Source organism: Amycolatopsis oliviviridis (assembly GCF_014654365.1).
GTDB classification, from domain to species: domain Bacteria; phylum Actinomycetota; class Actinomycetes; order Mycobacteriales; family Pseudonocardiaceae; genus Amycolatopsis; species Amycolatopsis oliviviridis.
Window position 1 is genome coordinate 112,695 of record NZ_BNAY01000007.1, and the last position, 113,028, is coordinate 225,722.

The following is a 113,028-nucleotide window of genomic DNA, read 5'->3' on the forward strand; positions in this document are numbered from 1 at the left end:
CGACCCCGAGGCCTTCGGTGGCGTTCGTGGCGGGCATCGCCTGGACCGCGTCACCGCCGAAGTCCACGGTGTATCCGGCCGCCTTGGCGGAGTCCGCCGCGGCCATCAGGCCGTCGCGGTCGGCATCGGTGAGTTCGAAGCCCGGGACGCGGTAGCTGACCTGCGCCAGCGCGACGTGCTTGTCGGGCGAGATCGCCTGCATCTGCAGCGGATCGACCACACCGGCGACCTTCGGCGCGTCCTTGAGTCCCTTGACGAGGCCCGCGATCGCCGCCCGCCCGGCCTCGTCGGTGATGTCACCGGGCGCGGAGATCACCACGCGCGCGGTCGCGCCACCGGCGGCGGCCTCCGGGAACCGGTCCGCGAGCTGGTCGATCGCCTTCTGCGATTCGGTGCCGGGGATGGTCACCGAGTTCGAAAGCTGGCCGGACAGGGTCAGCGCCCCCGCGCCGAGGGCCACCAGGACGGCGGCCCACACCGCCGTCACCAGTGCCCGGCGCCGGAACGAGAACCGGCCCAGGCGGTACAGGAAGCTGGCCACAAACTTCTCCCGTTCACTCGATCAGGTTCATTCCAAGCTAGCCGATCGGCTAGGGGCCTACAAGCCGATCGGCAAGTGTGTGACTAGCCGCACGGCTAGTACTCGTTTGGCCAGGCGGGCACGCTTGACGTAATCTCCGACGGCTGAACGAGGAGGGATCATGGACGTCGTCCACGCGGAGGACACCCGCACGCGACTACTGAACACGGCGTTGCGGTTGTTCACCGAACACGGCGTGGAAGGCACCTCGCTGCAGATGATCGCGGACGCCCTCGGCGTCACGAAAGCCGCTGTCTACTACCACTTCAAGACGAAGGCGGAGATCACCGAATCCGTCGCCGAGCCCGTGCTGCTCGAACTCGAAGGCATCGTCGACGACGCCCGCGCCCAGCGCACCCGCGGCGCGCAGATCGACCACCTCCTCGACGGTTTCGTCGACCTCGTGGTGCGGCACCGCTCGCTGGTCGCCCTGTTCTCCAGCGACCCCGGCATCGCCCGCGCGATCGAGAAGTCCGTGCACAGCTCGGACAGTTTCAAGAACCGCCTGCTGGAGATCCTGGTCGGCCCGGATCCGGACCTCACCGCGATCGTGACCGCCCAGGTGCTGCTGGCGGGCATCGCCGTCGCCGGCGGTTCGCCCGAGGTCGCCTCGCTCGACGACGAGACGTTGCGCGAAACGCTCCTCGCCGTCGGCCGCAAGCTCTACAACCGCCCGCGCCGCCGCACCACGTGACCGATGTGTTCAAGACAGGCGCCGCGATCCGCGCGACCCTGTCGGCATGACCATCGACATCGATTCCGCGGCCACGTTCATGGCCACCCAGGCCCGCCTGCTCGACAGGCGGCGTTTCGAGGTCCTCTTCCGCGACGGTGACCCGGCGTCGGCGCTCGCCGCACTGGAGGGATACCGCAATCCGGACGGCGGCTACGGCCACGGGCTCGAACCCGACTGCCGTTCCGCGACCAGCCAGCCCGGAGGCGCGCTGCACGCCTTCGAGGTCTTCGCCGACATCGGCCCGGTGACCAGCCCGCGCGCCGCCGAACTCTGCGACTGGCTCGCCTCGATCTCCTTGCCCGACGGCGGGATCCCGTTCGCGCTGCCGATGCCGGATCCGTTCGGCAGCGCGCCGTTCTGGGCGAGCGCGGATCCATCGGTCTCCTCGTTGCAGATCACCGCGATCGTCGCGCTGGTCGCGCATCGCGTCGCGGCGCACGATCCCGCCGTCGCCGCGCATCCCTGGCTGGCCAGGGCCACGGGCTACTGCCTCGGCGAGATCGAGAAACTCGACGAGGTGCCGCACGCGCTCGTGCTCGCCTTCGCGATGAAGCTGGTGGACGCGCTGGGCGAAACGCGCCTGGCCGGGAAACTCGGCCGGTTCGTCCCGGACGACGGCGTGGTCGCCGTCGGCGGCGGGATCGAGGGCGAGGCCATGCGCCCGCTCGACTTCGCCCCGGACCCGGACGGGCCGGCGCGGAAGCTTTTCCGGTCGGAGGTCATCGAAGCGGATCTGCGCCGGGTGATGGGCGGGCAGCACGAAGACGGCGGCTGGCGGGTCGACTACACCAGCTATTCGCCCGCGGCCGCGCTGGAATGGAACGGGATGTTCACCGTGAACACGCTGTCGCTCCTGCGAAACAACGGCCTGGTTTAGGGAAGACGGCGCAGGAACTCCGGCGGGACCGCGGCGGTGAGCCAGACACCGTTCGCGCTCACCTGGAACTCGTGCCCGGCGGTCGTCATGCCCCGCGTGTCGACGACGAGCACGACCGGGACGCCGCGCCTTCCCCCGACCGTGCGCGCGGTCTCGATGGTCGCGGAGAGGTGCACGGCGTGCCGGTTCATCGGCCGGAGCCCCTCGTGCAGGATCGCGCCGAGGAACCGGGACACGGTGCCGTGGTAGAGCACGCCGGGCGGCGTGGCGGCGGGCAGCGCGAGGTCGACGTCGACGCTGTGGCCTTGGCTGGCACGGATCCGCAGGCAGTCTTCGTCGAAGGCGAAGCGCCGCTTGTCGTTGCCCTCGACGACTTCGTCGAGTTCGGCGCGGGTGAGGCGCAAGCCGTTGCGGCGCAAGGCGGCCAGGAGCGTGTCGATGTCGACCCAGCCGTCGGGGGTCAGCGTGATGCCGATGTCACCGGGGGCGTGCCGCAGGTGCCGGGAGAGCCGTTTCGAGGCTCGGATGAGGTTCTTCTTGTCCATTTCGCGTCCCAGTGACGCATATCCGGCCCCCGCGTGGCAACGGAATTCAGATGCCGCCCTCGGAAGCCGGGCGCAGTTTCCCCGCGCCGGGGCCGAAACGGGACATCTGGTCGTCGGCGTTGTAGAGCCCGCAGCTGCGCAGGGACAGGCAACCGCAGCCGACGCATCCGGTCAGCCTGTCGCGCAGGCGCTGCAACGCGTCGATCCGCGCGTCGAGTTCGTCCTGCCAGCCCCGCGAGAGGCGGGCCCAGTCGGCCTTCGTGGGGGCGTGGTCCCTGGGCAGGGTCTCCAGCGCCGAGCTGATGTCGTCCAGGCTGAGCCCGACCCGCTGTGCGGCCCGGATGAAGGCGATCCGGCGCAGCACCGACCGCGCGTAGCGCCGCTGGTTGCCCGCCGAGCGCTCCGAGCTGATCAACCCTTTGTCCTCGTAGAAACGCAAAGCCGTATGGGGCACGCCGCTGCGGTCGGCGACCTGTCCGATGCTCAGGTGTTCAGCCAATCTCGTCACGTCGCCAGGCTAGCCTTGACTTCGACCTAAGTCGAGGTTGCACGCTCGGTTCATGACGACGGACACCAAGACCGGCTACGAGGATCTGCCGCGGCTGATCTCGCTGATGACCGGGGACGAGAAGCATCAAGCCGCCGCGGAGTCCACTGTGGACGTCCTGTGGGTGCTCTACGACCGCGTGCTCGACATCACTCCGGAGACCTTCCGGGATCCCGGGCGCGACCGCTTCCTGCTGTCGAAGGGGCACGGGCCGATGGCCTACTACGCCGTGCTGACGAAGAAGGGGTTCATCCACGAAGAGGAACTCGCCGATTGGACGTCGGCGGAGTCCCGGCTCGGGCATCACCCCGACCGGGCGCGGCTGGCAGGCGCCGAGATCGCCAGCGGGTCGCTCGGGCACGGGCTCCCGCTGGCCATCGGCACCGTGTTCGGCCTGCGCGCCAAGGGATACCGCGACGCCAAGGTCGTCACCCTCGTCGGCGACGCGGAACTCGACGAAGGTTCCAACCAGGAGGCCATCGCGGTCGCGGGCCGGATCGGCATGCCGCAGCTGACCGCCGTCGTCGTCGACAACTCCTCGGCCACCCACGGCTGGCCGGGCGGGATCGCGCGCCGGTTCGAGGTCGAGGGCTGGGTCACCCGCACCGTCGACGGCCGTGACCACGAGGCGCTCTACGAAGCCTTAACCACACCCCATCCGGACCGGCCGCTCGCCGTGGTCGCGACCGTCGAGCGAAAGGCCTGAAACCGTGGACATGCGTGAAACGTTCCTCAGCGCCGCCGCCGAGGTACTCGATACCGACCCGAACGTCGCCGTCGTGCTCGCCGACATCTCCGCGGCGCAGCTCTCCTTCGCCGCCAGGAAACATCCGGACCGGGTGCTCAACGTCGGCATCCGCGAACAGCTGATGATGAGCACCGCGGGCGGGCTGGCGCTGGCCGGGATGCGCCCGATCGTCCACACCTTCTCGTCGTTCCTCGTGGAGCGGGCGTTCGAGCAGATCAAACTCGACCTCGGGCACCAGGACGTCGGAGCCGTGCTCGTGTCTTCGGGCGCGTCCTACGACATGCCCACGGCGGGACGGACGCATCAGGCGCCCGGGGACGTCGCGCTGATCGACACGCTGCCGGGCTGGACCGTGCACGTGCCGGGGCACCCCGAGGAAGCACGGCGGCTGCTGCTGGAGTCCATCCCCGGCGACGGGCGCGTCTATCTCCGGCTTTCCGCGCAGGAGAACGCGAAACCGCATCTGGGAACCGGCCTGCAGACGCTGCGCGAAGGCGGCCGGGCCGTCGTCGTGGCCGTCGGGCCGATGCTCGACAGGACGCTGGAAGCGACCGCCGATCTCGACGTGACCGTGCTCTACACCTCGACGATCCGGCCGTTCGACGCCGCCGGGCTGCGCGCGGCCGTCGAAGCCGCGGGCAGCGCCGACGTCGTGCTGGTCGAGCCCTATCTCGCCGGGACGTCCGCGCACGTGGTGAGCGGCGCGCTGGCCGAGACGCCGCACCGGCTGCTCTCGCTCGGTGTCCGGCGCGACGCCGAAGTGCGGATCTACGGTGAGATGGCCGATCACGACCTCGCGCACGGCCTCGACGCCGGTTCGATCGCCTTGTCGGTCAAGGAATTTCTCCGCTAGCGTCGCCGGAATGACGAAGATCCGCCCGCTCGCGCTCGGGATCATCCGCCGAGGCGAAGACCTTCTCGTGTTCGAAGGCCGCGACAACGCCAAAGGGGAGACCTACCACCGCCCGCTCGGCGGCGGGATCGAGTTCGGGGAGACCGCCGTCGAGGCGCTCCATCGCGAATTCGATGAGGAACTCGCGGCGGAGCTGACCGCGGTCGAGCAGATCGCCGTGCTGGAGAACGTGTTCACCTTCGAGGGCAGGCCGGGGCACGAGATCGTGTTCCTGTTCACCGCCGATCTGGCCGACAAGTCGTTCTACGAGCGTGACGAGGTCGGCGTGGTGCTCGACGACGGCGCGCGCGTGCACTGGCTGCCGATGGCCGACGTGGCGGACGGCAAGGCGATCCTGTACCCGGACGGACTCGCGGACCTCCTTTCAGCGCAGGACTGACCGCGCGGTCGGGGCCAGTTCTCGTTGTGACCAAGGGCGTTCGAGCTTGCTTTCCAGCTCGGCGCCCGTCTTGGCGAGGAGTTCTCGGTGTTCTTCGGTGACCTTCGCGAACCAGACGAACACCGTCTCGTCCTCCCGCACGGGAAGCCGGGGGAAGGTGTTCTCCGCGGGCTCGGTTTCGAAGTGGCCGAACGTCTCCACGCCGGATTCCCGCAGCGCCGGGGCCACGGTGTCCGCGAAGAATTCGGAGAACTCCTTCACCGGTCCGGCGGGATGGCACACCGTCACCAGCACGCGGGAATCCGCGGCCCCGCCGGGACCGGGGAAGCCCGGCCCGGACGGGCGCAGCAGAAAGACGTCCGAGGCGTCGATCATCGTTTCGTTCGCCGCCGGGCCGTGTTCGCCCCACACGGGCCCGCCGTAGAACGATTCGAGCGCGGCCCGCCTGGCCCCCATGTCCCGGAAACCGCGAAGCCACACGAACTTGTCCGGCTCCGCCGGTTCGCGGAACAGGCCGAACAGACGCATGCCACAGGCTTCCTGGCTCTCCACGAACTCGCGTTCGAAGAGCGCGATCAGCTCGTCCCGGCGGCCGGGGTGCAGGGTGTAGCGGCGTAGCTCGACGACGGACTGGAACTCGGCGGAATCGGTCATGCGCGGGACCCTAGAGGCCCGCACCGACAGTTTCGGGGGCTCGGCTCGGCTTTCCGGTGATTCAGCGGAAGGCGGCGATCCCGGTGACCGACTGGCCCAGCGAGAGCGCGTGCATCTCTTCGGTGCCTTCGTAGGTCAGCACGGTTTCGAGGTTCGACATATGCCGCATCACCGGGTACTCCAGCGAGATCCCGTTGGCGCCGAGCATGGCGCGCGCGGTCCTGGCGACCTCCAGCGCGGAGCGGACGTTGGCGAGTTTGCCGAAGCTGACGTGGTTGTGGTGCAGCGTCCCGGCGTCCTTGAGCCGTCCGATCCGCAGCGCCACCAGCCCGGCGCGGTTGACCTCGACGACGAGGTCGGCGAGCTTGCGCTGGGTCAGCTGGAACCCGGCCAGCGGCTTGCCGAACTGCTCCCGGCTCAGCGTGTACTCCAGCGCGGTCTCATAGCAGGAGCGAGCGGCGCCGACGACGCCGAACAGGATCCCGTAGCGGGCCTCGTTCAGGCAGGACAGCGGCCCGCGCAGCCCCCGGACCTCGGGGAACACTGCGGACTCCGGCAGGCGGACGCCGTCGAGCACGAGTTCCGCGGTCAGCGAGGCGCGCAGCGACAGCTTGTGCTTGACCTCGTTCGCGGTGAAGCCCGGCGTGTTCGTGGGGACGACGAAGCCGCGCACACCCTCGTCGGTCTGCGCCCAGACGACCGCGACGTCGGCCACGGTCCCGTTGGTGATCCACATCTTCGAGCCGCTCAGGACCCAGTCCGAGCCGTCTCGCCTCGCGCGGGTCCGCATGCCGCCCGGGTCGCTGCCTGCGTCCGGTTCGGTCAGGCCGAAGCAGCCGAGCGCCTCACCGGAGGCCATCCTCGGCAGCCACTCCTGCTTCTGCTCTTCGGTGCCCCATTTGTGGATCGCGTACATCGCCAGCGAACCCTGCACGGAGACGAAGCTGCGGAGCCCGGAGTCGACGGCCTCCAGTTCGCGGCAGGCGATGCCGTAGGCGACCGCACTGGTGCCTGCGCAGCCGTAACCCTCCAGGTGCATGCCGAGCAGCCCGAGCTGCCCGAACCCCTTGGCGAGCTCGGCGGCGGGCAGGGCGCCCGTCTCGTACCATTCGGCGATGTTCGGCAGGAGCTGGTCGTGCGCGTAGGAGCGCACGGCGTCGCGGATGGCCCGGTCCTCGGCGGTGAGCTCGGCGTCGAGATCGAGGAAGTCGCGCGGATCCGGGCTGCTGCTCATGCGGTCACTCCTGGTCGGCTCGGTGGGTCACCTTCCCAAGAAGAAAACCACACACCGGACCGGAGTCGGGTGTCAGCGATCGCGCCATCCGGTGGTCTTCGTCACCTGAACCGATGCCGAGGCCGTCACCGAGGGAGCGGAGCGCCGCTTCTGCTCCGGGATCAGCAGCTCCGCGAACGTAGGGAAAGGCACGCTCTCGATGTCTTCCCGCCACGCGTTGAGCAGGCAGGTCAGTTCGTCGGCGTCCTGCATCGTTCCTCCATAAGTGCAGGGCGGTCCTGCGCCGGCCTTTCACTTGGAGGCGTTATTACCCAGTCGAGTGAACATCGAAACAGGGAATCCGCAGAAAATCCGGTCCGCTAACCTGGGGCGCGTGGCTACTCCTCGCGTGGTGATCCTGGACTACGGGTCCGGCAACCTCCGGTCCGCCGAACGCGCCGTCGAGCGCGCCGGGGCGCACGTCGAGGTCACCGCCGACCCGCATGCCGCGCTCGAGGCCGACGGCCTGGTCGTCCCGGGTGTCGGCGCCTTCTCGGCCTGCATGGAGGGCCTGCGGTCGGTGTCGGGGGAGAAGATCATCGGCAAACGCCTCGCCGGCGGCCGTCCCGTGCTGGGCATCTGCGTCGGCATGCAGATCCTGTTCGAACGCGGTGTCGAGCACGGCGTGGAGGCCGAGGGCGCCGGTGAGTGGCCCGGCACGGTCGACAGGCTGGAGGCCGACGTCCTGCCCCACATGGGCTGGAACACCGTCCGCGCCCCCGGGGACTCGCAGCTGTTCGCCGGGCTCGATGCGGACACGCGATTCTACTTCGTGCACTCCTACGCGGCGCGGACCTGGGAACTGGACTCCGGTCTTGCCGGCCAGCAGCCCAAGGTGACCTGGGCGAACCACGGCCAGGACTTCGTCGCCGCCGTCGAGAACGGGCCGCTGTGGGCGACGCAGTTCCATCCGGAGAAGTCCGGGGACGCCGGGGCGCACCTGCTGCGCAACTGGCTCGAGACCCTCGCTTAGAGTGTGCGCGTGACTTTCACGCTCCTTCCCGCCGTTGATGTGGCCGATGGCCAGGCCGTGCGACTCGTCCAGGGCGAGGCCGGCACCGAAACCTCCTATGGCAGCCCGCTGGAGGCGGCGCTCGCCTGGCAGCGTGACGGGGCGGAGTGGATCCATCTGGTGGACCTCGACGCCGCCTTCGGCAAGGGCTCCAACCGCGAACTGCTCGCCGACGTCGTCGCGAAGCTCGACGTCCAGGTGGAGCTGTCCGGCGGCATCCGCGACGACGCCTCGCTGGAGGCCGCGCTGGCCACCGGCGCCCGCCGGGTGAACCTCGGCACCGCCGCGCTGGAGGACCCGGAGTGGACCGCGAAGGTCGTCTCCTCCTACGGCGACCGCGTCGCCATCGGGCTGGACGTGCGGATCACCGAGGCGGGCCACCGGCTGTCCGCGCGCGGCTGGACGCAGGACGGCGGTGACCTCTGGGAGGTCCTCGACCGGCTCGACCGCGACGGCGCGCAGCGCTACGTCGTCACCGACGTGAGCAAGGACGGCACCCTCCAGGGCCCGAACATCGACCTGCTCCGCGAGGTCGCCGCCCGCACCGACGCGCCGGTCATCGCCTCCGGTGGCGTGTCCAGTGTGGACGATCTCCGCGCGCTGGCCGCGCTGGCCCGCGACGGTGTCGAAGGCTCCATCGTCGGCAAGGCGCTCTACGCCGGGGCGTTCACCCTTCCCGAGGCGCTCGCCGCCGTCGCGGAGTTCTGAGCTTTACCTCCCGGGTAATCGACGCCACGCGCTCGTTCGGTCAGGATTCCTTCCAGGACAACAAAACCTGGGAGGACATCATGACCGCGTACGGCATCGCCCACCTTCGCCCCACCGTCGCGCCGACCGAAGAGGTTCTCGAGTACCTGGAGCGGATCCAGGCCACGCTCGACCCCTTCGGCGGCGAGTTCCTCGTGCACGGGGCCGAGGTCGAGGTGCTCGAAGGGGAGTGGCCGGGAGCGCTGGTGATGATCGGGTTCCCGAGCATGGCCGTGGCCCGCGAGTGGTACGCGTCGCCCGCCTACCAGGAGATCCTGCACCTGCGGGCGGACCACATCCCCGGCGACCTGATCCTGGTGGAGGGGTGCGGCCCGGACCACGACTCGGCGGCCATGGCGGCGGAGCTGCGGGCACTGCAGACCTCGTGAGTGGTAAGTCGTGTTCTCTTGAGGGGTAAGGCAAAGGTGTCATGCTCGCTCAGCGGCGTGCCGGCTTCGGATGTTGTGAAAGCCACTTTCGCAACCTTCAACGTTGCGAAAGTGGCTTTCACAACATCGCCGACCCACGGGACCGCACTGGGCCGAGGGAGTCGTGAGTGGCGATTCGTGTTCTAACCCGAATCGCCACTCACGACCACCCTGACCGAACGGTCACCGCCGCTCCTGCCCGCTTGCCAGTACATGATGGCCCCCTTCCTTGCGCCTAGCGCAAGGAAGGGGGCCATCATGTACTTGAGCCGCCGCGAAGGTCGAGTTTCCTCGGCTGAGCCGTGGGAAGGGGGCCTTCACGGACCGGACTCACGCTCCGCCACAGCCAGAACCCAGCAGCTACCTAAGACACGGTCGGCTCTAACCCGAATCGCCACTCACGACCACCTGACCCGGCTCGCTCCACCAGGTCGCGACACCCGAAGCCGGCAGACACACAAGCGGCCGAGCACGACACCTTCGCCTTACCCCTCAATAGCGCGACTCACCACTCACGCTCTCACGGGTCATTCCGCCAGTTTGATCGCGATCCCCACGGTCCGGTCCTTCGGTCCCCGCAGCGTGCTGAAGAACATCGTCACCCGTCCGGTGATCCCGTACTTCCGCGCGATCACCTTGCGCACGCGTTCGGTCTCGTCGAGGTCCAGCAGCCGCGCCTTGCCCGCGACGACGTCGCCATGGGTCTTCTTGCCGCGGAGGTCGCAGGCCTGGACCTCGACCCGGCCGCTGTTGCGGATCCGCTTGACCTTGCCCGCCTTCCGCTCGGACCAGAGCACCAGCTCGCCACCGTCGCCCGCCGCCCAGACCGGCGTCGGCACCGGGGTGCCGTTCTTGCGGAAGGTGGTCAGCACGACGTACTTCTCGGCGGCGAGCCGCTCGAACTCCGATCCCATGTGGAGAGTTTAAGGCGTTCGACGACGGAGCGTCGCCGCGCCGAGGACCAGCGCGGCCAGCGCGCACGCGCCGACGACGAGCAGGTTCCGGATCAGTGTCGCGTCCACGGTGCCCGAAGTGGTGACGCGGGTGAGCGCCTCGACGGCGTACGAAAGCGGCATCACGTCGGAAAGCCGATTGAGCAGCCAGCCCATCTCCCCGCGCGGCACGAACAGCCCGCACAGCAGGATCTGCGGCAGCACGAACAGCGGCATGAACTGCACCGCCTGGAATTCCGTCCGCGCGAACGCGCTCACGAACAGGCCGAGCGCCATCCCGAGCAGGGCGTCGAGGACGGCGATGAGCAGCAGCATCCCGATCGACCCCGCGATGTCGAGGCCCAGCCAGGCCAGGGAGATCCCCGCCGCGACACCGACCTGCACGATCGCGATCGAGCCGAACGCGATCGCGTAGCCGAAGAGCAGGTCCACCCTGCCGATCGGCAGGGTCATCAGGCGTTCCAGGGTCGCCGTGGTGCGCTCGCGCAGCGTGGTGATCGAGGTGATCAGGAACATGATCAGGAACGGGAAGACGCCGAGCAGTGCCGGGGCGACACGGCTGAACACCGCTTCCGAGTTGAAGACGAAACGCAGCAGCACCATCAGCAGTGACGGGACGACGATCATCATCACGACGGTGCGCGGATCGTGCCGGAGCTGCAGGAGGATGCGGTGGGCCGTGGCCAGCGTCAGGGCGGGGTTCACGACGCCACCTCGCTTTCCCGGACCAGTCGCAGGAACGCCTGCTCCAGATCGGTCGTCCCGGTGCGTTCGCGCAGTCCGGCAGGGGTGTCGTCGGCGAGGATCCGGCCTTCGCGCATGAGCAGCAGCCGGTCGCAGCGCGCCGCTTCGTCCATGACGTGGCTGGACACCAGCAGTGTCGCGCCGCCGTCGGCGAGACGGCGGAACAGCGCCCAGAGTTCGTCGCGGAGCACGGGATCCAGGCCGACGGTCGGTTCGTCGAGGACGAGCAGTTCGGGCTTCCCGAGCAGTGCGACGGCGAGGTTCGCACGGCTGTGCTGACCGCCCGACAGGGACCCGACCAGTTTGCCGGCGTGGTCTTCGAGCCCGACCTCGCCGATCACCCTGTCCACATCGGACATCGGCGCGCGCAGCACGGAAGCGAAGTAGCGCAAGGCTTCCGTGATGGTGAGGTCGGCGTAGATCGCCGGGTTCTGGGTGGCGTAGCCGATCAGCCGCCGCAACGGCGGGCTGCCGGCGGGATGCCCGAGCACGGTGACCTCGCCCGCCGCGACGATCTGCACGCCGACGATCGAGCGCATCAGCGTCGTCTTGCCGCAGCCGCTGGGCCCGAGCAGGCCGGTGATCCGGCCGCGCGGTGTCGCGAAACCGATGTCCCGGACGACCTCACGGCCGCCGCGGACGACCCGCAGGCCCGTCACGGAGATCGCCGAATTAGCCATACGTTTAATTCTGCGCCCGTTGAGAACCACGAGTCAAGAGGGTGAAGGACGGGTGAGGTGTCGGTCGGGGTGGTCGTGAGCGGTAAGTGTCGTTAGAACGCGACTTGCCACTCACGACCACCCCGGCCCAGCGCGGCCTGGTGGTTCGGAGGTGTTGCGAAAGCCACCTTCGCAACGTTGAAGGTTGCGAAAGTGGCTTTCGCGACGCTTCCGGGATTCCGCTACCCACAAGGACTGCGAGACCTTGGGCGAAGGGGACTTTCCGTGCATCTGATGAGGGGAAAGTCCCCTTTTGCCTTACCCTTCAGAACCGTCCGTGCCGCTCACGCGGGAAGCCCTACGGCACCAGGACGAGCTTGCCCCGGACGTGGCCCGCTTCGCTCTCGTCCTGGGCGGCGGCCGCTTCGGCGAGCGGGTAGACCCGGGAGATCGGCAGGGTGAGCTTGCCTTCGGCGGCGAGCGCGGCGCCTTCGGCCAGCGAGCCGGGGACCTGCTCCGCCGGGGAACCCGACGTGAAGCGCACGTCGTGGTCGGCCGCGTCCGGCGCGGCGATGGTGATGACCCGCTTCGGGCCGCCGGTCAGCTCGACGAGGGTGGCGAGGGAGTGTCCAGAGGCGTCGAAGGACGCGTCGATGCCGTGCGGCGCGACGGCGCGTACGCGCTCGGCGAGCCCTTCGCCGTACTGCACCGGGATTGCGCCCAGTGAGCGCAGGTAGTCATGGTTCGCTTCGCTCGCGGTGCCGACGACGGTGAGCCCGCGCGCCACGGCCAGCTGGACCGCGATGGTGCCGACACCGCCCGCGGCGCCGTCGACGAGCAGCGTCTCGCCCTTCTCGAGGTCCAGCAGGTTCAGGGCGCGATAGGCGGTGTTGACGACCACGGGCAGTGCCGCGGCCAGCTCCCACGAGAGCGACTCGGGCTTGCGGGCCAGCTTCGCCGGATCCGCGAGGACGTACTCCGCGTATCCGCCGATGCCGGAGCCGAGGACCTCGTCACCGGTGGCGAAGCCGGACACGCCCTCACCGATCGCGTCGATCACGCCGGCGACGTCCCCGCCCGGGACGGCGGGGAACTCCGTCGGGAACACCGCGGCCATCAGCCCGGCCCGGATCTTCCAGTCGATCGGGTTCACGCCCGCGGCCCGGACGGCCACCCTGACCTGGCCGGGGCCCGGCTCGGGAAGCTCGCGTTCGAGGACCTGCAGGACCCCGGAGCCGCCGTACTCGGTGAACGCGATGGAGCGGTAGGTGTCCGTCATGCCGTCGACAACCGCCGCCGGCCCGCCCCTATTCCGGCGCTTTCCCGAACCAGCCGTAGTCGCCGGGGACGAGCTGCAGGGTGTCGGCGATGTCGAGCAGCGCGGCCTGGTCCCGCTTGCCCGACACGGTGAGCCACCGCCCGCCGTCGAGCTGGACGGCGACCGTTTCGTCCTGGGGGCCGAGCCCGCTGTCCCGTTTCGGGAGGTAGTAGCCGTCGGCGCCCCGGACCTTGAGGGGGACCGGTTCCGCCCCGGCGACCTCCGGCCGGTCGCGGCGTAGCGACGCCGTGACGACCGCCGCCGCGGTGGGCTGCCCGACGACGGTGGCTTCGATATCGGTCGCGCCCCCGCCGACCGTCATGAACGTGCTCACCCCCGACAGTTCCAGATCGGCGGGCAGTCTGCCGAACCGCAGTTCGCCCGAAACCCGGGCACGGTCGTCCCTGATCATCTCGTCGGCGACCTGCTGGCCGATCGCGCGCGGGTCCCTCACCCCGTACAGCGTCAGGCTCAGCAGGTAGACGTCGTCAGGCGACCAGGTCAGCATCGTCACGTCGCGGTCCAGCTCGGAGACCATCCCGACCCTGCCCTGCACGATGATCTGGTTCGGCGCGGGCGCGACCTTCCACGGTTCGCCCGGTTTGGCCAGCGGGGTGGTGGTCAGCTGGATCTGCCCCTGGTCGCCCGCGCTCCACTCCCGCGTCTGTGGCGCGGGATAGGGCTTCGCGGCCCGCCGGTTCTCCTTGAAGCCGTCGGGCAGCCAGCCGGGCTTGTACGGCAGCACCGCCCAGTCGACGTTGCGCTGCGCAGCCGGGGGAACCGCGGTGAAGGCCCGCAGGCCCAGCGGCACACCGAGAGCGATGATCGCGACCGCCGCCGCGACCAGCGCCAGCGACATCTTCGACCGGCTTCGCGACCGCTGGGCCAGCACTTCGCGGATCTCGGCCCCGTCGGGCGCCCGCGTCGCCAGCTGTTCGAGGCTCTCCCGGATCAGGTGCTCGGCGTTCTCTTCACTCAGGCGGGTCATTTGCGGGCTCCCGTGGGCTGAACAGACGAGGACGGCTCGGTTTCCCGCAGCGTCGCGAGCGCGCGCGAGATCTGGCTGCGCACGGTCGACGTCGCGCAGCGGAGCACCGCGCCGATCTCCTCGTCGGAGTAGTTCTCGTAGTAGCGGAGCACGATCGCGGCGCGTTGCTTGCGCGGGAGCTTCGCGAGCCGGTCCAGCATCGCGTCGCGTTCGTCGTAGTCGACGGCGTGATCGGAGACCGGCGGGCTCACCAGGTCGAGCACCTCCGGCGACGACGGCACCACGCGGCGGACCGCCAGGCGCCGTCGCCACGAGAAGTACTCGTTGGTCACCATCCGGCGGACGTACGTCGGCGGCGAGTCGATCCTGTGCCAGCGTTGCTGAGCGCGCAGCAGCACCTCCTGCACGATGTCCTGCGCCAGGTACGGATCGTCGGTCAGGACGGTCGCGTAGCGCAGGAGCCCGTCCAGGCGATCCGCGACGAACTCGTCGAAGGTCGCAGGCACGTGTTCCCCCTCAGCCGGTGGTCTCGCTCTATGGACGCACGAGACCACCGTGCTGATGCATCGGGAGCCGAACTTTTCCGGGTGAACGTGATCACCGCACGGCGGTCTCCAGCCGGACGAAGGCGAACCCGGTCGTCGCGAGCTCCTCACCCGAAGGATCGGTGGCCGCCGGACGGCGTTCGCCGTCGTGCACCACCAGCAGGCCGTGCGGGTACAGCGGGCCCAGCGGCCTGGTGGTGATCGCGGCGCCGTCGGAGTGCTCGACCGAGTCGGTCCCGCGTCCCGCCACGATCCGGAAGTCGCGGCGCGGAGTGCCGGCGCGGTCGTAGACGACGAACCGCGAGTCGCCCTGGCTGGACGCGAGCAGCTCGCCGTCGGCCAGCGCCAGTCCCTCCGCGTCCGCGACCAGCCACTTTCCGCCGAAACCGGGATCGGGACCGTCGGCGACGCACTCTTCGGTGGCCTCGTCGAACCGCTGCGGCGCCCCGAACGAACGCACCTTGTCGATCAGCTCGGGACGGCCGAACCCGCCGCCGTTCACCGGGATCCGCCAGATCCCGACGTCCTCCTGCGCGGTGTAGAGCACGCGGTGCTCGACGTCGAGCACCGAACCCTCCAGCTGAGGCCGCTCGTCCGGTTCGCCGCACGGCGACCACGTCCTCCCGTTCGGCAGCCGGAACTCCGACGGCAGGTCGACCGTGCCGATCGGTGCCGTGCCGACGGTGCCGTCCGGTTTGTCGACAAGTCGCAAGAGCGCCACGCGGGTCTCGTGCCGCCGGGTCACCGCGACCCAGCGCGCGCCAGTGCGCGGGTCACGTCCGGCGGTGAGCCCGTACGCCGTCCGCTGTTCGTCCACTTCGGACTCCGACGCGGAGAAAACCGGTGCGGCGGAAGGATCCGTGACGTCCCGCAACACCCGCGATCCGGCCGCGGCACCGGCGGGGTCGATCCGGTAGACGCGCACGCGGTCCCGGCCGCGGTCGCTCACCACCGCCAGATCGCCGACGACGTCGACGTTGTTGAACCGGCCGGGCGCGGCGTCCTCGGCAGGCGCCTTCGGGGCCGGGAGCAGCTGGAGCTGCCGCGCCTTCAGGTCGAACGCGGCCAGCCCGCCTTCCTTGAGGGTGCCGAGCACGACGCTGGCCGAGGGGTTCTTCGGATGGACCCAGATCGCCGGGTCGTCGGCGTCGGCGTTCGCCGGGTCCGCGCCGGAGTCGTCGACGAACGCCCTGGTCTGCGCCACGGGCGAGGGGTTCTGGCTCGCTTCGGCCGGCACGCCGGTGAGCAGGGAGGCCGCCAGCAGGGGGACGGGGAGGAGAGCTGCTTTGCGCATCCTTCGAGAATGGCAGCCAGGCAAGGCCTGTCCCTTGAGGGTGGTGGTGGGGCGGGGTCTGGGCTAGCCGCGCGGGGTGTCCGGCCGGTGAACGCCGTCGGTCAGGTAGTACTGCGCGACCGGGGCCAGCATCGCGACGACCTCGTCCTCCGAAGCGGCCACGAGCGGCGGGAGCCCGATCACGTAGCGCAGCAGCGCGAACCCGACCATCTGCGCGGCGATCCCCGCCACCCGGACCTTCGGCACGCCGCGCGCCTCGGCGACCCGCGCCAGCACCGCCCGTTCCAGGAACTGCCGCATCATGGTCGCGACCTGCTCGTTGGTGGTCGCGGACCGGATCATCGCCAGGAACGGCGCGCGGCCCTCGGGGGCCTGCCACAGGGCGAGGAACGCGCGGACGAGGCGCTCGCCGATCTCGTCTTCGGGGCCGTCGAGGATGCGGGGGACCATTTCGCCGGGGTCGACCGGCAGGTTCATCGACGCGGCGAAGAGCCGCTGCTTGGTGCCGAAGAAATGGTGCAGCAGCGCGGCGTTGACCCCCGCGTCGGCCGCGATGCCGCGGACGGTCGCCCCGTCGTAGCCCTGCTCGGCGAACCTGCGCCGCGCCGCCTCGAGGATCTCCTCCCGCGTCTCGGTCTGCCCCGGCCGCCGCCCCGCCTGTGCCATTCCGCGAGCTTAGAACGCCCTTGACTACGCTTGTCCCCATGTCAGTCGCAGTCAGGGTCATCCCGTGTCTCGACGTCGACGCGGGCCGTGTGGTGAAGGGCGTCAACTTCGCCGACCTGCGCGACGCCGGCGACCCCGTCGAGCTCGCCCGCCTGTACGACGCCGAGGGCGCCGACGAGCTCACGTTCCTCGACGTCACGGCCTCCTCCGGGGACCGCGAGACCACGTTCGACGTCGTCCGCCGGACCGCGGAGCAGGTGTTCATCCCGCTCACCGTCGGTGGCGGCGTGCGCACGAACGACGACGTCAACCGGCTGCTGCGCACCGGCGCGGACAAGGTGAGCATCAACACCGCCGCCATCGCGCGGCCGGAGTTCCTGCGCGAGGCGTCCCGCCGGTTCGGCGCACAGTGCGTCGTGCTGTCGGTGGACGCCCGCCGCGTCCCCGAGGGCACCGAGCCGACACCGTCCGGATTCGAGGTGACCACGCACGGCGGCCGTCGCGGCACCGGGATCGACGCCGTCGAGTGGGCCGCGCGCGGTGAGGAACTCGGCGTCGGCGAGATCCTGCTCAACTCGATGGACGCCGACGGCACCAAGAACGGCTTCGACCTCGAACTCCTGACCCAGGTGCGCGCGGCCGTGCGGGTGCCGGTGATCGCCAGCGGCGGCGCCGGCGCGCTCGACCACTTCCTGCCCGCCGTCGAGGCGGGCGCGGACGCGGTGCTCGCGGCCAGCGTGTTCCACTTCGGACAGTTGAAGATCGGCGAGGTCAAGGACGCGCTGCGCGCCGGGGGAGTCGTGGTCCGATGATCCCGGCCAAGTGGAAGGCCTCCACCGAGGTCAAGGTCGTCTGCGCGCTGCTGCTCGGGCTCGGCCTCGCGTACGTCGGGATGGCCGCGATCCTCATGTTCGCGCCGTACTCCTCCGCGCGGACGTTCCTGCTGCCGGGAACGTCGGTGGTGCTCGGCGGTCTCGTCGTGGCGGGTCTGGTGCTGAAGATGCGTTCGGCGCGGTTCGCCGGTTTCGGCGTCAGCTTCCTGTTCGCGTTGCTGCACGCGCTGTCCATGCTGGCGGCGGAACTCTTCTGGGTGAAGATCGTCTCCGGGATCCTGTTCGCCGGGTACATCTACACGGCGGTCCTGCTCAACTCGATGCCGGTGAAACGGCACCTTCTCGGAGCCACGAATGACGCTTGATCCCGCCTTGTCGGATCGCTTGAAACGCAACGCCGACGGGTTGATCGCCGCCGTCGTCGTCGAACACTCCACATCGGACGTCCTGATGATGGCGTGGATGAACGACGAGGCCCTCGAACGTACTCTCACGACCCGGCGCGGGACCTACTACTCGCGCAGCCGCAAGGAACTGTGGGTCAAGGGCGAGACCTCCGGCCACGTCCAGCACGTGCGCGAGGTGCGCATCGACTGCGACGGCGATACCGTCCTGCTGCGCGTCGACCAGACCGGCCCCGCCTGTCACACCGGCACGCACACCTGCTTCGACACCGACGAACGGCTGCTGCTGGCCGACGAGAGCGAGAACCCGTGAATGTCGTCGCCAACGTCCTGGTCGGCATCGTCGCCCTGATCCACCTGTACATCGTCGTGCTCGAGATGTTCCTGTGGACGACCCCGCGCGCCCGCGCCTCCTTCGGCACCACGGAAGAGTTCGCGAAAGAGAGCGCGCCGCTCGCGGCGAACCAGGGGCTGTACAACGGTTTCCTCGCCGCCGCGTTGATCTGGGGCCTGATCGCGACCGGAAGCACGGCTTGGCAGTTCAAGATCTTCGGCCTGGCGTGTGTGATCGTGGCCGGGCTCTACGGGACGGCGACGGCGAGCAAGAAGATCTTCTTCGTGCAGGTGGTCCCGGGCACGCTGGCGTTGATCGCGGTGCTGATCGCGGGCTGACGCGCCTGCTCACTTGCACGCTCGCCGCGCGCTCGCGGTTGCCCTGGCGCGAGAAGGAACTCGTTGGCCGGGAAAGAGCGCGGTTTCTCGATTAGCCTCAGCGGATGAAACCGGGGCGAGGGAAGAAAAGATCGGCCGAGGGCGGCCGTCCGAGACGACGATCGCACGTCGCCGGGCGGCCGTTGTCCGCCGCGGATGTCGACGCCGTCAGAAGTGTCGCCGCACAGACGGTCCACGGAGAAGTCGCCACTCCGCTGATCGAGAAACTGTCGCGATTCAAAGTGCGCGCACTGGCTCTGTCGGTGCTCTGGATTGCCTTCTTCGTCGCCTGCCAGCTGGGTATCGATCTGCTCCAGCGGGATGCCGTGGAGCTGGCGAGAACCGGGATTCAAGTCGAGGGCACGGTACAGAAAGTCGAGGGGCCCTCCAAACGGAACCGCTTCAAGGTCACGCTTACCTATTACGCGGGCTCGAAGTCGCATACGACCACGGTGTCTTTGGAAGCAGCTCTTGGACCCAAGGTGGGGAACCAGGTCACCTTGGCCTACGCCCCGGGAGACCCGCAGCGACTCGTGATGGTCGAAGGGCGCGTCCTGGGCTTGCCCGAAACCGGCTTGCTCACCCCGTTGTCCTTCTCCGCCTTCCTGGGCTTTCCGGCGTGCCTGGGCGCCGCCTGGCTCTGGCGCGAACGGTATCGGTCGGTCTCGCGAACCGGCTTGCGCGAGGCCACGGCGACGGTGCGGCCCGGCTGGTTGTTCCCCAAGATCGACGTGTACTTCGAAAACGACTACAAGTTCCTCGCCACGCGCCGGTCGCTGAGGATCGCGCCCAAAGTCCGGAAGGCTCCCGTTTTCGTCGGCGGCGAGGGAACGGACATGATCGTGATCTTCCCGCGCGGACGGTTCCACAAGGACACGCTCTACGCGGTTCCCGTCAAGGAGATCGAGCCGGACACGGACTGACCCGTGAGTGGCAGGGTTGCCGGCTTCGGATGTTGTGAACGCCACTTTCGCAACCTTCAACGTTGCGAAAGTGGCTTTCACAACGCCGCCGCCCCACCAGACCAGACCGTCCGCCGAACCCAGTCAGTCGATGTCCCCGGTCAGGTAACGCTGAACCGTCGGCGCGATCGCGGTCACCAGCGGTTCGATCTCGCTCGAAGCCATCGGCTCGAACTTCGCGACGTACCGCACCAGCCCCATCCCGACCAGCTGCGAAGCGCAGAGCGACGTCCGCAGTTCGACGCGGTCCGAGCCCAGTCCGGCGATGATCTTCGTGAAGAAGTTCTGGAAGAAGCTGCGCAGCACCAGCGCGGCCTGTTCGTGCCCGGCGACGCTGCGGACGAGCGCCTGGAACACCTCGCCGCCCGCGCCGTCCCAGCGGGTGAGGAAGGTGCGCACGATCCGGCGGCCGAACTCCTCGTCGGGGCCGTTCGTCAGCTCCGCGAGCAGTTCGTGCGGGTCGAACGGCAGCTTCAGGACGGCCTGCGCGAACAGGCCTTCCTTGCTGCCGAACCAGTGGTTGACCATCGCCGCGTCGACCCCGGCGCGGGTCGCGATCACGCGTACCGTCGCGCCGTCGAAGCCGCTCTCGCCGAACACCGCGCGCGCCGCTTCGATCAGCGCGGTGCGGGTGTCCTGCCCGCCGGGACGCCGTCCCCGGCGCCGGACGGTAGTGTCTTCACCAGCCATGGCGTCATCATGAACGGGCCGGGCGCGAAATTCAACATTCCTTGAATTCATCCCCCCGGTCCCGCCCGTCCGGTGGTTGCAGCACAATGAGCGACATGGTCAGCGCCGCAAACGCCAGCCCGTCGGGGCTCGGCTCGGTCAGCCCTTCGCGCGACGAGTTCCGCGCGCTCGCCGAGGGCCGTCGCGTCATCCCCGTTGTCCGTCGCGTGCTCGCCGACGGTGAGACCCCCATCGGGGTCTACCGCAAGCTCGCCGCCGACCGGCCGGGAACGTTCCTGTTCGAATCGGCGGAGAACGGCGCCTCCTGGAGCCGATGGTCGTTCATCGGCGTCGACAGCCCCGCCGCGTTGACCGTGCGTGACGGCCGGGCCGTCTGGACCGGCACCCCGCCCGTCGGCCTGCCGACGGAGGGCGACCCGCTCACCGTGCTGCGCGAGACCGTCGCCGCGCTCCACACCGAGCAGCTGCCCGGGATGCCGCCGCTCACCGGCGGGATGGTCGGCTACATCGGCTACGACGCCGTCCGCTGGCTCGAACGGCTCCCCGAACTCGCCGAGCGCGATCTCGACATCCCCGAGCTCACCATGCTCCTGGCGACCGACCTGGCCGCCTTCGACCACCACGAGGGCACGGTCACGCTGATCGCCAACGCGGTCAACTGGGACGACTCGCCCGAGCGTGTCGACGCCGCGTACGACGACGCCGTCGCGCGCCTCAACGCGATGACCAAGCAGCTGCACGTCGCGGCCCCGGCCACGGCCGCCGTCTTCGACCGTCCCGCGCCCGAGTTCACGCGCCGCCGCTCCAAGCCGGACTTCCACGCGGCCGTGGAGAAGGCCGTCGAGGCGATCAAGGCGGGCGAAGCGTTCCAGATCGTTCCGTCGCAACGCTTCGAGATCGCGACGCGGGCCGACGCGCTGGACGTCTACCGCGTGCTGCGCACGTCCAACCCGAGCCCGTACATGTACCTGCTGCGCCTGGACGGCTTCGACATCGTCGGCTCCAGCCCGGAGTCGCTGGTCACCGTGCGGGACGGCCGCGCCACCACGCATCCGATCGCGGGCACCCGCTGGCGCGGCGCCGATCCGGAGGAGGACGCGCAGCTGGCCAAGGACCTGCTCGCGGACGAGAAGGAGCGCGCCGAGCACCTCATGCTCGTCGACCTCGGCCGCAACGACCTCGGCAAGGTCTGCAAGCCGGGCACCGTGCGCGTCGTCGACTTCTTCGACGTCGAGCGCTACAGCCACGTCATGCACATCGTGTCCACGGTCACCGGCGAACTCCTCGACGACAAGACGGCCTTCGACGCCGTCACCGCCTGTTTCCCGGCCGGGACGCTCTCGGGCGCGCCGAAGGTCCGCGCGATGCAGCTGATCGAGGAGCTGGAGCCGACCCGCAGGGCGCTCTACGGCGGCGTCGTCGGCTACCTCGACTTCGCCGGTGACGCCGACACCGCGATCGCGATCCGCACCGCGCTGATGAAGGACGGCGTCGCGTACGTCCAGGCGGGCGGGGGAGTCGTCGCCGATTCGGTGGCCGACTACGAGGACAACGAGTCGCTCAACAAGGCCCGCACCGTGCTGTCCGCCGTCGCGGCGGCGCAGACGATGATCGCGGCGGACGAACTCGACCCGGCGGGTGACAGCACCCGTGTCTGAGGCCCCGAAAAGCGAAACCGCCGAAAGCGAAGCCCCGGAAAACGCCGCCCCGGCGGCGAAGAAGGCCAAGCGTCCACTGTGGATCGCCGTGGTGGGCCTGCTGCTGGGCGCGGTCGCGCTGTGGGGTTCCTCGCAGCTCGTGTGGTTCGCGGAATTCCGCGACGGTGGGGTCCGCGGCACCGTGGTGTACACGGAAATCGGTTCAACACGGGCGATCGCGCTGATTCCGCTCGCGTTGCTGGCGCTCGCCGGCACGGCGGGGCTGATCGCCACCGGCGGCTGGCCACGCCGGGTGCTCGGTGCGGTACTCGCCGTGGCCGGCGTCGCCGCGGCGTGGATCGGCGTGGCGGACGGCCCGTTCACCGGGTTCGCCGACGGGCTGCCAGCGGCCCAGATGCTGGGAGCCCGCGGCCTGGCGATCCTCGGGGGAATTCTCGTGGCAGCCGGGGGGTTGGCAGCCATCAAGGGCGCGGGCCGGATGCCACGCCTCGGCGCGAAGTACTCGGCGCCGGGGGCGAAGAAGCGGGCCGCCAAGGATCCGGAGACCGAGCTGTGGGAGGCGCTGTCGGAAGGCGAAGATCCCACCGCGACCCGGTGACGGCGACGGATTTCGCGGGTTTCGGGGATCTTTCCCGGCAAAGATGACACGGTTGGCATTCGGAGTAACGGACATACCCGGAACCAGACCGTATCCGTGCGGGGGTTAGCATCGTTTCGGCGGGAAGGGGAAGGTTTTTGTGAGCGACCTTGCGAAGGAATCCGTGAGTACGACAGCCGGTGAGGGACTCCGGTGAGCGTGCTCGAAGACATCGTCGCCGGCGTCCGTGCCGATCTCGCCGAGCGCGAGGCGGCTCTGCCGTTCGACGAATTGAAGAAGCGTGCGACCCAGGTCGCACCTCCCCGTGACGTGCTCGCGGCCCTGCGCGAGTCCGGCATCGGCGTCATCGCCGAGGTGAAGCGGCGCAGCCCGTCCAAGGGCGAGCTGGCCGAGATCCCGGATCCGGCCGCGCTGGCGAAGGACTACGCCGACGGCGGCGCCCGGGTGATCAGCGTGCTGACCGAGCAGCGGCGGTTCGGCGGTTCGCTCGCCGACCTCGACGCGGTCCGCGCGGCGGTCGACATCCCGGTGCTGCGCAAGGACTTCATCGTCAGCCCGTACCAGGTGCACGAGGCGCGGCTGCACGGCGCGGACATGGTCCTGCTGATCGTGGCGGCGCTGGAGCAGAACGCCCTGATCGCGTTGCTGGACCGGGTCGAATCCCTCGGGATGACAGCGCTGGTCGAGATCCACAACGCCGAAGAGGCCGACAAGGCCCTCGAAGCCGGCGCGAAGGTGATCGGCGTCAACGCCCGCAACCTGCACACCCTCGAGGTCGACCGGGACGTCTTTTCGCGGCTGGCCCCCGGTCTGCCGATGGACGTCTTCAAGATCGCCGAGTCCGGTGTCCGGGGTCCCGGCGACCTGATGTCGTACGCGGGCCACGGCGCCGACGCGGTCCTCGTGGGCGAAGGGCTCGTCGCTTCGGGTGACCCGAAGGGCGCGCTGGTCAAGCTGGTCACCGCCGGTTCGCACCCCGCTTGCCCGAGGCCTTCTCGATGAGCGTGGAGTACACCGAAACACCGCACGGCGAGCACGACCCGGATGGCCGGGGCTACTACGGCCCCTACGGCGGCCGGTTCATGCCCGAGGCCCTGATCGGCGTCGTCGACGAGGTCGCGGCCGAGTACGACAAGGCGCGGACCGACCCGGACTTCGTCAACGAGTTCCGTCGCCTGCTGCGTGACTACGCCGGCCGTCCGTCGCTGCTCACCGAGGCCAAGCGCTTCGGTGAGCACGCCGGCGGCGCCCGGGTCTTCCTCAAGCGCGAGGACCTGAACCACACCGGTTCGCACAAGATCAACAACGTGCTGGGCCAGGCGTTGCTCACCAAGCGGATGGGCAAGAAGCGGGTCATCGCCGAGACCGGGGCCGGGCAGCACGGCGTGGCCACGGCCACCGCCTGCGCGCTGCTCGACCTCGAATGCGTCGTCTACATGGGCGAGGTCGACACCGAGCGGCAGGCGCTGAACGTCGCCCGCATGAAGCTGCTCGGCGCCGAGGTCATCCCGGTGAAGACCGGTTCGCGCACGCTCAAGGACGCGATCAACGAGGCACTGCGCGACTGGGTCACCAACGCCGACACCACGCACTACCTGTTCGGCACGGCGGCGGGCCCGTACCCGTTCCCGATGATGGTGCGGAACTTCCACAAGATCATCGGCGAGGAGGCCCGCGCCCAGATCCTGGAGCAGGCCGGACGCCTGCCGGACGCCGTCGCCGCCTGCGTCGGCGGCGGGTCGAACGCGATCGGCATCTTCCACGGCTTCATCGACGACCCGTCCGTGCGCCTGGTCGGTCTCGAACCGGGTGGCGAGGGCATCGAGGGCAACCGTCACGGCGCCACGCTCACCAAGGGCACTCCGGGCAACCTGCACGGCGCGATGACGTACCTGCTGCAGGACGAGGACGGCCAGACCGTCGAGTCGCACTCGATCTCGGCGGGCCTGGACTACCCGGGCGTCGGCCCCGAGCACTCGTGGCTCAAGGACAGCGGCCGCGCCGAGTACCGGCCGGTGACCGACGCCGAGGCGATGGACGCGTTCAAGCTGCTTTCGCGCACCGAGGGCATCATCCCGGCGATCGAGTCGGCGCACGCGCTGGCGGGCGCGCTGGTGCTCGGCCGTGAGCTGGGCCCCGACGGCCTGATCATCGTGAACCTGTCCGGTCGCGGCGACAAGGACATGGACACGGCCGCGAAGTACTTCGGCCTGGTGGAGAACGCATGAGCGCGCTGGACGAGATCTTCGCGAAGACCCGGGCGGAGGGCCGCGGAGCGCTGATCGGCTACCTCCCGGCGGGCTTCCCGACGGTCGACGGGTCGAAGGACCTGCTGGCCGCGGTGGTCGACGGCGGCGCCGACCTGGTCGAGGTGGGCGTGCCCTACTCGGACCCGGTCATGGACGGTCCCACGATCCAGGCCGCTTCGGTGAGCGCGCTGTCGGGTGGTTTCAAGCTCAAGCACCTGTTCGAGGTCGTCGAGTCGGTGTCCGAGCGGGGCGGCAAGGCCGTCGTGATGACGTACTGGAACCCGGTGCACCGTTACGGCGTGGACCGCTTCGCGCGGGACCTCGCCGCCGCGGGCGGGCTCGGGATGATCACCCCGGACCTGATCCCGGACGAGGCCGACGAGTGGATGGCCGCCTCCGAACAGCATGGTCTGGACCGGATCTTCCTGGTCGCGCCGTCCTCCTCGGAGGAGCGGATCGCGAAGACCGTCGCGGCCGCTTCCGGCTTCGTCTACGCCACCGCCGTGATGGGCGTGACCGGCGCTCGTGACCAGGTCGGCGTGCACGCCGAGGACCTGGTCGAGCGGACCCGCGCGCACACGGAGCTGCCGATCGGCGTCGGGATCGGCGTCCGTTCCGGCGAGCAGGCGGCGCAGGTCGCCGGGTTCGCGGACGGCGTCATCGTCGGCTCGGCTCTGGTGACGGCCGCCGCGAGCGGCGTCGACGCGGTGCGTGAGCTGTCGGCCGAACTGGCCGCGGGGGTGCGGAAGACCGTCGCCCCCGCCTGAGTTTCAGCGCGTGAAGGCCCCCTTCCCTCGGCTCAGCCGAGGGAAGGGGGCCTTCACGCGCTAAAGGGCTCAATGCCGCCACCGCTGAGCCTCGGTGATCTCCTTCGCGCTCGCGCCCGCTAACCGCTCGATCTCCGCCCGCCGCACGTCCACGATCGTCGTCGCCAGCGGAGCGCCGAACGCGGTCGCCAGCTCCTTATCCGCTTCGAACGCCGAGACGGCCTCCGCGAGGCTCGTCGGCAGCCGTTCGATCCCGCGCGCGGCACGTTCCGCGTCGGACAGCGTCCCCGGATCTACGTCCACCGGCTCCGGCAGCGACGCCTCCTCGTCGGCGCCGGCCATCCCGGCGAACAGCAGGGCGGCGGCCAGCAGATACGGATTCGCGGTCAGATCGAAGCATTTGACCTCGAGGTTCGCCGCCGAGTCACGGTTCCCGGCGACCCCTTGCACCAGCCGCAACGGCGTCTCGCGGTTCTCCAGCCCCCACGCGGCGTACACCCCTGCCCAGTGATGCGGCTCCAGCCTCAGATAACTGACGACCGACGGCGCCCCGACCGCGAGCAGCGCGGGCAGCCGCCGCAGGATGCCCGCGCTGAACGCCTCGGCGACCGCGGTCAGCCCGAAAACCCTTTCCCCGCCGGAGAAAAGATTTCGAGGGCCGTCCCAGACGCTCAGATGCACGTGTCCGCCGTTGCCGACGCCGGCGGGCGCGAACTTCGGGGTGAAGGACGCCTTCAGCCCGTGCCGGTGGCTGAGCGCGCGGATCGTCTCCTTCGTGAGGACGGCGACGTCGGCCGCCCGCACCGGATCGGCGGCCGCGACGGACAGTTCGAACTGGCCGTCGGCGTACTCCGGGTGGATCTGTTCCACCCCGACGCCCTGCTGGTCCAAAGTGGACACCAGGGCGCGGAGATAGTCCGCGTGCTCGGAAAGCCGCGCGTAGCCGTAGGCCGGGCCCGCGGTGGCCGACGTCGGATCGTCCGGGTTGTCGGCGCTGGTGACCACCCATTCGAGTTCGAAACTCATCAGCGCCCGGTGACCGCGCGCGGCGAGCCGGTCCACCGCCGTCGCCAGCAGCGCGCGCGGGTCCTGCGGATGCGGCTCGCCGTCCTGGTCGAGTTTCGTCACCGGTGCCCAGGCCCAGCCGGGCTGCCCGGCGAGCACGGTCAGCGCGTCGAGGTCCGGATGCAGCCGCAGATCGCCGACCGGACCGAGGGAGTGCTCGCCCCCGGTGATGACGTCGTCGAAGCCGAAGAAATCGAAGCAATTCGAAGCACCGACACCCCAGGCGGCGGCGGACGGCAGCTTCCGCAGTGGCACGGCCTTGACCCGCGCGATCCCGGCGTTGTCCACGAAGGTCAGCGCCACGAGTTCGACACCCCGGGCCCGGAGATCCCCGGTGAGGGCGGTCGCGCGGGCGGTCAGTGCATCCCGGTTCACCATGGTTCCCCATCCTGGCCTCATCGCGGGCCCCTTGCCATGCCCGGATCCGGCCATAGGGTGAGGCCGCATTCGTCGATCACGAGAAGGGACGCGCTCATGCCGGGACCCGGGATCCTGCCGTTCGTGGCCGAGACGCGGCTGGTGGACCACCACTGCCACGGCGTCGTCACCGGTGACCTCGGCCGGATCGAGTTCGAGCAGCTGCTCACCGAGGCCGACACCGTCTCGTCACTGGGCACGACCCTGTTCGACTCGCTGATCGGCCTCGCGGTCCGGGCCCGCTGCGCCCCGCTGCTGGACCTGCCGCCGCACGTCCCGGCGGAGGTCTACCTGGCCCGCCGCGCCGAACTGGGCGCCACCGAGGTCAACGCGCGCTTCCTGCGTTCCACCGGCACGACGGAGTTCCTGCTCGACGGCGGTTTCCTGCCGGACACGCTGACCACGACCGAACAGTTCGCACAGCTGTCCGGGGCCCGGGCGCGGGACGTCGTCCGGCTCGAACAGGTCGCCGAAGCGGTGATCGTGTCCGCCACCGCGGCCGGATTCGCCTCGGCCTTCGCCGGGGAGCTGGCGAAACGTGCCACGACGGCGGTGGGCTTCAAGTCCATCGCCGCCTACCGGGTCGGTCTCGAACTTTCGGGGGAGCGGCCCACGGACGCCGAAGTCACCGACGCGGCGGGACGCTGGCTCGCCCGGATCGAGGACGGCGAACCGGTCCGGCTCGCGGACGAGGTGCTGCACCGGTTCCTCGTCTGGACCGGGATCGACCTGGCCCTCCCGATCCAGTTCCACGTCGGCTTCGGCGATTCCGACGTGGACCTGCACCGCTGCGATCCGCTGCTGCTCACCGGCCTGTTGCGGGCGACCCGGTCACACGGAGTACCGATCCTGTTGCTGCACAACTATCCCTTCCACCGGAACGCCGCGTATCTGGCGCAGGTCTTCGAGCACGTATTCATCGACGTGGGCCTCGCGACGCACAACGTCGGTCACCGTGCGCCCGCGATCATCGCGGAGACAATGGAGATAGTGCCGTTCGGGAAGCTGCTGTTCTCCACGGACGCGTTCGGGCTGGCCGAGCTGTACCACCTCGGCACCGCGCTGTTCCGGCAAGGACTGTCGGACTTCCTGTACGCGGGGCTCACCGCGAACGTACTGTCCGAAGTGGACGCGCATCGGATAGCGGCGCTCGTGGGCCGCCGCAACGCCGAACGGGTGTACGGGCTGGAGGGGACATGACGGAACTGGACGAACTGCAGGACCGGTGGGAGGCCGCCGTCGAGGCGGAACTGCCGTCCGCGATCGCGCTGCGGCACCGCGTGCACGCCGATCCGCGCGCTTCGGGGGACGAAGAGGACACCGCGCGCGTGCTCGTCGAGGCGCTGGGAGCCGGGGAAGGGGTCCTGGTCGCCAAGACCGGGCGTGCCGTGCTGTTCCCCGGCACCGGGCCGGGACCGGCCGTGGCGCTGCGCACCGAACTGGACGCGCTGCCGGTCACCGAGCGCACCGGGGTCCCGTGGGCCTCGGAGACGCCGCTGATGCACGCGTGCGGGCACGACGTGCACATGGCCGCGCTCGTCGCCACCTGCCGCGCGGCGGCCGCCGTCGGGGTGCCGCGGCCGCTCGTCGCGCTCCTGCAGCCGCGAGAGGAGACGTCGCCGTCCGGCGCCCTGGACATCGTCGACTCCGGCGTGCTCACCGAGTACGGCGTCGAGGCGGTCATCGGCGCGCACGTCCAGCCACGGCTCGCCGCGGGCGTGGTGTCGGCGGTGCCGGGACCGGTCAACGCCTCCACCGACGAGTTCGACGTCGTCGTCCGCGGCCAGGGCGGGCACGCCGGGTACCCGCATCTGCTGCGTGACCCGATCCTCGCGCTCAGCCAGATCGTGGTGAGCCTGCAGCAGCTCGCGAGCCGCCGGGTCGACCCGGTGTTCGGCGCGGTCTGCTCGGTCGGCCGGATCGAGGCGGGGAGGACGGCGAACGTCGTGCCGAACGAGGCCCGCCTGTCGGGCTCGCTGCGGCTGATGCGCGCCGAGGACCGCGACCTCGCGCTGGAAGGGCTCGCCGAGATCGTCCACGGTACCGCGAAGGCGCACGGCTGCCGCGCGGAACTGGAGATCAGCCCCTGCGAACCGGTGCTGCACAACGACGCCGGACTGACCCGGCGCGCGCACCGGCGGCTCGTCCGGGCCGGGGCGGGCGTGGACACCGATTTCCGCTCGTTCGGCGCCGACGATTTCGCGCACTACTGCGGGACGACACGCGGGCTGATGATGTTCGTCGGCCTCGGCGACACCGCGGGCGCGCCGAGTCTGCACGACGAGGTGTTCCTGCCGCCGGACTCCGCCATCCGGCAGGTCGCGTCGGCGCTGATCGCAGGCTATTTGGCCGCCGTCGAGGGCTGACGGCCCCAAGAAGTGGATGAAGCGCTACGGTGGCCTCCGTGAATACCGCCTCGGCAGCGTTCCTCGCGACCATCCCCAGCCCCGACCAGGGCGTCTGGCATATCGGGCCGGTCCCGATCCGGGCGTACGCCCTGTGCATCATCGCCGGCATCATCGTGGCGATCTGGCTGGGTGAGCGGCGCTGGGTGAACCGCGGCGGCACGAAGGGCACCGTCATCGACGTCGCCGTCTTCGCGGTGCCGTTCGGCCTGGTCGGCGGGCGGTTGTACCACGTCATCACCGACAACCAGCTGTACTTCGGCGAGGGTAAGAACCCGCTGAACGCGCTGAAGATCTGGGACGGCGGCCTCGGCATCTGGGGCGCGATCGCGCTCGGCGCGGTCGGCGCGCTGATCGCCTGCCGCCGCCGGGGGATCCCGCTGCCCGCGATGGCGGACGCGCTCGCGCCCGGGATCGTGATCGCGCAGGCGATCGGGCGGCTCGGCAACTACTTCAACCAGGAGCTCTACGGCGCGCACACCGACCTGCCGTGGGGCCTGGAGATCTACCAGCGCTACAACCCGACCAACCCGGACGACTTCCTGAACGGCATCGCGATCGGGCACGTCCCGCTGCCGGACAGCCCGGTGCACCCGACGTTCCTTTACGAACTGATCTGGAACCTCGGTGTCGCGCTGGTGGTCATCTGGGCGGACAAGAAGTTCCGCCTCGGCCACGGCCGCGTGTTCGCCCTCTACGTCGCCGGGTACACCGCGGGCCGGTTCTGGATCGAGATGATGCGGACCGACTCCGCGAACCACATCCTGGGCCTGCGGGTCAACGTATGGACCTCGATCCTGCTGTTCGCCGCGGCGATCGTGTACTTCGTCCTCGCCGCGAAGCGGGGGCCGCGGGAAGCCCCGGAAACGCTGTGGAGCAAGGACGTTCCGCGGGAAGGCGAGTCCGCCGACGGTGCGGAGAAGGACGGGGAGGACTCGTCGAAGGACGAGGCACACGCGGAAGTCGCTGCGGCTCCGGACACCGTCCGGGACTCCGCCGCCGACAAGGCGACCGAGGACCCAAAGCCCGACGCCGAAAAGTAAGCTCCAAGTACATGAAGGCCCCCTTCCTTGCGCCTAGCGCAAGGAAGGGGGCCTTCACGTACTTCCCACCCGCCGTGGTGTGCTTGAACACGGATCACGCGTGTGTCCGACCGAGACTCGCGTGATCAGAGACGGAACTCGCGTGATCAGGAACGGAACACCAAGTGCGGGCTCCAGTCACGTGAGTTCCGGCTTCAATCACGCGTGTTCGGTCCTCAGCCACGCGTGTTCGCCGTTGAAGCACGCTCGACTCGCCCCCGGCGCTCATGTACTTCAGGGGGAGACCAGGCCCCGCCCCGTCACCAAAGGCAGGTCCAGCGCCGTCAGCAGCCCGGGCGGAGCCGCCACCACCGCCGGGATCGCGTTCACCAGCCGCATCGCGGTCGCCTTCAGCCCGGCCGTGTTGTGGTCGCCGTCCTCCCCGACGAGGCGCAGGTCCAGCTCGTAGTTGGGCTCCCCGGTCACCTTGACGCGGTAGCAGCCCTGCCCGCTCGGCTGCGGCCAGTCCGGGCCGAGGTCGCCCCGCAGGCGCGTGATGTGCTCCAGCACGCACACCGCCCGCCCGCCGCGCATCCCACGCACCTCGAACCGCAGCGCCGCCGCCGTGCCCTCCTTGATCGTCCCGGAGGCGATCTCGAACGTCTCGGGCGCCGGAAGCCGTTCGTAGACCTCCTCGACGGCGTCGAGTTCGACGTCCAGCCCGGCCGCGAGCTGGCGCACGACGCTGCCCCAGGCCAGCGAGAGGACACCGGGCTGCAACAGCAGGGGCAGGTCGTCCATCTCCCGGCCGAAGCCCATGATGTCGAACAGCACCTTGCCCTGGTCGTACGTTGAGTAATCGAGGATCTCCATACAGCGAACCTCGTCGATCCGTTCGCACACACCGGTGAGCACCAGCGGCAGCCAGTCGTTGGCGAAGCCGGGGTCGATGCCGTTGACCCACAGTGAAGCGCCGCCTTCGCGTGCGGCCTCGCGGATCGGCTCGATCATCTCCGGTGGGACGACGCCTTCGGGGTACTGGAGGAACACCGGGCTGCTGGACACCACGTTGATCCCGGCGCGCAGGAACCGTTTCAGGTCCTCGACGGCTTCGACGAGCCGGTCGTCGGCCATCGCGGTGTAGAGCACGCAATCCGGCTTCAGCGCGATGAGCGCGTCCGCGTCGGTCGTCGCGGAGACGCCGAGCGAACGTCCCAGCCCCGCCAGCTCCCCGGCGTCCTTCCCCGCCTTGGCCTCACTCGAAACCCAGACCCCGGCGAGTTCGAGATCGGGTCGCGCGGCCATCCCGGCCAGCGCGTGCCGTCCGACGTTCCCGGTACTCCACTGGACCACGCGCACGGCGTTCGCCTCCTACAGATCGGGCAGGCCCAGTTCGAGGTTCGGGGCCTGCAATCCACCATCGACTTCGATGATCTTGCCGGTGACGTACCGGCCCGCGCCGGACGCCAGGAACACGACGGTCGCCGCGATGTCCTCGGCCTCGCCGATCCGGCCAAGGGGAGTGGCGGCCTCCATGCGGCCGCGCAGCTCGTCGTTGCCCACCACCACTTCGAGCGCGGACGTCGCCACCGAACCGACCGAGATCGCGTTCACCCGCACCTTCGGCGCGAGATCGGCCGCCGCGAGCCGGGTGTAGTGCGCCAGGGCGGCCTTCGCCGTTCCGTACGCTGCGAAACCCCGGCCCGCCACCCGGCCCATGACCGACGAGATGTTGACGACCGACCCGCCCGTCTCCAGTAAGGACGGTGCGGCCGCGACGGTCAGCGCGTGCGCGGTGGAGACGTTGAAACGAAAGGCTTCTTCGAGGAAGTCACTGCCGGTTTCCAGCAACGGCCGGGGATAGGTGCCGCCGACGTTGTTGACCACCAGGTCCAGCCGGCCGAACTCCGTCGCCGCGATCCGCGCCAGCTCTCCGGCGGCGGCCGGGTCGCTCAGATCGGCGGGCACCACATGAGCGCGCCTGCCGGTGGCGGCGATCAAGGCCGCCACCTCGGTGAGCTGGCTTTCGGTGCGGGACGAGATCACCACGTCGGCGCCCGCCTCGGCGAGCGCCACGGCCGTCGCCGCGCCGATCCCGCGTCCGGCGCCGGTGACCGCGGCGACCTGGTCGGTGAGCCGGAAACGGTCCAGGATCATGCGCGGAACGGTAACACGTTCTAGTTGTGCGGCCCAGTGCGCGAAGAGTGTCCGGAGTGACTAGAGTCGCCTCACCGCGTCTCTTGACATCCCGGAACAGGGCATATACTTAGCGGAACGAACTACCGCGACCCCATCAGGAACTCAGTCGTTCCGGGCATCCAGATCGTTACCCATCGGCGGGCTTTCCCGCCCTCCGAACTGATGCCGACGTGTTTCACAGGTGTTAAAGTCGCGCTAACGAACGGGCCATCGTCGTCCCGTGCGCATTCCCCCGGCCGGCCCGTCCGGCCGCTGAGCACGACGACGAAGGAGGTCCCTTCATGATCTTCTCCGCCATTCCAGGCAAACAGGGGCTTTACGATCCCGAATCCGAACAGGACTCCTGCGGTGTGGCCATGGTGGCCGACGTCCGCGGGCGGCGCTCGCACGGCATCGTCACCGACGGTCTGTCCGCGCTGACCAACCTCGACCACCGCGGTGCCGCCGGCGCGGAGCCGACCAGCGGTGACGGCGCGGGCATCCTGGTGCAGCTGCCCGACGAGCTGCTCCGGGCGGAAGTGGACTTCACGCTGCCCGAGGCGGACGCCGACGGTCACCAGACCTACGCGACCGGGATCGGTTTCCTGCCCTCGGACCTCGAAGAGCGGGACAAGGCCATCGCCCTGATCGAGCGGATCGCCGGTGAAGAGGGCCTCGACGTCCTCGGCTGGCGTGAGGTCCCGGTCGACGCCGATCGCGCCGACATCGGCCCGACGGCGCGTTCGGTCATGCCGCATTTCGCGATGGTGTTCCTCGCGGGCGCGGAGACCGGCGGGCGATGTCCCAGCGGGCTCGAACTGGACCGTCTGGCCTTCTGTCTCCGCAAGCGTGTCGAGAACGAGAGCGTGACCGCGGGCTGCGGCACCTACTTCCCGTCGCTGTCCTCGCGGACCATCGTCTACAAGGGAATGCTGACCCCCGAGCAGCTCCCGCTCTTCTTCACGGACCTGACCGACACCCGGCTCGCCAGCGCCATCGCGCTCGTGCACTCCCGGTTCTCCACCAACACCTTCCCGTCGTGGCCGCTGGCGCATCCGTTCCGGTTCGTCGCGCACAACGGCGAGATCAACACCATCCGGGGCAACCGCAACCGCATGCGCGCCCGTGAGGCGCTGCTCGAATCGGACCTCATCCCCGGCGACCTCACCCGGCTGTACCCGATCTGCTCGGCCGACGCCTCGGACTCCGCCTCCTTCGACGAGGTACTGGAGCTGCTGCACCTCGGCGGGCGGTCGCTGCCGCACGCGGTGCTGATGATGATTCCCGAAGCGTGGGAGAACCACGCCGGGATGGACGCACAGCGTCGTGCGTTCTACCAGTTCCACGCGAGCCTCATGGAGCCGTGGGACGGCCCGGCCTGTGTCACCTTCACCGACGGCACGCTCGTCGGCGCGGTGCTGGACCGCAACGGCCTGCGCCCCGCCCGCTGGTGGCGCACCGCCGACGACCGTGTCGTGCTGGCCAGTGAGGCCGGTGTCCTCGACGTCGCCCCCTCGGACGTCGTGGCCAAGGGCCGCCTCAAGCCCGGCCGCATGTTCCTGGTGGACACCGAAGCCGGCCGGATCGTCGACGACGAAGAGGTCAAATCGGCGCTGGCCAAGGAACTCCCGTACGAGGGCTGGCTGCACGCCGGTCTCCTCCAGATCGCCGACCTCCCCGACCGCGACCACATCGTGCAGAGCCACGATTCCGTGCTGCGGCGCCAGCTTTCCTTCGGCTACACCGAAGAAGAGCTGAAGATCCTCCTCGCGCCGATGGTGGTCAAGGGCATGGAGCCGATCGGCTCGATGGGCTCGGACACCCCGCCCGCGGTGCTGTCGCAGCGTTCGCGGCTGCTTTACGACTATTTCAAGCAGAACTTCGCGCAGGTCACCAACCCGCCGCTGGACGCGATCCGCGAAGAACTCGTCACCTCGATGAGCCGGATCATGGGTCCCGAGCGGAACCTGCTCGCCCCCGGCCCGGCCTCCTGCCGTCACGTGCAGCTGCCGTATCCGGTGATCGACAACGACGAACTCGCCAAGCTGATCCACATCAACGACGACGGCGACCTCCCCGGCTTCGCGTGCAGTGTCCTTTCCGGACTGTACGAAGTGGACGGCGGGGCCGAAGCGCTGGCGTCCGCGATCGAGCGGGTCCGGCGCGAGGCCTCCGAGGCGATCGCGGCGGGCGCGCGCACGCTCGTGCTGTCCGACCGCGACTCCGACCACCGCATGGCGCCGATCCCGTCGCTGCTGCTGGTGTCCTCGGTGCACCACCATCTGGTGCGCACCAAGGAAAGGCTCCGCGTCGCGCTGGTCGTCGAGACCGGTGACGCCCGCGAGGTCCACCACGTCGCGCTGTTGCTCGGCTACGGCGCCGCGGCGGTGAACCCGTACCTGGCCTTCGAGACCATCGAGGACATGATCTCGACCGGTGCGGTCACCGGTATCGAGCCCGCCAAGGCGGTCCGCAGCTACGTCAAGGCGCTCGTGAAGGGCGTCCTGAAGATCATGTCGAAGATGGGCATCTCGACCGTCGGCGCGTACACCGCGGCGCAGGTCTTCGAATCCTTCGGCCTGGCCCAGGACCTGCTCGACGAGTACTTCACCGGGACGTCGTCGAAGCTCGGCGGCGTCGGCCTGACCGTGCTCGCCGAAGAGGTCGCCACGCGTCACCGCCGCGCGTACCCGGACAACCCGACCGACCGGGTCCACCGCGGACTCGAGACCGGCGGCGAGTACGCGTACCGCCGCGAGGGCGAACTGCACCTGTTCACCCCGGAGACCGTCTTCCTGTTGCAGCACGCGACGAAGACCGGCCGGGAAGAGGTGTACCGGGAGTACTCCGACGAGGTGCACCGCCTGTACCGCCAGGGCGGCGCGCTGCGCGGGCTGTTCTCCTTCCGCGAGGGCACGCGTGAGCCCGTCCCGCTGGACGAGGTCGAGCCGGTCGAGGCGATCTTCAAGCGCTTCAACACCGGCGCGATGTCCTACGGCTCGATTTCGGCCGAGGCGCACGAAACGCTCGCCATCGCGATGAACCGCATCGGCGGCCGGTCCAACACCGGTGAGGGCGGGGAAGACCCCGAGCGGCTCTACGACCCGACGCGGCGCAGCGCGATCAAGCAGGTCGCGAGCGGCCGCTTCGGTGTCACGAGCGAGTACCTGGTCAACGCCGACGACATCCAGATCAAGATGGCGCAGGGCGCGAAGCCGGGCGAAGGCGGTCAGCTGCCGCCGAACAAGGTGTACCCGTGGATCGCGCGCACCCGGCACTCCACGCCGGGTGTCGGGCTCATCTCCCCGCCGCCGCACCACGACATCTACTCGATCGAGGATCTCGCCCAGCTGATCCACGACCTCAAGAACGCCAACGAGAACGCCCGCATCCACGTGAAGCTGGTGTCCTCGCTGGGCGTCGGCACGGTCGCCGCGGGCGTGTCCAAGGCGCACGCCGACGTCGTGCTGATCTCCGGCCACGACGGCGGTACCGGCGCCTCCCCGATGAACTCGCTCAAGCACGCGGGGACGCCGTGGGAGATCGGTCTCGCCGAGACCCAGCAGACGTTGCTGCTCAACGGTTTGCGCGACCGGATCACCGTGCAGGTCGACGGCGCGATGAAGACCGGCAAGGACGTCGTCATCGCCGCGCTGCTCGGCGCGGAGGAGTACGGTTTCGCGACGGCGCCGCTGATCGTCGAGGGCTGCGTCATGATGCGCGTCTGCCATCTCGACACCTGCCCGGTCGGCGTCGCGACCCAGAGCCCGGATCTGCGCAAGCGGTACACCGGCCAGGCCGACCACGTCGTCAACTACTTCCGGTTCGTCGCCGAAGAGGTCCGGGAAACGTTGGCGGCGCTCGGTTTCCGCACTCTCGACGAGGCCATCGGGCACGCCGAGATGCTGAACACCGACGACGCGATCGAGCACTGGAAGGCCTCCGGGCTCGACCTCGCGCCGATCTTCGAGATGCCCGCGGAAACCCCTTATGGCGGGGCGAAGCGGCGCACGCGCACTCAGGACCACGGTCTGGAGCACGCGCTCGACCGGACGCTGATCCAGCTCGCCGAGGCTGCGCTGGAGGACGCGCATCCGGTCCGGCTGGAGCTGCCGGTGCGGAACGTGAACCGGACCGTCGGCACACTGCTCGGTTCCGAGATCACCCGCCGCTACGGCGGCGAGGGACTGCCCGAGGACACGATCCACGTGCTGCTGACCGGTTCCGCCGGCCAGTCGCTCGGCGCGTTCCTGCCGCGCGGCATCACGCTCGACATGGTCGGCGACGCGAACGACTACGTCGGCAAGGGCCTCTCGGGCGGGCGGATCGTCGTGCGCCCGCATCCGGACGCGAAGTTCGCGGCGGAAGGCCAGACCATCGCCGGGAACACCCTCGCCTACGGGGCCACCGGCGGCGAGATGTTCCTGCGCGGCCAGGTCGGCGAACGTTTCTGCGTGCGCAACTCCGGTGCGGTGGTCGTCGCCGAAGGCGTCGGCGACCACGCCTTCGAGTACATGACCGGCGGCCAGGCCGTGGTGCTCGGCCCGACCGGGCGCAACCTCGCGGCGGGCATGTCCGGCGGCGAGGCCTACGTGCTCGACCTCGACCGCGGCAAGGTCAACGAAGAGATGGTGAACCTTCAGGCACCGTCCTCCGAAGACCTCGCCTGGCTCAAGAAGACCGTGCAGAAGCATTACGACCTCACACGTTCGGCCGTGGCCGCGTCGCTGCTCGGCGACTGGCCGCGTCGCTCGGCGGCGTTCACCAAGGTGATGCCCCGCGACTACCAGCGTGTCCTTGACGCGGCGAAGGCGGCGCGCGCCGCGGGCCGCGACGTCGACGAAGCGATCATGGAGGCCGCTCGTGGCTGATCCGACGGGTTTCCTCAAGTACGAACGCGAAGAGCCGAAGAAGAAGTCCAAAGAGGACCGTCTCGCCACCTGGGGCGAGGTGTACGCCGACGTCGAACCCGGTGAGCGCAACGAACAGGTGCGCAAGCAGGCTTCGCGGTGCATGGACTGCGGTATCCCGTTCTGTCATTCCGGTGGTTCGGGCTGCCCGCTGGGCAACCTGATCCCGGAGTGGAACGACCTGGTGCGCCGCGGCGACTGGGCCGCGGCGAGCGACCGGCTCCACGCGACGAACAACTTCCCCGAATTCACCGGGAAGCTGTGCCCCGCGCCGTGCGAGGCGGGCTGCGTCCTGTCGATCTCGCCGCTGTCCGGCGGTCCGGTGTCGATCAAGCGGGTCGAGCAGACGATCGCCGACCAGTCCTGGGAAGCGGGCTACGTGCAGCCGCAGATCTCGGCGGTGTCGTCGGGCCAGCGGGTCGCGGTGGTCGGCTCCGGCCCGGCCGGGCTCGCCGCCGCGCAGCAGCTGACCCGCGCCGGTCACGAGGTGACCGTCTACGAACGGGACGACCGGCTCGGCGGCCTGCTGCGGTACGGCATCCCCGAGTTCAAGATGGAGAAGAAGGTCCTCGACCGGCGGCTCGCGCAGCTCCGCAAGGAGGGCACGAAGTTCGTCACCGGCTGCGAGGTCGGCGTCGACCTGACCGTCGAGGAACTGCGGTCCGGCTACGACGCGGTGGTGCTGGCCGTGGGCGCGCTGCGCGGCCGCGACGACAAGACCACGCCCGGGCGTGAGCTGTCCGGGATCCACCTGGCGATGGAACATCTGGTCCCGGCCAACAAGTACGTCGAGGGCGACGGGCCGTCGCCGATCGACGCGGCGGGCAAGCACGTGGTCATCATCGGCGGCGGTGACACCGGGGCCGACTCCTACGGCACCGCGACCCGTCAGGGCGCGCTTTCGGTGACACAGCTGGACCAGTACCCGACCCCACCGTCCACAAGGGACGACGAGCGGTCGCCGTGGCCGACCTGGCCGTACATCCTGCGCACCTACCCGGCGCACGAGGAGGCGGGCGAGCGCAAGTTCGCCGTCGCGGTCACCCGGTTCGTCGGCGACGACGAGGGCAACGTGCGCGCCGTCGAGCTCCGGCAGGTCCGCGTGGTCAAGGACCCGGAGACCGGCAAGCGCATGGTGACCCCGGTCAACGACGAGGTCGAGGAGCTGCCCGCCGACCTCGTGCTGCTCGCGATCGGGTTCGAGGGTGTCGAGCACATGCCGCTGCTGGACGAGCTCGGGCTGTCGCTGACCCGGCGCGGCACGCTTTCGTGCGGCCCGGACTGGCAGACCTCCTCGCCCGGCGTGTTCGTCTGCGGCGACGCGCACCGCGGCGCTTCGCTGGTGGTGTGGGCGATCGCGGAGGGACGTTCGGTGGCGAGCGCGGTGGACGCCTACCTCACCGGTGCTTCGGACCTGCCCGCTCCCGTGCACCCGACCGCGCTTCCGCTGGCGGTCATCTGATCCCGGGGCGCGCCGACAGCGTGGTCGGCGCGTTCCCTCACCCCGGATTGATCGCCAGCAGGCACGCGACGGGCGGATCGAGGTCGAGGGTCTCGACGCGGATCGTGGTGAATCCGGCCTCGACGAGCAGATCGTGATGTTCCTGGGCCGCCCTCGCGGTGGTGGCGCCGTCGGCGCCGGGACACCGCGGCTGGATGGCCAGCGCGATGCGCCCCGAAGGCCGGAGCAGGCGGCGCAGCTCGCGTAACCGTGCGGCGGGCTCCTCCCAGAACTTCGCGGAATTGACCGCCAGGATCACGTCGAGAGGTCCGCCGAATTCCGGCAACCGGTCCACGGAAGCGTGCACGAGCCGGACCCGGCCGTCGCGGACCGCGCGGGAGTTGCGCCGGGTGGCCTTCCGCACCATCGCCGCGGAATGATCGATGCCGTGGACCTGGCTCGCCAGGCCCGCCAGATCGGCGATGGCGAGACCGGGACCGAAGCCGATTTCGAGAACCCGGTCCGTCGGCTGGATTTCCAGCAGGGAAACCACCCAGCCGTTGCGCCGCCGGTTGGCCGCACTGTTCGCCATGATCCAGCCGACCAGCTGCCCCACCGGTCCGCGAGGATGGCCGAACTGCCGGAAGAGCTTGGGGAATACGTATCCGGTGAAGAATCCGCCTGTTTTCGTCATGAGCCGAGTCAACGGCTTCAAGTACGCTTGAAGTCAAGATGGGCGAAGGCGAGCTGACGATCGGCGAATTGGCGGGCCGTACCGGGGTCGCCACCTCCGGCCTGCGCTACTGGGAGGAAATCGGCCTCCTGCCGCCTCCCGCCAGGGTCTCCGGACAGCGGCGGTATCCACCGTCGGCGGTCGGGCGGGTCGGGGAGATCCTGCTGCTGCAGGACGTGGGCTTCACCTTGCGCGAACTCAAGGACCTGATCGCCGCCCGTGAGCGGGCCGCGGAGGGCTGGCGCGAACTGCATCGGCGGAAGCTGACCGAACTCGACCAGCGGCTCGCCCGGATCGAGGCGGCGAGGACCGCGATCGCGCACGTCCTGGCCTGTCCGCACGAGGACATCCGGACGTGCCCCAGCTTCGCGCGCGTCGTCGAGACGCGTCTGACCGAGGGTGTACTGAAGGAAGCCCCTTCTCCTGCCGAAGGTTGAGGTCCCGGATCAGGCTCAGGTCCGACGCGGTAGGGCCGCCCGTCGCGCCAGGCTTCCCGCATGAGAAAAACGTTGGCGATACTGGCTTTCCTGCCTCTGGCCCTGGCCGTCCCGGCGACAGCCGAAGCGGCTCCGGCGCTGAAGTGGACGTCCCCCTGTCCGGACTACGGCGTGACACCCTCGCCGACCGAGGGCCTCGAATGCGCGAAGCTCAAGGTGCCGCTGGACTACGCCGACCCCGGCGGGCGGACCATCGAACTCACCGTTTCCCGCAAGGCGAGCACGTCACCGAAGCGTCGCGGCGTGCTGCTGATGAATCCCGGCGGCCCGGGGAGCCCCGGCCTGGCCATGCCCGCCCAGCTCGCGCAGCGCCAGGGGAACAGCGGCCTGCTCGACAGCTACGACGTCATCGGGTTCGACCCGCGCGGGACCACCTACAGCACTCCGGTGACCTGCGACCTGACCGAGGAACAACGGTTCATCCTCGTCGGCCCGTACGCCGACGGCCCGCGTGACGTCACCGGGAAGGCGGCGAAATCGCGAGTGGTGGCCCGGAAGTGCGCCGAGTCGAAGACCGCGGCCCTCCTCCCGCACATGACCACCGCGAACACCGCGCGCGACCTGGACCGGATCCGTGAGGCGCTGGGGGAGCGGAAGATCTCGTACTACGGCGTCTCGTACGGGAGCTACCTGGGAGCGGCGTACTCGTCGCTGTTCCCGGCGAGAACGGACCGGATCGTGCTGGACAGCCTCCTCGGCCCCGACGGGCTGGACGTCCGGGCACACCAGCGTTTCGCGGACGGTTTCGACGACCGCTTCGGCGATTTCGCGGCTTGGGCGGCGGCGCGCGACGACGTCTACCACCTCGGGCGGACACCCGCCGAGGTGACGGCGAAGTTCTTCGAACTGGCCGAAGAACGTGGCCAGGGAATCCGGGCCGACACCTGGGGAGCGCTGTACGACGACGCGAACTTCCCCGGTCTCGCCGCGCAATGGGCCGCTCCGTCGGCGAAGGCACAAGCCGGGCCGCTCGACGGCGACAACCACGCCGCGCTCCAGCTCCAGGTCCTGTGCAACGACTCCGACTGGCCGGAAAGCGTTCGCTACTACCAAAAGGCGGTCGAACGCGCCCGCGTCACGCATCCGATGTTCGGTCCCGCCGCCGCCAACATCACTCCCTGCGCGTTCTGGCCTGCCGAGCCCCGCGAACGCCCGGTGCGGATCCACGACCGCGGCCCGTCGAACATCCTGCTGGTGCAGAACCTCCGCGATCCGGCGACACCGCTGTCCGGTGCCCGGGAACTGCGTTCGGCGCTGGGCGGGCGGGCGAGGTTCGTCACGGTCGACGCCGGCGGGCACGGCGTCTTCACCAAGGAGAACGCCTGCGGCAACGATTTCGTCGTGCGCTACCTGCGGGACGGCGTCCTCCCGGTCGCCGATTCCCACTGCCCGGCTCATCTGCCGAAGTAGATGACGATGATCGTCAGCCAGTAGCCGAGGCCGCCGACCAGGATCCCCAGCAGGACCCCGGCGGCGGCTTCGGGATAGGTGCGTTCGCCCCGCGCGACGAGCGACCAGCACACTCCGGCGACGAGGAGCCAGCCGAGGTGCATCAACGGTCCGAAGGTGAACGTCAGCACGACGATCGCGCCGGACACCGTCGTGGTGTGCGGCGCGATCCCGACTCCGAAGACCTTGAACAGCGACCACACCGCGAAGGTCAGGTCATCGCACTGGGCCGAACGGCCCATAGAGGAGAACGGATGCGGCCGAACGGTCCCTTGTACGTCCGGTAGTCGGACAAATACTTTCGAAATGTCGTGCAAGTCATACGGCAATTCACCGGTGGCGAAAGGTGGTACGCCATGAAGAGGACGGCTTTCCGGACGGGGATCCTGGCGGCGCTCACGGGGCTGGCGGTGACGGCGCTGACAGCGGTCGCGAGTCCAGCGCAGGCCGCGCCCGCCCACCATCAGGCCGCGGTCGACGCGCGGGCCGTCGCCGCCTACTGGACACCGGAGCGGATGCGTTCGGCGGTGCCGATCGAACAACTGGTCTCCGCGCCCGCCTTCACGCCGAAGGACGTCGCGAAGGGCGAGAGCGCGATCATCAAGAGCATCCCCAACGGCGGTGGCGCGTGGACGGGCGCGGGCAAGGTCGTGCAGACCGCGGGCCGGGTGTTCTTCACCATGGGCGGGCGGAACGCGTCGTGCTCGGGTGACGCGGTCACCAGTACCAACGGCAGCGTCGTGATCACGGCCGGGCACTGCGTGAAGTACCAAGGCGCGTGGCACACGAACTGGACCTTCGCGCCCGGCTACAACAATGGAAACACCCCCTACGGCACCTGGGCTGCGAAGAGCACGCTGACCACTCCGCAGTGGGAAGCGAGCGAAGACATGAACTACGACGTCGGCGCGGCCGTGGTCAACCCGCTCAACGGGCAGAAGCTGACCGACGTCGTCGGCGCGCAGGGGATCGCGTTCAACCAGGCTCGAAACGCGTCGATGTACACGTTCGGGTACCCGGCGGCGGCGCCGTACGACGGCACGAAGCTGATCTACTGCAGCGGCACCACGTTCACCGACTTCCTGCTCACCAAGGACCACGGGATGAAGTGCGATATGACCGGTGGTTCGAGCGGCGGCCCGTGGTTCCTCGACTTCAGCGAGGCGACCGGTGCCGGCGTCCAGGCCTCGGTGAACAGCTTCGGCTACAACTTCCTGCCGGGTTACATGTTCGGACCGTACTTCGGCGCGGACGCGCAGAACCTCTACAACAAGGCTCAGGCCGCCTGATCAGTCCGCCGCCCGTCCACCTTTTGGGACTTTCGTCCCGGTGGGCGGGCGGCTTTCGGCCGGGCATATCCTGGTGCCCGTGAACTGGACAGTGGACGTTCCCGTCGACACGCTCCCCGAACTGCCCCCTCTACCCCCCGGGCTGCGCGAGAGGCTCGACGACGCGCTTTCCCGGCCGGCCGCGCAGCAGCCCGAGTGGCCGGACGCGGAGCTGACGAAACGCGTCCGCGGTGTGCTGGAAAGCGTGCCGCCGATCACCGTCCCCGCCGAGATCGACCGCCTCTCCGACAGGCTCGCCATGGTCGCCCGCGGCGAGGCGTTCCTGCTGCAGGGCGGCGACTGCGCGGAGACGTTCGAGTCGAACACCGAACCGCACATCCGCGCGAACCTGCGCACCCTGCTGCAGATGGCCGTCGTCCTCACCTACGGCGCGAGCCTGCCGGTGGTGAAGGTCGGCCGCATCGCGGGCCAGTACGCGAAGCCGCGTTCGGCGTCCACCGACGCGCTCGGCCTGCCGGTGTACCGCGGCGACATCATCAACTCGCTCGTCGCCAAGCCCGAACTCCGCGTCCCCGACCCCGGCCGGATGATCCGCGCCTACGCCAACGCGGGCGCCGCGATGAACCTCGTCCGCGCGCTCACCGGCGCCGGCATGGCGGATCTGCACCAGGTGCACGACTGGAACAAGGACTTCGTGAAGTCCTCGCCCGCCAGCGAACGCTACGAGGCGCTGGCGTCGGAGATCGACCGCGGCCTGCGGTTCATGTCGGCCTGTGGCGTCACCGACACCTCGCTCCAGTCCACCGAGATCTTCGCCAGCCACGAGGCGCTGCTGCTGGACTACGAGCGCTCCATGCTGCGGATGGACCGCGCGGACGCGGCGAACCCCAAGCTGTACAACCTGTCCTCGCACTTCCTGTGGGTGGGCGAGCGGACCAGGCAGCTCGACGGCGCGCACATCGCCTTCGCCGAACTGCTGGCCAACCCGATCGGCCTCAAGATCGGCCCGACGACCACGCCCGAGCAGGCCGTCGAGTACGTCCGGCGGCTCGACCCGCGCAACGAGCCCGGCCGCCTGACGCTGATCGCCCGGATGGGCAACGGCAAGGTCCGCGAGGTGCTGCCCGCGATCGTCGAGAAGGTCGAGGCGTCCGGGCACAAGGTCATCTGGCAGTGCGACCCGATGCACGGCAATACCCACGAGGCGTCGACCGGGTACAAGACCCGGCACTTCGACCGGATCGTGGACGAGGTCCAGGGCTTCTTCGAGGTGCACCGCAAACTCGGCACCTACCCGGGCGGCATCCACGTCGAGCTCACCGGCGAGGACGTCACCGAATGCCTCGGTGGCGCGCAGGAGATCTCGGATCTGGATCTTTCGGGCCGGTACGAGACCGCTTGCGACCCGCGCCTGAACACGCAGCAGTCGCTGGAACTGGCCTTCCTGGTCGCGGAGATGCTGCGCGGCTGACGCGGGACCACGACAAGCGCGTGAAGGCCCCCTTCCCTCGGCTCAGCCGAGGGAAGGGGGCCTTCACGCGCTTCAGTGAGCAGTGTCCAGCAGGCGCGCGGCCGACTTGAGCACGCCGTCCCGCAGCGAGCCCACGTCCGAAACCGCAGCCCCGTTCGCCTGAAGTCCGATGTGGACCGAGTCGCGGTAGGTCGCCACCGCGATGCCGATCGCCTGCCGCGGCGCCAGCGGAACGAACGGGTACACGCCTTCGATCTTCGTCCCGTCGAGGCTGAGGCGGTTGGGCGGCACCGGCACCGTGGTCACCACGAGGTCGAACAGCAGCGGCGCGGCGAGCCCGGCGGCCTTCGAACCGAGCCGGTGCAGCATGGGCGGCATCCGGTCGGCGAGCAGCGGGAACGCGCCGGCGCCCCGGGCCGGGCCCGCGGCCTTGTTCCGGCTCATCTCCCGCTGGACGGCCAGCAGCCGGTCCACCGGATCGTCGAGGCCGACCGGCAGCTCGCAGAGGTAGCCGGACAGCTTGTTGCCGCCGAGTTGCTCGGCGGACCGCCCGCGCACGCTGACCGGGATGAGCGCACGTAGCGTCCGGTCGTCGGCGCGCTGGCCGCGGTTGATCATCCATTCGCGCAGCGCGCCGCTGAGGATTGCCAGCACGACGTCGTTGGCGGTCCCGCCGTGGGCCCGGCGGATCCGCCGGATCTCGCCGGTGTCCAGCCGGACGAAGCCGAGCCGTCGTTCGGTCGACGGCGGCGCGCTGATCGGGGACAGCGGCGAACGGGTCGCGCGGACGACGGAAGAGGCGATCCCGGCGGTCTCCCCGGCCTGGGCCAGGGTGGTGCCGAGAACTTCCTTGACCGCGTCCACAGGGGAGCGTGGGGCCGGTGGCTCGGCACCACTGTGCGTGCGCTTCGTCACCCGCGGGAGGCCGTCGAGCAGCCCCACGGCGACGGCGTACGCGCCCGCCCCGTCGGTGAGCGCGTGGTGCAGTTTCAGCAGCAACGCGAACTCGCCGTCCGGCAGGCCGGTGACGAGATGCAAGTCCCACAAGGGTTTTCCGGTGTCGAGCGGCCGTCCCATCCAGCGCGACGCGTAGGCGGAGAGTGGGTCCGGTTCGTACAGGGAGCTCAGGTGGTGATGTGAAATATGTTCACTGGCAACGAAATCCGGGTCCTCGGCCCAGATGGCGGCGCCGGGCGGGAACAGCGCGGTGCGAGGGCGCTGACGCAGCTTCGGGAGCAGCGCGGCACGTTCGGCGAGCAGCGCGGTCAGCTTGCGCGCGTGCACCTGCCCGTGCGGGCGGAAGGTGACCACCGCGCCCATGTGCATGGGCGTCGTTTCGCTTTCCATGCAAAGGAAAGCGACATCGAGTGCGCTCAGCTGGGGGCCTGGCATCAGTGACCTTTCTCGGTACTCCGGCGATGGCTACAACTGCACCAGCCTGACATGACGGGCGGGTGGTCGTCATGTTTCGGGGGCGCTAACTACCGCTGCTTTCACTCGAACGATGGGATCACGTTCGGACATGGACCACGGCTCTGCGGCAGATGGTGGACAGCGTGCCCGGCGGTATCTCGATGGCGGATCATCGGCGGAAACCGGCAGACTGCACGACCATGACCGAAGAACCCCAGCGTCCCGAACCGCCGCTCACCGGCGACGAGCGCACCCAGCTGAACGGCTTTCTCGACTTCCTCCGCGCCACCGTGGTGTGGAAGTGCTCCGGCCTCACCGACGAGCAGGCCCGGCGGCCGCTCGTGCCCAGCGAGCTGACCACCGTCGCCGGTCTGCTCGGGCATCTGACCCTGGTCGAGCAGTACTGGTTCAACGTCGTGCTCAACGGCCAGGAGGACGTCTGGAAGGAAACCCTCGAAGCCGATCCCGACGCCGAGTTCCGGGTCGCCATGCAGACCCCGATCGAGCAGCTGATCGCCGCCTACGAGGCCGAGTGCGAGCGGAGCCGCAAGATCGTCGCGGGGATGGGCCTGGACGACAAGGTCCCCTTCCGCGGGGATCGCGAGGTCAACGTCCGGTTCGTGGTCGCGCACATGGTCGAGGAGACCGGCAGGCACGCCGGCCACCTCGACCTGCTGCGCGAAATGATCGACGGTCTCACCGGGGAGTGAGGCGGCGAGGGGGCAGCGGGAAGAACCCGCTGGTCCGCTCGACGTACGTCGCGTATCCCGGCCGGGAACGCTGCAAACCCTTCTCCAGCAAAGGTTTTCCGGTTCCCTTGGCCAGCGTGTACGTCATCGCGATCGGCGACAGGATCGTCGCCGCCCCCACCCAGCTCGAACACGCCAGCAGATACAGGCCCCACCACACGCACGCGTCCCCGAAGTAGTTGGGATGCCGGGTGTAGCGCCACAGCCCGCTGTCGAGGACCTTGCCCTTGTTGCCCGGGTCGGCCTTGAAACGGCGCAACTGGTCGTCACCGATCGTCTCGAACCCGAAGCCGACGAGCCACACCGCGACGCCCAGCCACGCCGTCACGCCGAAGGAGTCGCCGTACATCGCGAACTGGACCGGCAGCGAGACGAACCAGAGGACGACCGCTTGGACCAGGTACACCCGGACGAACAGCTTGAGCGCCGGATTCTCCCCGGCGCTCTCTGCCATCCGCACGTAGCGCGGGTCTTCGGGCAGCTTGTGGTTGCGCAGGTGGAGGTGGACGCCGAGGCGCACCCCCCAGACCGCGGTCAGCAGCGCGGTGACCACGCGCAGCGCCGGCGACCCGTCCCCGAGCGGGGCCGCGACCACCGCGACGAGCGCGAAGCCCGGCCCCCACAGCGTGTCGACGGTGTCGTATCGCTTGCGCCACCGGGCGATGCCGAAGGTGACGACGAAGGCCACGAGCGTCGCGCCCGCCGTGACCGCGAGGGTCCCCCCGAGTGGCATCAGGACCACTCCCTGGTGGCGGGCAGCGCGCTCAAGCCCGTGTCGGAGGAGCGGACCGCGAGGATCTGGTCGACGCCCATCCGGTTCTCCTCGAACGCCAGCGCGCCGCCGACCAGGTAGAGCCGCCAGACCCGCGCGCCGGACTCACCGATGAGCGCCACGACGTCGTCCCAGTTGCTCTCCAGCGTTTTCTCCCATGCCCGGACCGTACGCACGTAGTGCTCGCGCAGCGCGTGGACGTCGCGGATCTCGAAACCGGCGGTCTCCAGGTGGCCGAGCGTGCGGCTCACCGGCCGCATCGTCATGTCGGGGGCGATGTAGCGCTCGATGAACGCGCCGCCGCCGGGGGCCACCGCGCCGCGGGACATCTGCTGCAGCACCAGCCGTCCGGTGGGCTTGAGCATCCGGTACAGCGTCCGCGTGTACTCGGGGTAGTTCTCCTCTCCGACGTGTTCGCCCATCTCGATCGAGGCGACCGCGTCGAACGGCTCGTCGGTCAGCTCTCGGTAGTCCTGCCTGCGGACCTCGACGCGGTCCTCCAGGTCGTGCTGGGCGAGCCGGCCGCGGATGTGCTGCAGCTGTTCCGCCGACAGCGTGATGCCGACGGCCTGGACGCCGTGGTGCTTCGCCGCGTGAACCAGCAGCGAGCCCCAGCCGCAGCCGACGTCGAGCAGCCGCATCCCCGGCCGGAGACCGAGCTTGCGGCAGATCAGTTCGAGTTTGTCCCACTGGGCCTGTTCGAGGTCGTAGCCGTCCTCGTCGGAGGTCCAATACGCGGACGAATAGGCCATCGATTCGTCCATCAGCAGCTGGTAGAAGGCGTTGCCGAGGTCGTAGTGATGCGCGATCGCCGACTTGTCGCGGAGCAGGGTGTGCAGCTTCCCGGACAGCCTGGCCTCTTCGGCGGGCGGCTTGGGCGGCGGCCCGACGACGCCGAGGCCCACCGCGATCCGCAGCGCCTCGGCCCACTCGCGCGGGCCGAGCTTCGCGCCGCGCACGGCACCCGAGCGGGTCAGCGCCCAGATCCGGCGGAATCCGTCGGCGAGGTCGCCTTCGACGTCGAGGTCGCCCGAAACATAGGCCCTGGCCAGGCCCAATTCTCCGGGGGCGTAGAGGAGACGGCGCAGCGCGCGCCGGTTGCGGAGCACCACGGTCGGGGCATCCGGGGGACCGGCGCGTACGCCGTCCCAGGTACGGAGACCGACCGGCAGGGAGCCGCCGAGGAGCCGCTCGACGAACGGCACTAGGCGAGACGCGGGACTGTTCGGCATAGTCGTCATTCGGCCCCGGACAGGAAAAGGATGGGTCGTGTGATGCCCCGGTTCACCCGGTCCAATCCGGCCCGGACCCTGTTCCGAATCCCCTTCGTGCACACCAAGGGTCTACGCATCGGAGTCATCGGCAGCGGCGTGGCTGGCCTCACGGCCGCCTACCTGCTGCAACGCCGCTATGAAGTGCTGCTGTTCGAAGCCGACGACAGGCTGGGCGGGCACGCCCACACTCACGACGTCCCGAGCGCGCACGGCGGCACCGTCGGCGTCGACTCCGGGTTCATCGTGCACAACGAGCGCACCTACCCGAATCTGCTCCGCCTGTTCGGCGAGCTGGGCGTCACCACCCGCGACACCGAGATGTCGATGAGCATCCGCTGCGACGGCTGCGGCCTCCAGTACGCCGGGGCCAAGGGCCTGAAAGGACTGTTCGCCCAGCCGCGCAACCTCGCCCGCGGGCGCTACCTGCGGATGCTCGCCGACGTCAAACGCTTCCACCGGCACGCGAAGCGCGTCCTCGAATCGCCCGAGGCCGGGGACGTCACCCTCGGCGCGTTCCTCGCGATCGGCGGGTACACGAAGTACTTCGTCGACCACTTCATGCTCCCGGTGGTCTCGACGGTCTGGTCGGCCGACCGGACCGACACGCTCCAGTACCCCGCGCGCTACCTGTTCGAGTTCCTGCGCAACCACGGGATGCTGTCGGTCGGCGGGTCCCCGAGGTGGCGCACCGTCGTCGGCGGCTCCCGCGAGTACGTCGACCTCGCCGCCAAACAGCTGACGGCCGTCCACCTGTCGACGCCGGTCCGCTCGGTCAAGCGCACCGGGCGGGGGATCGAGGTCCGCGACGACGCCGACACCCGGCACCGGCTCGACAAGGTCGTCCTGGCCACGCACGCGGACCAGGCGCTGAAGCTGCTCGCGTCGCCGACCGAGGCCGAACGCGACGTCCTCGGCTCGTTCCGGTACTCCAGCAACGAGGCGTGGCTGCACACCGACACCGGGGTGCTCCCGACGGCGGAATCGGCGCGGGCGGGCTGGAACTACGCCACCCCCGCCTGCGGCGCGAACGCGGGCGCGGTCCAGGTCTCCTACGACATGAACCGCCTGATGCGGCTCGACGAGCCGAAGGGCTACGTGGTCACGCTTAACCCCGGCACCGCGCCGGACGACGGTTCGGTGCTGGCCAGGATGACCTACGAACACCCCGTCTACACGCCGGGATCCGTGGCCGCCCAGCGCCGCCTGCCCGAACTCAACGACGGCACGGTCGCCTTCGCCGGCGCGTACCACGGATGGGGGTTCCACGAGGACGGCTGCGCGTCCGGCGTCCGCGCGGCCGAGAACTTCGGGGTGCGATGGTGACCGCCATGGCCGTCCTCTACGACTCGACGGTGGCGCATGTCCGGCGCAACGACCCGCCGATCTCGTTCGCCCACCGTGTCTATCTGTGGTTCGTCGACCTCGACAGGCCGCCGAAGCTGCCGTGGTGGCTCCGGCCCTTCGCCCGCTTCGACTCGCGAGACCACTTCGCATCCGACGACACCTCCAGCATCCGGTCCAAATTGGACCGCTGGCTCGCGGCCCGGGGCGTCGACCTCCGGGGAGGCCGGGTGCTGATGCTCGCCGGCGCGCGGATGCTCGGGCACAACTTCAACCCGATCACCCTCTACTGGTGCCACCGCCCCGACGGCGGACTCGAATGCGTCGTCGCCGAGGTCCACAACACCTACCGCGGCAGGCACGCGTACCTCCTGCGCCCGGACGCGAACGGGAACGCCTTCGCGGACAAGGAGTTCTACGTCTCGCCGTTCCAGTCGATGGACGGCGAGTACCGGATGGAGGTGCCGAAGCCGGAGTCGCTGCTCTCGGTCAAGATCGCCCTCCGCCAGGGCGGGACGACGCCGCTGACCGCGTCACTGCGCGGGGTGCGGCGGCCCGCCACCACCAAGTGGCTGGTGCACCTGCTGATCACCCGTCCGCTCATGCCGCACCGGGTCTCCGCGCTGATCCGGCGGCATGGGATCAGACTGTGGGTGAAGAAGGCGCCGATGACCCCGCGGACGCCGCAGACGGTCGGAGGCAGACTTGATGGATGAATCGGCACGTCCCCGCCGGATGGCGCCCGTTCCCGCACCCGATGGCGAACCGGCCGGCCCGACGGCCGAGGACCTGCTCGTCCGGGTCGCGAAGGGGGACGAGCGGGCCTTCGACGCCTTGTACGACAGGCTCGCCGGGCCGGTCCTCGGCCTGGTGCGCCGGATCCTCCGTGACTCCGCACAGTCCGAAGAGGTCACCCAAGAGGTCATGGTGGAGCTGTGGCGCACGGCCACGCGCTACTCCCCGGAGCGGGGGAGCGCGCTGAACTGGGCCATGACGCTCGCGCACCGCCGTGCGGTCGACCGCGTCCGCTCGGCACGGGCCAGTTCCGACCGCGAGGTCAAGGCGACCTTCGAGGCCGCCCGCGCCCGGCCCTTCGACGAGGTGGCCGAGGCCGTCGCGGCCCGCTGGGAACGTTCGCAGGTGCGGCGGTGCCTGACCAGTCTCACCGAGCTGCAACGGGAATCCGTGCTGCTCGCCTACTACCAGGGCTACACCTATCGCGAGGTCTCAGAGGTGCTGCAGACCCCGCACGGGACCATCAAGACCCGTCTCCGGGACGGCCTGATCAGGCTCCGGGACTGTTTGGGGGTGACGGCATGACCATGCCCGAAATGCACACGCTCACGGGGGCCTACGCCGTCGACGCGCTGTCCGAAATGGAGCGTGCCCAGTTCCAGCGGCACCTCGGGGAGTGCGCCTCGTGCGCCCAGGAGGTCCTCGAACTCCAGATGACCGCGACCCGGCTCGGTGCCGCGCTGGCCGAAGACCCGCCGCCCGAGCTCAAGCACCGGGTGCTCGCGGAGGCGATGGCGACCAGGCAGCTGCCGCCGAAGACGCGCTCCGAAGCCGGAGAGCGTTTCAAGGATCGCCGCCGCGTCCCGCGCTGGGCGATCGCCGCGGTCGCGGCGGCCGTCGTGGGCCTGGCGGGCACCGCCGTGTTCGGCGGCCTCGCCTACCAGAACCACACGGAGCTGACCGCCGCGCGGGAACGGGCCGCGCAGTACGCGGACCGGTACGCGCCGGTCGCCGACGTCCTTTCGGCCGCCGATCTCCGGACCGGGCACGCCGAGACCTCCGCGGGCGGCGGCGGGACCGTGATGATGTCGCGCACGAAGGACCGGCTCGTCTTCATGGCGGCGCAGCTGCCGAAGAACGATCCGGGCCGGACGTACCAGGCCTGGCTGATGTACCCGGGCACCGCGCCCAAGCCCGCCGGGCTCATTTCCGGTGGTCAGGACGGTGCGCTGCTGGTCGCCGAGGGGCTCGGCGGGGCCGAGAAGTTCGCGCTCAGCGTCGAACAGGCGGGCGGATCACCGACCGGATCGCCGTCGAAGGACGTCGTCATGGTCATGTCGATGCCGACCTGATCTTCGCTTTTACCAGGCCGCCGTTCGCCGCTGCGACCGGGTCTCGCTCTTGCGCCCGCGAACATGTTGTGGCAAAACACCTTTGCGACACACGGCGTGGCTACTGGATTCGAGCCAGCCTGGTGCATACCGTCCTGCTTCAACGTCGGCAGTTGACATAACTCTCAATCTGAACTTCAGCTCGAGGGTTCGGCACACGCTCAGCGACCGGCGGGCAGCACGGGCACACACGATCAGGAAGGCGGCCCCGATGACGCCCCCGCACAACTACCTTGCGGTGATCAAGGTCGTCGGTATCGGCGGCGGCGGAGTGAACGCCGTGAACCGCATGATCGAGGTCGGCCTCAAGGGTGTCGAGTTCATCGCGGTGAACACCGACGCTCAGGCACTGCTCATGTCCGACGCCGACGTCAAGCTCGACATCGGCCGGGAACTGACCCGCGGCCTCGGTGCCGGCGCCGCCCCCGAGGTGGGGCAGAAGGCCGCCGAGGACCACCGCGAAGAGATCGAAGAGGTCATCAAGGGCGCCGACATGGTGTTCGTGACCGCGGGTGAGGGTGGTGGCACCGGCACCGGTGGCGCGCCCGTCGTCGCCCAGATCGCGCGGAAGCTCGGCGCGCTGACCATCGGCGTCGTCACCCGCCCGTTCACCTTCGAGGGCAAGCGCCGCAGCAAGCAGGCCGAAGAGGGCATCCAGCAGCTGCGCAACGAATGCGACACCCTCATCGTCATCCCGAACGACCGGCTGCTGCAGCTGGGCGACATCGGCGTCTCGCTGATGGACGCGTTCCGCTCGGCCGACGAGGTGCTGCTTTCGGGTGTCCAGGGCATCACCGACCTGATCACCACGCCGGGTCTGATCAACCTGGACTTCGCCGACGTCAAGAGCGTCATGTCCGGCGCGGGCTCCGCGCTGATGGGCATCGGCTCGGCGCGCGGCGAGGGCCGGGCGATCCAGGCGGCGGAGAAGGCGATCAACTCGCCGCTGCTGGAAGCGTCGATGGACGGGGCGCACGGCGCGCTGCTGTCGATCGCGGGCGGGTCGGACCTCGGCCTGTTCGAGATCAACGAGGCCGCGTCGCTGGTGCAGGAATCCGCGCACCCCGACGCCAACATCATCTTCGGGACGATCATCGACGACTCGCTCGGCGACGAGGTCCGGGTCACCGTGATCGCGGCCGGTTTCGACGCCGGCACGCCGACCCACAAGAAGCTCGACCCGTCGACGTTCGGTTCCCGTGCGAACTCGACCGCGTCCGCCCAGGCAGGCCAGGTCAACGGCGGCGGGGCGACGCCGGTGCAGAGCCCGCCCTCGGGTGCCACGCCGGTCCCGTCGACCGGTTCCAACGGCTACCCGGTCGCGCCGCCGCGCACGCACTCGCCGATGCCGCCCGCCCGCAACGAGGGCAACGGCTCGCTGTCCGGCGGGCTCCCGCAGCCCGGCGGCGGCTCGCGCGGCTACTCGCCGATCGGGTCGAACTCGACCCACGGCAGCCTGCCCGGTCGCGCCACCCCGGTGCACGACGACCCGTCGGACGACGAGGTGGACGTGCCGCCCTTCATGCGGAGGTAGCTCGCCAGTACGTTCCGTGAAGGCCTCCTTGACTACCTTGAAGGTAGTGAAGGGGGCCTTCACTCAGGTCTAGGAGGAAACGCGTGCGGGTACGGCGGGTTGTCACGACAAGGGCGGGCGGGGCTTCCCGGCCGCCTTACGACACCTTCAACCTCGGTGATCACGTCGGTGACGACGCGGGCGACGTCTACGCCAACCGCAAACGTCTCGCCACCGAACTCGGCCTCACCGAGAACAGGCTGGCATGGATGGAGCAGGTCCACGGCCGCACCGCCACCGTCGTCGACGGCTCGGAGACCTCCGCCGCCGAAGCGACTGACGCGCTCGTGACCGCCCAGGCGGGTCTCGCGCTCGTGGTGCTCGTCGCCGACTGCGTGCCCCTGTTGCTGGCCGACGCCGAAGCCGGTGTCGTCGCCGCCGTCCACGCGGGCCGCGTCGGCGCCAGGGTCGGCGTCGTCCCCGCCGCGGTCGAGGCGATGCGCTCGCTCGGCGCCGAACCGGCCAGGACCGAAGCGCTGCTCGGGCCCGCGATCTGCGGAGACTGCTACGAAGTCCCGGCCGACATGGCCGCCGACGTCGAGAAGCACGTTCCCGGCAGCGCCTGCAAAACCCGGAAAGGCACGCCGGGGCTCGACCTGCGCGCCGGTCTCTGGCGGCAACTGGCCGACCTCGGCGTCGGCAAGATCGGCGTCGATCCGCGCTGTACCAACGAAGACAAGACACTGTTCAGCTTCCGCCGCGACGGCACCACCGGCCGGATCGCGGGGATCACCTGGCTGGACGCGTCGTGAGTGACGCTCGCAAGGGGGAACTTGCGGCCTCTCTTGCCGAAGTGGAAAAGCGGATCATGGCCGCGTGCGAAGCGGCAGGCCGGGCACGCGACGAGGTCAAACTGCTCGCGGTCACCAAGACCTTCCCGGCACTCGACGCCGCGCTGCTCGCCGACCTCGGCGCGCTCGACCTCGCCGAGAACCGCGATCAAGAGGCGGGGGCCAAGGCCGAAGAGGTCGCCGTCCTGCGCCCGGACGCCCGTATCCGCTGGCATATGGTCGGCAGCCTGCAGCGGAACAAGGCCAAATCGGTCGTGCGCTGGGCCGACGAGGTCCAGTCCGTCGATTCCGAGCGCCTGGCCGACGCGCTCGCGAAAGCCACCAGGTCGGCGCTCGATTCCGGGCAACGTGATCACCCGTTGGACGTCCTCATTCAAGTAAGTCTCGACGACGATCCGAAACGCGGGGGCACTCGGGTGAGCGAAATAGGCCGGCTGGCGGAGCGGATAGCCCATGTGGGTGATATACGCCTCCGAGGGCTTATGGCGGTCGCTCCGTTGGGTATAGACCCCGCAGAGGCGTTCGAGAAGCTTGCTCGCGCGTCGGAGCGTCTACGGGACGACCACCCAAATGCCCGTGAGATCTCCGCCGGAATGAGCAATGATCTCGAGCAGGCGATCGCGCACGGCTCGACCTGTGTGCGTGTCGGAACCGCGTTGCTCGGTGGACGCGGTTTAGCCTCGCCTTAGGGAATACCGTCTCGTCGTTACGGGGAGTGGCGGCGAGGGCGGGGGAGCACGGTGCGGGACGCGGCTAAGGCTAGGGAGAGGCATGAGCGCGCTGCAGAAGCTGAAGGCCTACTTCGGGATGGTGCCCGCGGACGAAGACGGCTATGACGTCGAAGAGGACTACCGGCGAGGCTACGCCGAAGACGAGTACGACTACGACGACGAGCCGCCGGCCCGGTCACGGGGAGGACGTTACCGGGACGTTGACGACACTTATGACGAGCCCGCGCCCCGGCCTCGGTCACGCTCCGTGGCCAGTCCGGAGCCTGCGGTTCACGGCGCACTGGCGATGGATCGTCAGCCGGAGCCGGTCGCGCGGCTGCGTCCGGTCACCGAGCCGGTCCGTCCGGCCGTCCGTGACCCGTTGAGCCGGATCACGACCCTGCACCCGACGAGCTACGCCGAGGCGCGCGCGATCGGGGAGCACTACCGGGAGGGCATCCCGGTGATCATGAACCTCACGGAGATGGAGAACGCGGACGCGAAGCGTCTCGTCGACTTCGCCGCGGGGCTCGCTTTCGCGTTGCGCGGGTCGATGGACAAGGTCACCAACAAGGTGTTCCTTCTCTCACCGCCCGATGTGGACGTCACCGCGGAGGACCGTCGGCGGATTGCCGAAGGCGGATTGTTCCTGCGCGGCTGATCACCCGGTGACCGCTGGGCGCAGCCGGATGTGATTTTGTCGACTCATCGGCATCTCGGGCCCGTCAACTGCGTCTTTTGACGCGGGACATGGCAGAGTGGTTACGTGAATGCTGTGTTGCTGGTCGTCTGGTACGTGCTGTTCGCCTTCTGGCTCCTGCTGACGGCACGGATCGTCGTCGAACTCGTGCGTGCTTTCGCTCGCGAGTGGCGTCCTGCCGGAGGGGTTGCGGTAACGCTCGAGACCATCTACACAGTGACCGACCCTCCGGTTCGTCTGTTCAGACGAATCATCCCGACCGTACGAATCGGCGGCGTCGGACTGGACTTATCGATTATGGTGCTGCTGTTGGTTGTGTTCTTTGCGATGCAGCTGGCAACGCCAGGGTGATTTTCGGGGAAACCCCGGTGGACCTGCAGGCCATGGAGTGCGTGAGGTGATCTGATGTCGTTGACCCCCGCTGACGTGCATAACGTCGCGTTCAGCAAGCCGCCCATAGGCAAAAGGGGCTACAACGAGGACGAGGTGGACGCGTTCCTCGACCTGGTGGAGACCGAGCTTGCCCGGTTGATCGAGGACAACAACGAGCTGCGGCAGCAGGTCGAGCAGCTCGACAACGAGCTCGAGACCACCCGTGGTGAGCTCGAGAACGCCAAGGCCGGCGCCGTCGGCCCGCCGCCGCAGGTACGCGACGAGCCGTCGCGCCGCCTGGCGCCGGTGCCGCCGCCGCAGTCGGCGATGGAGCAGACCCAGGCCCACTCGATGGTGCCGGACAACGGGGAGCCCAACGTCCAGGCCGCGAAGGTGCTCGGGCTGGCCCAGGAAATGGCGGACAGGCTCACCGCCGAGGCGAAGACCGAGTCGGACGGCATGCTCGCCGAAGCCCGGACCAAGTCCGAGCAGCTGCTGTCGGACGCGCGGTCGAAGTCGGACTCGATGGTCAACGAGGCGCGCACCCGCGCCGAGACCATGCTGAACGACGCGCGGACCCGTGCCGAGACCTTGGAGCGCCAGGCGCGCGACAAGGCGACGACCATGGAGCGCGAGGCTCAGCGCAAGTACACCGAGACCATGAACAACATGAACGCGGAGAAGGGCTCGCTGGGCAAGAAGATCGAAGAGCTGCGCACGATCGAGCGGGAGTACCGCACGAGGCTGCGCGGGTTCCTCGAGTCCCAGCTGCGTGAGCTCGACGACCGCGGCTCGGCCGCTCCCGCGTCGGCGTCCTCGACGAACTCGGGGCAGCCGGCGTCGTCCTCGGGCGGCGGACAGGGCTACTCGTTCGGCCCCCGGGCCGAAGCGGGCTGATTTTTTCACCGGCCCGAGTTTCTACTCAGTGGAACGGCCTCGGCACTCTCCGGAGGGTCGGGGCCGTTTCGCTTGCCGCTCGTGTTGTAATTCACCGTGCTCTACATCGTCCTGGTACTGGTACTGGCGGCTCTGGGGCTGCTCGTCGCGGCGCTCATCACCGCGAACTCCCTGTGGGCCTGGATCTCCATCGGTCTTTCCGTCGTCGCCGGGTTGCTGCTCGTCTTCGACTGGCTGCGCCGCCGGAAGAAGCGCGCGGCGGAGGCCGACGCCGACTCCGAGCAGACCGACGCCGAAGACGCGGAGGAAGCCGACGATTCGACTCCGGCCGAAGAGAGTGGCGCGGACGACGAGAAAAAATCCGAGGACGCCGAGCAGACCGTCCTGATGCCCGCCGCGGGTGAACTCGACGGCACCGAAGAGGCGGCGGAGCCGCAGCGCACCGGTGATCCCGGCGAGGAGAAGAGCGATCCCGAGGACGTGGCGATCGTCTCCGAACTGGAGACCGAGGTGGTCGTCGTCGACGAGTACCCGCGCTATCACGTGACCTCATGCGCGTGGCTCGAATCGCGGGACACGATCCCGCTCGGCATCGGCGAGGCGCGGCAGCTCGGGTTCACCCCGTGCGCGCTGTGCACGCCCGACGCCGAGGTCGCCGGGCAGCACCGCGACAAGACCAAGGCTGACAGCTAAGCGTTCTTGAGCGCCTGAGCCGCTTCGCCGACCGCGACCACGTCGGCGGCGATCGTGTCGAGCACCAGGCGCTGTTCCTCGTCGGCGTCGCGCGGCGCCGGGATCTCCGCGGCCTCTTCGGTTCCGAGCGTGCGGGCCGCCTCGTCGACGGCTTCCGCCGCGTCGGCCGTTCCGGGCCGCAGCAGAAGCGATGACGCCGTGACGGACAGGCCTCGCAAGGCCTCGGCGGCTCTCTCCAGCGCGTCCCGCTGGCCGGGCGCGGGTTCCTTCGTGCCCGGCTCCGCGCCGAGCAGGCCGTGCTGCGCGATAGCGGCGTCACGGAACTCGCGGCCGAGTGTCCGCGGGTCGACGTCCTCGCCGCGTAGTTTCCTGCCCACCGAGCCGAGTAGCGCCCGGGTGGCACCGACGGCGCTCTCGAACCGTTCCGCCGGGCCGGGTTTAGGGACGCCGGGGATCGCGGCGAAACCGAACAGCAGGGCGATGGCGCCGGCGAGGACCATCAGGAGCAGGTACTCGACGAGCACGTAACGCGGGTCCAGATGCCTGGTGGTCGCGTTCATGCCGACCGACATCAGGACCATGCAGCCGTTGAACACCGCCGGCCGCGTTTGCATGAACGAGAACCCGCCCAGCAGCGCGACGAGCCCGATCGGCAGCAGAAACCCTTGCGGCAGAAGCCAAAGGACGAGGGTGAGCACGACAGCGCCGCCGAGCGAACCGCCGATGCGCTGCCAGGCCTTGCCGAGGCTGTCCCGCCATTCCGGCTGCATGATGGCGAAAGTGCCGAGCAGGAACGACACGGTGAGCGGGTCGCCGGGCCGGAAACTCGCGACCACGAGCGCCAGCGCCAGCCCGAGCCCACAGCGGAGCGCGTGCCGGAACTGCGGTGACTGCCAGGAAAACGCGCCACTCAGCTCGATCCGGCGCAGTTCCTTCCGGAGTCCTTTCGGGACATCCACACGCGACTCGTCACGTTCGGTCGCCGCGGTCCGGATGGTTTCGAGAGAATCCCAGAGCGCGGTGACGAGCCTGGCCGTCGCGCCGGGCAGCCCGGCGGGTTCCTCGCGCCGCACCGGTTCGACGTCATTCGGCGCTGTCGCGCTTCGGACGGCCTCGGCGAGCCTGACGGCCTCTTCCTTGGCCGCGTCGAGCGTTTCGCCGATTTCGGCGTGGCTCAGCCGTTTCCGCCGGACCTCCAGCAACCCGGTGGCCGCGCGGTAGCGGAACATGCCGCCGAGAACCCTGCCGGTCCAGCGCCGTGGCCGGTCCGCGAGCCACAGCTTCGCCGCGCGCTCCTGCGTTTCGGAGGCACTCGACGCGAGCGCGTCGGCCAGCGCGTCCCTGGTCGGCTTGGACGGATCCTTCGCGCCCATCAGCACCCGCAGCAGGAGCACGACCCCCACCGCGAGCGCGGGCGCGCCCAGGATCTGCCCCGCCGACGCCGTCCCCGTCAGCTGGAAGCCGTACCCGAACAACGACGCCATCCCGAGTCCCAGCCCGACCGTGACGAACCGCGCCCCGAGCACGGGCAGCAGCCCGGCGAGGACCACGATCACCACCAGCAGCCCGATCGCCGCCCACTGCGACACCGCCCCCAGCAGCCGCGGCACCCCGACCGCGAGGATCAGCGCGGGCGCGAACCACGCCAGCAACCGCAGGTCCGCCCACAGCGGCCCGCCGACCGCCGCCATGAGACAGAAGAGCGCCGTGAGCGCCGCCAGCACGGCCGCGTTGCCCAGTCCCAGCAGGAATCCGAGCCCGCTGACGCCGCCGAGGACCACCAGCAGGACGACGAGGAGGCCGGGCCCTTTCATCGGGCCCCGTAGATCGACATACCGTCAACCTAGATGCGGCGGCGGGGACGGCAACTCGGGCCTTAGTACGTTGCGGTCCATGTCAGAGTCCAAAGCCCCTGATCACGGCGAAGACGCTGGTCCGCCGCGCCGCACCGCCAAGCGCGTCATCGGCGGCATCGTCCTGATCCTTTTCGCGGGCGCCCTGTTGTTCGGCGGGATCCAGGCGCTCGTCGATCCGGACGCTGTCCTCGCCCGCTCATCGAGGACACCGCGCAGCGCGGACACCGAGGCCGAGGCGAAGATCGGTGGTCTGCTGCTCTGTTCTTTCGGGCTCACGGTGCTGTTCTACGGGGTTTTCCTGTTGAGGAAGAAGAATCCCTCCGAGGGTTCTCCGTTCGGCAAAGCTCCTGAGTGAATCGTAGACGATCACCGTGGGTTGTCGAGTCGGGTGGCGCACTGACCCCTTGAATTTGCCTATAGTCTGAATATCCTATAGAACAGGTGTTCGACTTCGGGTAGCGTCGATTCCGTGGCCAGCGACAGCGCATCCCAGACGACGCCCACCGAGTGGTGGCGTGTCGACACGGCTGCGCTGCATGCCCGCAAGCAGGAACTGGAAGTCCTGAAGCGTCAGCTGGATGCCGAGCAGAACGCGATCCTCGCGGAAATCAACATCCGCGGTGTGCGTGGTTGTTCCGGTCATTCGACGTTGGCGGCGATGATTTGCGAGGACTTCCATGTGACGGAGAAGGAGGCCAAAGACCGTGCTGATCGGGTGCTGGCTTTGTATCCCGGTCCGTCTGTAGGCGGAGATCCTGTTCCGCCTTTGGCGCCTCTGACTGCTGGGGCTTCGGCGGAGGGGGCGATCGGTGGTTCGCAGATCGACGCCATCATCCGCACTCTCGCCCGTATCCCGTCTTTCGTGCCGGAAGAGGAGGTGCGGGGTGGGGAGAAGATCCTGGTCGGTCTGGCTCGTCACGCCGGGCCGCGTGCTATCGCCCGAGCCGGACGGCGGCTCCTGGACAAGCTCGACCCCGACGGAAAAGAGCCCCGCGACGAGGATCCCAAAGATGTCCGTCCGGAACTGCGGTTCGTCAAACACCGCGACGGAACCCTCGGCCTGAAGGGCACCCTGGACCTGGAAACGTATGCCCGGTTGAAGTCCGACCTGGATCCGATGGCCAAACCGCACAAGGCCATCGACGGAGTCCGCGATTCTCGCACTCAAGACGAACGCTACGGGGATGCCTTCATCGACTACGTTCGCTTGAAGACCACGAGCCGCAATTTGCCCGGCCAGGCCGGTGAAGCGACCCACATCTTGGTGACCATGTCCTATGAGGATCTGATCAACGATCTCGGCGAAGCACACCTGGATCTGGTGGGGCCGATCAGCGCGACCGATGCCCGGATCCTGGCCTGCGATGCCCGCGTCCGACCAGGTGTCCTCGGCACCGCGGGCGAACCCCTCGATATCGGCCGCTCGAAACGCACCGTTTCATTGGCCCAGAAGTACGCACTCACGATCCGCGACGGTGGCTGCGCGTTCCCGGGTTGCGATATGCCGGTGCCGCGTTGTACGGCTCACCACATCGTTTTCTGGCGGCACCATGGCGAAACGAAGATCGATAATCTCGTGCTCTTATGCGCGAAGCATCACCGGTTGATCCATCACAGCGAGTGGAAAGTCCGTATCGCCCAGGACGGCCTGCCGGAGTTCACCGCCCCTGCCTACCTCGACCCCAGCGGGGAGCCGAGGCGCAACACGATGCACCTCAGGACATAGGCCGACTCGCGATCTGTATAACGACCTACACGGCTGCGTTTTCAGAAGCCGACGTGGCGGATTTGTCGCGCCGTGTTCCATGGGGTGCGGTCGAGAGCAACGAGATCAGTGAAGGCGAGGACCGATTCGTCGAGTCGCTGGAAGAGCAAGCCGCCCTCGTGGGTCTCCTCCAGTTCACCCGCCACCAGCGCCAGCGGCCATGCCCCGATCCGGAAGTGAACTTCAGCCAGGAAGTGCTGGTCGAGGAAGACAGCCACATGCTCGATCGGGCCGGTGGGCAACTCGGGAAAGGACCTCCAACGATAGATTCCATCCCAGCGGCCGCCGTCGTGCGAGTTGTCCGACGAGCGGCCGCGGAGGCCGAATCCATCGTCGTCCTGGTAGGTGTCGATCTCCACCTCGCTGCCGTCGTCCAGGCAAGCCCGAAGCCAATACAGCTGAAGGCAAGGAATATCGGGATCGGCGAATCGCGGGCCGGATCCAGCCACGTCCTCCCACAGGGCCATCTCCACGCCGGTCCACCTGTCGACCCGCCTGCCGCGCAGCGCGGTGAAGTTCCGGGCCTGTCCGGCCAGCCAGTCGTCTCGCGGCATATCCGCAGTATCGCCGAGACCCCGGATGACCGGGTGACAACCCGGTTGCCCCCGCGCGCTACCCTTGACTCAACTGGCACCGATCCGGCCATCACCGGGGAGCCTCCGGAAGAACAGGGCCCGCGCCCCCAGTAGAACCGGACGGGTACGGCCCGTCACAGCCGTCGAATGAGCGGCCCAGCCGGAACACCACCGGCCGGGCAAGCGGGGTGGTACCGCGGAACGCGCCGGGAACGGCCGTCTCGTCCCCGTGTGGGTGGAAGCCCGTACGAGACGAACCGCGAGGAGCACCGAAGATGTATCCCAAGGCACAGGTGGACGGCGAGACCGGCGTCCCGTCCCAGCCTTCGTTCCCCGAGTCGGAAAAGCGCGTCCTCGCGTACTGGGAGTCCGACCGGACCTTCCAGGCCTCCATCGACGCCCGCGACCCCGGCGTCAACGGCTCGAACGAGTACGTCTTCTACGACGGCCCGCCGTTCGCCAACGGTCTCCCGCACTACGGTCACCTGCTCACCGGGTACGTGAAGGACCTGGTGCCGCGTTACCAGACCATGAAGGGCAAGCGCGTCGAGCGCCGCTTCGGCTGGGACACCCACGGCCTGCCCGCCGAACTCGAGGCCATGCGCCAGCTCGGGATCACCGAGAAGTCCGAGATCGACGCGATGGGCATCGACGTCTTCAACGACGCCTGCCGCGAGTCCGTGCTGCGCTACACCGGCGAATGGCAGGACTACGTCACCCGCCAGGCCCGCTGGGTCGACTTCGACAACGACTACAAGACGCTCGACCTGTCCTACATGGAGTCGGTCATCTGGGCGTTCAAGCAGCTGTGGGACAAGGGCCTCGTCTACGAGGGCTACCGCGTCCTGCCCTACTGCTGGCGCGACGAGACCCCGCTGTCCAACCACGAGCTGCGCATGGACGACGACGTCTACGCCAGCCGCCAGGACCCGGCCGTCACGGTCGGTTTCCGCCTGGAGGGCAACGACAACGAGCTCGACGGCACCTATCTGCTGATCTGGACCACGACCCCGTGGACGCTGCCGTCCAACCTCGCGACCGCGGTGCACCCCGACGTGCGTTACGTCGTGGTGGAATCCGAGGCGCAGGAGGGCAAGCGGTTCCTGCTCGCCGAAGCGCGCGTCGCGTCCTACGCCCGTGAGCTGGGCGAGGAGCCGACGGTCGTCGGGCACTACACCGGGACCGAACTGCTCGGAACCCGTTACGCCCCACCGTTCCCGTACTTCGCCGGGCACGAGAACGCGCACCGCGTGCTGTCCGCGGACTACGTGACCACCGAGGACGGCACCGGTGTCGTCCACATCGCGCCCGCCTACGGTGAAGAGGACAAGGTCGTCACCGACGCGGTGGGCATCGTCCCGGTCACGCCGGTCGACGCGCAGGGCAAGTTCGACGCGACCGTCCCGGACTACGCGGGCCAGCAGGTGTTCGACGCCAACCCGAACATCATCAAGGATCTCAAGAACGGCACCGGTTCCGCCGGCCGTCAGGGCGCGGTGCTGCTGCGCCACGAGACCTACGAGCACCCGTACCCGCACTGCTGGCGCTGCCGGAACCCGCTGATCTACCGCGCCGTCTCGTCGTGGTTCGTCGCGGTGACCGAGTTCAAGGACCGGATGGTCGAGCTGAACCAGCAGATCACCTGGTACCCGGAGAACGTCAAGGACGGCCAGTTCGGCAAGTGGCTGGAGAACGCCCGCGACTGGTCGGTCTCCCGCAACCGGTACTTCGGCACGCCGATCCCGGTGTGGCAGTCCGACGACCCGGCGTACCCGCGCACGGACGTCTACGGCTCGCTCGACGACCTTGAGCGCGACTTCGGTGTCCGGCTGGAGAACCTGCACCGGCCCTTCATCGACGAGCTGACCCGGCCCAACCCGGACGACCCGACCGGGAAGTCCACCATGCGCCGGATCGAGGACGTGTTCGACGTCTGGTTCGACTCGGGCTCGATGCCGTACGCCCAGGTGCACTACCCGTTCGAGAACACCGAGTGGTTCGAGCACCACTACCCGGGCGACTTCATCGTCGAGTACATCGGGCAGACCCGCGGCTGGTTCTACCTGCTGCACGTGCTGGCGACCGCTTTGTTCGACCGGCCGGCGTTCCGCACCTGCATCTCGCACGGGATCGTGCTCGGCTCGGACGGCCAGAAGATGTCCAAGTCGCTGCGCAACTACCCGGACGTCAACGAGGTCTTCGACCGCGACGGCTCCGACGCGATGCGCTGGTACCTGATGGCGAGCCCGATCCTGCGCGGCGGGAACCTGGTCGTCACCGACAAGGGCATCCGCGACGCCGTCCGCCAGGCCGTGCTGCCGCTGTGGAACTCGTACTACTTCCTCGCGCTCTACGCGAACGCCGAGGGCGTGGAAGGCCAGTGGCGCACGGATTCGAAGCACGTCCTCGACCGGTACGTGCTGGCGAAGACGCACGAACTGGTGACCGACGTCGAGCACGCGCTCGACACCTACGACGTCGCCGGTGCCTGCTCGACCGTCCGTGACTTCCTCGAGGTGCTGACGAACTGGTACGTGCGCCGGTCGCGCGACCGGTTCTGGGCGGGCGAGCAGGACGCGATCGACACCCTGCACACCGTGCTGGAGGTGACGTCGCGGGTGGTGGCGCCGCTGCTGCCGCTGACCACCGAGGTCGTGTGGCGCGGGCTGACCGGCGGCCGTTCGGTGCACCTGGCCGACTGGCCGAACGCGCTCGACCTGCCCGCCGACGCGGCGCTGGTGACGGCGATGGACCGGGTGCGCCAGGTGGCGTCTTCGGCGCTTTCGCTGCGGAAGTCGAACAAGCTGCGGGTGCGGCTGCCGCTGGCCAAGCTGGTCGTCGCCGCGCACGAGGCCGACTCGCTGCGCGAGTTCACCGACATCCTGCGCGACGAGGTCAACGTCAAGTCCGTCGAGCTGACCACGGATGTCGCCGCGCACGGCGGTTTCGAGGTCGCGGTGAACGCCCGCGCGGCCGGGCCGCGGCTGGGCAAGGACGTCCAGACGGTGATCAAGGCCGTCAAGGCGGGCGAGTGGACGACGTCGGAGAGCGGCGCCGTCGTGGCCGCCGGCATCGAGCTCGTCGAAGGCGAGTACGACCGGCGTCTGGTCGCCAAGGGTGGCGGCGCGGCCGCGGAACTGCCCGGCGGCGCCGGACTGGTCCTGCTCGACACCGAGGTGACCGACGAGCTGGCGGCCGAGGGCCTGGCCCGCGACCTGGTCCGGGTCGTGCAGCAGGCCCGCCGTGACGCCGGGCTCGACGTCGCCGACCGGATCGCGCTGACGGTGGACGCGCCGGAAGACGTGGTCACGGCCGCGAAGACGCACGAGGAGTTCATCGCTTCGGAGACGCTGGCGACTTCGGTGGCCTACGGCGATGTCGCCGACGGCTCGGCCGGGACGGTCGGGGAGGGCACGAAGGTGACCGTGGCGGTCGCCAAGGCCTGACCTCGCAAGTGACATGAAAGGCCCCTTCATTGCAAATTTTGCGATGAAGGGGCCTTTCATTGCATCCGCGAGGTCCCGATCACCGGGATCACGAAACGGATTCGGAATAGTCGCTTTCTCGCCGCCCTCCCGCCTTGCGCGGGCGAAATCGGCAGGCTGACGCCCGGGGGCGCGCGCGAGGGGCGCGCGCCGTATGGGGGAGAGCGAATCCATGAGTCCTGCCCGGAAAAGAGGGATCCTGATCGGCGCCGCGCTGGCGGTCGTCGCCATCGTGGTGGCGGGGGTGGTGCTGCTGGTCAGGGAGGATCAGGCGCCCGCCGCCGCGGGCGGCCCGGGGGAGCCCACCGGGAGCGCGAGCGAAAGCCCCGCCCAGGTCGCCGCCCGGTTCCTGCGGCAGTTCGACACCGGTGACCTGACCGGTGCGCCGGTCGACGACCCGGCGGCGGCCACCGCCGCCCTGTCCGCGACGCGCGGCGCGCTCGGCGCGGCGCCGGTCAAGACGACCTTGGGCGAGGTCCCGACCACGGCGGGGGACGCGCCCACGACGTCGGCCACCTTCCACGCCGCGTGGAGTTTCCCGGGCGACAGCGTCTGGCGGTACGAAGGCAAGCTGGAGCTGGTCCGCAACTCCGGGAAATGGGTGGTCCGCTGGGCGATGTCGGTGATCCACCCGAAGCTCGAAGCCGGTCAGCAGCTCTCCCTCGCCCGCGCCACGGCCAAGCCGGTCGTGGCCGACAGGGACGGCAAAGCCCTCGTCGGCGGTGACGCGGCCGGTGTCGCGCCGCTCCTGCAGGGAGCGCTGTCCACGGTCGCGTCCGGGCAGAACGGCGGCACCGGGACCCCGGCCACCGTCACCGTTTCCCGCGTCGACGCGGCCGGCAAACCGGTCGAAACGCTGTTCGGGCAGGCCACAGAGACCGACGAACCGCTGGTCTCGACCTTGAGCGTGGCCTCCCAGACCGCCGCGCAGAAAGCCGTCGACGGATTCAAGGGGCCGGCGATCATCGTCGCGATGAAGACTTCGGGCGAACTCCTGGCGGTCGCGCAGAACGGCGCGGCCGGGAACCAGCCGAAGGCGCTCAGCGGCCTGTACTCGCCGGGTTCGGCCTTCAAGATCGCCACGGCGACGGCGGCGTTGCAGCAGGGCGGGGTCTCCGCCGACGCGCCGGTCGCCTGTCCGGGCAGCGAGCAGATCGGGACCCGCACGCTCAAGAACGAGAACGGGTTCGACCTGGGGACCGTCTCGCTGAAGACCGCGTTCGCCGCGTCGTGCAACACGACCTTCGGGCGGCTCGCCGGGCAGCTGCCCGCGGACGGCCTCGCGAAGTCGGCGACGCAGCTCGGCCTCAACGCGGACTTCGAGATCCCCGGGCTGGCCACCGAGACCGGGAAGGTCGAACCGTCGAGCAGCGGTGACGAGAAGGTCGAAGCCGGCATCGGACAGGGAAGGGTGCAGGTCAGCCCGCTGGGCGCGGCGCTCATGGCGGCCACGGTCGCCGCCGGGAAGCCGGTGGTGCCGAAGCTGTGGCAGGGGCTGGAGACCAAGGTCAACGCCGGTTACCAGGCCCCGCCCGCCGGGGTGCTCAACCAGGTCCGGGCGATGATGCGCGAGGTCTGCACGACGGGGACCGCGAAGGCGTTGAAGAGCAGCGGTGCCGTCTTCGGGAAGACAGGGACCGCGCAGTTCGGCTCGGGCGCCGACGCCAACGGCTGGTTCGTCGGCTATCGCGGGGACGTCGCTTTCGCCGTCCTGCTCGAAGGATCCAACGACTCCGGACCCGCGGTCGGACTGGCGGCGAAGTTCCTGGCGGGCTGACGTTTCGGCTCCCGCCGAACCGTGGGTCTTCTACGGTGAACGCATGGAAACGATCGCCTTGGCCGAGGTCGCGGCCGTGCTCGCCGACCCGAGCCGCGCGTCGATGTGCCTCGCGCTGCTCGACGGGCGCGCCTGGACGGTGACCGAACTGGCCGGGGCGGCCGAGGTCGCGACGTCGACGGCGAGTGAACACGTGACGAAGCTGACCGACGCGGGGTTCGTCGTGCGGGTCAAACAGGGGCGGCACAGCTACGTCCGGATCGCCGACCCCCGGGTGGCCGAGCTGATCGAGCATCTGGCGCAGCACGCCGAACACCGCCCGGTGAAGGGATTGCGCTCGTCGGTCCGGGTGAAGCGGCTCGAGTTCGCCCGGACCTGCTACGACCACCTCGCCGGCACGGTCGGCGTCGCGCTGCGGGACGGGATGCTCGCCACCGGGCTGATCGACGAGGCCGACGGCCTGACCCTGACCGCTCGCGGCCGTGAGGTGCTCGGCGGGCTCGGGGTGGAGATCGCCGACGGTCGCCGCCCGATGTTGCGTGACTGTCTCGATTGGACAGTGCGCCGTGATCATTTGGCGGGCCGCGTCCCCGCGGCGTTACTGTCTCACGCAGTGAGCGCCGGCTGGCTGTCCCGTGAGGGCAACCGCGCGGTGAAAGTCCTGCCCGCGGCCGGAAAACCGTTCGCGGACCTCGGTGTCGACCTGATGGCCCTGCGCAGTCCGTAAAGGACAGTCTGTAACACAGGCCAACCGGACGGTTTTCGACCGGTACACGATCGAGTGACGACCGCCGCCTCACTATTCTGGAGCCCTCACGGCGACCGGACGGGAGGCGACATGGAGCAGCTCCCGCTCATCCTCGGCACCGGCGGTGCCGTGCTTCTCGTCGCCGTGATCGCCGTCCGGGTGTCGATCCGGGTCGGCCTGCCCTCGCTGCTGCTGTACCTGGGGATGGGGGTCCTGCTCGGCGAAGCCGGGTTCGGCATCCACTACGACAACCCCGAACTCACCCAGTCGCTCGGCCTCGCCGCACTCGTGATGATCCTGTCCGAAGGTGGCCTCACCACCCGGTGGACGGCCGTGAAACCCTCGCTGGGCATCGGGATCGCACTGTCCACAGTGGCCGTGGCGGTGAGCATCGCGGTCACCGGCGCCGCCCTGCACTGGCTGCTGAACCTGGACTGGCGGATGGCGTTGCTCTGGGGCGCGGTGCTGGCCTCGACCGACGCCGCCGCGGTCTTTTCGGTGCTGAGATCGGCGGGCATCGGGAAACGGCTCGTCGGCGCGCTGGAGATCGAGTCGGGGATCAACGACGCCCCGGCCTACATCGCCGTCGTCGTCCTGGCCGAGGGCACGACCGTGGACTGGTCGCTGCCGTTGCTGGTGGTCTACGAACTCGCGGCGGGCCTGGTGATCGGCCTGGCCTTCGGCTGGATCGGGGCGCAGGCGCTGAGACGGGCCGCGCTCCCGGCGACCGGCCTGTACCCGCTGGCCACGATGGCGGTCTGCGTCGTGGCGTATTCGAGCGGGCAGCTCGCCCACGCGTCCGGTCTGCTGGCCACCTACGTCGCGGCGCTCGTGCTGGGGAACTCCAAGCTGCCGCACCGTTCGGACACGCTGTCCTTCGCCGAAGGGCTCGGCTGGCTCGCGCAGATCGGGCTGTTCGTGCTGCTGGGACTGTTCGCCTCGCCGAGCAGGATCTTCGAAAGCCTGGTCCAGGGCCTGGTCGCGGGCGCGGTCGTGCTGTTGCTGGCCCGGCCGCTGTCGGTGCTGCTGTCGGCGCTGCCGTTCAAGATCCCCTGGCGAGAACAGGTGTTCCTGTCCTGGGCCGGGCTGCGCGGGGCGGTCCCGATCGTGCTCGCGCTGATCCCGCTGTCCTCCGGCGTTCCCGGCGCTCAGGAGCTGGTCGACGCCGTGTTCGTGCTGGTCATCGTGCTGACGCTGCTCCAGGGCGCGACGCTGACCCCGCTCGCCAAGGCGCTCGGGCTGGCCCAGCACGCCGAGGCGCACGAGATCGACGTCGACTCCGCGCCGCTCGACGAGATGGGCGCGGAACTCCTGCAGGTCCGGATCAACGCCGGGTCCAAGATGCACGGCGTCTACCTGGCCGAACTGCGGCTGCCGGTGGGGGCGACGATCAGCCTCCTCGTCCGCGACGGGGCCGGCTTCACGCCCAACAAGAACACCCGGCTCCAGGAACGCGATCAGTTACTGGTCGTGACCACCTCCGGCGCCCGTGACGCGGCCGAACGACGGCTTCGCGCCGTCGACCGCGCCGGTCGCCTCGCCAGGTGGAAGGGCGAATCCGGCCAGTAGGTCACGAACCGGCACCAGCTGTTCGTCGGTTTATCTCTGAAAATTCTTCCCTTTTGTACTCCTTTTGGATTACTTTCCCCGCAATCGACTCCATCGAATGGGTGAGTGTCACGGGGTAAGGAGTACGCAAGGTGACGAAACTTCCTGCACGGTTCGCCGGTCTGGGGGCAGCGGCCACTCTCGTCGGGGTGATTCTCACCGCGCCGATGGCGACGGTGGCGTCCGCGGCCGGCGCGTTCCCGGCGTTCGGTTTGCCCTTCGACGCGGGCCAGTCGGTCTACTCGGCGGGGATCCACTCGGACAACGGCGACTCCGGCGTGAAGAACGCCATCGACTTCAGCCCCGGCGACAAGACCGTCCGCGCCCCGCTCGCGGGCACGGTCCGGATCCAGCACTGCTCCGGCGGCGACTGGGTGACCGTCGACCACGACGGGGGCTGGCGGACCGGGTACTACCACATGGAGCGCATTTCGGTCACCGACGGCCAGAAGGTCGCCCCCGGCGACGCCCTCGGCCGGACCGGCAACGCGCTGCCCTGCGGTGGCAGCAGCACCGGCGCCCACGTGCACTTCACCCTCTGGACCCTGCCCGCGGCCGCCGCCCAAGGCGGCGATTCGCGCGACTTCGGCGTCGGCGCGGGCAACTGGAACGGCATGTCCTACGACGAGGTCTCGACCAAGGTCGCCGAGGCCTACGGCGAAGCCGTCGACGGCAAGACCTTCGGCGGCTGGCAGTTCACCGCGGGCACCGATCAGTACTCCGGTACCGCGACCGAGGTCTCTTCGCGTTCCGTCGTCCCGCTTCCGGGCCGATTCCGCGTCTGACCTCCCGTTGCCCGGCGCGGCGCGGCGCCGGGCAACGGTTCTCCTCGCTTGCGGAACGCGTGATCGGCGTCTCAACATCCGGACAAGGGGTGGCTTGATCGCCGGTACGTCCGCTAACTTCGTTCCTAGGTCACGAGTGTCAGCGTCAAGCCCCGGCTAGCTGACCGGCAACCCTCCTTCCGCGGTGGGGTGCCCCGGGTGAGGACCTGGCTCGTCGCGTGGTGCGACGGGCAAGCGCGGGATCCTCGTCGGGTCCCCTGGCCCGGAGGATGACCATGACGCTCGCTCTCGAACGCACGAACGCCCCCGCCGTTGTCGCGGAAACCGTTGTCTCGCACGAAATCCCGACGGTGGCTTGTGCCGGTCTGCGGGTTCCGCTGGTCACCGGCGGCGAAATCGGGTACGCCAACCTCGATCACGCGGCGAGCGCTCCCTGTCTGGACAAGGTGCGCGACGCGGTCGACGAGTTCCTTCCGTGGTACGCCAGCGTCCACCGCGGCGCCGGATTCGCCTCGCAGATCTCCACCAAGCTCTACGAGCGCACCCGCGGGATCCTGCGGGACTTCGTCGACGCGCGGTCGACCGACACCGTCGTGTTCACCCGCAACACCACCGATTCCTTCAACCTTCTCGCCCGCAGCCTGCCGAAGCACACGTCGGTCGTCGTGTTCGACACCGACCACCACGCCGCCCTGCTGCCGTGGAAGGGTCCGAACGTCCGCCGGATCCAGACGCCGCGCACCCGCCTCGCCGCGGTGTCCGCTGTGGACGAAGCCCTCGCGGACTGCCCGCAGGGCCCGCGGCTGGTCGTCATCACCGGCGCGTCCAACGTGACCGGGGAACTGTTGCCGGTCAAGGAGATCGCCGCCGTCGCCCGGCGCCACGGCGCCCGGATCGCGCTCGACGCGGCGCAGCTCGCGCCGCACCGCAAGATCTCCGTGCGCAAACTGGACGTCGACTACATCGCGCTGTCGGGCCACAAGCTGTACGCACCTTTCGGCGCCGGTGCGCTGATCGGCCGCGCCGACTGGCTGCGCGCCGCCCAGCCGTACCTCGCCGGCGGCGGTGCGACGAAGCTCGTCACCCGCGACACCGAAGACCTCGGCGTGGTCTGGAACGCGGGCGCCGAGCGGCACGAAGCCGGTTCCCCCAACACCGTCGGCGTCTACGCGCTCGGTGTCGCCTGCCAGGAACTGGCCGGGAACTGGGACGCGATCGTCGCCCACGAGGACGAGCTGCTGGCGCGGCTGCGTCGCGGTCTCGCCGGTATCCCCGGATTCGCCGAGCTGCGGCTGTTCGACGCGCCGGTCGATCGGGTCGGCACGCTCAGCTTCGTCGTCGACGGCTTCGAGCCGGGCTGGGTCGCCGCCGTCCTGTCCGCGGAGTACGGCATCGGCGTCCGGGACGGCGCGTTCTGCGCGCACGTGGCGACCAAGCGGCTGATCTCCGCCGCCGGATCGACCGGGCAGCAGGCCATCCGGGTCAGCCTCGGCCTCGGCAGCACCACCGAACACGTGGACCGGCTCGTCCTGGCCCTGCGCCAGATCGTCGCCCGCGGCGCGCGCTGGCAGTACGAAAAGCCCGAGGGCCGCTGGGTGCCGGAGAACGATCCGCGCGAACTGCCCCCGTTCTGCGCCTGACCCACTACCCTCACCCCGCATGGGGAACGAGCGACCGCGTTACTGGTTTCCGCTGGCGTTACTGGGATTCGCCCAACTGGCGGTGGTGGCCCTGTCCGTCGGTACCGGCCCGCCCGGAGGGTGGTTCGCTTACACGCCTTACGGGAGCGGCGGCGTGTTCGGCACGCTCCAAGGTGTGGAGATGAGCCGCGAGAACGCGACCGCGGTCTCGGTCGTCGGCATGAGCAGGATGGACAACTGGCTGTTCGCCGTCCTCGCGGTCTATCTCGGCACGGTGCTCTTCTACGCCTATCGGTCGCGACCCGTGCGATGGTGGAAGGTCGCCGCGATCGCGGTCGGCGGGCTGGTCGCCATCCTGCTGGCGGATCTGGTCGGTTTCTGGGAATTCGAAATCGAGGGCGACGCGCGGAGCGCGATCCTGCTCACGCTGGGCCTGGTCGCGCTCGCCTGGCTGGACCGCAGCGTGCTCGTGCTGGTCGTGACCGCGGCCTACGTGCTTTGCGCGGTCGTGCTCGCTCAAGGACAGCTCGCGCTGGTGCTTTCGTCGCTGGTCGCGCTCGCCGGTGCGTTCGCGGCCCTGCTGAGCAGGCCGAAGACAGCCGCCGAGGAGACCTGAGCACGCTCCGTGGACAATGGGGGAGTGAGTACAGAGCCCGAAACCGCGCCACCGGCGCCGCCGCTGCCCAAGAAGCGCGTCGCCGTCGTGTTCGTCGTCGCCGCGGTGCTGTGGGGGATCGACCTCCTCACCAAGCAGATCGCCGTGTCGACGCTGGAGGGCAAGCAGCCGGTCGAGTTCCTCGGCGGGCTGGTGTACTTCCAGCTGGTGCGCAACCCCGGTGCCGCCTTCTCGATGGCGACCGGGCTGACCTGGGTGCTCGCGCTGGTCGCGGTCGCCGTCGTGGTCGCCATCGTCTGGCTGGCCCGGCGGCTGCGTTCGGTCGGCTGGGCGATCGGCCTCGGCCTGGTGCTGGCGGGCGCGCTCGGCAACCTGACCGACCGGATCTTCCGCGCCCCCGGCCCGCTGCAGGGTCACGTGGTCGACATGATCTCCGCGTTCGCGCCGAACGGGCAGGGCTGGGCGATCTTCAACGTCGCCGATTCCGCGATCTGCGTCGGCGGCGTGCTCATCGTGATCCTTTCCTTGCTGGGCAAGGACTACGACGGATCGTCTACAAAGGACAAGAAGAAGGCGGCGAGCGAATGAGCGCGCGGATGTTACCCGTCCCCGACGGGCTCGACGGCATGCGCGTCGACGCGGGACTGGCGAAACTGCTGGGACTTTCCCGCACGGTCGTGGCGGAACTGGCCGAATCCGGTGAGATCCTGCTCGACGGCAGGCCCGCCGGGAAGTCGGACCGGCTGTCCGCCGGCGGGCTGCTCGAAGTGACGCTGCCCGACCCGGCGTCGGCCATCGAGGTCGTCGCGGAACCCGTCGAGGGCATGAAGATCCTGCACGACGATGACGACATCGTGGTGATTTCGAAGCCGGTCGGCGTCGCCGTGCACCCGAGCCCCGGCTGGACCGGCCCGACCGTCGTCGGCGGGCTCGCCGCGGCCGGCCTGCGGATCGCGACCTCGGGCGCGGCCGAACGCCAGGGCGTCGTGCACCGGCTGGACGCCGGCACCACCGGCGTGATGGTCGTGGCCAAGAGCGAGCACGCGTACACCGTGATGAAGCGGGCGTTCAAGGAACGCACCGTCGACAAGGGCTACCACGCCATCGTCCAGGGGCACCCGGATCCGACACGCGGCACCATCGACGCGCCGATCGACCGGCACCCCCGGCACGACTACAAGTTCGCCGTCGTCCAGGGCGGACGGCCCAGCGTCACGCACTACGAGGTCGTCGAGGCCTTCCGTGCCGCGTCGCTGGCCAAGATCAAGCTGGAGACCGGCCGCACGCACCAGATCCGCGTGCACTTCTCGGCGCTCAAGCACCCGTGCGTCGGTGACCTGACCTACGGCGCCGACCCGGTGCTCGCGCGCAAGCTCGGGCTTTCCCGGCAGTGGCTGCACGCGAAGACGCTCGGGTTCGCGCATCCGTCCGACGGGCGCTGGGTCGAGTTCGAGTCGGAGTACCCGGACGACCTGGCGAACGCGCTACGGATCCTGCAGGACGAGAACTAGCCGCTGCGCGTTTAGTCCTCTGAATGCGGTCCGCGTTCAGAGGACTAAACGCGGGTTCGGGCGACCTCAGTCGTCGATCGACCAGGTCAGCGTGCGTTCGTCCGGTTCCGGTCGCGGTGACCAGCGCACGGCGACCACGCGGGTGGCGTCCGGCAGCACGTAGACGGTGTGCCCGCCGAGCGTCTCGCCCGGCCGGACGCCGATCTTGTGCGGCGGCCGCGAGGTCAGCGAGACCGGCGCCTTCGCGATCGGCTTGCCGTCCGCGGTGAGCAGTTCGAGGTAGTTGTCCGGAAGCGACACGAACGGGATGTTCCCGCGGTTGGTGATCTCGGTGTGCACCACGACCGACCGCTCCCCGGTCTCCAGCGAGTAGCCCGCCGCGCTGAACAGATAGTCGGCCGGGTCCTGGACCTCGAGCAGCTGGACGGTGAGCTGCTCGCCCTCCAGTCCCTGGGTCTCCATGACGTCGCCGGTCTTGCCCTTCTTGCCCTCCGGGGCCTGCCGCGGCGAGGGCTGCTGCTCGTCGCCGCGGGCCCAGGACGAGGTCTGCGGGACACCCCAGGTGCTCATCACCGGGTCGGCGGGCGCCGGCGGGGGCGCGAACTGCTGCTGCGGCGGGGCGGGCGGACGCTGGAGCGGAGGCTGCTGAGGCGGCGCCATCGGCTGGCGCACCGGAGCCGACGGCGGACCGGGGTAGCGGCCCGACGGCGTGCCGTGCACGTTGTAAGCGCCCGACGGCGTCCCCTGGACGTTGTACGGACCGGAGGGCGTGCCTTGGACGTTGTGCGGCCCGGAATGCCCCGGCGGTCGCTGAGGCTGAGGGGGCTGCTGGGGCTGGGGAGGCTGCTGAGGTTGTTGCTGTGCCCACGACGGCGGTGAGCTCGCGATGGCCGCCCGTAACCCGTTCGGGTCGCTCTCCACGCCGACGAGCAGCGGCAACCCGCTGCCGGAGAGGGCGACCAGGCGGTACGCGACCTCACGCGGATCCATGCCGACCTTCGCCGCGAGTTCGTGCACGGCCGCCTTGCCCAGGTCCGCGAGGGCGGCGAGCAGGCGGATGTCCACGGGATCGGTCACGGCCACGTCCGGGAACGCTACCGTCTCGCTCCGGGCACCGTGGGAGTGGCCGCCCACGCGCGGCAAAACCCGGCTTCGGTAGTACGCGGTCTCCATTAGGGTCGGAGGCACCGCCTCCACCGACCCCTGGGGAAGAAACATGAGCGAAGTCTCCGCCCTCGCCGACGAGTTCGTCGAAGTCCTGTTCGACGCCGAGCCGGTCATGCCCGCCTTGCAGGGCTTCCGTCCCGAATCGACCGGGCTCACCGATCTCGGCGAGGCCGCGGGAGACGCCTTTCGCACGAAGCTGGCCGAGCTCGCCGGGAGGGCCGAGGCGCTCGGCACCGAGGGCCTGAGCGCGGAGGAGAAGACCACCCGGGACGTCCTGATCGCGACGGCACGGGCGAGGATCGCGCTGCTGGACTCACGGTTCGTCGAGTTCACGATCAGTGACCTGTTCATCTCGCCCGCCGCCGAGGTGCTCACCGTGCTGCCGATGATGTCGGTCGGCACGGGCGCGCAGGCGGAGGCGCATCTCGGGCGGATCGCCGCGATCCCGCAGTACCTCCGGCAGGCCGCGCAGCGGCATCGTGACGGCGTCGCCCGCGGCCTGGTCCCGGTCGCGTACCTCGTCGACGCCGCCGTCGCGTACCTCGACCGTCACCTCGCCGAGCCGTCGGCCGACCCGCTGCTGCGCCAGCCCGCGCCGGACGAGGACTTCGAGACCCGCCGCGCCGACCTGCTGCGCGACGTCGTCCGGCCCGCGATCGCCGAGTACCGCGAGGTCCTCGCGACCGAGATCGCGCCGCACGGCCGTCCCGAGGACAAGCCCGGCGTCTGCTGGCTGCCCGACGGCGAGCGCATCTACGCGCTGCTCGCCGAGATGCACACCACGACCGTCCGCACCCCGCGCGAGCTGCACCAGACCGGGCTCGACGTGATCGCGAACCTCGCCGCCGAGTACCGCGAGTACGGCTCCCGCGTCTTCGGCACCACCGACCTCGCCGACATCTTCACCAAACTCCGCACCGACCCGGCCCTGCGCTGGTCCAGTGCCGACGAGCTGCTGGACTCCGCCCGCGCGGCCATCACCAGGGCCGAGACCGAGGCACCGAACTGGTTCGGCCGGATCCCGCCGCAGCCGTGGACGGTCGAGCCGGTCCCCGCCGAATCCGCGCCCGGCGCGCCCGCCGCGTACTACATGTGGCCCGCGGTCGACGGCTCCCGGCCGGGGATCTACTTCGCCAACACGCACAAGGCCGAGGAGCGGTTCCGGCACGCGGCGGAGGCGACGGCGTTCCACGAGGCCATCCCGGGCCACCACTTCCAGCTGAGCCTCGCGCAGAGCCTCACCGAGTTGCCGCTGCTGCGCCGCATCGGTGACTTCACCGCGTACGCGGAGGGCTGGGGTCTCTACACGGAGCGTCTCGCCGACGAGATGGGGCTGTACTCCGACGACGTCGCCAAACTCGGCATGCTGACCATGGATTCGATGCGCGCCGGACGCCTGGTCGTGGACACCGGGCTGCACGCGCTGGGCTGGAGCCGCCGTCAGGCCATCGACTTCCTCACCGAGAACACGCCGATGGCGCTGGTCGAGATCGAGTCCGAAGTGGACCGTTACATCGCCTTCCCCGGCCAGGCGCTGTCGTACATGGTGGGACGGCTGGAGATCCAGCGCATCCGCGCCGAAGCCGAGCTGACCCTGGGCAGCCGGTTCGACATCAAGGCCTTCCACGACGTCGTCCTCGGCGGCGGGGCGCTCCCGCTTTCGGTGCTGAACGGCGTGGTCCGCGACTGGGTCGCCGGCCACGGCGACACCCCGAACGGCCTCGCCGAAGAGCTGATGGAGCTCAAGTTCGAAGAGCTCCCGCTGTGGCGTTCGCTGCTCGGGCTCCCCGGTGACGAGGGCTCCATGCCGGATCCGAGCGCGGAGGCCGCGGCCGCGCAGCGCGCGTCGGCGGTCGCCATCGCCGAACGCGCCGAAGCGTTGAGCACCGAAGGGCTTTCCCCGGCCGAGGCGGTCACCCGTGAAGTCGTGATCCAGCAGGCGAAGGCGATGGTCGACGTGATCGACTCCCGCGCCGCCGAGTTCTCGGTGAGCGACGGGCTGGCCTCGCCCGCGTTGTTCTTGCTCAACGAACTCGCGGTGCTGTCGCTGAACGACGAGGAGAAGGTCCGGGGGTACCTGAAGCGGCTGAACGGATTGGGCGCCTACCTGGACGCCCTGATCGTGCGCCAGCGCGCGGCGGCGGCCGACGGGCTGATCCCGCCCGGCTTCCTTGTCGAAGGCGGGATCGCTTACGTGGAGCGCTATCTCGGTGACGAGGCGGGTGACCCGCTGGCGCTCACCGCGTCCGTTTCCGTGGAGGGATACGAGGCGGAACGGGACCGGCTGCTGGCCGAGGTCGTCCGTCCCGCGTACACCCGGTACCGCGATTTCCTCGCCACCGAGCTGCGTCCCGTGGCGAAGTCCGAAAAGGAGCCGGGACTGTGCGCGCTTCCCGGCGGGCAGGAGAAGTACGCCGCGCTGATCCGGGCGCACACCTCCACCGAGCGCACCGCGCGGGATCTGCACGACACCGGGCTCGGCATGATCGCGAAACTGGCCGACCAGTACCGCGAACTGGGCGAGAAGATCTTCGGTACCAAGGATCTCGGCGAGATCTTCGAGCGGCTCCGCACCGACCCGGCCCTGCGCTGGCGAGACGGCGACGAACTGCTCGACGCCGCGCGTGATGCCATCACCCGCGCCGAAGCCGTTGCCCCGCAGTGGTTCTCGACCATTCCCGAGGAGCGGTGCCAGGTCGAGCCGGTCCCGCCCGCGGAGGCCCCCGGTGGCACGCTCGCGTACTACATCGAGGCGTCGCTCGACGGGACGCGGCCGGGCACCTACTACGCGAACACCCACGAGGCCGAGCAGCGTCCCAAGCACACGAGCGAGGCGATCGCCTTCCACGAAGCCGTTCCGGGGCACCACTTCCAGATCTGCATCGCGCACAAGCTCGAAGGCCTGCCGATGCTGCGCGGGCACGCCGACGTCAACGCCTACGTCGAAGGCTGGGGGCTCTACTCGGAGCGCCTCGCCGACGAGATGGGCCTGTACTCCAGCGAACTGACCAGGTTCGGCATGCTCACCCAGGACTCGATGCGGGCCGGGCGGCTGGTCGTCGACACCGGGATGCACGCGCTCGGCTGGAGCCGTCAGCAGGCCGTCGACTATCTCGCCGAGAACACGCCGATGGCCAGGGTGGAGATCGAGGCCGAGATCGACCGCTACGCCGCGGTTCCCGGGCAGGCGCTGTCGTACATGGTGGGACGGCTGGAGATCGAGCGGATCCGCGCCGAGGCCGAGGCCGCCCTCGGCGACCGCTTCGACATCAAGGGCTTCCACGAGGTCGTGCTGAGTAACGGGATCCTGCCGCTGCGGGTGCTGGACGACGTGGTGAAGGCATGGGTGGCCGCTCACTGACGTGAAGAGCGACGTGAGGACGGCGGGTGCCCTCGGGTACCCGCCGTCTTGCCTTCGCGGGGGTCTCACGCGACACTGTTGCTAAGCAACCGCTCAGTAACTTCGCTAGGAGACGACGATGAGGATCGGGACCGCGATCAACTACGCCGGCGGGTTCGCCGAGAGCGTGGCGGACATCGTCGAGCTGGAGAAGGCCGGGCTGGACATCGTCTTCGTCCCCGAGGCCTACTCGTTCGACGCGGTCAGCCAGCTCGGCTACGTCGCGGCGAAGACCGAGCGCGTCCAGATCGCCTCCGGCATCTTCCAGATCTACACGCGGACGCCGACGCTGACCGCGATGACCGCCGCCGGGCTCGACTTCGTCTCCGACGGCCGGTTCACCCTCGGCATCGGCGCGTCCGGTCCGCAGGTCATCGAGGGTTTCCACGGCGTGAAGTACGACGCGCCGCTCGGCCGCACGCGCGAGATCATCGACATCTGCCGTCAGGTGTGGCGGCGGGAGAAGGTCGTGCACTCCGGCACGCATTACACGATCCCGCTGCCGCCGGAGCAGGGCACAGGCCTCGGCAAGCCGCTGAAGCTGATCAACCACCCGGTGCGCACGCGGGTCCCGATCCTGCTGGCCTCGATCGGCCCGAAGAACGTCGCGCTCACCGCCGAACTCGCCGAGGGCTGGGAGCCGATCTTCTTCCACCCCGAGAAGGCCTCCGAGGTCTGGGGCGCGTCGCTGGCCGAGGGCAAGGCGAAGCGCGACCCGGAGCTGGGCGAACTGGACACCTTCGTCGGCACCGCCCTGGCCATCGGCGACGACGTCGACGGGATGCTGGATCACCTGCGCGGCATGCTGGCGCTGTACATCGGCGGGATGGGCGCCCGGGGCAAGAACTTCTACAACAGTCTCGCCCAGCGGTACGGCTACGAGGCCGAAGCCAAGCTCATCCAGGACCTCTACCTGGACGGCAAGAAGGACGAGGCCGCCGCGGCGGTGCCGAAGGAGCTGATCAGGGCGATCTCGCTGATCGGTCCCGAGGGGTACGTCAAGGAGCGGCTGGCCGCCTTCCGCGAGGCGGGCGCGACCACGCTGGTGGTCAACCCGATGCTGCCCGGCCGCGAAGCCCGCGTCGCGCAGGTTTCGAAGTTGCGCGAACTCGTTGGTTAGCCACGCGAAGGAGTCGAACCTCTCACCTGTATCGATACGGTATACTTGACCTGCGCCGGTGTAACCCCTTCGTGGTCAAAAAACGGCCTCCCGGTGGAAAGGGAACGTAAACCACGCCTGAACGGCCGGAAAATCCGCCATTATCAGGAGTGGAAGCGAGACCTCGGGGGAATACGTTCGCGACGAAGGTGAGGTGCCTCGCGTGCGCAAGCAGATCGGCGAGCCGTCCGCCGCGGTCCTGGACGTCGGGTCGTTCAGCGCGCGGCTGGTGGTTCTGGCCAAGGGTGGTTCGCCGCTCGATCCCGTGCTGAGCCACCAGACGCGACTGCGGCTCGACCGGGAACTCGACGATGACGGAAACCTGACCAGGCGCGGCATCGACGCGGTCTCTTCCGCCGTCGAGGCGGGCATGACCATGGCCGCCAAGCACGGCGTCGAGGACGTGTACCCGCTCGCCACCTCCTCGATCCGCGACGCGGCCAACGTGAAGCAGGTCGTCTGCGACGTCGCGAAGGCCACCGGGGTCAAACTGCGGTTCCTCACCGGCCGCCGCGAGGCCGAACTGGCCTACGTCGGCGCGCGCCGGTGGTACGGCGCTTCGGCCGGTGGGCTGCTGGTGCTCGACATCGGCGGCGGGACCGTCGAGCTCGCCGCGGGGAACGCCGAAGAAGCGGAGTTCGCGCATTCGCTGCCGCTCGGGGCCCGCTCGCTGACGCGGGACTGGTTCGCCACCGAATGCCCGTCGCCCAAGGTCGTCCGGGCGATGCGGGAGCACGTGCTCGACGAGGTCCGCGACGCGATGCAGGACGTCCTGCCGCAGATCCGCGACCACCGCGCCGTCGGCTGCTCCAAGGTGCTGCGGCAACTCGCCCGCCTCGCCGGGGACAGGCCGTCCCGCTCCCGGGAACTGCACCTCGACGACCTCCGCGCGTGGATCCCGCGGCTGGCGAAACTGCCGGCGAAACGCCGCGCCGAACTGCCGGGCATCTCGCGGCAGCGTTCGCACCAGGCGCTCGCGGGCGCGATCGTCGCCGAGGCGCTGCTGACGCTCTCCGGCGGCCAGGTCGCCATCTGCCCGTGGTCCACCAGGGACGGACTGCTGCTCGGCATGCTCGACGGGCTCGTCACGCTGGACGGCAAACCGGCGAAAGCCGCCTGACTAATCCACCTGAAACCTGGCGTATCCGGCCGTGAACGGGTACCCCGGACATATGAGGGAAACGAAGAAGAGCTTCGGGCAGGACGACGAAGAAGACCTCGACGACCTCCGCGGGATCCAGCCGAAGACCGACGTGCCGAGCGCACCCAACCGTGATCTCGGGCCGCACGGCACCGACGAGGTCGACGGCGTCCCGGGCAGCGGGGAAGTGCCCATCGAACCGCCGGACTGACCTGGTCAGGAGCTCTTCGGCCGCCTTCGCGCCGGAGCGCGGCCCGCGGGCTGAGCCGGAGCCGGACCCGGATCCAGCGCCGGGATCGGCATCCGCACCGGTTCGGAGTGCACCGTGAAGGTCTCGCCGTGGTGCGCCAGTTCCAGCGGCTCCCCGGTGATCACGTGATACGTCGCGCCCTCGCGGTCGATCTCGACCTGGAACCGGGTGCCGCGGAAGGTCAGCCGGAACGCGATCCGCCGCAGTTGTGGCGGCAGGCGCGGCGCGAAGGTCAGCCGTCCGCCGTGGTCGCGGAGCCCGCCGAAACCGGCGACGGTGCCCTGCCACGCGCCCGCCAGTGAGGCCAGGTGCAGGCCGTTGCGGACGTTGTTGTGGACGTCGTGCAGATCGGTGAGCGCAGCCTCGGCGAGGTAGTCGTAGGCCAGGTCGAGATGCCCGACCTCCGCCGCCACCACGGCCTGAGTTCCCGCCGACAGCGAGGAATCCCGCACCGTCCGGGCCTCGTAGTAGGCGAAGTCGCGCGCTTTTTCCTCCGGGGTGAAGGAATCCCCGCACAGGTGCAGCGCGAGCACCAGGTCCGCCTGCTTGACGACCTGCTTGCGGTAGAGGTCGAAGTACGGGAAATTCAGCAGCAGCGGATAGAAATCAGGGTCTGTGGCCTCGAAATCCCACTCGTCGTGCTCCAGGAACCCTTCGGACTGCGGGTGGACGCCGAGATCCTCGTCGTAGGGCACCAGCATCGCCTCGGCCGCCGCACGCCACTGCGCGACCTCGTCCTCGGTGACCTCGAAAGCGGCCGCCACGTCCGCGTGCGCGCCGCAGATTTCGGCGGCGTAGAACAGATTCCGCCGCGCCATGAGGTTCGTGTAGACGTTGTTGTCCGCCACCGCGGAGTACTCGTCCGGCCCGGTGACACCGTCGATCCGGAACCGGCCCCGCCGGTCGAAATGGCCCAGTGACGACCACATCCGCGCGGTTTCGAGGAGCAGTTCCGCGCCGCAGGTCCGCATGAACTCGTCGTCGCCGGTGGCGTTGAGATAGCGCACGACGGCGTCGGAGATGTCCGCGCTGACATGGAACGCCGCCGTGCCCGCCGGCCAGTACGCCGAGCATTCCGCGCCGTTGATGGACCGCCAGGGGAACGCCGCGCCACGCAAACCGAGCTGCGCCGCCCTTTCCCGCGCTTTGTCCAAAGTGGAGTGACGCCAGCGCAGCGCGTCCCTGGCGGCGTCCGGCATGCTGTAGGTGAGCACGGGCAGGACGAAGGTCTCGGTGTCCCAGAACGCGTGCCCGTCGTAGCCGGGGCCGGTCAATCCCTTGCCCGCCAAGGCCCTCGTCTCGCCGCGGGCCCCGGCCTGCAGGAGATGGAAGAGCGCGAACCGCACCGCCTGCTGCAGTTCCGGATCGCCGTCGATCTCGATGTCGGAGGTCTGCCAGAAGTCGTCGAGGAAGTCCTTCTGCTCGGCGAGCAGGCCCTTCCAGCCGGTCTGCCGCGCCCCGGCGAGCGCGGCCTCGACCTGGGCACGCACGGCGGGCACCGAACGCTGGGCGGACCAGCCGTAGGCGAGGAATTTGGTGATTCGCAGCCGTGCGCCCTTGGGTACGTCCACGGCGATGGTGAGGCGCGCCAGGTCTTCTTCGGCTTCGATATGCGTGCGGACGCCATCGGAGACGTCGATCTTGTGGTCCATCGCGGCGGCCATCCGTAGCCCGGACTTGCGGGTCTGGTGCACCAGCACGGCGTGGTAGGCCTCCGCGTGGTGGTATTCCCCGACCAGCGGTGACTCCAGCGCCGCCGCGACCCGCGGGTCCCGCGTGTCGGACTCGACCGGTTCGTTCGCCAGCAGATCCGACTGCACCACCAGCTGGAGATCGTCGTCGAGCGGTTCGACCTCGTACCTGATCGCGGCGACGGCCCGCTGGGTGAAGGAGACCAGGCGTTCGGTCTTCACCCGGACCCGGCGCCCGGTCGGGGAGGACCACACGGTGTCGCGCGCGAGCGTGCCCTTCCGGAAGTCGAGGACGCGGTCGTGGTCGGTCGCCTGCCCGTACCGCATGTCGAGCGGTTCGTCCTCGACCAGCAGCCGGATGACCTTGCCGTCGGTCACGTTGACGACGGTCTGTCCCTCTTCCGGGTAGCCGTAACCGGTTTCCGCGTAGGGAAGGTCGTGCTGCTCGTAGAAACCGTTGAGATAGGTGCCCGGCAGGCCGCGGGGCTCGGCCTCCTCCAGTGTGCCCCGCAGGCCGATGTGCCCGTTGGACACCGCGAACGCCGATTCGGTGCGCTGCAACGCGTCGACGTCCATGCCGTGCCAGCGCAGCTCCCAGGGCGAGACCTCGTAGCCGCGGAGAAACGATTCGGTCACTTGTGGTCCTCCAGGAGTTCGGCGAGGTCGTCGACCACGACGTCGGCGCCGTGCGAGAGCAGTTCGCCCGCCTGGTGCGCGCGGTTCACCCCGACCACGTAGCCGAATCCGCCGTCCTTCCCGGCCCGCACACCCGCGAGCGCGTCTTCGAACACGGCCGCGTTCTCCGGGGCGACGCCGAACGCTTCGGCTCCGGCGAGGAACGAATCGGGGGCCGGCTTGCCGCGCAGGCCCTTCTCGGAGATCACGATCCCGTCGATCCGCGCTTCGACGAACTTGGTCAGATCGGCGGCGTCGAGCACTTTCGCGCCGTTGGCCGACGAGGTGACGACGCCGATGCGCAGTCCGGCCGCCTTCGCCGCTTCCAGGTACCGCACGGAACCCGGGTACGGCGTGACGCCCTCGTCGTCGATGATCTTCAGCACCAGCTGGTTCTTGCGATTCCCGACCCCGTTGACGGTGGCGGCGTCGACACCGTCGTCCGGCTTCCCCTCGGGCAGCTCGATCCCGCGCGACGCGAGGAAGGTGCGGACGCCGTCGGCCCTCGGGCGCCCGTCGACGTAGGCCGCGTAGTCGGTGTCGGTGAAGGGGGAGAACGAGTCGCCGTCGCGGGCGCGCAGGAAGTCGTCGAAGGTGCGCTTCCACGCTTCGCGGTGCTGGGCCGCGGTTCCGGTCAGCACGCCGTCGAGGTCGAAGAGGCAGGCCGTGATGGTGTCGGGCAGACCGATCATGCCTCCGAACGCTACCCCCGCTCGCCGTTGCCCGCGCGGATCACGAGCGCGACGTGCCGCGCGGCCCGCTCCAGCGGATCGGGTGACCGGCGGATCCGGCTGACCAAGAGGGCGCCTTCGAGGTTGTTCACGATGGCCGTGGCGAGGTCCTCGGCGTTCTCGGCGCCGTGGCCGGTGAGCAGGTCCACCAGCAGCACGTGCCACGCGGCGAAGGCGTCCTGACACGCCTTGGTGATCGCGGGCGAGGCGTGCGCCATCTCCAGCGTGATCGTGGCGAGCGGGCAGCCGCCGCGGTAGCCGTCGGCGGCCAGCGCCTCTCCCGCCTTGCGGTACCACCAGCTCACGGCGTCCTCGACGGTCTCGTTGCGCTCGAAAGCGCGACGGATCGTCTTCGCCACGACGGTGGTGCCGAGTTCGATCGCGGCGACCGCCAGCTGCTCCTTGCCGCCGGGGAAGTGGTGGTACGCCGACCCCCACGGCGTGCCGGCCTGCTCGACCAGCCTTCGCCACGAAGTCGCCTGATAGCCCTCGCGGCGGAAGAGTGTCATCGCCGTCGAGACCATCCGCTCGCGGGTGGTGGTGTCGGACACGTCGGCCAGCATAGCCCTTGACTAGGACGATCGTCTTAGGAAATTCTAGGACGATCGTCTTAGGAGGCAGCCATGACCGTCGACGCCACCGCGGAGACCCGGCAGAAGACCGTGACCTGGCAGGATCCGCTGCCCACCGCCCGCCTCGGCCGCGAGCTGTCCGGGCTCGACTACCTGACCGGGATCGCCGAAGGGCGGATCCCGCCGGCGCCGATCTCGGCCCATTTCGGCATGCGCTGGGTGAGCGTGGCCGAAGGCGACGTAGTGCTGGCCGCGACGCCGGACGAGTCGCTGTACAACCCGATCGGGACCGTGCACGGCGGCGTCGCGGCGACCCTGCTGGACTCGGCGGTCGCGTGCGCGGTGCACTCGACCCTGCCCGCCGGGGTCGGGTACACCTCGGTCGAGCTGAAGGTGAACTACCTGCGCGCCATTTCCGGCTCGGTGGGGGAGATCCGCGCGCACGGCTGGATCGTGAAGGCCGGTTCGCGCGTCGCGTTCGCCGAGGGCGACATCCGCGACGGTCAGGGCAAGGTGCTCGCGACCGCGTCGAGCACCTGCCTGATCATCAAGCCCTAGAACAGCAGCAACGGCGTAGCCGGCGTTTCGGTACCTCAGGTCCGGCTCGACGCGGCCCGCGACTACCCCATCCGGCGGGGCCCCGCGCCGGGTGTGCCCGCTGGAGGTGGCGCGGTGAGCAGCGGCACGTCGGTCCAGCCCTGGATCGCGGGTGACTCCCAGCGCGGGATGCGGTTGGCCAATGCCTGGCTGGCGCCGAGCACGACCGGCCCCGGATGGCCGTGCTGGAGGCCAGCACGGCGGTAGTGAAACGACAACACACCGAATACGTTCCCGTTCCCGGTGTGCAGCGGGTAGGACGCCACAGCGCGGGTGCCCGCGTCCAGGATGAGATCGAGCGTGGGCTGTCCGGTGAAGATCAGGCTGCGGGTGACGTCGTCGACCAGGACGGGCCGTCGGGTGGTCAGCGCGGCGACACACGCGCTGGGTTGGGTGGCCGTCAGGGTGCCGAAGGTGGTCAGGAAGGCGGGGGAGAAACCGTGCTGGGCGCGGATTCGTAGCGTGCCGTCGTGTGGATGGTAGAGCTGGAGGTCGCACGAGTCGGCGGCACCGACGGTCAATGCGGCGAACAGGATCGCCTGCATGACCGCCGGCGCGTCGGCGAGGCTGAGGAACTCGGGGTCGAACAGGACATCGGTCGCGCGGTCGCCACGGCGATAGGCCTCGCAGATCAGGGTACGGCGCGTCACGCGCGTCTCTAGGTCGATGTGGGCTTGCTGTCCCCGGGCGCTGAGCAGTTCCCCTCGCGCGCCCGCCCATCGCGATGCCACAACAGGCCGGTGAATCTCCCCCGCACTCATCGAGGTCGGACCCTGGGGACGTCCGTTGATCTCTTTGCCGTTGATCGCCATAGGACCACCCATCCGGCGTTGATCGACCGCCCTCACCGACGCCACGTTTGCACCCACGTGCCGACAAGCTGACGGCATTGCAGCCTTGCGGGTTCCAACCTCAGGCTATAGCGCATCCAGGTCGCCCGGCAGGACACAACGGGCTAGGTGTCACCAAGTCCGCAGCGATCGGGCTGCTGGCCGCCAGCAGCTCCAACCGCCGCGCACCGCTCGGCGCCCTTCGCGTGCGAGAACAAAGGTCGGGGGTGGACGCGTCACTCCTGATTGGATCACCGCTCTGGCGGCGTTCCTCGGCCCCGCGACCGGTGCTCTCACCGGCCAAGAGAACTTTGCCTTTCCAAGCCCTGGAACATCTCCGCGCCGGGCGGCACCGGCTGCTTGACGTCCCAGTGCTCCACGATGAGCCCGTCCGTGACACGGACGATGTCGACGACGGCCGCGCCGAGTTCCTCACCCGGCCGGACGACGTGCAGGTGCACGACGACGTGCTCGTCGTCGGCGATCACGCGTTTGACTGCGACGTCCGCGCCCGCCATCGGCGAGTTCCGCATCGCTTCGACGAAAGCGTCGCGGCCGGACGGGAAACCTGGGCTGTGGGTGACGAAATCCGGGTGCACGTTCGTGCTCGCGGCGTCGAAGTCCTTGTGCACGAACATGTTCTCGAAGCAGTCGAGGACGATCTTCTTGGCTGTGGTCATAGGGGCATGGTTCCGCGGCGATGCGCGGCCGTCGATTACCGCGGAGGTAATCGCCACATCTAGGCCGCGCCGACCTTCCGTTCGAAGACCAGGCCCTCGGCGGCGCGCAGCCCGACGCTGATCGCGCCGGTCAGGACGCCGTCGTCGCCGAGTTCGCCCTGGACGACCGACGGGACGAGCGGGGTGAACGATCTCAGCGCGCGGTCGATCGGGTCGAGCAGCAGATCGGCCGCGGTGCCGATCCCGCCGCCGAGCACGATCAGTTCCGGGTCGATCACCGCCGCCACCGAAGCCACGGTGTAGGCGAGCCTGTCCGCCTCCGCTTCGACGGCGCGCAGGGCGAGCTCGTCGCCGTCGCGGGCGAGCCGGAAGACCTCGCGGGCCGATTTCGCCGTGCCGAGGCCGAGTTCGCGCGCGCCGCGGACGACGGACTGCGCCGCCGTCGCCTCTTCGAGGTGGCCGCGGACCGGCGGGGGCTCTTCGCCTTCGGCCGCCGCGCGCGACTGGCCGTAGGGCAGGTAGCCGATCTCGCCCGCCGCGCCCGACGCGCCGCGGAAGACCTGGCCGTCGACCATCACGCCCATGCCGACGCCGGTGCCGATGGTGATGCAGGCGAACACGGACGCGCCGCGAGCGGCACCGCGTTCCCCTTCGCCGACGGCGGTGAGGTTCGCGTCGTTCTCGACCATGAGATCCGGGCCGAGGACGCCTTCGAGTTCGTCGAGCAGACCGGCCTTGCCCCAGCCGGGCAGGTTCGGCGCGTGCCGGAAGCAGCGCTTGTCCGGATCCGCGACCCCGGGCGAGCCGAGGACGCGCACGACGATGTCCGCCTGGCTCAGTCCCGCTTCGCGCACCGTCGCCGCCGCGAGAGCGCCCACGGCGCTGACGAGCGCGGTGCCCGAACGCGACGTGTTCCGCTCGTCACGGCGGGCGACCACGGTATGACCGAGGTCCGAGACGGCGACGCGGAGATGCTCGCGTCCGATGTCGACACCCAGCACGTACCCGGCCGTGGGGTCCGCTTCGTACAGGACGGCGGACCGGCCGGTGCCGGTCGAGGTGTGCCCGGTCGCCCTGGCGAGCCCGGCCGCTTCGAGGGCCAGTAACGCTTGGCTCACCGTGGGTTTCGAAAGACCGGTGTCCTTGGCGACCTGCGGCCGCGTGGCGGGGCCGGTGCGGCGCAGGAGGTCCAGCACGGCGCGCTGATTGATCTTCCGCATCCCGGCGGGGGTGCCGACGGGCGGACTTTCTGCGCCAACCACGAGCTTCGCCTCCTGTCGAACCAAGGTGTTCCCACCAAAGTTATCCGGGTCCGGCCCGAAAAGGGCAAGAAGGTTTACATTCGGTGGCTCCCCGGCGACGATAACCGCGCCCAGGCCACGATTCGCGCACGCCGCGCGTGAAATCCGGTGAATCACCCGGTATTCGGGCGCGTGCTCCCAGTGACCGGAAATGGTCTAGACCAAGACGGTGAAGCCTCGGTGCGGCTCAGGTCAGGCGACGTGACGGCTCGCCGGCCGCCGGAATCCCCTGTGCTGACGGGGGCGTTCGGGGGCCTCACCGGTTTCGTGGCCTGATTCCGCGGGGTAGCCGTCCGAGGTGTCGGCCGTCGTCGCGGGGCTGGGGCGGTTGCGCTGGCGGTGCTGGCGGTTCACCACGTACAGCAACAGGAGCCCGGCGACGACCAGCCCGTGGGTGAGCACGCGCCCGGCGGTGACCTGGCCCGCGACGAGGTCGCCCGCGGACAGCGCCAGGAGGAGCGCGACGAAACCGGTCAGCGCCGGCAGCTGCCCGGACGCCGCCTTCGTGCGGACGGCGGCCCAGCCGAGCCCGACACCGACGGCGAGGTTCCACGCGCTGCTCTCGTGGGAAAGGTGCCCGATCAGGGATTCGGAGCCGTGGCCCGCGGCGTGGTCCTCGACGCCCAGCAGCTGGGCGAACGCGAGGCCGAGCTGCGCGATCGCGACGATGGCGAGGGCGATCCTGGCTGGCCAGCCCTCGCTCGGCGGGGCGGGGGTGCGTTCCAGGATGACGGCGGTGAGGTCCGGGACCGGGGGTGCCGGGCGCAGCAGCATCGTTCGGTGCAGCCGCTCGGCACCGGCGAGCCAGGACCGGCAGGCGGCGCAGCCCGCCACGTGCCGGTCGACCATCTCGGACGGGACGGGTTCGGTTTCGCCGTCGAGCCGGGCCGACAGGGCTTCACGGCAAGTCACGCACTTCACGTCTCACTTGTCGGGCGCGGGCCTGCCCTGGTTCCCGGGACGCTGCTACGTTTCTCGTATGGCCGGGCCGCGCAACCACGACGACGAGCGGGTGACCGAGCTCGCTCTCGCCGCCGCCCGCGGCGACCGGCGGGCGCTCGAGGACTGGGTGCGGGCCACCCAGGCCGACGTCTGGCGTTTCGTCGCGCACCTCGCCGACGTCGCCGCGGCCGACGATCTCACCCAGGAGACGTACCTGCGCGCGTTCGGCAGCCTGCGCCGGTTCGCCGGCCGGTCCTCCTCGCGGACCTGGCTCCTGTCGATCGCGCGCCGCGTGGTCGTCGACCGCATCCGGGCTGCTTCGGCCCGCCCGAAACTCGCCGACGTCGACTGGGAGGCCACCGCGGAGCGTCGCGGTGCCCGTCAGGCGGAGGGCGTCGCGGGCTTCGAGGACCTGGTGGAGCTGCGGATGCTGCTCGACGGGCTCGACCCGGAACGGCGCGAGGTCCTCGTCCTCACCCAGGTGCTGGGGCTTTCCTACGCCGAGGCCGCCGAGATCTGCGGCTGCCCGGTCGGCACCGTGCGCTCGCGTATCGCGCGCGCCCGCGAAGACCTGCTCGAAGCGGACCGGGAGCGCGACTCCATCTGACCCATTTCGTCCTCTGCATGCGGTAGTTCGCGCTGGCAACTACCGCATTCAGAGGACGAAATGCGAAGCGCACTGTGGCGCGTCACACATTCGGGGGCCGCTCGCTGTCACCTCGTCACACAGATGAGCTGACACGACTACTCCGCGTTGACTAGGCCGAATGCCGATGCCTAGCGTGTCGCCATCCAACCCCAGGCCGCGCGAGGGTCCCCGCCTTCACCGCGCGCTCTCGAAGGGATCTTTCCCGATGGCCAGTCCCACCACTGGAACCCAGGAGCAGGACCCCGGCGGCCTCGGCCGTCGCCGGTTCCTGACCTTCCTCGTCGCCGCGCCCACCCTCACGATCGCCACGAAGATCGGTATCGACACCGTCGCGCCCGAAGAGGCCGAAGCCGTCATCCCGACCCTGCCCGGACCGGCCGAGATCCTCGACCTCGGCGATGTGCTGATCCTGTCGAACGCCCCCACCGCCGGCCTGCTCGTCCTGGAAGTCCGCGAGGACGGCCGGGTGCGGCTGGAACTGCCGCGGACCGAGGTCGGCCAGGGCATCACCACCGCGAACGCGATGCTGGTCGCCGAGGAACTGGACCTGCCGCTCGACCGCGTCGACGTCGTGCTCTCCGACGCCCGCCCGGAACTGCTGTTCAACCAGCTGACCGGCGGCTCCAACACGATGCGGTCGCTCTACACCCCGGTGCGGACCGCGGCCGCCGCCGCCCGCGCCCGGCTGGTCGCGACCGCCGCGCGGCAGTGGGGCGCCAAGGCCGACCGGCTGTCCACAAGGGACGGTGCGGTGATCGCGCCGGACGGCCGCCGGCTGGACTACGGCGCGCTGTCCAAGCCCGCCGCCCGCGCCGACCTGGGGAAACTCACCGCCACCCCGAAGGCGGAATCCGCGCACAAGCTGGTCGGCACGCCGCAGTCGCGCAAGGACGCCCGCGCGATGGTCACCGGGCAGCTGAAGTACACGCTCGACCTGGACATCCCCGGTGCGAAGCCGGCCATGGTCCGCCGTCCGCCGACGATCAACGGCACGGTGAAGAAGGTCAACAACGAGGCCGCCGTCCGCGCGATGCCGGGCATCCTCGACATCGCCGTCATCAAGACCGGGGTCGCGGTGCTGGCCGAGACCTTCGGCCAGGCCCTCGACGGCAAGAACGCCCTCGACGTCACCTGGAACACCGGCACCGTCGACGGCGAGAACAACGCGACGATCAAGAAGAAGCTCCAGGCCGCGGCGCTGCCGTTCGTCGTGCCGCCGCTGCTGACCCAGTACGTCGACGGCGAGTTCGACTTCGCCTTCGCCAGCCACGCGCCGCTGGAGACCAACTCCGCGGTCGCCGACGTCCGCGAGGACAGCGCGACCATCTGGTCGGGCATGAAGGTCCCGATCCTCGCGAAGCAGAACATCGCGCAGGAACTCGGGCTGCCGGAGAACAAGGTCACCGTGCACGTCCAGCAGGCGGGCGGGTCGTTCGGCCGCCGCCTGTTCTCCGACGGCGCGATCGAAGCCGCGCGGATCTCGAAGGCGATGAAGCGGCCGGTGCGGCTGATGTGGAGCCGCATCGACGACATGCGCCACGGCCGCGCCCGTGCCGCGAGCCACCACAAGATCCGTGCCACCTTCGCGCTCGGCCAGGTGCTCACCTTCGAACACCGCGTTGCCAGCGTGGAGACCGACTGGAGCCACGGGCTCGGCGAGGTCCTGACCGCCTTCGCCGCCGAACTCCCGGTCGGCGGCAACCTGAGCTTCGCGCAGACTGTGTTCTTGCTGACGGTGAAGTCGCCGTACAACTTCGGCGTCACCACGCAGCTGCTCAACGAGGTCCCGGTGGACTTCCACACCGGCGCCTGGCGGTCGGTGTATTCGTCGAGCACGCGCGGCGCGGAAGAGATCATGGTCGACGAGATCGCCGCGAAACTCGGGAAGGACCCGGTCGCGTTCCGGCGCGAGTTCATCAAGAACGACCGGCAGCGCGCCGTGCTGGACAAGGTCGCCGAACTCGGCGAGTGGGGCAAGAAGATGCCCAAGGGCTTCGCGCAGGGTGTCGCGGTGCACGGCGAGTACAAGTCGTACACCGCCTGCCTGGTCGAAATGGACGCCCGCGACCCGAAGAACCCGCGTGTCACCAAGGCGACCATCGCCGTCGACGTCGGCAAGCCGATCAACCCGCGCGGGATCGAGGCGCAGATGCTCGGCGGCCTGACCGACGGCATCTCCACGACGCTGACCGCCGGGCTGCACATCGACAAGGGGCTCCCGCTGGAGGGCAGCTACTCGCAGTTCCACTACGCGCGGCAGAAGAACTCGCCGATGGACGTCAAGGTGCACGTGATGCCGGAGACGGGCGAGATCGGCGGTGCCGGAGAACTCGGCGTGCCGGCGCCGGTCGGCGCGATCGGGAACGCCTACGCGCGGGCCACCGGGATCAAGCCCCGCAGCTTCCCGATCAACTTCCCGGTCGACTTCGAACCCTTCCCCCGCTGACTTTCCTTCCCCGCCAAGGAGTTCCGATGCCCAATTACACCTTCACGGTGAACGGGAAGACCGTCACCGTCGACGCGCCCGCCGATCTGCCCATGCTGTGGGCACTGCGGGACAAACTCGGCGTCCGCGGCCCGAAGTACGGCTGCGGGATCAACGTCTGCAAGGCCTGCACCAGCCACCTCGACGGCGAGGCGTTCAACCCGTGCGTGACGCCGGTGTCCGACTGTTCGGGCAAGGACGTCACCACCATCGAAGGCCTCGCCGACGGCGACGACCTGCACCCGGTTCAGGAGGCCTGGCTGGAGCAGGACGTCGCGCAGTGCGGCTACTGTCAGCCGGGGCAGATCATGGCCGCGGTCGCGCTGCTGAAGAAGACGAAGAACCCGACGGACGCCGAGATCGACGCGATCCAGAACGTCTGCCGCTGCGGCACCTATTTCCGGATCCGCGAAGCCATCAAGAGCGCGGCCGCGAAGATGTGAAATCCCGCCGGTGCGGAGAAAATCCTGGCTTTTCGCCGCACCGGCGGAGTATTTCGGCTTCGACAGGCCACTTCCGGGCAAGTCGTGTTAGATGACGTCCCCAGGGGCTCGACGAGGTGTCCCTGCCCCGGAGGACGTCCATGCACTACCGAACTGTGCTCCGCGAAGGCTCGGCCGTCGTCGTCGCCGAATTGGCCGTCGAGGTCGAAAAGCAGCTGCCCGGGGTCATCGAGTCCACCGTCGAGCAGATCCGCGCCGAAATGCCGGTGTACCACGACGCGCAATTCGTCACCCTCGCCGAGCTGCGGACGTCCGTGCGGAACAACCTCGAATACGTCATGCGGACCCTGCGCGGTACCGAGGAACCCGATCTCGCGCAGGCCAGGGCGACCGGGCGCGCGCGGGCGCTGCAGGGCGCGCCGCTGCCGGAACTCCTGCGGGCGTACCGGATCGGGCTCACCGAGGTGTGGAACCGGTTCGTCGCACTGACCGCTTCGGACGACCATCAGGACCTCCGCGGCCTCGTCGCCGCGACGTCGGCGATCTGGGCGTTGATCGACGATTACGCCGAGGCGCTGACGACGACCTACCGCGACACCACCGCCGAAGTCATGCTGGCGCACCAAAGCAGGCGCTCCGCGTTGATCGAGGCGCTGTTCGCCGGCGGTACGGCCACCGAGGGCACGCTGTGGGACATCGCCCGGGTGCTGGAACTCTCGCTCGACGGGACCTACGTCGTCGTCGCGGCGGAGACCCCGCGCGTCGGGCACGAACCGTTGCCCCAGATCGAAAACCGGCTCAGCGACCGGCATCACGCGTCCGCCTGGCGGCTCACCCCGGACCTCCAGGTCGGCGTCGTGTCCATGCGGGACCCGTCCGCCTCCCAGGTGATCATCGAGCTGCTGCGGGAGGACCAGACCGGCCGGATCGGCGTCAGCCCGGTGTTCACCGGACTCGGGAACACTTCCCGCGCCCTGCACCTCGCGCGGGTCGCGCTCTCCAGCATGATGCCGGGCACCAAGGGAATGGTGCAGTTCAACGAATCCCCGCTCGCCGGACTCGTCGCCAGCGCGCCCGAGGCGTCGGTCCAGCTCGCGCACCACGTGCTGCGGCCGATCCTGGACCTGCCCGGCGACGACCGGAACGTGCTGCTGCTGACGTTGCGGGCGTGGTTCGAATGCCAAGGCTCCACGAAACTGACGTCGGAGCGGATGTTCTGTCACCCCAACACGATCCGGCACCGCCTGAAGCGGATCTCCGAGGAACTCGGCCGTTCGTTGACCGATCCGGCCGACATCGCGGAACTCGGCGCCGCCCTGCGTGCGCTCCATATGTTCCCGGACACCTCGCATCTGCCCTCGCCGAGGGATCCGCTGCGCTAGGTTTCTTCGTATGGAACAGTTCGCCATCGGTGGAGACCTGACCGTGCGCCGCCTCGGGTTCGGCGCCATGCACCTGCCCACCGAAGCCGGATTCGCGCGCGAGAACGCGATCGCCGTCGCCCGGCGCGCGGTCGAACTCGGCATCACGCTGATCGACACCGCGTATCTCTACGGCGGGGGAGCGAACGAGGAACTGCTCGCCGAAGCGCTCCACCCGTACCCGGACGACCTGGTGGTCACCACGAAGGTCGGCGTCGTGCGGACCGGCGACGACTGGAAGTACGACGCGCGGCCGGAGTCCCTGCGCGTACAGGTGGACGAGGGACTGCGGAGGTTGCGCGTCGAGCGGATCGAGCTGCTGCAGCTGCACCGCATCGACCCGGAAACCCCGCTTGCCGACCAGCTCGGCGCACTGCGGGACCTGCGTGACGCGGGCAAGATCGGCCGGATCGGGCTGTCCGAGATCACCGTCGACGAACTCACGCGAGCGCGCGAGATCGTCGACATCGCGAGCGTGCAGAACCGCTACAGCCTCGTCGACCGCGAGCACGAAGCGGTCTTGGAGGCGTGCGAGGCGGCCGGGATCGCTTTCCTGCCTTGGCGTCCGGTGCTCGGCGCCGCTTCGAAGGCCACGGCCGCGATCACCGCTGTCGCGGACGAACTGGGGATCACCACGGCGCAGGTCGGGCTCGCGTGGCTGCTCGCGCGGTCGCCGGTGATCCTGCCGATCCCGGGGACGGCGAAGATCCCGCATCTTGAAGAGAACTTCGCCGCCGCGGAGGTCAAGCTGACCGGCGAGCACCTGCGGCTGCTGGGGACCTGAGCCGGGCCATGGCGATCACGCCCAGCAGCGGGCCGACGGCCAGCACGGGAGCCGCGGCCCGCCAGCCGACGGCGTCGGCGAGCACCGGCAGGCCCTGGATGGTCAGCGCGCTGAGCAGGAACCCGATCGCGGTCTGCGCGGTGAGCGCGGTGCCGATGTAGCGGGGATCCGCGGCTTCGCTCAACGCGGCGGAGAACTGGCCGGAGTCGGCGATCGCGGCGACACCCCAGACGAACAGCAGCGTGCCGAGCACTGCGGGGTGAGCGCCGAAGACGGACGCCGAGACCAGGCAGCACGTCCCGCTGACGGCCAGCGCCGCGAGCGCGACGTCGATCCGCCCGAACCGGTCGGAAAGCGCGCCGCCGAGCAGGCAGCCGATCGCCCCGCCGACCCCGATGACGGTGAACGCGAGCAGGCTCACCGTGCCCGGTGAGGCCGTCGACGCCGCGGCCGCGTAGGCCGGGATCCAGGTCCAGAACGCGTAAAGCTCCCACATGTGGCCGAAATACCCGAACGCGATCAGCCGCTGGCGCCGATCACGCGCCATCGTGATCAGGTAGCGCGGTTCCCACGGCGGCGAGCGCCGGGCGGCCGGGCCGACGCGGACGAAAAGGACGGCGAGCGCCGCCGCGCCGAGGGCGAGCAGGGCCGCGACGACCAGTACCGTCCGCCAGTCCGGGAGATTCCCGGCCAGCAGATGGGGTGACGCCGAGCCGAGGGCGAGCGCGGCCAGCAGCACGCCGAGCGCGAGCCCGCGGCTGTGCGGGAACCAGGAGACGACGATCTTCATCCCGACCGGATAGACCCCGGCCAGCGCCATCCCGGTACCGAACCGCAGCAGCACCGCGAGCCAGAACTGGTTGCCGCACAAGGGGAAGAGCAACGTCAGGACGGCACCCGCCGCGGCGCTCGCGGCCAGCAGCCGTTCGGGCCGGAGCCGGTCCGCGAGAGTGGCGACGGCCGACACCAGCGCGCCGGTCGCGAAGCCGACCTGCACCGACGCCGTGAGCAGTACGGTGCCCTGAGTGGACAGGGCCCATTCGACGCGCAGGGCGGGGACGACGCTCGAAGCGGAGAACCACAGCCCCATGGCGAGGATCTGCGCGGCGGAGGTGAGCGCCAGCTGGCGCGGTGCGGAGCTGGACACGCCCGCAGGTATCGCACCCGCGAGCGGGTCCGCTCAAGACATCCCAGTGGTGATCACTCGAACGTGTTGCCGGGCTTGACTGGTTCCGGTGTTCAGACGGCCGGCCAGGTGAGCGTGGTGGTCGAGGTGGGTGTCGTGCTGGGGTCGGCGCCGGCCAGCAGGATGTGGACGTCGGATTCGGTGGAGCCCGCTGGTTGCCGATAGCAGGCATAGATCACCTTGTGGACGGTCGCGCCGGAGGGTGCGTTCTCGTGCGCCCAGCGCAGTGCGTCGTGGACGTCGCATTCGGTGAGTTCGTATTCGACGGCGTCCCACGCGTCATGCCCGGTGTCATCGGCGGTGACGCGCCAGAATTCGACGAGGTAGCTGGGCGCGTCGGTGCTGACGACATTCCCGGATCCCGTGTATCCGTCGGTCACCTTCATTGCGGGAGGATGTCATACCCCGCAAGGGAGAGTTGCTGTCGGGCTGTCCACGACCGCAGCTTGGGGGATGCCGCGCCAGACCGCGTTCACCGAAGCCCTTCCGAACCAGACCGTGTTTTCAGTGCCGTCGCAGTTGTATCCGATCTGCTTGTTCTCGACGGAGACCTGGCCGGCGTTGGTCGAGGTCGGAGCCTCACCGTGCGTGGTTGTCGTCCCGCCGACCACGGCGTACATCTGGCCGGTCAGGGAGATGGTGTCCATGATTTCGTCGCAGGTCATTTTCGGTTTGAAGCCGACGACTTTCTTTGCTCCTGAGGTGCGTAGGTAGGTGTTTCCCGTTTTGAGTTCGCAGTGCGGCGCGAGGATCGCCTTGCCGGTAAGACTGGTGAAGGTGACAGTGACGGCGTGAGTGGCTTCTGTCGTGGCAGCGACGGCTCTTGGCATGAGAAGGGCCGGGGTGATAGCGAAGACCGCGAGAATCATCGAGCGCGTTCGATTGATCACGTGTCCCGACGCTACCGGGAGGCTGGAGTCGGGCAAAGCTGTTTCGGGGCAATCGCGCGATGGTGTGGCATCGTTGCGCGTAGTGTGACACGGCGCCGGTGATCACTCGAACGTGTTGCCGGGCTTGACGGCCTCGACGAGCACCCGCCGGGAATGCGCGACGAACTTCCCGTCGGTCTCGATCAGCCGATGGAGCTCCGCGAGCTTCTCGCGGTACTTCGCCACCTCGAACCCCGGCACGATCCAGATCACCTTGCGCAGGAAGTGCACGACGGCGGCGAGGTCGAAGAACTCCATCCGCAGTTTCGCCGGTTCGAGCCGTTCCACCCGCAGCCCGACGGCCTCCGCCTCGACGCGCAGCACTTCCGGCGTCCAGTCGCCGTAGTCCTGCGGGCCGAGGAAGAACTCCTTCAGCTCGCGGACGGTTCCGGCGCCGATCTGTTGCGACAGGAAGGTTCCGCCCGGTCGCAGCACGCGGGCGATCTCCCGCCACGGGTTCTCGACCGGATGGCGGCTGCTCACCAGGTCGAAGGACTCGTCGGGGAAGGGCAGAGGCTCGTCGTCCGTCGCCGCCACCACCTGCCCGCCGAGGCGCGCGAGGTTCTTCCGCGCGACCTCGACGTTCGGCGGCCAGCCCTCGGTGGCGGCGAGGACCGGCGGCGGTTCCGGGATGCCCGCGAGCACCTCCCCGCCGCCGGTCTGCAGGTCCAGCCCCGCCGAAGCCGCCGCCATCCGTTCACCGAGGAGCCGCGAGTAGCCCCACGGCGGCCGTTCCTCCGTGGCGCGGCCTTCGAACCACGAGAAGTCCCAGCCTTCGACCGGGACGGCCGCTCCTTCGGCGAGCTGATCTTCGAACGTCATGTCCGCAGTCTCGGTCCCGCCGCCCGGCGGGGCAACGCGATTTCGCGACCCGCACCCTATCCGGCGTCGGTGGACCGCTTCCACAGATTGATGTCGGCCTCGGTGGCGTAGCGGTCGATCTCGGCCAGCTCCTCGTTCGTGAAGTGCAGGTTCTTCAGCGCGCCGACGTTGTCCTCCAGCTGGGCGACGCTGCTCGCGCCAATCAGCACCGACGTCATCCGCGGGTCGCGCAGGCCCCACGCGAGGGCGAGCTGAGCCAGGGTCTGGCCGCGTCGCTGGGCAATCTCGTTCAGTGCCCGGATCTTGTCGAGGGTGTTCTCGGTGATCGTGTCCGGGTTGAGCGATTTCCCTTGCGCCGCACGGGAATTGTCCGGGACGCCGTCGAGGTAGCGGCTGGTCAGCAGGCCTTGGGCCAGCGGTGAGAAGGCGATGCAGCCCGCGCCTTCGGTTTCGAGTGTGTCGAGCAGCTTGTCGCCTTCGAGCCAGCGGTTGAACATCGAGTACGACGGCTGGTGGATCAGCAGCGGCGTGCCCAGTTCCCGCAGCAGTCGCGCGGCCTCGGCGGTCTTCTCCGACGAGTACGACGAGATGCCGACGTACAGCGCGCGGCCGGAGCGGACGGCGGTGTCGAGCGCGCCGACGGTCTCTTCGAGCGGTGTCTCGGGGTCGAACCGGTGCGAGTAGAAGATGTCGACGTAGTCCAGGCCCATCCGGCCGAGCGACTGGTCCAAAGAGGACAGCAGGTACTTGCGCGAACCCCATTCACCGTAGGGGCCGGGCCACATGTCGTAGCCCGCTTTGGTCGAAATGACCAGTTCGTCGCGGTACGGCTTGAAGTCCGAGGCCAGCAGCCTGCCGAAGTTCTCCTCGGCCGAGCCGTAGGGCGGGCCGTAGTTGTTGGCGAGGTCGAAATGGGTGATGCCCAGGTCGAACGCGCGCCGCGCGATGTCCCGCTGGGTGCCCAGTGGCTTGTCGTTCCCGAAGTTGTGCCACAGGCCCAGCGAGATCGCGGGCAGCTTCAGGCCGCTGCGCCCGGTGCGGCGGTAAGGGATGCTCTCGTATCGGCCCTCGGCCGCGACATAGGTGCTCACGGCCCGATGCTAGCTCCCTGACGCCCGGGAGAAGAGGGTGGCGACGGCGCCGAGGTGATCTTTGAACGCCGAAGGGCTCTCGACCTCGAAGGGCGCACCGATGGCGGCGAGGATCAGCACGGGCCAGTCGAAGGTGTCGACGTTCATCCTCAAGCGGCAGGACGTCTCGTCGATCGCTTCGAGCATGCCGCCGACGTACCGGACCGCGGCCTCGACCCGAGCCTTGGGCGCCTCGACCCGGACGACCAGCGTATGCGTGGTCGGCCTGGCCTTGATCTGGGCCTCGACGAACTTGACCGCGTCCCCGCCGGGGAGCTCGCGCGGCCGGTAGCGGGCGCCGGTGGTGCGCGGGTCGCTGAGCCTGTCGACGCGGAACGTGCGCCAGTCCACCCTGTCGAGGTCCCACGCCACCAGGTACCAGCGCCGACCGAGCGAGACGAGCCGATGCGGTTCGACCAGCCGCGCGGACTCCTCACCACCGCGTGCCGCGTAGTCGAACTTCAGCCGCTCGTCGTCCCGGCACGCCTGCGCGATCACCGTTAGGCTGGCGGCGTTGACCCGGGGACCCGTGACGGCCGCCGGCGCCGTGTACGCCTGGAGCGCGTCGACGCGTCTGCGCAGCCGGGGCGGCATCACCTGGACGACCTTCGTCAGCGCCCGGACCGACGTCTCCTCGATGCCCTCGACCGAACCGCCCGCCGCCGTCCGCAGGCCGACCGCGATCGCCACGGCCTCCTCGTCGTCCAGCAGCAGCGGCGGCATGACCGTGCCCGACCTCAGCTGGTAACCGCCCGCGACGCCTCGGCTCGCGTTGACCGGATAACCCAGCTCGCGCAGCCGTTCGACGTCACGCCGCAGCGTCCGCTCGCTCACTTCGAGCTTGTCGCTCAGTTCGATCCCGGTCCAGAAGCGGTGTGTCTGCAGCAGGGAGAGCAATCGCAGCATCCGCGCACTCGTGTTCGCCATGAATCCAGGTTCGCTCCGATTCCGGTCAGAAAGTGGCCGGAATTGACTTTAGCGTTGTTCCCATGACGATGACACTGGACGCCCCGAGCGGCGTGACCACGGAAAACACGCTCGTGGCGAAGCCGTACCGCTGGCGCTGGCCCGCGCTGTTCGTGATCCTGACCGGTTCGGTGATGGAACTGCTCGACATGACGGTCACGAGCATCGCCGGACCGGTCATGCGGGCCTCGCTCGGCGGCGGCACGGCGATGATCCAGTGGCTCGGCGTCGCCTACACCCTCGCGATGGTGTCCGGCCTGCTCACCGGCGGACGGCTCGGCGACATCTTTGGCCGCAAGCGCATGTTCCTGATCGGTGCGATCGGCTTCGTCGCCGGTTCGCTGCTCTGCGCGGTCGCGGTCAGCCCCGAGATGATCATCTCCGCCCGGGTGGTGCAGGGCCTGTTCGGCGCCGCGATGGTCCCGCAGGGCCTCGGCATGATGAAGGAGATGTTCGCAGGCAAGGAACTGCAGTCCGCGTTCGGCATGTTCGGCCCGGTGATGGGCCTCGCCGCGGTCGGCGGGCCGATCCTCGCGGGCTGGCTGGTCGACGCCGACCTGTTCGGCACCGGCTGGCGGATGATCTTCCTGATCAACCTCCCGATCGGCGCGCTGGCCGTGCTCGCCGCGGTGAAGTTCCTTCCCGAGTCCCGCCCCGGCGGATCGCTCACCCTCGACATCCCCGGCGCGCTGCTCGCCACGACCGGTGCGCTGCTGATCGTCTTCCCGCTGGTCCAGGGGCGTGAGTACGGCTGGCCGCTGTGGACGTTCGCGATGATGGCGGCGTCGGTCGTGGTGTTCGGGGTGTTCGCGTGGTTCGAGAAGCGCAAGAGCCGTCGCGGCGGTGACCCGCTGGTCGAGCCCGGCCTGTTCCGCAAGCGCAGCTTCCTCGCCGGGATGGCGACCGGGACGATCTACTTCGCGGCGTTCTCCGGCTTCGGTCTCGTCTTCACGCTGTACCTGCAGCTCGGGCTCGGTTTCTCGCCGCTCAAGGCCGGGCTGACCGGGGTGCCGATGTCGCTGGGGATGATCGTCGGGATGGGCCTGGTGCAGGTGGTCCGCAAGCACGGTCGCAAGGTGCTGCACACCGGCGCGCTGATCATGGCCGCCGGCGTGGTCGCGCTGCTGTCGCTGCTCGGCCCGGAGACCGGTCCGTGGCTGATCGCGCCCGCGTTGCTGGTGGTCGGGATCGGATCCGGGCTGATCATGGGCCCGTACTTCGAGATCGCGTTGTCCGGGGTGGAACCGGCGGAGGCCGGGTCGGCGTCGGGCGCGCTGACCTCGCTGCAGCAGGTCGGCGGCGCGCTGGGGATGGCGTTGCTGGGCACGGTGTTCTTCGACGCCGGGACCGCGGACCCGACCGGCGCCGCCCAGCGGACGTTCTGGGTGGTCGCGGTGATGGTGATGCTCACCTTCGCGGTCGGGTTCTTGCTGCCCAAGCGGATCCGCGACGTAGAGTCGGCCGGGTAGGCGATCGAGCTGGGAGGCCGCGTGGCTGGGACCGGGTACTTCACATCCGTCGAAGACGTGACGGCGAAGCTCGCCGACACCGGCTACCTGGCCTCGGCCGCCGTCGCCACCACGGTGTTCCTCGCGGACGCCCTCGGCAAGCCGTTGCTGATCGAGGGCCCCGCGGGGGTCGGCAAGACCGAGCTGGCGAAGGCGGTCGCGCAGGCGAGCGGCTCCCGGCTCGTGCGGTTGCAGTGCTACGAGGGTGTCGACGAGTCGCGGGCGCTGTACGAGTGGAACCACGCGAAGCAGCTTCTCCGGATCACCGCGGGCAAGGACGAGACGTGGGACGAAGCCCGCAACGACATCTTCGGTGAGGAGTTCCTGCTGGCCCGGCCGCTGCTGACGGCCATCAAGGGCGACGAGCCGACCGTCCTGCTCATCGACGAGACCGACAAGGCCGACGTCGAGATCGAGGGACTCCTGCTGGAGGTGCTCGGCGACTTCCAGATCACCGTCCCGGAACTGGGCACGATCACCGCCGGGCGCAAGCCGTTCGTGGTGCTGACCTCGAACGCGACACGGGAACTCTCCGAGGCGCTGCGACGGCGCTGTCTGTTCCTGCACATCGATTTCCCCGACGCCGCACTGGAACAGCGCATCGTGCGGCTCAAGGTCCCGGGCGTCGACGACGCGCTCGCGGCGTCCGTGGTCAAGGTGATCACCGCGCTGCGGGCGATGGAACTGCGGAAGGCGCCGTCGGTCGCCGAGACCATCGACTGGGCCCGGACCTTGCTGGCGCTCGGCGCGGACAGCCTCGGCGACGACGTCGTCCGCGCGAGCCTCGGCGTCATCCTCAAACATCAGGACGACGTCGTGAAGGCGGACGCGCGGCTGGAACTCGGCAAGGTCCTCGACTCGTGAGCGGCGTGCCGGGCAGGCTCGTCGAATTCGTGGAAGCGTTGCGGGAACACGGGATCCCGGCAGGTCCCAGCGAGACGGTCGACGCCGCCGCGGCACTCGAAGTGCTGGGCCTGGCCTCCCGCGAGCAGATGCGGGAAGGGCTCGCGGCGGCGCTGGTCCGGCGCGGCGGCCAGCGCGCGGTGTTCGACGCGACGTTCGACATCTACTTCCCGCTCGGCGTCGGCGCGCCGTCGCAGGACCCCGTCGACGACCTGGCCGCGTTGCGTGACCGGCTCGCCACCGCGCTCGCCGCGAACGACCAGACGGAACTGACGCAGCTGGCCGGGCTCGCCGTCGACATGCTGGGGGAGTACGGCGGCACGGCGGGCACCGGGGGCTGGTCGGCGCACCAGACGCTGGAACGGCTCCAGCCGCAGACGCTCGTGGTCCGCGTGCTCGAAGCGATCCGCGCGGGCGCTGTGAACGATTTCACCGACAGGCTGGACCGCGACGACGTCCGCCGCCGTGTCGAAGGCTTCCGCGGGTTGGTGCGCACCGAAGCGCGGCGGCGAGTGGCGGAAGTCCGTGGCAGGGAAAGGGTTTCGCGGCACGCCGTCCCGCCCGCCGCCGACCGCGTCGACTTCCTGCTGGCCAGCCGCGCGCAACTCGCCGAACTCCGCCGGGTCGTGCAGCCGTTGTCGCGCAAGCTCGCGACCCGGCTGGCCGCCCGTCGATGGCGGCACGCGCGCGGTCAGATCGACCTGCGCCGGACGTTGCGGCGTTCGCTGTCCAACGGCGGTGTCCCGATGCGGCCGTCCTACCGGCGGCACCGGCCGGGAAGGCCGGAAATCGTGCTGCTGTGCGACATGTCGGGATCGGTGGCCGGGTTCGCGAACTTCACCATGCTGCTGGTGCAGGCCCTGCGGGACCAGTTCAGCAAGGTGCGGGTGTTCGCGTTCATCGACGCGTGCGACGAGATCACCCACCTCGTCGACACCGGCGCGGCCGATCCGGAGGACCTCGGCGCGCGCATCCTCGCCGACGCCGAGCTGACGCGCTGGGACGGGCACAGCGACTACGGGCACGCGCTCGGCGAGTTCGTCGAGCGGTATCCGGATGCCGTGGGCCCCAAGACATCCGTGCTCATCCTCGGCGACGCCAGGACCAACGGTGGCGACCCGAACCTGGCCGCGGTGCGCGGCATCGCCGCCGCGGCGAGGCATACGTACTGGCTCAACCCCGAGCGGACGGCGCTGTGGTCCACCGGCGACTCCGAGGCGCACGCCTACGCGGAGGTCGTCGAGATGCACGAATGCCGGAACGTGCATCAGCTGACGAAGCTGGTCACCCGGCTTCTGCCGGCCTAAGTCTTCAGCGCGGCGCGGGCGCCGGTTCCGGCTTGAGCGCTGCCTTGCCGTACGCGTCGGCGTTGCTGAACACTTCCTGCCCGTACTGGGTGGAGTTGTTGTAGGTCAGCACCGCGGTCCACCAGCCGGCGGGCTTGCCGAGGTCGCCGCCCCGCGCGCACATGTACTTCGCGGTCGTCATCGCGGCGTCGTCGATGTTCTGCGGGTCCGGCGCGGCGCCGTCCCCGTTGGCGCGGACGCCGTACCGCTTCCAGGTGGCGGGCAGGAACTGCATCGGGCCGACCGCGCGGTCCCATTTCGCGTCGCCGTCGAGCGCGCCCTTGTCGGTGTCGACGACCGCCATCACGCCGGGGGAGCCGTCGAGCGGGATGCCGATGATCGGCGGCGTCACGACGCCGTCCTCGCCCGCGCGGGAACCGTCATGCCGGGCGTGCTGGGACTCGGTCCGGCCGATCCCGGCGATGGTCGCCCAGGTGATCTCACAACGCGGCGCGGACTTCGCGGTCTTCTCGGCCGCGTTCACGTACGCCCGCAGCGTGCGCGAAGGGATGTCCGTGTTCTCCGACACCTTCGCGATCCAGGCGTCCTTCGCGGCCTCAGCGGGCAGCGGTCCGGCGTCGCCAGGGATCGCCGAACGCGGCGCGGGGGTGAGCGCGGGCACGGTGAACACCGGTTTGACGGGTACCGGTTCGCGGTCGTTGAGGCTGACCACGACCCAGACGGCGCCCGCCACCAGGGCGCCCACGACCAGGAGCGCGAGCATCACGCAGCCACGAGGGCCGCGTTTCCTGGGCGGAGGCTGCCACTGGTCCATCAGGTCCAGAGCCGAAGGGGACGAAGCGGTCACCGCATCCACGGTACGTGACGGTTGTGGAGAACTTGTGTGGCCCGTTGCCCGGGTGAGCTGAGCCACCCCGCGTTTCGTCCTCTGAATGCGGTAGTTGCGTGTGCAAGTACCGCATTCAGAGGACGAAACGCGTCAGGCGAGCCAGGTGTCGATCTCCGCGTGGATCGAACGCTTCAGCTCGGCGGGTGCGAAGGACGCGTCGACGGACGCCCGGGCGAGACCGGCGAGAGCGAGGTCGTCGTAGGCGAACGCCTCCCGCGTGCGCAGGAACTCCTCGGTCAGCGTCGTCCCGGTGATCGACGGGACGTCGGTGCTGAGGGTGACGACGAGTCCGGCGTCGACCAGCCGGGGGAGCGGGTGCTCCTCGAACGACGGCACGAGGCCGATCGTCACGTTCGACGACGGGCAGACCTCCAGCGCGATCCCGCGTTCCCGCACCTCGGCGACCAGCGCGAGGTCCTCCAGGATCCGGATCCCGTGGCCGATCCGTTCGCTGTGGCCGACTTCGAGGGCTTCGCGGATGCTGGGCGGGCCGGCGTCCTCCCCGGCGTGGTGGATCAGGCGCAACCCCGCCTCCGCGGCCTCGTCGCAGATCCCGGCGAACGGCGCGAGCGGGTACTTCTCCTCACCGGCGAGGCCGATCGCGAAGACCCCGTCCCGGTCGTACCGGCGGGCGAGGTCGAGGGTGAGCCGGGCGCGTTCGACCGACCGGCGGCGCGAATGGTCCAGGATCACCCGCCAGTGGAGCCCGTGTTCGGCAGCGCCCGCCGAGAGTCCTTTGAGGACGGAGGCGAGCGGCATGTCGGGCTCGCCCAGCCTCTCGCCGTGCGACGCCGCGGTGAAGGTGACCTCGGCGTAGCGGACGCCGTCCGCGACCTGGTCTTCGCAGAACTCGCGCGCCACCCGTTCGAAGTCCTCCGGTCGCTGTAGACAGGACCGCAGCAGGCCGTTGTAGTCACCGAACGCGCGGAACCCGTCGAACACGGGTTGCTCCTGGGGGACGGCGATGCCGTTCGCCTCCCCGAGGTCACGGAGCGTGTCCGGGCGGATGGTGCTTTCGAGGTGGATGTGCAGATGGGCCTTGGGCAGCAGCGAAAGATCCCGCATGGGCCCGAACCTAGCGGCCCTGCCCCTCGTCGCGCGCCCCGTTTTCCCGGCGTCCGATATCCGAAATGAGTGATTTGGCGCGCTGCGGGGAACCCGAGAGCCACCACCGGTCGTTGAGCAGGACAACCAGACGACCCCGAGGAAAGGGACCATCGTGGCTCTACTGCGGAAGTTGACCGCCCTGGCCGGCACCGCCGGGGCCGTGCGCGCCTACGTGCGCAAGAACCCCGAGAAGGTGTCCAAGGCCGTGAACAAGGCCGCGACCTTCGTCGACCACAAGACCAAGGGCAAGTACCACAACCAGATCGACGGCGCGGTGCGCAAGGTCGACGGGATGACCGGCCGGTCGCCCCGCCGCCCCTACCAGCCCTGAGTCATAAAACGGCCTAGGCTCCGGCCAGCGTCTCGAGGATCTGCTCGCCGTACTTCGCGAGCTTGTTCTCGCCGACGCCGCTGACCGTACCCAGCTCCTGCAGCGTGGCGGGCCGTTTGGTGGCGATCTGGCGCAGGGTCGCGTCGTGGAAGATCACGTACGCGGGCACTCCCTGCTCCTTCGCCGCCGCGGCCCGCCACGAACGCAGCAGTTCGAACACCGGTGCCGCCTCGGCGGGCATGTCCGCGGCCGCGGCCTTCTTCGCGCTGGACCGGGCCGCGGCCTTGGCCGCCCGCTCCGGCTCACGCCGCAACTGGACCTTCCGCTGCCCGTTCAGCACCTCGGCACTGCCCTCGGTCAGCACGAGCGAGCCGTAGTCACCCTCGACCGCCGCGAGCCCCTGCGCCAGCAGCTGCCGGACCACGCCCCGCCACTCGGGTTCCTTCAGCTCCGTGCCGATCCCGAACACCTTCAGCGAATCGTGCCCGTGCTGGGCCACCTTCGGCGTCGTCTTGCCGAGCAGGATGTCGACGATCTGCCCGGCGCCGAACTTCTGCCGTCGCTCGTTCTGCAGCCGGACGATGGTGGAGAGGATCTTCTGCGCCGGAACCGTGCCGTCCCAGGTCTCCGGCGGGGTCAGGCAGGTGTCGCAGTTACCGCACGGCTCGCTCTTCTGCCCGAAATAGCTCAGCACCTGCACCCGGCGGCATTCGACCGTCTCGCACAGCGCCAGCATCGCGTTGAGGTGGGCGCTCAGCTGCCGCTTGTGCGCCTCGGAGCCCTCCGATGTGTCGATCATCTTGCGCTGCTGGACGACGTCCTGAAGGCCGTACGCCAGCCACGCCGTCGACGGCAGCCCGTCGCGACCCGCACGGCCGGTCTCCTGGTAGTAGCCCTCGACGGACTTCGGCAGGTCCAGATGCGCGACGAACCGCACGTCCGGTTTGTCGATGCCCATGCCGAACGCGATCGTCGCGACGACGGTCAGCCCGTCCTCGCGCAAGAACCGCGACTGGTGCTTCGCCCGCGTCCGCGCGTCCAGCCCGGCGTGATACGGCACCGCCGGGATCCCGTTCTCCACCAGGAAATCCGCGGTCTTCTCCACCGAATTCCGCGACAGGCAGTAGACGATCCCCGCGTCGCCCTTGTGCTCGGTGCGCAGCAGTTCCAGCAGCTGGCGCTGCGGCGAGTTCTTGCCGACGATCCGGTACTGGATGTTCGGCCGGTCGAAGCTCGCGACGAAGTGCCGCGCGTCTTCGAGGTTGAGCCGGGACGCGATCTCGGCGTGCGTCGCCTTGGTGGCGGTGGCGGTGAGCGCGATCCTCGGCACGTCCGGCCAGCGTTCGTGCACCGCGGACAGCATCAGGTAGTCGGGCCGGAAATCGTGCCCCCACTGGGAGACGCAGTGCGCCTCGTCGATCGCGAACAGCGAGACCTTGCCGCGGTCGAGCAGCCGCACGGTGGATTCGACCGAAAGCCGTTCCGGTGCCAGGTACAGCAGGTCCAGTTCGCCGGCGACGAACGCGGCCTCGACCCGGTTCCGCTCGGCGTAGTCCTGCGTCGAGTTGAGGAAGCCCGCGCGCACGCCGAGGTTGCGCAGCGCGTCGACCTGGTCCTGCATCAACGCGATCAGCGGTGAGATCACCACGCCGACCCCGGGCCGCACCAGCGCGGGGATCTGATAGCACAGCGACTTCCCGCCGCCGGTGGGCATGAGGACGAGCGCGTCACCGCCCGCGATGACGTGTTCGACGATCGCCTGCTGGTCTCCGCGGAAGTCGTCGTAGCCGAAGACGCGGTTCAGCGTTTCGAGGGCTTCCGAGGTACCGATGTCGGGGGCTGCCACCCGGACGATTCTAGGGGCGGGGTCCGACAGCCGGCGCGCCCGCGCTCCTCAGCGCGGGATGTCCCAGTCCAGCGCCCGTTTCTCGGTGACGACCGGCCGGTAGCCGTCGATCACCGGCCCGCCGGTTTCGAGCGCCGTCGCGGTCTGCTCCAGCAGCTCGGTCAGGGTCGGCGGCCAGCGGCCGGAACTCACCGATCCCTCGTGGTCCCACTCGCCGAGCCGCCCGGTGCCGGTGCGCTGGTCGAGGAACAGCCCGTTGCCGCCGCCGTCGACGGCGATCGGCACGAACCGCCCGTGCCACCAGGAACCGACGTTGCCGTCCAGCCCGCTCGACGTCAGTACTTCGCACATAACCTTCGCTTCGCGTTCCACGGTTTCCGCGGAAGCGGGCTGGTGGAACGGCGGAAGGTCGAAGCTTTCGCTCGTGTCCGAAACGCCGTCGTGCCGGAGAAGGGACGCGACGAGTTCGGCGGGGAAGGCGACGCCGCTCTGTCGTTGCGCCTCGGTGATCCGGGCGATCGTCGCGGGCGGGCGGAGGGTCGCCGCCGTCGCCGGCGCTTTGGCCTTGAGCCAGCGTTCGACGCGGTCCCAGGCGGCGTTCACCCGGCGAGTGGTGGCTTCGGGGACCGGATCGAGCGTGGCGGGGCCCTGACCGAGGCGGCAGCCGCTGTCGACGGTCAGCGTCGGCCGCGTCGTCGGCAGGGGTGCGGCGGTGGAATAGGACGGCGTCCTCGGAGTCGTCCAAGCGGGCTGTAGCGCAGACAACGACTGCGTGCTTTCGGGTTCTCCGCTCCGCATCGTGACCGCGAAAACGAGCCCCAGCACGATGACGACGCTCGCGACGGCGATCACCACGGCGCGCATCCACTTCTTGCGCATGGCCGGAGCCTAGGGCGTGTTTCAGAAGTCGGTTCGATGGGCTTCGTGATCCAGGTGTCCTCTGGCGGTGCGGCGGGATCGCCCTCGTACCGGGTTGTACTCGGGCGCATCCCGCCGTGCCGTCAGAGGACACCTGGGCGCAAAGACCGCGAACCCGGCTTCTGAAACACGCCCTAGTCCTCGGCGGCCTTGTCTTCGGCGGCTTTCCGCCGTTCGCGGCGGCCGCGCGCGATCTCGGTGGCGAGCGCGTCGAGCGGCCCGGTCCAGAACCGCCGGTACTGCTCCAGCCAGCCGTCGATCTCCTTGAGCGGGCCGGGATCCACCGAGTACAGCCGGCGCGCGCCCTCGGCACGGACCGTGGTGAAGCCGTTCTCGCGCAGGACCCGTAGATGCTGGGAGACCGCGGGTTGCGAGATGCCGAATTCGGCGCGCACCACCGTGGTCACGTCGCCGGAGCTCAGTTCCCCGCCCGTCAGCAGTTCCAGGATCCGGCGGCGCACCGGATCCCCCAGGACGTCGAACGCGTGCATCCGGCAACTATCACGGCCTGGGCTTATATAAGTCAAGGGTGCAAGGCAGGGGTCACCTCGCGGTGGCATCGTGGGCGGGAGACGCCGGAAGGGGAATCGATGAAACTGGCCGAGGTGCTGGCCGACGGGTTCGGCCGCGTCCGGGAGGTCGTGCACGAAGCCGTCGAAGGTCTCGATGCCGGGCAGCTGGTCTGGAGCCCCGCGCCGGGCGCGAACACGATCGCCTGGCTGGTCTGGCATCTGACCCGGGTGCAGGACGATCACATCGCCGACCTGATGGGCACCGAGCAGCTCTGGACCTCGCAGGGCTGGCTGGACCGGTTCGCGCTGCCGTTCCCGGCGGCCGACATCGGCTACGGGCACCGTCCCGAAGACGTCGACGCGGTCCGGGCCGGCTCCGCCGACCTGCTGACCGGGTACTACGACGCGGTGCACGAAGCGACGGCGGCCTGGGTCGGCGGCCTCGCCGAGGACGACCTCGACCGTATCGTCGACGACGCGTGGGACCCGCCTGTCACCCTCGGGGTTCGCCTGGTCAGCGTGCTTTCCGACGACCTCCAGCACGCCGGGCAGGCCGCGTACCTCCGGGGGCTCGTACTCCGCGCTACGTAGCCGAGGTGCCGCTTCTCGACGGACGACGCGAGACGCGTCCGCCGAGACACTGGGCGCATGAGTACTTCCACAGTGCGGCGACCGCCGAGGACGCTCACCCCGCGGTGGCGGAAGCTCGTCCTCGTCGTCCATGTCGTCTCGTCGCTCGGCTGGCTCGGGATCACCCTGGTGAACGCGGTCCTGACCTTCACCTCCGTGTTCACCGGTGATGCCCGGCGCCAGCACGCGGCCATCCTGATGATGGACCAGATCGGTGGCTACCTCCTGGTGCCGGTAAGCCTGACCGCGCTGCTCAGCGGGATCGTGCTCAGCGTCGGCACGAAATGGGGGCTGATCCGGTACAAATGGGTAGCGATCAAACTGGTGCTGACCCTGATCGCCACCGGGCTGACGCTGTTCTCCCTGCTGCCGGGGCTCCGCGAGCTGGCGGCGGCGGCCGAGTCCACTATGGATGGTGTGCTGGTACCGGCTGGCCGCCGGGTGGACGGGTTCTACCCGATCATCGTGTCCTCGACGATGTACCTGACGATGACCGTGCTGTCGGTGTACAAGCCGGGCGGGAAGACGGCTTACGGACGCCGGGTGACCGCCAAGCCGGTTCGTGAACGTCAGCCCGCCTAGAACACGGCCTAGAACTGCTTCAGGGCTTCGTCGATCCGATCCGCTTCGGCGCGCAGATCGTCCAGGACGGTCTGCGCGGCGGTCGTCTCGCCGTTCGCGGTCTCCTCTTCGAGTTCGGCGTCGGCGAGCCGCCGCCGGAGATCGTTCGCCTTCTCGGTGGCTTTTTCGGCCCGGCGTTCGGCGCGGGAGACGTCGATTTCGGCCTGTTTGCAGGCCTTCGCGAGATCGGCCGCCTCGCGCCGGAGCCGGTTGAACTCCGCCAGCCGTTCCTGTTCACGTTCGGCCTCTTCGCGGGCCTTGGCGATCCGCTCCTGCTCGGCCTTCTCGGCGGCCTCTCGTTTCGCTTTGCGGCGATCGTCCAAATGCGACACGGTGGCGGGCTTTTCCCGCTCCGGAGCGGGTTTCACCCGTTTCGGCTGCGGGATGAACCCGCTGGTCAGCCATTGGTCGCCGGTGCTGTCCGCGCCGCTGCTCAGGCGACCGGCCAGCGCCAGCGCCGCCACTTCGGGATCGGCCACGACGGCTTCGAGGGTCGCTTCGACTTCGCGGGTGACCGGGTCACTCATCGAACGCTCGTCCCGCAGGATCCGGTTCACCAGTTCCTGACGCCGCCGGGTGAGCTCGCGCAGTTCCGCGCCCGCCAGCGCCGAATGCGCTTTGCGCAGATCGTCACCCAGCCGGGCCAGTTCCGCCAGCTCCGGCGAGCCTGCCCGGCGATTGAGGATCGTGGCCGCGAGCGTGGGTTTCCGCAGCGCGCGGATCCGTTCGGCCAAGGCCGCTTCACCCGCCGCCTTGGCTTCTTTCGCCCGCTGGTTGCGCACCGGCACGAACTCGGCCGGATCGCCGGCGTAGAGCTCGTCCGCGACCTCGTCGAAGTCCATCGTCCTCCGCAGGGTCAGGTACCGGTCACTGCCGGATCAGGTGGCTGTCACGTCTGACGATGATCCCACGAGACTCCGGAGCTTTCAGCTTTTCGGGGATATCCGGTCACGTTCCACTCTCGCCTCGACGACCCGCTCGACTTTGTGGACATCGGGCATCGAATCGGCGACGCCGCCCGACGCCTGGGACGCGCTCATGGCGGCGGTGGCCCATTCGAGATCGGCGTGGTCGAAATTCCGCTTCTTCGCCAGGACCCGGTGGATCCAAGCCGCGCTGAACGCTTCCCGGGCACCGGGGGTGTCCCGGAGCCGGGCCGGGAACTCGCCCTGCGTGCCCGGCATCGGCTTCCGCAACTCCCAGCGGTCGCCGATCAGGAAGTCGATGTCCCCGAAATGCTCGTAAAGCGCTTGCGGATCCTTCACCGGAGGTGACGGCCTGACGACGACGAGAGGTACCTGCCTCGTCCGGAAGGGGCCTTGAGCACAGCGACGACCGGTGACATCGCGTTCGGCGTGATCTTGACCAGATCCGTGCTCAGCCCCTCGCGATCCAGGTAGCCGGTCAGCTCCCGCCCCGGGCGCGGCGTCGACGATCGCGAGTTCGGACGGGGGCACGAGTTCGGACGGGGGCAGCTGACCGGCGACCCGCCGGATGACCGTGTCCGCCGCCTCCGGCCCCAGGCCGTCGGCGGACGTGGCCCGCTTGACGATGGGCAGGTCCAAGAGATCCGTTCCGGGCCACCGTGAGCGCCTAGCCTATCGGCTTTCCCGAAGCCACCCGCCGGACCGGTGAATCCGGATTGCCCGGAGCCGGTCGGACCAAGGACAGATCGGCACTTTGGAGGTGGCGGGCTCCCCGCGGCGGAACGACGATGAGCGTCAGGGGGAAGCCATCTGCCGCTGGAGGAACGAATGTCCGTGACCGAACGCGTTCCCGTTACCCCACAAGCGAACTTTCTCGGCTCCGGACCGTATCCGGAGCATCGGTGGCGGGTGGTGCTCTGGTCCGTCCTCGCCGGTTTCGTGCTGACGGTGATCTGGTCCGCGCCCTTTGTGGACAGTGTGATCGGCGACAGTGTCGCCAACACGCTGCTGGGGCACAACGCCAAGGAGACTCCGATCGGCGGTGTCCTCGCCGGGACGCTCTTCGCGTTCGTGTCCGGACTCGCCGGAACGTTCACCGCGTGCAACATCGCCGCCTTCGGCGCCGTCGCCCCGCTTGTCGGCGGGGAGACCGGCGGGCGGCCGAAGTTCGTCGACACCCTGAAGCCGCTGGGCTGGATCGCGGCGGGGATGCTGACGGTTTCCGTGGTGTACGGCGTGATCGTCGCACTCGTCGGCACGCGGATGCCGCAGTTCTCGACCGCTTCGTCGCCGGGCGGGCTCACGCCGCGGAACATCCAGTCGATGATCGTCTACGGCGTGATCGGGATCGTGTTCATCGTGCTGGGGCTGGCTTCCGTCGGCATCGTCCGCAATCCGATCGCCGGGCTCACCCGCCGGTTCCCGCACGCGCCACTCGTCCTGATGG

Annotated in this window: 113 protein-coding genes and 1 riboswitch (2 of these 114 running past the window's edge); of the genes, 67 read left to right on the forward strand and 46 right to left on the reverse strand. The window is 69.5% G+C overall.

Going from position 1 to position 113,028, the window contains the following annotated elements:
• Positions 1-541, reverse strand: partial view of an MMPL family transporter gene (locus IE302_RS28420; protein ID WP_191257497.1) — the start only. The gene continues 1,643 nt to the left of window position 1, outside the view; 541 of the gene's 2,184 nt are visible here — the first part of the coding sequence; it begins with the start codon at positions 539-541; its stop codon lies off the left edge, out of view.
• A 160-nt stretch (positions 542-701) separates the two neighbouring features.
• Between IE302_RS28420 and IE302_RS28425 the strand changes: the two genes are divergently transcribed.
• Complete coding sequence (locus IE302_RS28425; protein WP_191257498.1) at positions 702-1,274, forward strand: TetR/AcrR family transcriptional regulator; 573 nt, start codon at positions 702-704, stop codon at positions 1,272-1,274.
• Positions 1,275-1,320: 46 nt separating this feature from the next.
• On the forward strand, positions 1,321-2,193 hold the full coding sequence (locus IE302_RS28430; RefSeq protein WP_191257499.1) for a prenyltransferase/squalene oxidase repeat-containing protein: 873 nt from the start codon (positions 1,321-1,323) through the stop codon (positions 2,191-2,193).
• On the opposite strand, the gene IE302_RS28435 is transcribed toward IE302_RS28430, so the two are convergent.
• Both IE302_RS28435 and soxR read right to left on the reverse strand, forming a co-directional pair.
• Complete coding sequence (locus IE302_RS28435) at positions 2,190-2,738, reverse strand: RNA 2'-phosphotransferase (RefSeq protein WP_191257500.1); 549 nt, start codon at positions 2,736-2,738, stop codon at positions 2,190-2,192. The genes IE302_RS28430 and IE302_RS28435 overlap by 4 nt on opposite strands.
• A 46-nt stretch (positions 2,739-2,784) precedes the next feature.
• Entirely contained in the window at positions 2,785-3,246 is a 462-nt protein-coding gene (gene soxR, locus IE302_RS28440) for a redox-sensitive transcriptional activator SoxR (RefSeq protein WP_005155287.1), read from the reverse strand.
• A 52-nt stretch (positions 3,247-3,298) separates the two neighbouring features.
• Here soxR and IE302_RS28445 point away from each other — a divergent pair, with 52 nt between their 5' ends.
• Genes IE302_RS28445 through IE302_RS28455 form a run of 3 tightly spaced genes read left to right on the forward strand, consistent with a single transcriptional unit; the run spans position 3,299 to position 5,325 of the window.
• Positions 3,299-3,991, forward strand: coding sequence for a thiamine pyrophosphate-binding protein (locus IE302_RS28445; RefSeq protein ID WP_191257501.1), 693 nt, complete (start codon positions 3,299-3,301; stop codon positions 3,989-3,991).
• A gap of 4 nt (positions 3,992-3,995) precedes the next feature.
• Entirely contained in the window at positions 3,996-4,886 is an 891-nt protein-coding gene (locus IE302_RS28450) for a transketolase family protein (protein ID WP_191257502.1), read from the forward strand.
• A gap of 10 nt (positions 4,887-4,896) precedes the next feature.
• Positions 4,897-5,325 (forward strand): NUDIX hydrolase, encoded by a 429-nt coding sequence (locus tag IE302_RS28455; protein WP_191257503.1) that lies wholly within the window; start codon positions 4,897-4,899, stop codon positions 5,323-5,325.
• Here IE302_RS28455 and IE302_RS28460 read toward each other — a convergent pair.
• The 3 genes from IE302_RS28460 to IE302_RS28470 form a co-directional block, all read right to left on the reverse strand.
• The gene (locus IE302_RS28460; protein WP_191257504.1) at positions 5,311-5,979 is read right to left on the reverse strand and encodes an NIPSNAP family protein; all 669 of its coding nucleotides are present in this window, start codon (positions 5,977-5,979) and stop codon (positions 5,311-5,313) included. The two genes, IE302_RS28455 and IE302_RS28460, sit on opposite strands and share 15 nt — an antisense overlap.
• A gap of 61 nt (positions 5,980-6,040) precedes the next feature.
• Complete coding sequence (locus IE302_RS28465; RefSeq protein ID WP_191257505.1) at positions 6,041-7,213, reverse strand: acyl-CoA dehydrogenase family protein; 1,173 nt, start codon at positions 7,211-7,213, stop codon at positions 6,041-6,043.
• A gap of 72 nt (positions 7,214-7,285) precedes the next feature.
• Positions 7,286-7,465, reverse strand: a complete 180-nt coding sequence (locus IE302_RS28470) for a hypothetical protein (protein ID WP_191257506.1) — start codon at positions 7,463-7,465, stop codon at positions 7,286-7,288.
• 136 nt (positions 7,466-7,601) lie between these two features.
• On the opposite strand from IE302_RS28470, the gene hisH reads away from it, so the two are divergent.
• The 3 genes from hisH to IE302_RS28485 all read left to right on the forward strand — a co-directional run bounded on the left by hisH (position 7,602) and on the right by IE302_RS28485 (position 9,400).
• A complete protein-coding gene (gene hisH / locus IE302_RS28475) occupies positions 7,602-8,225 on the forward strand; it encodes an imidazole glycerol phosphate synthase subunit HisH (RefSeq protein ID WP_191257795.1) in 624 nt (207 codons plus the stop codon).
• Positions 8,226-8,234: 9 nt separating this feature from the next.
• Positions 8,235-8,972 carry a bifunctional 1-(5-phosphoribosyl)-5-((5-phosphoribosylamino)methylideneamino)imidazole-4-carboxamide isomerase/phosphoribosylanthranilate isomerase PriA gene (gene priA / locus IE302_RS28480; RefSeq protein WP_007029948.1) on the forward strand — a complete coding sequence of 246 codons (738 nt, stop codon included), beginning with the start codon at positions 8,235-8,237 and terminating at the stop codon, positions 8,970-8,972.
• Positions 8,973-9,052: 80 nt separating this feature from the next.
• Positions 9,053-9,400, forward strand: a complete 348-nt coding sequence (locus IE302_RS28485) for a DUF1330 domain-containing protein (RefSeq protein WP_191257507.1) — start codon at positions 9,053-9,055, stop codon at positions 9,398-9,400.
• Positions 9,401-9,966: 566 nt separating this feature from the next.
• Here the strand turns inward: IE302_RS28485 and IE302_RS28490 are convergent.
• The 8 genes from IE302_RS28490 to IE302_RS28525 form a co-directional block, all read right to left on the reverse strand.
• A complete protein-coding gene (locus IE302_RS28490; protein WP_191257508.1) occupies positions 9,967-10,353 on the reverse strand; it encodes a PPOX class F420-dependent oxidoreductase in 387 nt (128 codons plus the stop codon).
• A gap of 9 nt (positions 10,354-10,362) precedes the next feature.
• Positions 10,363-11,097, reverse strand: a complete 735-nt coding sequence (locus tag IE302_RS28495; protein ID WP_191257509.1) for an ABC transporter permease — start codon at positions 11,095-11,097, stop codon at positions 10,363-10,365.
• Positions 11,094-11,816, reverse strand: a complete 723-nt coding sequence (locus IE302_RS28500) for an ABC transporter ATP-binding protein (RefSeq protein WP_191257510.1) — start codon at positions 11,814-11,816, stop codon at positions 11,094-11,096. Before IE302_RS28500 ends, IE302_RS28495 begins: the two co-directional genes overlap by 4 nt.
• Positions 11,817-12,153: 337 nt before the next feature.
• Positions 12,154-13,074, reverse strand: a complete 921-nt coding sequence (locus IE302_RS28505) for an NADP-dependent oxidoreductase (RefSeq protein ID WP_191257511.1) — start codon at positions 13,072-13,074, stop codon at positions 12,154-12,156.
• A gap of 28 nt (positions 13,075-13,102) precedes the next feature.
• A complete protein-coding gene (locus IE302_RS28510) occupies positions 13,103-14,101 on the reverse strand; it encodes a hypothetical protein (protein WP_191257512.1) in 999 nt (332 codons plus the stop codon).
• Complete coding sequence (locus IE302_RS28515; protein WP_191257513.1) at positions 14,098-14,607, reverse strand: SigE family RNA polymerase sigma factor; 510 nt, start codon at positions 14,605-14,607, stop codon at positions 14,098-14,100. The genes IE302_RS28510 and IE302_RS28515 overlap by 4 nt, the downstream gene beginning before the upstream one ends.
• A gap of 91 nt (positions 14,608-14,698) precedes the next feature.
• The gene (locus IE302_RS28520; RefSeq protein WP_191257514.1) at positions 14,699-15,940 is read right to left on the reverse strand and encodes a phytase; all 1,242 of its coding nucleotides are present in this window, start codon (positions 15,938-15,940) and stop codon (positions 14,699-14,701) included.
• Positions 15,941-16,003: 63 nt separating this feature from the next.
• Complete coding sequence (locus IE302_RS28525) at positions 16,004-16,606, reverse strand: TetR/AcrR family transcriptional regulator (protein WP_191257515.1); 603 nt, start codon at positions 16,604-16,606, stop codon at positions 16,004-16,006.
• Between the two features lie 38 nt (positions 16,607-16,644).
• Between IE302_RS28525 and hisF the strand changes: the two genes are divergently transcribed.
• The 5 genes from hisF (at position 16,645) to IE302_RS28550 (ending at position 19,477) form a co-directional block, all read left to right on the forward strand.
• Positions 16,645-17,418 carry an imidazole glycerol phosphate synthase subunit HisF gene (gene hisF / locus IE302_RS28530; protein WP_039916966.1) on the forward strand — a complete coding sequence of 258 codons (774 nt, stop codon included), beginning with the start codon at positions 16,645-16,647 and terminating at the stop codon, positions 17,416-17,418.
• Complete coding sequence (locus tag IE302_RS28535; protein ID WP_191257516.1) at positions 17,415-17,804, forward strand: hypothetical protein; 390 nt, start codon at positions 17,415-17,417, stop codon at positions 17,802-17,804. The genes hisF and IE302_RS28535 overlap by 4 nt, the downstream gene beginning before the upstream one ends.
• A complete protein-coding gene (hisI, locus tag IE302_RS28540; protein ID WP_126733711.1) occupies positions 17,794-18,156 on the forward strand; it encodes a phosphoribosyl-AMP cyclohydrolase in 363 nt (120 codons plus the stop codon). Before IE302_RS28535 ends, hisI begins: the two co-directional genes overlap by 11 nt.
• Positions 18,153-18,515, forward strand: coding sequence for a DUF1304 domain-containing protein (locus tag IE302_RS28545; RefSeq protein WP_191257517.1), 363 nt, complete (start codon positions 18,153-18,155; stop codon positions 18,513-18,515). The genes hisI and IE302_RS28545 overlap by 4 nt, the downstream gene beginning before the upstream one ends.
• A gap of 182 nt (positions 18,516-18,697) precedes the next feature.
• Positions 18,698-19,477 (forward strand): DUF3592 domain-containing protein, encoded by a 780-nt coding sequence (locus IE302_RS28550; RefSeq protein ID WP_191257518.1) that lies wholly within the window; start codon positions 18,698-18,700, stop codon positions 19,475-19,477.
• Between the two features lie 123 nt (positions 19,478-19,600).
• Here IE302_RS28550 and IE302_RS28555 read toward each other — a convergent pair whose 3' ends face one another.
• Positions 19,601-20,206, reverse strand: coding sequence for a TetR/AcrR family transcriptional regulator (locus tag IE302_RS28555; protein ID WP_191257519.1), 606 nt, complete (start codon positions 20,204-20,206; stop codon positions 19,601-19,603).
• A 95-nt stretch (positions 20,207-20,301) separates the two neighbouring features.
• Between IE302_RS28555 and IE302_RS28560 the strand changes: the two genes are divergently transcribed.
• From IE302_RS28560 to trpA, 5 genes are all read left to right on the forward strand, one after another.
• The gene (locus IE302_RS28560; protein ID WP_191257520.1) at positions 20,302-21,864 is read left to right on the forward strand and encodes an anthranilate synthase component I; all 1,563 of its coding nucleotides are present in this window, start codon (positions 20,302-20,304) and stop codon (positions 21,862-21,864) included.
• The gene (locus IE302_RS28565; protein ID WP_191257521.1) at positions 21,857-22,462 is read left to right on the forward strand and encodes a Trp biosynthesis-associated membrane protein; all 606 of its coding nucleotides are present in this window, start codon (positions 21,857-21,859) and stop codon (positions 22,460-22,462) included. Before IE302_RS28560 ends, IE302_RS28565 begins: the two co-directional genes overlap by 8 nt.
• A 192-nt stretch (positions 22,463-22,654) precedes the next feature.
• The gene (gene trpC / locus IE302_RS28570; RefSeq protein WP_191257522.1) at positions 22,655-23,464 is read left to right on the forward strand and encodes an indole-3-glycerol phosphate synthase TrpC; all 810 of its coding nucleotides are present in this window, start codon (positions 22,655-22,657) and stop codon (positions 23,462-23,464) included.
• Entirely contained in the window at positions 23,461-24,690 is a 1,230-nt protein-coding gene (gene trpB / locus IE302_RS28575) for a tryptophan synthase subunit beta (protein ID WP_191257523.1), read from the forward strand. The genes trpC and trpB overlap by 4 nt, the downstream gene beginning before the upstream one ends.
• Positions 24,687-25,478 carry a tryptophan synthase subunit alpha gene (gene trpA, locus IE302_RS28580; RefSeq protein WP_191257524.1) on the forward strand — a complete coding sequence of 264 codons (792 nt, stop codon included), beginning with the start codon at positions 24,687-24,689 and terminating at the stop codon, positions 25,476-25,478. The genes trpB and trpA overlap by 4 nt, the downstream gene beginning before the upstream one ends.
• Before the next feature lie 69 nt (positions 25,479-25,547).
• Here trpA and IE302_RS28585 read toward each other — a convergent pair whose 3' ends face one another.
• Positions 25,548-26,921 carry a glutamine synthetase family protein gene (locus tag IE302_RS28585; RefSeq protein WP_191257525.1) on the reverse strand — a complete coding sequence of 458 codons (1,374 nt, stop codon included), beginning with the start codon at positions 26,919-26,921 and terminating at the stop codon, positions 25,548-25,550.
• Positions 26,922-27,017: 96 nt separating this feature from the next.
• Between IE302_RS28585 and IE302_RS28590 the strand changes: the two genes are divergently transcribed.
• Genes IE302_RS28590 through lgt form a run of 3 tightly spaced genes read left to right on the forward strand, consistent with a single transcriptional unit; the run spans position 27,018 to position 30,408 of the window.
• The gene (locus IE302_RS28590) at positions 27,018-28,160 is read left to right on the forward strand and encodes an amidohydrolase family protein (protein ID WP_191257526.1); all 1,143 of its coding nucleotides are present in this window, start codon (positions 27,018-27,020) and stop codon (positions 28,158-28,160) included.
• Positions 28,157-29,326, forward strand: a complete 1,170-nt coding sequence (locus tag IE302_RS28595) for a M20 metallopeptidase family protein (protein WP_191257527.1) — start codon at positions 28,157-28,159, stop codon at positions 29,324-29,326. Before IE302_RS28590 ends, IE302_RS28595 begins: the two co-directional genes overlap by 4 nt.
• Before the next feature lie 29 nt (positions 29,327-29,355).
• Positions 29,356-30,408, forward strand: a complete 1,053-nt coding sequence (lgt, locus tag IE302_RS28600; RefSeq protein WP_191257528.1) for a prolipoprotein diacylglyceryl transferase — start codon at positions 29,356-29,358, stop codon at positions 30,406-30,408.
• 273 nt (positions 30,409-30,681) lie between these two features.
• Here the strand turns inward: lgt and IE302_RS28605 are convergent, their stop codons facing one another.
• Together IE302_RS28605 and IE302_RS28610 are read right to left on the reverse strand one after the other, a co-directional pair.
• Complete coding sequence (locus tag IE302_RS28605) at positions 30,682-31,746, reverse strand: NAD(P)H-dependent amine dehydrogenase family protein (RefSeq protein ID WP_191257529.1); 1,065 nt, start codon at positions 31,744-31,746, stop codon at positions 30,682-30,684.
• A 12-nt stretch (positions 31,747-31,758) separates the two neighbouring features.
• Positions 31,759-32,544, reverse strand: a complete 786-nt coding sequence (locus tag IE302_RS28610; protein WP_191257530.1) for an SDR family oxidoreductase — start codon at positions 32,542-32,544, stop codon at positions 31,759-31,761.
• Between the two features lie 323 nt (positions 32,545-32,867).
• On the opposite strand from IE302_RS28610, the gene gltB reads away from it, so the two are divergent.
• Both gltB and IE302_RS28620 read left to right on the forward strand, forming a co-directional pair.
• Complete coding sequence (gltB, locus tag IE302_RS28615; RefSeq protein ID WP_191257531.1) at positions 32,868-37,436, forward strand: glutamate synthase large subunit; 4,569 nt, start codon at positions 32,868-32,870, stop codon at positions 37,434-37,436.
• Positions 37,429-38,937 (forward strand): glutamate synthase subunit beta, encoded by a 1,509-nt coding sequence (locus IE302_RS28620; RefSeq protein WP_191257532.1) that lies wholly within the window; start codon positions 37,429-37,431, stop codon positions 38,935-38,937. The genes gltB and IE302_RS28620 overlap by 8 nt, the downstream gene beginning before the upstream one ends.
• Before the next feature lie 37 nt (positions 38,938-38,974).
• Here the strand turns inward: IE302_RS28620 and IE302_RS28625 are convergent, their stop codons facing one another.
• Positions 38,975-39,610, reverse strand: a complete 636-nt coding sequence (locus IE302_RS28625) for a class I SAM-dependent methyltransferase (protein ID WP_191257533.1) — start codon at positions 39,608-39,610, stop codon at positions 38,975-38,977.
• A gap of 38 nt (positions 39,611-39,648) precedes the next feature.
• Here IE302_RS28625 and IE302_RS28630 point away from each other — a divergent pair, with 38 nt between their 5' ends.
• Both IE302_RS28630 and IE302_RS28635 read left to right on the forward strand, forming a co-directional pair.
• On the forward strand, positions 39,649-40,086 hold the full coding sequence (locus IE302_RS28630; protein WP_191257534.1) for a MerR family transcriptional regulator: 438 nt from the start codon (positions 39,649-39,651) through the stop codon (positions 40,084-40,086).
• A 60-nt stretch (positions 40,087-40,146) separates the two neighbouring features.
• Entirely contained in the window at positions 40,147-41,556 is a 1,410-nt protein-coding gene (locus tag IE302_RS28635) for an alpha/beta hydrolase (RefSeq protein WP_191257535.1), read from the forward strand.
• Here IE302_RS28635 and IE302_RS28640 read toward each other — a convergent pair.
• Complete coding sequence (locus IE302_RS28640; protein ID WP_229907976.1) at positions 41,541-41,837, reverse strand: hypothetical protein; 297 nt, start codon at positions 41,835-41,837, stop codon at positions 41,541-41,543. The two genes, IE302_RS28635 and IE302_RS28640, sit on opposite strands and share 16 nt — an antisense overlap.
• A 114-nt stretch (positions 41,838-41,951) precedes the next feature.
• Here IE302_RS28640 and IE302_RS28645 point away from each other — a divergent pair, with 114 nt between their 5' ends.
• A complete protein-coding gene (locus tag IE302_RS28645) occupies positions 41,952-42,884 on the forward strand; it encodes a trypsin-like serine peptidase (RefSeq protein WP_191257536.1) in 933 nt (310 codons plus the stop codon).
• Positions 42,885-42,963: 79 nt separating this feature from the next.
• Entirely contained in the window at positions 42,964-44,355 is a 1,392-nt protein-coding gene (locus IE302_RS28650; RefSeq protein ID WP_191257537.1) for a class II 3-deoxy-7-phosphoheptulonate synthase, read from the forward strand.
• A 72-nt stretch (positions 44,356-44,427) separates the two neighbouring features.
• Here the strand turns inward: IE302_RS28650 and IE302_RS28655 are convergent, their stop codons facing one another.
• Positions 44,428-45,702, reverse strand: a complete 1,275-nt coding sequence (locus IE302_RS28655; protein ID WP_229907977.1) for a wax ester/triacylglycerol synthase family O-acyltransferase — start codon at positions 45,700-45,702, stop codon at positions 44,428-44,430.
• A 266-nt stretch (positions 45,703-45,968) separates the two neighbouring features.
• On the opposite strand from IE302_RS28655, the gene IE302_RS28660 reads away from it, so the two are divergent.
• Positions 45,969-46,478, forward strand: a complete 510-nt coding sequence (locus tag IE302_RS28660) for a DinB family protein (RefSeq protein ID WP_191257539.1) — start codon at positions 45,969-45,971, stop codon at positions 46,476-46,478.
• On the opposite strand, the gene IE302_RS28665 is transcribed toward IE302_RS28660, so the two are convergent.
• Together IE302_RS28665 and IE302_RS28670 are read right to left on the reverse strand one after the other, a co-directional pair.
• Positions 46,465-47,250: a DUF1295 domain-containing protein gene (locus tag IE302_RS28665; protein WP_191257540.1), complete on the reverse strand. Its 786-nt coding sequence runs from the start codon at positions 47,248-47,250 to the stop codon at positions 46,465-46,467. The two genes, IE302_RS28660 and IE302_RS28665, sit on opposite strands and share 14 nt — an antisense overlap.
• Positions 47,250-48,521 (reverse strand): SAM-dependent methyltransferase, encoded by a 1,272-nt coding sequence (locus IE302_RS28670; RefSeq protein ID WP_191257541.1) that lies wholly within the window; start codon positions 48,519-48,521, stop codon positions 47,250-47,252. The genes IE302_RS28665 and IE302_RS28670 overlap by 1 nt, the downstream gene beginning before the upstream one ends.
• A gap of 30 nt (positions 48,522-48,551) precedes the next feature.
• Between IE302_RS28670 and IE302_RS28675 the strand changes: the two genes are divergently transcribed.
• The 11 genes from IE302_RS28675 to IE302_RS28725 all read left to right on the forward strand — a co-directional run bounded on the left by IE302_RS28675 (position 48,552) and on the right by IE302_RS28725 (position 57,766).
• On the forward strand, positions 48,552-49,886 hold the full coding sequence (locus IE302_RS28675; RefSeq protein WP_444541946.1) for an NAD(P)/FAD-dependent oxidoreductase: 1,335 nt from the start codon (positions 48,552-48,554) through the stop codon (positions 49,884-49,886).
• Positions 49,880-50,620, forward strand: coding sequence for a DUF1365 domain-containing protein (locus IE302_RS28680; protein WP_191257542.1), 741 nt, complete (start codon positions 49,880-49,882; stop codon positions 50,618-50,620). Before IE302_RS28675 ends, IE302_RS28680 begins: the two co-directional genes overlap by 7 nt.
• On the forward strand, positions 50,613-51,224 hold the full coding sequence (sigK, locus tag IE302_RS28685; RefSeq protein ID WP_191257543.1) for an ECF RNA polymerase sigma factor SigK: 612 nt from the start codon (positions 50,613-50,615) through the stop codon (positions 51,222-51,224). The genes IE302_RS28680 and sigK overlap by 8 nt, the downstream gene beginning before the upstream one ends.
• The gene (locus tag IE302_RS28690; RefSeq protein WP_191257544.1) at positions 51,221-51,991 is read left to right on the forward strand and encodes an anti-sigma factor; all 771 of its coding nucleotides are present in this window, start codon (positions 51,221-51,223) and stop codon (positions 51,989-51,991) included. The genes sigK and IE302_RS28690 overlap by 4 nt, the downstream gene beginning before the upstream one ends.
• A gap of 250 nt (positions 51,992-52,241) precedes the next feature.
• Positions 52,242-53,564 (forward strand): cell division protein FtsZ, encoded by a 1,323-nt coding sequence (gene ftsZ / locus IE302_RS28695; RefSeq protein ID WP_191257545.1) that lies wholly within the window; start codon positions 52,242-52,244, stop codon positions 53,562-53,564.
• 83 nt (positions 53,565-53,647) lie between these two features.
• Complete coding sequence (gene pgeF / locus IE302_RS28700) at positions 53,648-54,355, forward strand: peptidoglycan editing factor PgeF (protein ID WP_191257546.1); 708 nt, start codon at positions 53,648-53,650, stop codon at positions 54,353-54,355.
• Positions 54,352-55,083, forward strand: coding sequence for a YggS family pyridoxal phosphate-dependent enzyme (locus IE302_RS28705; RefSeq protein WP_191257547.1), 732 nt, complete (start codon positions 54,352-54,354; stop codon positions 55,081-55,083). The genes pgeF and IE302_RS28705 overlap by 4 nt, the downstream gene beginning before the upstream one ends.
• A gap of 82 nt (positions 55,084-55,165) precedes the next feature.
• Positions 55,166-55,765, forward strand: coding sequence for a cell division protein SepF (locus IE302_RS28710; RefSeq protein WP_191257548.1), 600 nt, complete (start codon positions 55,166-55,168; stop codon positions 55,763-55,765).
• A gap of 114 nt (positions 55,766-55,879) precedes the next feature.
• Positions 55,880-56,155 (forward strand): YggT family protein, encoded by a 276-nt coding sequence (locus tag IE302_RS28715; protein ID WP_005155180.1) that lies wholly within the window; start codon positions 55,880-55,882, stop codon positions 56,153-56,155.
• A gap of 54 nt (positions 56,156-56,209) precedes the next feature.
• Positions 56,210-57,073, forward strand: a complete 864-nt coding sequence (gene wag31 / locus IE302_RS28720) for a DivIVA-like cell division protein Wag31 (protein WP_005155178.1) — start codon at positions 56,210-56,212, stop codon at positions 57,071-57,073.
• A 96-nt stretch (positions 57,074-57,169) separates the two neighbouring features.
• On the forward strand, positions 57,170-57,766 hold the full coding sequence (locus IE302_RS28725) for a cytochrome c-type biogenesis protein (protein ID WP_191257549.1): 597 nt from the start codon (positions 57,170-57,172) through the stop codon (positions 57,764-57,766).
• Here the strand turns inward: IE302_RS28725 and IE302_RS28730 are convergent.
• Positions 57,763-59,580 (reverse strand): FUSC family protein, encoded by a 1,818-nt coding sequence (locus IE302_RS28730; protein WP_191257550.1) that lies wholly within the window; start codon positions 59,578-59,580, stop codon positions 57,763-57,765. The genes IE302_RS28725 and IE302_RS28730 overlap by 4 nt on opposite strands.
• A gap of 79 nt (positions 59,581-59,659) precedes the next feature.
• Here IE302_RS28730 and IE302_RS28735 point away from each other — a divergent pair, with 79 nt between their 5' ends.
• Positions 59,660-59,977, forward strand: a complete 318-nt coding sequence (locus tag IE302_RS28735) for a hypothetical protein (RefSeq protein ID WP_191257551.1) — start codon at positions 59,660-59,662, stop codon at positions 59,975-59,977.
• A gap of 114 nt (positions 59,978-60,091) precedes the next feature.
• Positions 60,092-61,348 carry an HNH endonuclease signature motif containing protein gene (locus tag IE302_RS28740; RefSeq protein ID WP_191257552.1) on the forward strand — a complete coding sequence of 419 codons (1,257 nt, stop codon included), beginning with the start codon at positions 60,092-60,094 and terminating at the stop codon, positions 61,346-61,348.
• A gap of 41 nt (positions 61,349-61,389) precedes the next feature.
• Here IE302_RS28740 and IE302_RS28745 read toward each other — a convergent pair whose 3' ends face one another.
• Positions 61,390-61,941, reverse strand: a complete 552-nt coding sequence (locus IE302_RS28745; protein WP_229907979.1) for a hypothetical protein — start codon at positions 61,939-61,941, stop codon at positions 61,390-61,392.
• A 296-nt stretch (positions 61,942-62,237) separates the two neighbouring features.
• On the opposite strand from IE302_RS28745, the gene ileS reads away from it, so the two are divergent.
• The 9 genes from ileS to IE302_RS28790 all read left to right on the forward strand — a co-directional run bounded on the left by ileS (position 62,238) and on the right by IE302_RS28790 (position 74,132).
• Positions 62,238-65,408: an isoleucine--tRNA ligase gene (gene ileS, locus IE302_RS28750; RefSeq protein ID WP_191257553.1), complete on the forward strand. Its 3,171-nt coding sequence runs from the start codon at positions 62,238-62,240 to the stop codon at positions 65,406-65,408.
• A 211-nt stretch (positions 65,409-65,619) separates the two neighbouring features.
• Positions 65,620-67,224 carry a penicillin-binding transpeptidase domain-containing protein gene (locus IE302_RS28755; protein WP_191257554.1) on the forward strand — a complete coding sequence of 535 codons (1,605 nt, stop codon included), beginning with the start codon at positions 65,620-65,622 and terminating at the stop codon, positions 67,222-67,224.
• Positions 67,225-67,267: 43 nt separating this feature from the next.
• Complete coding sequence (locus IE302_RS28760; RefSeq protein WP_191257555.1) at positions 67,268-67,951, forward strand: ArsR/SmtB family transcription factor; 684 nt, start codon at positions 67,268-67,270, stop codon at positions 67,949-67,951.
• 111 nt (positions 67,952-68,062) lie between these two features.
• The gene (locus IE302_RS28765; RefSeq protein ID WP_191257556.1) at positions 68,063-69,541 is read left to right on the forward strand and encodes a potassium/proton antiporter; all 1,479 of its coding nucleotides are present in this window, start codon (positions 68,063-68,065) and stop codon (positions 69,539-69,541) included.
• Between the two features lie 131 nt (positions 69,542-69,672).
• The gene (locus IE302_RS28770; protein WP_191257557.1) at positions 69,673-70,365 is read left to right on the forward strand and encodes a M23 family metallopeptidase; all 693 of its coding nucleotides are present in this window, start codon (positions 69,673-69,675) and stop codon (positions 70,363-70,365) included.
• A gap of 128 nt (positions 70,366-70,493) precedes the next feature.
• A riboswitch (SAM riboswitch) is annotated at positions 70,494-70,608 on the forward strand.
• A 32-nt stretch (positions 70,609-70,640) separates the two neighbouring features.
• The gene (locus IE302_RS28775) at positions 70,641-72,005 is read left to right on the forward strand and encodes an aminotransferase class V-fold PLP-dependent enzyme (RefSeq protein WP_191257558.1); all 1,365 of its coding nucleotides are present in this window, start codon (positions 70,641-70,643) and stop codon (positions 72,003-72,005) included.
• A 19-nt stretch (positions 72,006-72,024) separates the two neighbouring features.
• Positions 72,025-72,621, forward strand: a complete 597-nt coding sequence (locus IE302_RS28780) for a hypothetical protein (RefSeq protein WP_191257559.1) — start codon at positions 72,025-72,027, stop codon at positions 72,619-72,621.
• A 24-nt stretch (positions 72,622-72,645) separates the two neighbouring features.
• Complete coding sequence (gene lspA / locus IE302_RS28785; RefSeq protein WP_191257560.1) at positions 72,646-73,209, forward strand: signal peptidase II; 564 nt, start codon at positions 72,646-72,648, stop codon at positions 73,207-73,209.
• Complete coding sequence (locus IE302_RS28790; RefSeq protein WP_191257561.1) at positions 73,206-74,132, forward strand: RluA family pseudouridine synthase; 927 nt, start codon at positions 73,206-73,208, stop codon at positions 74,130-74,132. Before lspA ends, IE302_RS28790 begins: the two co-directional genes overlap by 4 nt.
• A gap of 66 nt (positions 74,133-74,198) precedes the next feature.
• On the opposite strand, the gene IE302_RS28795 is transcribed toward IE302_RS28790, so the two are convergent.
• Positions 74,199-75,215 carry an Lrp/AsnC family transcriptional regulator gene (locus IE302_RS28795; RefSeq protein WP_191257562.1) on the reverse strand — a complete coding sequence of 339 codons (1,017 nt, stop codon included), beginning with the start codon at positions 75,213-75,215 and terminating at the stop codon, positions 74,199-74,201.
• 133 nt (positions 75,216-75,348) lie between these two features.
• Here IE302_RS28795 and IE302_RS28800 point away from each other — a divergent pair, with 133 nt between their 5' ends.
• From IE302_RS28800 to IE302_RS28815, 4 genes are all read left to right on the forward strand, one after another.
• A complete protein-coding gene (locus IE302_RS28800) occupies positions 75,349-78,660 on the forward strand; it encodes a DUF885 domain-containing protein (protein ID WP_191257563.1) in 3,312 nt (1,103 codons plus the stop codon).
• Between the two features lie 118 nt (positions 78,661-78,778).
• Complete coding sequence (locus tag IE302_RS28805) at positions 78,779-79,819, forward strand: LLM class F420-dependent oxidoreductase (protein ID WP_191257564.1); 1,041 nt, start codon at positions 78,779-78,781, stop codon at positions 79,817-79,819.
• 202 nt (positions 79,820-80,021) lie between these two features.
• Entirely contained in the window at positions 80,022-80,978 is a 957-nt protein-coding gene (locus tag IE302_RS28810) for a Ppx/GppA phosphatase family protein (RefSeq protein ID WP_191257565.1), read from the forward strand.
• A 52-nt stretch (positions 80,979-81,030) separates the two neighbouring features.
• Positions 81,031-81,210 (forward strand): hypothetical protein, encoded by a 180-nt coding sequence (locus tag IE302_RS28815; protein WP_191257566.1) that lies wholly within the window; start codon positions 81,031-81,033, stop codon positions 81,208-81,210.
• Positions 81,211-81,215: 5 nt separating this feature from the next.
• Here the strand turns inward: IE302_RS28815 and IE302_RS28820 are convergent, their stop codons facing one another.
• From IE302_RS28820 to IE302_RS28830, 3 genes are read right to left on the reverse strand one after another with little or no spacing between them, the layout of a single operon-like run.
• Positions 81,216-83,576, reverse strand: a complete 2,361-nt coding sequence (locus tag IE302_RS28820; protein ID WP_191257567.1) for a glycoside hydrolase family 65 protein — start codon at positions 83,574-83,576, stop codon at positions 81,216-81,218.
• Positions 83,573-84,307 (reverse strand): HAD family hydrolase, encoded by a 735-nt coding sequence (locus IE302_RS28825; protein ID WP_191257568.1) that lies wholly within the window; start codon positions 84,305-84,307, stop codon positions 83,573-83,575. The genes IE302_RS28820 and IE302_RS28825 overlap by 4 nt, the downstream gene beginning before the upstream one ends.
• A gap of 11 nt (positions 84,308-84,318) precedes the next feature.
• Positions 84,319-84,897 carry a TetR/AcrR family transcriptional regulator gene (locus tag IE302_RS28830; protein ID WP_229907980.1) on the reverse strand — a complete coding sequence of 193 codons (579 nt, stop codon included), beginning with the start codon at positions 84,895-84,897 and terminating at the stop codon, positions 84,319-84,321.
• 72 nt (positions 84,898-84,969) lie between these two features.
• Between IE302_RS28830 and IE302_RS28835 the strand changes: the two genes are divergently transcribed.
• Positions 84,970-85,476 (forward strand): PaaI family thioesterase, encoded by a 507-nt coding sequence (locus tag IE302_RS28835; RefSeq protein ID WP_191257570.1) that lies wholly within the window; start codon positions 84,970-84,972, stop codon positions 85,474-85,476.
• 62 nt (positions 85,477-85,538) lie between these two features.
• Here the strand turns inward: IE302_RS28835 and IE302_RS28840 are convergent, their stop codons facing one another.
• The 4 genes from IE302_RS28840 to IE302_RS28855 form a co-directional block, all read right to left on the reverse strand.
• The gene (locus IE302_RS28840; RefSeq protein ID WP_191257571.1) at positions 85,539-86,165 is read right to left on the reverse strand and encodes a GAF domain-containing protein; all 627 of its coding nucleotides are present in this window, start codon (positions 86,163-86,165) and stop codon (positions 85,539-85,541) included.
• A gap of 473 nt (positions 86,166-86,638) precedes the next feature.
• Complete coding sequence (locus tag IE302_RS28845; protein ID WP_191257572.1) at positions 86,639-87,025, reverse strand: nuclear transport factor 2 family protein; 387 nt, start codon at positions 87,023-87,025, stop codon at positions 86,639-86,641.
• Between the two features lie 59 nt (positions 87,026-87,084).
• Complete coding sequence (locus IE302_RS28850) at positions 87,085-88,287, reverse strand: ROK family protein (RefSeq protein ID WP_191257573.1); 1,203 nt, start codon at positions 88,285-88,287, stop codon at positions 87,085-87,087.
• Positions 88,288-88,518: 231 nt separating this feature from the next.
• Positions 88,519-89,247, reverse strand: a complete 729-nt coding sequence (locus IE302_RS28855) for a zf-HC2 domain-containing protein (protein ID WP_191257574.1) — start codon at positions 89,245-89,247, stop codon at positions 88,519-88,521.
• A 58-nt stretch (positions 89,248-89,305) separates the two neighbouring features.
• Here IE302_RS28855 and sigC point away from each other — a divergent pair, with 58 nt between their 5' ends.
• The 5 genes from sigC to IE302_RS28880 all read left to right on the forward strand — a co-directional run bounded on the left by sigC (position 89,306) and on the right by IE302_RS28880 (position 95,050).
• Complete coding sequence (gene sigC, locus IE302_RS28860) at positions 89,306-89,875, forward strand: RNA polymerase sigma factor SigC (RefSeq protein ID WP_191257575.1); 570 nt, start codon at positions 89,306-89,308, stop codon at positions 89,873-89,875.
• 247 nt (positions 89,876-90,122) lie between these two features.
• Positions 90,123-92,363 (forward strand): xanthine dehydrogenase family protein molybdopterin-binding subunit, encoded by a 2,241-nt coding sequence (locus IE302_RS28865; RefSeq protein ID WP_191257576.1) that lies wholly within the window; start codon positions 90,123-90,125, stop codon positions 92,361-92,363.
• Positions 92,364-92,389: 26 nt separating this feature from the next.
• On the forward strand, positions 92,390-92,845 hold the full coding sequence (locus IE302_RS28870; protein ID WP_073848534.1) for a (2Fe-2S)-binding protein: 456 nt from the start codon (positions 92,390-92,392) through the stop codon (positions 92,843-92,845).
• Positions 92,846-92,985: 140 nt separating this feature from the next.
• Entirely contained in the window at positions 92,986-94,227 is a 1,242-nt protein-coding gene (locus IE302_RS28875) for a PucR family transcriptional regulator (protein WP_191257577.1), read from the forward strand.
• 10 nt (positions 94,228-94,237) lie between these two features.
• Positions 94,238-95,050: an aldo/keto reductase gene (locus IE302_RS28880; RefSeq protein WP_191257578.1), complete on the forward strand. Its 813-nt coding sequence runs from the start codon at positions 94,238-94,240 to the stop codon at positions 95,048-95,050.
• On the opposite strand, the gene IE302_RS28885 is transcribed toward IE302_RS28880, so the two are convergent.
• From IE302_RS28885 to IE302_RS28910, 6 genes are all read right to left on the reverse strand, one after another.
• Complete coding sequence (locus IE302_RS28885) at positions 95,010-96,197, reverse strand: MFS transporter (RefSeq protein ID WP_191257579.1); 1,188 nt, start codon at positions 96,195-96,197, stop codon at positions 95,010-95,012. The genes IE302_RS28880 and IE302_RS28885 overlap by 41 nt on opposite strands.
• A 92-nt stretch (positions 96,198-96,289) precedes the next feature.
• Positions 96,290-96,622, reverse strand: coding sequence for a hypothetical protein (locus tag IE302_RS28890; RefSeq protein WP_191257580.1), 333 nt, complete (start codon positions 96,620-96,622; stop codon positions 96,290-96,292).
• A 12-nt stretch (positions 96,623-96,634) separates the two neighbouring features.
• The gene (locus IE302_RS28895; RefSeq protein ID WP_191257581.1) at positions 96,635-97,126 is read right to left on the reverse strand and encodes a hypothetical protein; all 492 of its coding nucleotides are present in this window, start codon (positions 97,124-97,126) and stop codon (positions 96,635-96,637) included.
• 102 nt (positions 97,127-97,228) lie between these two features.
• A complete protein-coding gene (locus IE302_RS28900; protein ID WP_191257582.1) occupies positions 97,229-97,987 on the reverse strand; it encodes a class I SAM-dependent methyltransferase in 759 nt (252 codons plus the stop codon).
• Positions 97,988-98,043: 56 nt separating this feature from the next.
• Positions 98,044-99,078: an L-glyceraldehyde 3-phosphate reductase gene (mgrA, locus tag IE302_RS28905; RefSeq protein WP_191257583.1), complete on the reverse strand. Its 1,035-nt coding sequence runs from the start codon at positions 99,076-99,078 to the stop codon at positions 98,044-98,046.
• A gap of 9 nt (positions 99,079-99,087) precedes the next feature.
• Entirely contained in the window at positions 99,088-100,044 is a 957-nt protein-coding gene (locus IE302_RS28910) for a helix-turn-helix transcriptional regulator (RefSeq protein WP_229907982.1), read from the reverse strand.
• Positions 100,045-100,106: 62 nt separating this feature from the next.
• Here IE302_RS28910 and IE302_RS28915 point away from each other — a divergent pair, with 62 nt between their 5' ends.
• From IE302_RS28915 to IE302_RS28925, 3 genes are read left to right on the forward strand one after another with little or no spacing between them, the layout of a single operon-like run.
• A complete protein-coding gene (locus IE302_RS28915) occupies positions 100,107-101,552 on the forward strand; it encodes an MFS transporter (protein ID WP_191257584.1) in 1,446 nt (481 codons plus the stop codon).
• 21 nt (positions 101,553-101,573) lie between these two features.
• On the forward strand, positions 101,574-102,455 hold the full coding sequence (locus tag IE302_RS28920; RefSeq protein WP_191257585.1) for an AAA family ATPase: 882 nt from the start codon (positions 101,574-101,576) through the stop codon (positions 102,453-102,455).
• On the forward strand, positions 102,452-103,801 hold the full coding sequence (locus IE302_RS28925) for a vWA domain-containing protein (protein ID WP_191257586.1): 1,350 nt from the start codon (positions 102,452-102,454) through the stop codon (positions 103,799-103,801). Before IE302_RS28920 ends, IE302_RS28925 begins: the two co-directional genes overlap by 4 nt.
• A gap of 4 nt (positions 103,802-103,805) precedes the next feature.
• Here the strand turns inward: IE302_RS28925 and IE302_RS28930 are convergent, their stop codons facing one another.
• Both IE302_RS28930 and add read right to left on the reverse strand, forming a co-directional pair.
• Complete coding sequence (locus IE302_RS28930) at positions 103,806-104,648, reverse strand: lytic transglycosylase domain-containing protein (protein WP_191257587.1); 843 nt, start codon at positions 104,646-104,648, stop codon at positions 103,806-103,808.
• Positions 104,649-104,780: 132 nt separating this feature from the next.
• Positions 104,781-105,755: an adenosine deaminase gene (add, locus tag IE302_RS28935; RefSeq protein WP_191257588.1), complete on the reverse strand. Its 975-nt coding sequence runs from the start codon at positions 105,753-105,755 to the stop codon at positions 104,781-104,783.
• Positions 105,756-105,909: 154 nt separating this feature from the next.
• On the opposite strand from add, the gene IE302_RS28940 reads away from it, so the two are divergent.
• The gene (locus IE302_RS28940; RefSeq protein ID WP_191257589.1) at positions 105,910-106,128 is read left to right on the forward strand and encodes an antitoxin; all 219 of its coding nucleotides are present in this window, start codon (positions 105,910-105,912) and stop codon (positions 106,126-106,128) included.
• A gap of 13 nt (positions 106,129-106,141) precedes the next feature.
• On the opposite strand, the gene recQ is transcribed toward IE302_RS28940, so the two are convergent.
• The 3 genes from recQ to IE302_RS28955 all read right to left on the reverse strand — a co-directional run bounded on the left by recQ (position 106,142) and on the right by IE302_RS28955 (position 109,383).
• Positions 106,142-107,974 (reverse strand): DNA helicase RecQ, encoded by a 1,833-nt coding sequence (gene recQ / locus IE302_RS28945; protein ID WP_191257590.1) that lies wholly within the window; start codon positions 107,972-107,974, stop codon positions 106,142-106,144.
• 48 nt (positions 107,975-108,022) lie between these two features.
• Positions 108,023-108,853, reverse strand: a complete 831-nt coding sequence (locus IE302_RS28950; RefSeq protein WP_191257591.1) for an SMI1/KNR4 family protein — start codon at positions 108,851-108,853, stop codon at positions 108,023-108,025.
• A 173-nt stretch (positions 108,854-109,026) separates the two neighbouring features.
• A complete protein-coding gene (locus tag IE302_RS28955) occupies positions 109,027-109,383 on the reverse strand; it encodes an ArsR/SmtB family transcription factor (protein ID WP_191257592.1) in 357 nt (118 codons plus the stop codon).
• 99 nt (positions 109,384-109,482) lie between these two features.
• On the opposite strand from IE302_RS28955, the gene IE302_RS28960 reads away from it, so the two are divergent.
• Positions 109,483-109,995 carry a mycothiol transferase gene (locus tag IE302_RS28960; protein ID WP_191257593.1) on the forward strand — a complete coding sequence of 171 codons (513 nt, stop codon included), beginning with the start codon at positions 109,483-109,485 and terminating at the stop codon, positions 109,993-109,995.
• 57 nt (positions 109,996-110,052) lie between these two features.
• On the forward strand, positions 110,053-110,616 hold the full coding sequence (locus IE302_RS28965) for a hypothetical protein (protein ID WP_229907983.1): 564 nt from the start codon (positions 110,053-110,055) through the stop codon (positions 110,614-110,616).
• An 8-nt stretch (positions 110,617-110,624) separates the two neighbouring features.
• Here IE302_RS28965 and IE302_RS28970 read toward each other — a convergent pair whose 3' ends face one another.
• Together IE302_RS28970 and IE302_RS28975 are read right to left on the reverse strand one after the other, a co-directional pair.
• Complete coding sequence (locus tag IE302_RS28970; RefSeq protein ID WP_191257594.1) at positions 110,625-111,497, reverse strand: hypothetical protein; 873 nt, start codon at positions 111,495-111,497, stop codon at positions 110,625-110,627.
• An 84-nt stretch (positions 111,498-111,581) separates the two neighbouring features.
• Complete coding sequence (locus tag IE302_RS28975; RefSeq protein WP_191257595.1) at positions 111,582-112,220, reverse strand: hypothetical protein; 639 nt, start codon at positions 112,218-112,220, stop codon at positions 111,582-111,584.
• 189 nt (positions 112,221-112,409) lie between these two features.
• On the opposite strand from IE302_RS28975, the gene IE302_RS28980 reads away from it, so the two are divergent.
• Positions 112,410-113,028: the 5' portion of a hypothetical protein gene (locus IE302_RS28980; protein ID WP_191257596.1), read on the forward strand. Its footprint extends 332 nt past the window's final position; the window shows 619 of its 951 coding nt (coding positions 1-619); the start codon lies at positions 112,410-112,412; the stop codon falls past the right edge of the window.

Bases quoted from the DNA above. Each gene is read 5' to 3' on its own strand.
- IE302_RS28970 (WP_191257594.1), bottom strand. From the start codon at position 111,497: ATGGACTTCGACGAGGTCGCGGACGAGCTCTACGCCGGCGATCCGGCC.
- IE302_RS28625 (WP_191257533.1), bottom strand. From the start codon at position 39,610: ATGACGAAAACAGGCGGATTCTTCACCGGATACGTATTCCCCAAGCTC.
- IE302_RS28815 (WP_191257566.1), top strand. From the start codon at position 81,031: ATGAGGGAAACGAAGAAGAGCTTCGGGCAGGACGACGAAGAAGACCTC.
- IE302_RS28455 (WP_191257503.1), top strand. From the start codon at position 4,897: ATGACGAAGATCCGCCCGCTCGCGCTCGGGATCATCCGCCGAGGCGAA.
- IE302_RS28915 (WP_191257584.1), top strand. From the start codon at position 100,107: ATGACGATGACACTGGACGCCCCGAGCGGCGTGACCACGGAAAACACG.
- IE302_RS28845 (WP_191257572.1), bottom strand. From the start codon at position 87,025: ATGACCACAGCCAAGAAGATCGTCCTCGACTGCTTCGAGAACATGTTC.
- IE302_RS28645 (WP_191257536.1), top strand. From the start codon at position 41,952: ATGAAGAGGACGGCTTTCCGGACGGGGATCCTGGCGGCGCTCACGGGG.
- IE302_RS28445 (WP_191257501.1), top strand. From the start codon at position 3,299: ATGACGACGGACACCAAGACCGGCTACGAGGATCTGCCGCGGCTGATC.
- IE302_RS28760 (WP_191257555.1), top strand. From the start codon at position 67,268: ATGGAAACGATCGCCTTGGCCGAGGTCGCGGCCGTGCTCGCCGACCCG.
- IE302_RS28730 (WP_191257550.1), bottom strand. From the start codon at position 59,580: ATGAAAGGGCCCGGCCTCCTCGTCGTCCTGCTGGTGGTCCTCGGCGGC.
- IE302_RS28875 (WP_191257577.1), top strand. From the start codon at position 92,986: ATGCACTACCGAACTGTGCTCCGCGAAGGCTCGGCCGTCGTCGTCGCC.
- IE302_RS28675 (WP_444541946.1), top strand. From the start codon at position 48,552: ATGGGTCGTGTGATGCCCCGGTTCACCCGGTCCAATCCGGCCCGGACC.
- IE302_RS28435 (WP_191257500.1), bottom strand. From the start codon at position 2,738: ATGGACAAGAAGAACCTCATCCGAGCCTCGAAACGGCTCTCCCGGCAC.
- IE302_RS28500 (WP_191257510.1), bottom strand. From the start codon at position 11,816: ATGGCTAATTCGGCGATCTCCGTGACGGGCCTGCGGGTCGTCCGCGGC.
- IE302_RS28690 (WP_191257544.1), top strand. From the start codon at position 51,221: ATGACCATGCCCGAAATGCACACGCTCACGGGGGCCTACGCCGTCGAC.
- IE302_RS28585 (WP_191257525.1), bottom strand. From the start codon at position 26,921: ATGGTGAACCGGGATGCACTGACCGCCCGCGCGACCGCCCTCACCGGG.
- IE302_RS28510 (WP_191257512.1), bottom strand. From the start codon at position 14,101: ATGACCCGCCTGAGTGAAGAGAACGCCGAGCACCTGATCCGGGAGAGC.
- IE302_RS28560 (WP_191257520.1), top strand. From the start codon at position 20,302: ATGGTCAGCGCCGCAAACGCCAGCCCGTCGGGGCTCGGCTCGGTCAGC.
- IE302_RS28835 (WP_191257570.1), top strand. From the start codon at position 84,970: ATGACCGTCGACGCCACCGCGGAGACCCGGCAGAAGACCGTGACCTGG.
- IE302_RS28890 (WP_191257580.1), bottom strand. From the start codon at position 96,622: ATGAAGGTGACCGACGGATACACGGGATCCGGGAATGTCGTCAGCACC.
- IE302_RS28670 (WP_191257541.1), bottom strand. From the start codon at position 48,521: ATGCCGAACAGTCCCGCGTCTCGCCTAGTGCCGTTCGTCGAGCGGCTC.
- IE302_RS28955 (WP_191257592.1), bottom strand. From the start codon at position 109,383: ATGCACGCGTTCGACGTCCTGGGGGATCCGGTGCGCCGCCGGATCCTG.
- IE302_RS28735 (WP_191257551.1), top strand. From the start codon at position 59,660: ATGTCAGAGTCCAAAGCCCCTGATCACGGCGAAGACGCTGGTCCGCCG.
- IE302_RS28425 (WP_191257498.1), top strand. From the start codon at position 702: ATGGACGTCGTCCACGCGGAGGACACCCGCACGCGACTACTGAACACG.
- IE302_RS28470 (WP_191257506.1), bottom strand. From the start codon at position 7,465: ATGCAGGACGCCGACGAACTGACCTGCCTGCTCAACGCGTGGCGGGAA.
- IE302_RS28535 (WP_191257516.1), top strand. From the start codon at position 17,415: ATGATCCCGGCCAAGTGGAAGGCCTCCACCGAGGTCAAGGTCGTCTGC.
- hisI (WP_126733711.1), top strand. From the start codon at position 17,794: ATGACGCTTGATCCCGCCTTGTCGGATCGCTTGAAACGCAACGCCGAC.
- IE302_RS28800 (WP_191257563.1), top strand. From the start codon at position 75,349: ATGAGCGAAGTCTCCGCCCTCGCCGACGAGTTCGTCGAAGTCCTGTTC.
- IE302_RS28655 (WP_229907977.1), bottom strand. From the start codon at position 45,702: ATGGAAAGCGAAACGACGCCCATGCACATGGGCGCGGTGGTCACCTTC.
- ftsZ (WP_191257545.1), top strand. From the start codon at position 52,242: ATGACGCCCCCGCACAACTACCTTGCGGTGATCAAGGTCGTCGGTATC.
- IE302_RS28485 (WP_191257507.1), top strand. From the start codon at position 9,053: ATGACCGCGTACGGCATCGCCCACCTTCGCCCCACCGTCGCGCCGACC.
- IE302_RS28825 (WP_191257568.1), bottom strand. From the start codon at position 84,307: ATGATCGGTCTGCCCGACACCATCACGGCCTGCCTCTTCGACCTCGAC.
- sigC (WP_191257575.1), top strand. From the start codon at position 89,306: ATGGCCGGGCCGCGCAACCACGACGACGAGCGGGTGACCGAGCTCGCT.
- IE302_RS28950 (WP_191257591.1), bottom strand. From the start codon at position 108,853: ATGCGCAAGAAGTGGATGCGCGCCGTGGTGATCGCCGTCGCGAGCGTC.
- trpA (WP_191257524.1), top strand. From the start codon at position 24,687: ATGAGCGCGCTGGACGAGATCTTCGCGAAGACCCGGGCGGAGGGCCGC.
- IE302_RS28595 (WP_191257527.1), top strand. From the start codon at position 28,157: ATGACGGAACTGGACGAACTGCAGGACCGGTGGGAGGCCGCCGTCGAG.
- IE302_RS28635 (WP_191257535.1), top strand. From the start codon at position 40,147: ATGAGAAAAACGTTGGCGATACTGGCTTTCCTGCCTCTGGCCCTGGCC.
- IE302_RS28665 (WP_191257540.1), bottom strand. From the start codon at position 47,250: ATGCCACTCGGGGGGACCCTCGCGGTCACGGCGGGCGCGACGCTCGTG.
- IE302_RS28610 (WP_191257530.1), bottom strand. From the start codon at position 32,544: ATGATCCTGGACCGTTTCCGGCTCACCGACCAGGTCGCCGCGGTCACC.
- IE302_RS28710 (WP_191257548.1), top strand. From the start codon at position 55,166: ATGAGCGCGCTGCAGAAGCTGAAGGCCTACTTCGGGATGGTGCCCGCG.
- IE302_RS28680 (WP_191257542.1), top strand. From the start codon at position 49,880: ATGGTGACCGCCATGGCCGTCCTCTACGACTCGACGGTGGCGCATGTC.
- IE302_RS28870 (WP_073848534.1), top strand. From the start codon at position 92,390: ATGCCCAATTACACCTTCACGGTGAACGGGAAGACCGTCACCGTCGAC.
- ileS (WP_191257553.1), top strand. From the start codon at position 62,238: ATGTATCCCAAGGCACAGGTGGACGGCGAGACCGGCGTCCCGTCCCAG.
- IE302_RS28660 (WP_191257539.1), top strand. From the start codon at position 45,969: ATGACCGAAGAACCCCAGCGTCCCGAACCGCCGCTCACCGGCGACGAG.
- sigK (WP_191257543.1), top strand. From the start codon at position 50,613: ATGGATGAATCGGCACGTCCCCGCCGGATGGCGCCCGTTCCCGCACCC.
- IE302_RS28430 (WP_191257499.1), top strand. From the start codon at position 1,321: ATGACCATCGACATCGATTCCGCGGCCACGTTCATGGCCACCCAGGCC.
- IE302_RS28520 (WP_191257514.1), bottom strand. From the start codon at position 15,940: ATGCGCAAAGCAGCTCTCCTCCCCGTCCCCCTGCTGGCGGCCTCCCTG.
- wag31 (WP_005155178.1), top strand. From the start codon at position 56,210: ATGTCGTTGACCCCCGCTGACGTGCATAACGTCGCGTTCAGCAAGCCG.
- IE302_RS28805 (WP_191257564.1), top strand. From the start codon at position 78,779: ATGAGGATCGGGACCGCGATCAACTACGCCGGCGGGTTCGCCGAGAGC.
- IE302_RS28490 (WP_191257508.1), bottom strand. From the start codon at position 10,353: ATGGGATCGGAGTTCGAGCGGCTCGCCGCCGAGAAGTACGTCGTGCTG.
- IE302_RS28505 (WP_191257511.1), bottom strand. From the start codon at position 13,074: ATGACGGACACCTACCGCTCCATCGCGTTCACCGAGTACGGCGGCTCC.
- IE302_RS28745 (WP_229907979.1), bottom strand. From the start codon at position 61,941: ATGCCGCGAGACGACTGGCTGGCCGGACAGGCCCGGAACTTCACCGCG.
- add (WP_191257588.1), bottom strand. From the start codon at position 105,755: ATGCGGGATCTTTCGCTGCTGCCCAAGGCCCATCTGCACATCCACCTC.
- IE302_RS28755 (WP_191257554.1), top strand. From the start codon at position 65,620: ATGAGTCCTGCCCGGAAAAGAGGGATCCTGATCGGCGCCGCGCTGGCG.
- IE302_RS28965 (WP_229907983.1), top strand. From the start codon at position 110,053: ATGAGTACTTCCACAGTGCGGCGACCGCCGAGGACGCTCACCCCGCGG.
- IE302_RS28640 (WP_229907976.1), bottom strand. From the start codon at position 41,837: ATGGGCCGTTCGGCCCAGTGCGATGACCTGACCTTCGCGGTGTGGTCG.
- IE302_RS28590 (WP_191257526.1), top strand. From the start codon at position 27,018: ATGCCGGGACCCGGGATCCTGCCGTTCGTGGCCGAGACGCGGCTGGTG.
- hisF (WP_039916966.1), top strand. From the start codon at position 16,645: ATGTCAGTCGCAGTCAGGGTCATCCCGTGTCTCGACGTCGACGCGGGC.
- IE302_RS28960 (WP_191257593.1), top strand. From the start codon at position 109,483: ATGAAACTGGCCGAGGTGCTGGCCGACGGGTTCGGCCGCGTCCGGGAG.
- IE302_RS28780 (WP_191257559.1), top strand. From the start codon at position 72,025: ATGGGGAACGAGCGACCGCGTTACTGGTTTCCGCTGGCGTTACTGGGA.
- gltB (WP_191257531.1), top strand. From the start codon at position 32,868: ATGATCTTCTCCGCCATTCCAGGCAAACAGGGGCTTTACGATCCCGAA.
- IE302_RS28865 (WP_191257576.1), top strand. From the start codon at position 90,123: ATGGCCAGTCCCACCACTGGAACCCAGGAGCAGGACCCCGGCGGCCTC.
- IE302_RS28880 (WP_191257578.1), top strand. From the start codon at position 94,238: ATGGAACAGTTCGCCATCGGTGGAGACCTGACCGTGCGCCGCCTCGGG.
- trpB (WP_191257523.1), top strand. From the start codon at position 23,461: ATGAGCGTGGAGTACACCGAAACACCGCACGGCGAGCACGACCCGGAT.
- IE302_RS28790 (WP_191257561.1), top strand. From the start codon at position 73,206: ATGAGCGCGCGGATGTTACCCGTCCCCGACGGGCTCGACGGCATGCGC.
- IE302_RS28900 (WP_191257582.1), bottom strand. From the start codon at position 97,987: ATGACGTTCGAAGATCAGCTCGCCGAAGGAGCGGCCGTCCCGGTCGAA.
- IE302_RS28765 (WP_191257556.1), top strand. From the start codon at position 68,063: ATGGAGCAGCTCCCGCTCATCCTCGGCACCGGCGGTGCCGTGCTTCTC.
- IE302_RS28910 (WP_229907982.1), bottom strand. From the start codon at position 100,044: ATGGCGAACACGAGTGCGCGGATGCTGCGATTGCTCTCCCTGCTGCAG.
- IE302_RS28555 (WP_191257519.1), bottom strand. From the start codon at position 20,206: ATGGCTGGTGAAGACACTACCGTCCGGCGCCGGGGACGGCGTCCCGGC.
- IE302_RS28525 (WP_191257515.1), bottom strand. From the start codon at position 16,606: ATGGCACAGGCGGGGCGGCGGCCGGGGCAGACCGAGACGCGGGAGGAG.
- IE302_RS28630 (WP_191257534.1), top strand. From the start codon at position 39,649: ATGGGCGAAGGCGAGCTGACGATCGGCGAATTGGCGGGCCGTACCGGG.
- IE302_RS28775 (WP_191257558.1), top strand. From the start codon at position 70,641: ATGACGCTCGCTCTCGAACGCACGAACGCCCCCGCCGTTGTCGCGGAA.
- IE302_RS28465 (WP_191257505.1), bottom strand. From the start codon at position 7,213: ATGAGCAGCAGCCCGGATCCGCGCGACTTCCTCGATCTCGACGCCGAG.
- IE302_RS28460 (WP_191257504.1), bottom strand. From the start codon at position 5,979: ATGACCGATTCCGCCGAGTTCCAGTCCGTCGTCGAGCTACGCCGCTAC.